107 protein-coding genes and 1 pseudogene (2 of these 108 cut by a window edge) are annotated in these 112,827 nt (G+C 71.5%); 45 read left to right on the top strand and 63 right to left on the bottom strand.

The features are described 5' to 3' along the window. Positions 1–2,006: the 5' portion of an RNA polymerase recycling motor ATPase HelR gene (helR, locus tag ACIRB1_RS27805; protein WP_403467388.1), read on the bottom strand. 184 nt of this gene lie to the left of the window's left edge; only the first 2,006 of its 2,190 coding nucleotides appear in the window; the start codon lies at positions 2,004–2,006; its stop codon lies off the left edge, out of view. Positions 2,007–2,089: 83 nt separating this feature from the next. Continuing rightward, complete coding sequence (locus ACIRB1_RS27800) at positions 2,090–3,331, bottom strand: glycosyltransferase (RefSeq protein WP_403467387.1); 1,242 nt, start codon at positions 3,329–3,331, stop codon at positions 2,090–2,092. 259 nt (positions 3,332–3,590) lie between these two features. On the opposite strand from ACIRB1_RS27800, the gene ACIRB1_RS27795 reads away from it, so the two are divergent. After that, entirely contained in the window at positions 3,591–4,016 is a 426-nt protein-coding gene (locus ACIRB1_RS27795) for a YciI family protein (protein WP_403467386.1), read from the top strand. Then, the gene (locus ACIRB1_RS27790; RefSeq protein ID WP_403467385.1) at positions 4,013–5,158 is read left to right on the top strand and encodes an RNA polymerase sigma factor; all 1,146 of its coding nucleotides are present in this window, start codon (positions 4,013–4,015) and stop codon (positions 5,156–5,158) included. Before ACIRB1_RS27795 ends, ACIRB1_RS27790 begins: the two co-directional genes overlap by 4 nt. 24 nt (positions 5,159–5,182) lie before the next feature. On the opposite strand, the gene cynS is transcribed toward ACIRB1_RS27790, so the two are convergent. Then, positions 5,183–5,629 (bottom strand): cyanase, encoded by a 447-nt coding sequence (gene cynS, locus ACIRB1_RS27785; RefSeq protein ID WP_403467384.1) that lies wholly within the window; start codon positions 5,627–5,629, stop codon positions 5,183–5,185. A gap of 141 nt (positions 5,630–5,770) precedes the next feature. Here cynS and ACIRB1_RS27780 point away from each other — a divergent pair, with 141 nt between their 5' ends. Further along, positions 5,771–6,604, top strand: coding sequence for an alpha/beta hydrolase (locus ACIRB1_RS27780; protein WP_403467383.1), 834 nt, complete (start codon positions 5,771–5,773; stop codon positions 6,602–6,604). Positions 6,605–6,621: 17 nt separating this feature from the next. Here the strand turns inward: ACIRB1_RS27780 and ACIRB1_RS27775 are convergent, their stop codons facing one another. Beyond that, the gene (locus ACIRB1_RS27775) at positions 6,622–7,347 is read right to left on the bottom strand and encodes a methyltransferase domain-containing protein (protein ID WP_403467382.1); all 726 of its coding nucleotides are present in this window, start codon (positions 7,345–7,347) and stop codon (positions 6,622–6,624) included. A 20-nt stretch (positions 7,348–7,367) separates the two neighbouring features. Continuing rightward, on the bottom strand, positions 7,368–7,937 hold the full coding sequence (locus ACIRB1_RS27770) for a PadR family transcriptional regulator (RefSeq protein ID WP_403467381.1): 570 nt from the start codon (positions 7,935–7,937) through the stop codon (positions 7,368–7,370). A 70-nt stretch (positions 7,938–8,007) separates the two neighbouring features. Between ACIRB1_RS27770 and ACIRB1_RS27765 the strand changes: the two genes are divergently transcribed. Further along, positions 8,008–8,406: a nuclear transport factor 2 family protein gene (locus ACIRB1_RS27765; protein WP_403467380.1), complete on the top strand. Its 399-nt coding sequence runs from the start codon at positions 8,008–8,010 to the stop codon at positions 8,404–8,406. A 76-nt stretch (positions 8,407–8,482) separates the two neighbouring features. Here the strand turns inward: ACIRB1_RS27765 and ACIRB1_RS27760 are convergent, their stop codons facing one another. The 5 genes from ACIRB1_RS27760 to ACIRB1_RS27740 form a co-directional block, all read right to left on the bottom strand. Beyond that, complete coding sequence (locus ACIRB1_RS27760; RefSeq protein ID WP_403467379.1) at positions 8,483–10,411, bottom strand: hypothetical protein; 1,929 nt, start codon at positions 10,409–10,411, stop codon at positions 8,483–8,485. A 298-nt stretch (positions 10,412–10,709) separates the two neighbouring features. Continuing rightward, the gene (locus tag ACIRB1_RS27755; protein WP_403467378.1) at positions 10,710–11,516 is read right to left on the bottom strand and encodes an SDR family NAD(P)-dependent oxidoreductase; all 807 of its coding nucleotides are present in this window, start codon (positions 11,514–11,516) and stop codon (positions 10,710–10,712) included. Then, positions 11,513–12,814, bottom strand: a complete 1,302-nt coding sequence (gene hisD / locus ACIRB1_RS27750) for a histidinol dehydrogenase (protein ID WP_352179109.1) — start codon at positions 12,812–12,814, stop codon at positions 11,513–11,515. The genes ACIRB1_RS27755 and hisD overlap by 4 nt, the downstream gene beginning before the upstream one ends. A gap of 52 nt (positions 12,815–12,866) precedes the next feature. Continuing rightward, positions 12,867–13,802 (bottom strand): VOC family protein, encoded by a 936-nt coding sequence (locus ACIRB1_RS27745; RefSeq protein WP_352179110.1) that lies wholly within the window; start codon positions 13,800–13,802, stop codon positions 12,867–12,869. Beyond that, positions 13,799–14,764, bottom strand: a complete 966-nt coding sequence (locus tag ACIRB1_RS27740) for a fumarylacetoacetate hydrolase family protein (RefSeq protein WP_403467377.1) — start codon at positions 14,762–14,764, stop codon at positions 13,799–13,801. Before ACIRB1_RS27740 ends, ACIRB1_RS27745 begins: the two co-directional genes overlap by 4 nt. Before the next feature lie 229 nt (positions 14,765–14,993). On the opposite strand from ACIRB1_RS27740, the gene ACIRB1_RS27735 reads away from it, so the two are divergent. The 8 genes from ACIRB1_RS27735 (at position 14,994) to ACIRB1_RS27700 (ending at position 22,761) form a co-directional block, all read left to right on the top strand. Continuing rightward, entirely contained in the window at positions 14,994–15,299 is a 306-nt protein-coding gene (locus ACIRB1_RS27735; RefSeq protein WP_403467376.1) for an antibiotic biosynthesis monooxygenase family protein, read from the top strand. Between the two features lie 37 nt (positions 15,300–15,336). Further along, complete coding sequence (locus tag ACIRB1_RS27730; protein ID WP_403467375.1) at positions 15,337–16,461, top strand: FAD-dependent monooxygenase; 1,125 nt, start codon at positions 15,337–15,339, stop codon at positions 16,459–16,461. After that, positions 16,458–17,465: an amidohydrolase family protein gene (locus tag ACIRB1_RS27725; RefSeq protein ID WP_403467374.1), complete on the top strand. Its 1,008-nt coding sequence runs from the start codon at positions 16,458–16,460 to the stop codon at positions 17,463–17,465. The genes ACIRB1_RS27730 and ACIRB1_RS27725 overlap by 4 nt, the downstream gene beginning before the upstream one ends. Then, complete coding sequence (locus tag ACIRB1_RS27720) at positions 17,462–18,439, top strand: cyclase family protein (protein ID WP_352179115.1); 978 nt, start codon at positions 17,462–17,464, stop codon at positions 18,437–18,439. The genes ACIRB1_RS27725 and ACIRB1_RS27720 overlap by 4 nt, the downstream gene beginning before the upstream one ends. A gap of 8 nt (positions 18,440–18,447) precedes the next feature. Next, entirely contained in the window at positions 18,448–19,854 is a 1,407-nt protein-coding gene (locus ACIRB1_RS27715; RefSeq protein WP_403467373.1) for an FAD-binding oxidoreductase, read from the top strand. 3 nt (positions 19,855–19,857) lie between these two features. Next, positions 19,858–20,814, top strand: a complete 957-nt coding sequence (locus ACIRB1_RS27710; RefSeq protein WP_352179117.1) for a fumarylacetoacetate hydrolase family protein — start codon at positions 19,858–19,860, stop codon at positions 20,812–20,814. A 156-nt stretch (positions 20,815–20,970) separates the two neighbouring features. After that, positions 20,971–21,951, top strand: coding sequence for a LysR family transcriptional regulator (locus ACIRB1_RS27705; protein WP_352179118.1), 981 nt, complete (start codon positions 20,971–20,973; stop codon positions 21,949–21,951). A 39-nt stretch (positions 21,952–21,990) separates the two neighbouring features. Continuing rightward, the gene (locus ACIRB1_RS27700; RefSeq protein WP_352179119.1) at positions 21,991–22,761 is read left to right on the top strand and encodes an SDR family oxidoreductase; all 771 of its coding nucleotides are present in this window, start codon (positions 21,991–21,993) and stop codon (positions 22,759–22,761) included. Positions 22,762–22,878: 117 nt separating this feature from the next. Here the strand turns inward: ACIRB1_RS27700 and ACIRB1_RS27695 are convergent, their stop codons facing one another. Next, positions 22,879–23,844, bottom strand: coding sequence for a zinc-binding dehydrogenase (locus ACIRB1_RS27695; RefSeq protein WP_403467372.1), 966 nt, complete (start codon positions 23,842–23,844; stop codon positions 22,879–22,881). 103 nt (positions 23,845–23,947) lie between these two features. On the opposite strand from ACIRB1_RS27695, the gene ACIRB1_RS27690 reads away from it, so the two are divergent. Further along, positions 23,948–24,430, top strand: a complete 483-nt coding sequence (locus tag ACIRB1_RS27690; RefSeq protein ID WP_403467371.1) for a MarR family winged helix-turn-helix transcriptional regulator — start codon at positions 23,948–23,950, stop codon at positions 24,428–24,430. Between the two features lie 10 nt (positions 24,431–24,440). Here ACIRB1_RS27690 and ACIRB1_RS27685 read toward each other — a convergent pair whose 3' ends face one another. Then, complete coding sequence (locus ACIRB1_RS27685; RefSeq protein WP_352179122.1) at positions 24,441–25,400, bottom strand: NADP-dependent oxidoreductase; 960 nt, start codon at positions 25,398–25,400, stop codon at positions 24,441–24,443. 153 nt (positions 25,401–25,553) lie between these two features. On the opposite strand from ACIRB1_RS27685, the gene ACIRB1_RS27680 reads away from it, so the two are divergent. Beyond that, positions 25,554–26,396 carry a helix-turn-helix transcriptional regulator gene (locus ACIRB1_RS27680; protein ID WP_352179607.1) on the top strand — a complete coding sequence of 281 codons (843 nt, stop codon included), beginning with the start codon at positions 25,554–25,556 and terminating at the stop codon, positions 26,394–26,396. 178 nt (positions 26,397–26,574) lie between these two features. On the opposite strand, the gene ACIRB1_RS27675 is transcribed toward ACIRB1_RS27680, so the two are convergent. The 6 genes from ACIRB1_RS27675 to ACIRB1_RS27650 form a co-directional block, all read right to left on the bottom strand. Next, complete coding sequence (locus ACIRB1_RS27675) at positions 26,575–27,831, bottom strand: RNA polymerase sigma factor (RefSeq protein ID WP_352179123.1); 1,257 nt, start codon at positions 27,829–27,831, stop codon at positions 26,575–26,577. Then, the gene (locus ACIRB1_RS27670; protein ID WP_403467370.1) at positions 27,828–28,169 is read right to left on the bottom strand and encodes a YciI family protein; all 342 of its coding nucleotides are present in this window, start codon (positions 28,167–28,169) and stop codon (positions 27,828–27,830) included. The genes ACIRB1_RS27675 and ACIRB1_RS27670 overlap by 4 nt, the downstream gene beginning before the upstream one ends. After that, positions 28,166–28,903, bottom strand: coding sequence for a nuclear transport factor 2 family protein (locus tag ACIRB1_RS27665; protein ID WP_403467369.1), 738 nt, complete (start codon positions 28,901–28,903; stop codon positions 28,166–28,168). The genes ACIRB1_RS27670 and ACIRB1_RS27665 overlap by 4 nt, the downstream gene beginning before the upstream one ends. Positions 28,904–29,079: 176 nt before the next feature. Further along, complete coding sequence (locus tag ACIRB1_RS27660) at positions 29,080–30,612, bottom strand: MFS transporter (protein ID WP_403467368.1); 1,533 nt, start codon at positions 30,610–30,612, stop codon at positions 29,080–29,082. Between the two features lie 11 nt (positions 30,613–30,623). Further along, the gene (locus ACIRB1_RS27655; RefSeq protein WP_403467367.1) at positions 30,624–31,037 is read right to left on the bottom strand and encodes a VOC family protein; all 414 of its coding nucleotides are present in this window, start codon (positions 31,035–31,037) and stop codon (positions 30,624–30,626) included. A 4-nt stretch (positions 31,038–31,041) separates the two neighbouring features. Further along, entirely contained in the window at positions 31,042–31,812 is a 771-nt protein-coding gene (locus tag ACIRB1_RS27650; RefSeq protein ID WP_352179128.1) for an SDR family oxidoreductase, read from the bottom strand. Positions 31,813–31,979: 167 nt separating this feature from the next. Between ACIRB1_RS27650 and ACIRB1_RS27645 the strand changes: the two genes are divergently transcribed. The 3 genes and pseudogenes from ACIRB1_RS27645 to ACIRB1_RS27635 form a co-directional block, all read left to right on the top strand. Next, positions 31,980–32,807, top strand: a complete 828-nt coding sequence (locus ACIRB1_RS27645) for a class I SAM-dependent methyltransferase (RefSeq protein WP_403467366.1) — start codon at positions 31,980–31,982, stop codon at positions 32,805–32,807. A 287-nt stretch (positions 32,808–33,094) separates the two neighbouring features. After that, positions 33,095–34,234, top strand: a complete 1,140-nt coding sequence (gene rho, locus ACIRB1_RS27640) for a transcription termination factor Rho (protein WP_403467365.1) — start codon at positions 33,095–33,097, stop codon at positions 34,232–34,234. A 130-nt stretch (positions 34,235–34,364) separates the two neighbouring features. Beyond that, positions 34,365–35,180 (top strand): annotated as a pseudogene (locus ACIRB1_RS27635) (D-alanyl-D-alanine carboxypeptidase family protein); the annotation flags it as partial. Positions 35,181–35,278: 98 nt separating this feature from the next. Here the strand turns inward: ACIRB1_RS27635 and ACIRB1_RS27630 are convergent. From ACIRB1_RS27630 to ACIRB1_RS27570, 13 genes are all read right to left on the bottom strand, one after another. Continuing rightward, complete coding sequence (locus tag ACIRB1_RS27630) at positions 35,279–36,616, bottom strand: glycosyltransferase 87 family protein (RefSeq protein WP_403467364.1); 1,338 nt, start codon at positions 36,614–36,616, stop codon at positions 35,279–35,281. Further along, positions 36,613–38,007 (bottom strand): polyprenol phosphomannose-dependent alpha 1,6 mannosyltransferase MptB, encoded by a 1,395-nt coding sequence (mptB, locus tag ACIRB1_RS27625; protein ID WP_352179608.1) that lies wholly within the window; start codon positions 38,005–38,007, stop codon positions 36,613–36,615. Before mptB ends, ACIRB1_RS27630 begins: the two co-directional genes overlap by 4 nt. Positions 38,008–38,143: 136 nt before the next feature. After that, complete coding sequence (locus tag ACIRB1_RS27620; protein WP_266774646.1) at positions 38,144–39,076, bottom strand: glutaminase; 933 nt, start codon at positions 39,074–39,076, stop codon at positions 38,144–38,146. Positions 39,077–39,112: 36 nt separating this feature from the next. Further along, a complete protein-coding gene (gene aspA / locus ACIRB1_RS27615; RefSeq protein ID WP_403467363.1) occupies positions 39,113–40,522 on the bottom strand; it encodes an aspartate ammonia-lyase in 1,410 nt (469 codons plus the stop codon). 118 nt (positions 40,523–40,640) lie between these two features. Continuing rightward, on the bottom strand, positions 40,641–41,660 hold the full coding sequence (locus tag ACIRB1_RS27610; RefSeq protein WP_403467398.1) for an asparaginase: 1,020 nt from the start codon (positions 41,658–41,660) through the stop codon (positions 40,641–40,643). Positions 41,661–41,692: 32 nt separating this feature from the next. Then, entirely contained in the window at positions 41,693–43,135 is a 1,443-nt protein-coding gene (locus tag ACIRB1_RS27605; RefSeq protein WP_403467362.1) for an amino acid permease, read from the bottom strand. After that, on the bottom strand, positions 43,132–43,809 hold the full coding sequence (locus ACIRB1_RS27600) for a FadR/GntR family transcriptional regulator (protein WP_352179610.1): 678 nt from the start codon (positions 43,807–43,809) through the stop codon (positions 43,132–43,134). Before ACIRB1_RS27600 ends, ACIRB1_RS27605 begins: the two co-directional genes overlap by 4 nt. A gap of 172 nt (positions 43,810–43,981) precedes the next feature. Further along, entirely contained in the window at positions 43,982–44,818 is an 837-nt protein-coding gene (locus tag ACIRB1_RS27595) for an undecaprenyl-diphosphate phosphatase (protein ID WP_403467361.1), read from the bottom strand. Between the two features lie 87 nt (positions 44,819–44,905). Then, positions 44,906–45,280, bottom strand: a complete 375-nt coding sequence (gene crcB / locus ACIRB1_RS27590; RefSeq protein WP_403467360.1) for a fluoride efflux transporter CrcB — start codon at positions 45,278–45,280, stop codon at positions 44,906–44,908. Further along, positions 45,277–45,693: a DUF190 domain-containing protein gene (locus ACIRB1_RS27585; RefSeq protein WP_403467359.1), complete on the bottom strand. Its 417-nt coding sequence runs from the start codon at positions 45,691–45,693 to the stop codon at positions 45,277–45,279. The genes crcB (ACIRB1_RS27590) and ACIRB1_RS27585 overlap by 4 nt, the downstream gene beginning before the upstream one ends. Next, positions 45,690–46,151 carry a fluoride efflux transporter CrcB gene (crcB, locus tag ACIRB1_RS27580; protein WP_403467358.1) on the bottom strand — a complete coding sequence of 154 codons (462 nt, stop codon included), beginning with the start codon at positions 46,149–46,151 and terminating at the stop codon, positions 45,690–45,692. Before crcB (ACIRB1_RS27580) ends, ACIRB1_RS27585 begins: the two co-directional genes overlap by 4 nt. Positions 46,152–46,314: 163 nt before the next feature. Continuing rightward, positions 46,315–47,259, bottom strand: coding sequence for an SMP-30/gluconolactonase/LRE family protein (locus ACIRB1_RS27575; protein WP_403467357.1), 945 nt, complete (start codon positions 47,257–47,259; stop codon positions 46,315–46,317). 4 nt (positions 47,260–47,263) lie between these two features. Next, positions 47,264–47,416, bottom strand: coding sequence for a PT domain-containing protein (locus ACIRB1_RS27570; RefSeq protein WP_403467356.1), 153 nt, complete (start codon positions 47,414–47,416; stop codon positions 47,264–47,266). A gap of 115 nt (positions 47,417–47,531) precedes the next feature. On the opposite strand from ACIRB1_RS27570, the gene ACIRB1_RS27565 reads away from it, so the two are divergent. After that, entirely contained in the window at positions 47,532–48,407 is an 876-nt protein-coding gene (locus tag ACIRB1_RS27565; RefSeq protein WP_352179138.1) for a ribonuclease BN, read from the top strand. Positions 48,408–48,442: 35 nt separating this feature from the next. Here the strand turns inward: ACIRB1_RS27565 and ACIRB1_RS27560 are convergent, their stop codons facing one another. Both ACIRB1_RS27560 and ACIRB1_RS27555 read right to left on the bottom strand, forming a co-directional pair. After that, positions 48,443–48,724, bottom strand: a complete 282-nt coding sequence (locus ACIRB1_RS27560; protein ID WP_352179139.1) for a helix-turn-helix domain-containing protein — start codon at positions 48,722–48,724, stop codon at positions 48,443–48,445. 309 nt (positions 48,725–49,033) lie between these two features. Beyond that, the gene (locus tag ACIRB1_RS27555) at positions 49,034–51,055 is read right to left on the bottom strand and encodes a beta-galactosidase (protein WP_403467355.1); all 2,022 of its coding nucleotides are present in this window, start codon (positions 51,053–51,055) and stop codon (positions 49,034–49,036) included. A gap of 167 nt (positions 51,056–51,222) precedes the next feature. On the opposite strand from ACIRB1_RS27555, the gene ACIRB1_RS27550 reads away from it, so the two are divergent. Further along, on the top strand, positions 51,223–52,254 hold the full coding sequence (locus tag ACIRB1_RS27550) for a LacI family DNA-binding transcriptional regulator (protein ID WP_403467354.1): 1,032 nt from the start codon (positions 51,223–51,225) through the stop codon (positions 52,252–52,254). Between the two features lie 134 nt (positions 52,255–52,388). Here the strand turns inward: ACIRB1_RS27550 and ACIRB1_RS27545 are convergent, their stop codons facing one another. Further along, positions 52,389–52,595, bottom strand: coding sequence for a hypothetical protein (locus ACIRB1_RS27545; protein WP_352179612.1), 207 nt, complete (start codon positions 52,593–52,595; stop codon positions 52,389–52,391). 825 nt (positions 52,596–53,420) lie between these two features. Continuing rightward, positions 53,421–53,957: a helix-turn-helix domain-containing protein gene (locus ACIRB1_RS27540; RefSeq protein ID WP_352179142.1), complete on the bottom strand. Its 537-nt coding sequence runs from the start codon at positions 53,955–53,957 to the stop codon at positions 53,421–53,423. Between the two features lie 146 nt (positions 53,958–54,103). Here ACIRB1_RS27540 and ACIRB1_RS27535 point away from each other — a divergent pair, with 146 nt between their 5' ends. From ACIRB1_RS27535 to ACIRB1_RS27520, 4 genes are all read left to right on the top strand, one after another. Beyond that, a complete protein-coding gene (locus ACIRB1_RS27535; RefSeq protein ID WP_352179143.1) occupies positions 54,104–54,409 on the top strand; it encodes a putative quinol monooxygenase in 306 nt (101 codons plus the stop codon). A 65-nt stretch (positions 54,410–54,474) separates the two neighbouring features. Next, complete coding sequence (locus ACIRB1_RS27530; protein ID WP_352179144.1) at positions 54,475–55,242, top strand: SDR family oxidoreductase; 768 nt, start codon at positions 54,475–54,477, stop codon at positions 55,240–55,242. 144 nt (positions 55,243–55,386) lie between these two features. After that, entirely contained in the window at positions 55,387–55,737 is a 351-nt protein-coding gene (locus ACIRB1_RS27525) for a VOC family protein (RefSeq protein ID WP_352179145.1), read from the top strand. Between the two features lie 97 nt (positions 55,738–55,834). Next, positions 55,835–56,248 carry a MarR family transcriptional regulator gene (locus tag ACIRB1_RS27520; protein ID WP_352179146.1) on the top strand — a complete coding sequence of 138 codons (414 nt, stop codon included), beginning with the start codon at positions 55,835–55,837 and terminating at the stop codon, positions 56,246–56,248. 9 nt (positions 56,249–56,257) lie between these two features. Here the strand turns inward: ACIRB1_RS27520 and pqqB are convergent, their stop codons facing one another. After that, entirely contained in the window at positions 56,258–57,154 is an 897-nt protein-coding gene (pqqB, locus tag ACIRB1_RS27515) for a pyrroloquinoline quinone biosynthesis protein PqqB (RefSeq protein ID WP_403467353.1), read from the bottom strand. 296 nt (positions 57,155–57,450) lie between these two features. After that, entirely contained in the window at positions 57,451–57,825 is a 375-nt protein-coding gene (locus tag ACIRB1_RS27510; protein WP_352179613.1) for a LysR substrate-binding domain-containing protein, read from the bottom strand. 224 nt (positions 57,826–58,049) lie between these two features. Between ACIRB1_RS27510 and ACIRB1_RS27505 the strand changes: the two genes are divergently transcribed. Further along, a complete protein-coding gene (locus ACIRB1_RS27505; RefSeq protein ID WP_352179148.1) occupies positions 58,050–59,471 on the top strand; it encodes a family 2B encapsulin nanocompartment shell protein in 1,422 nt (473 codons plus the stop codon). Between the two features lie 7 nt (positions 59,472–59,478). Here ACIRB1_RS27505 and ACIRB1_RS27500 read toward each other — a convergent pair whose 3' ends face one another. The 6 genes from ACIRB1_RS27500 to ACIRB1_RS27475 all read right to left on the bottom strand — a co-directional run bounded on the left by ACIRB1_RS27500 (position 59,479) and on the right by ACIRB1_RS27475 (position 65,046). After that, the gene (locus ACIRB1_RS27500; RefSeq protein WP_403467352.1) at positions 59,479–60,399 is read right to left on the bottom strand and encodes a PfkB family carbohydrate kinase; all 921 of its coding nucleotides are present in this window, start codon (positions 60,397–60,399) and stop codon (positions 59,479–59,481) included. Beyond that, positions 60,396–61,400 (bottom strand): ADP-ribosylglycohydrolase family protein, encoded by a 1,005-nt coding sequence (locus ACIRB1_RS27495; RefSeq protein WP_403467351.1) that lies wholly within the window; start codon positions 61,398–61,400, stop codon positions 60,396–60,398. Before ACIRB1_RS27495 ends, ACIRB1_RS27500 begins: the two co-directional genes overlap by 4 nt. Before the next feature lie 27 nt (positions 61,401–61,427). Next, complete coding sequence (locus tag ACIRB1_RS27490) at positions 61,428–62,135, bottom strand: GntR family transcriptional regulator (protein ID WP_403467350.1); 708 nt, start codon at positions 62,133–62,135, stop codon at positions 61,428–61,430. Then, the gene (locus tag ACIRB1_RS27485; protein WP_403467349.1) at positions 62,132–62,686 is read right to left on the bottom strand and encodes a cysteine hydrolase family protein; all 555 of its coding nucleotides are present in this window, start codon (positions 62,684–62,686) and stop codon (positions 62,132–62,134) included. Before ACIRB1_RS27485 ends, ACIRB1_RS27490 begins: the two co-directional genes overlap by 4 nt. Next, complete coding sequence (locus ACIRB1_RS27480) at positions 62,683–64,167, bottom strand: purine-cytosine permease family protein (protein WP_403467348.1); 1,485 nt, start codon at positions 64,165–64,167, stop codon at positions 62,683–62,685. Before ACIRB1_RS27480 ends, ACIRB1_RS27485 begins: the two co-directional genes overlap by 4 nt. 93 nt (positions 64,168–64,260) lie before the next feature. After that, positions 64,261–65,046 (bottom strand): DUF899 family protein, encoded by a 786-nt coding sequence (locus ACIRB1_RS27475; RefSeq protein ID WP_403467347.1) that lies wholly within the window; start codon positions 65,044–65,046, stop codon positions 64,261–64,263. A gap of 485 nt (positions 65,047–65,531) precedes the next feature. On the opposite strand from ACIRB1_RS27475, the gene ACIRB1_RS27470 reads away from it, so the two are divergent. From ACIRB1_RS27470 to ACIRB1_RS27445, 6 genes are all read left to right on the top strand, one after another. Next, positions 65,532–66,638: a cytochrome P450 gene (locus tag ACIRB1_RS27470; RefSeq protein ID WP_403467346.1), complete on the top strand. Its 1,107-nt coding sequence runs from the start codon at positions 65,532–65,534 to the stop codon at positions 66,636–66,638. Between the two features lie 156 nt (positions 66,639–66,794). Next, on the top strand, positions 66,795–68,018 hold the full coding sequence (locus ACIRB1_RS27465; protein ID WP_403467345.1) for a cytochrome P450: 1,224 nt from the start codon (positions 66,795–66,797) through the stop codon (positions 68,016–68,018). A gap of 145 nt (positions 68,019–68,163) precedes the next feature. Beyond that, positions 68,164–68,940 (top strand): polysaccharide deacetylase family protein, encoded by a 777-nt coding sequence (locus tag ACIRB1_RS27460; RefSeq protein ID WP_352179157.1) that lies wholly within the window; start codon positions 68,164–68,166, stop codon positions 68,938–68,940. Positions 68,941–69,178: 238 nt separating this feature from the next. Continuing rightward, positions 69,179–69,838 carry a YceI family protein gene (locus tag ACIRB1_RS27455; protein ID WP_352179158.1) on the top strand — a complete coding sequence of 220 codons (660 nt, stop codon included), beginning with the start codon at positions 69,179–69,181 and terminating at the stop codon, positions 69,836–69,838. Positions 69,839–70,132: 294 nt separating this feature from the next. Beyond that, on the top strand, positions 70,133–73,009 hold the full coding sequence (locus ACIRB1_RS27450) for an AAA family ATPase (RefSeq protein ID WP_352179159.1): 2,877 nt from the start codon (positions 70,133–70,135) through the stop codon (positions 73,007–73,009). A 144-nt stretch (positions 73,010–73,153) separates the two neighbouring features. Continuing rightward, entirely contained in the window at positions 73,154–74,773 is a 1,620-nt protein-coding gene (locus tag ACIRB1_RS27445; RefSeq protein ID WP_352179160.1) for a S53 family peptidase, read from the top strand. Positions 74,774–74,932: 159 nt separating this feature from the next. On the opposite strand, the gene paaE is transcribed toward ACIRB1_RS27445, so the two are convergent. The 9 genes from paaE to ACIRB1_RS27400 all read right to left on the bottom strand — a co-directional run bounded on the left by paaE (position 74,933) and on the right by ACIRB1_RS27400 (position 81,832). Then, positions 74,933–76,036 (bottom strand): 1,2-phenylacetyl-CoA epoxidase subunit PaaE, encoded by a 1,104-nt coding sequence (gene paaE / locus ACIRB1_RS27440; RefSeq protein ID WP_403467344.1) that lies wholly within the window; start codon positions 76,034–76,036, stop codon positions 74,933–74,935. 91 nt (positions 76,037–76,127) lie between these two features. Next, complete coding sequence (paaD, locus tag ACIRB1_RS27435; protein ID WP_403467343.1) at positions 76,128–76,634, bottom strand: 1,2-phenylacetyl-CoA epoxidase subunit PaaD; 507 nt, start codon at positions 76,632–76,634, stop codon at positions 76,128–76,130. Further along, on the bottom strand, positions 76,628–77,464 hold the full coding sequence (gene paaC, locus ACIRB1_RS27430) for a 1,2-phenylacetyl-CoA epoxidase subunit PaaC (protein ID WP_403467342.1): 837 nt from the start codon (positions 77,462–77,464) through the stop codon (positions 76,628–76,630). Before paaC ends, paaD begins: the two co-directional genes overlap by 7 nt. Positions 77,465–77,473: 9 nt before the next feature. Beyond that, positions 77,474–77,758, bottom strand: coding sequence for a 1,2-phenylacetyl-CoA epoxidase subunit PaaB (gene paaB / locus ACIRB1_RS27425; RefSeq protein ID WP_019075091.1), 285 nt, complete (start codon positions 77,756–77,758; stop codon positions 77,474–77,476). Then, positions 77,755–78,747 carry a 1,2-phenylacetyl-CoA epoxidase subunit PaaA gene (gene paaA, locus ACIRB1_RS27420; RefSeq protein WP_403467341.1) on the bottom strand — a complete coding sequence of 331 codons (993 nt, stop codon included), beginning with the start codon at positions 78,745–78,747 and terminating at the stop codon, positions 77,755–77,757. The genes paaB and paaA overlap by 4 nt, the downstream gene beginning before the upstream one ends. Before the next feature lie 91 nt (positions 78,748–78,838). Beyond that, on the bottom strand, positions 78,839–78,997 hold the full coding sequence (locus ACIRB1_RS27415; RefSeq protein ID WP_403467340.1) for a hypothetical protein: 159 nt from the start codon (positions 78,995–78,997) through the stop codon (positions 78,839–78,841). Continuing rightward, complete coding sequence (locus ACIRB1_RS27410; RefSeq protein ID WP_352179166.1) at positions 78,988–79,854, bottom strand: 3-hydroxyacyl-CoA dehydrogenase family protein; 867 nt, start codon at positions 79,852–79,854, stop codon at positions 78,988–78,990. Before ACIRB1_RS27410 ends, ACIRB1_RS27415 begins: the two co-directional genes overlap by 10 nt. Then, entirely contained in the window at positions 79,851–80,630 is a 780-nt protein-coding gene (locus tag ACIRB1_RS27405; RefSeq protein WP_403467339.1) for an enoyl-CoA hydratase/isomerase family protein, read from the bottom strand. The genes ACIRB1_RS27410 and ACIRB1_RS27405 overlap by 4 nt, the downstream gene beginning before the upstream one ends. Beyond that, positions 80,627–81,832 (bottom strand): thiolase family protein, encoded by a 1,206-nt coding sequence (locus tag ACIRB1_RS27400; RefSeq protein ID WP_403467338.1) that lies wholly within the window; start codon positions 81,830–81,832, stop codon positions 80,627–80,629. Before ACIRB1_RS27400 ends, ACIRB1_RS27405 begins: the two co-directional genes overlap by 4 nt. 95 nt (positions 81,833–81,927) lie before the next feature. Here ACIRB1_RS27400 and paaI point away from each other — a divergent pair, with 95 nt between their 5' ends. The 4 genes from paaI (at position 81,928) to ACIRB1_RS27380 (ending at position 85,322) form a co-directional block, all read left to right on the top strand. Next, complete coding sequence (gene paaI, locus ACIRB1_RS27395; RefSeq protein WP_352179614.1) at positions 81,928–82,359, top strand: hydroxyphenylacetyl-CoA thioesterase PaaI; 432 nt, start codon at positions 81,928–81,930, stop codon at positions 82,357–82,359. Continuing rightward, positions 82,356–83,720 carry a phenylacetate--CoA ligase PaaK gene (paaK, locus tag ACIRB1_RS27390; RefSeq protein WP_403467337.1) on the top strand — a complete coding sequence of 455 codons (1,365 nt, stop codon included), beginning with the start codon at positions 82,356–82,358 and terminating at the stop codon, positions 83,718–83,720. The genes paaI and paaK overlap by 4 nt, the downstream gene beginning before the upstream one ends. A gap of 43 nt (positions 83,721–83,763) precedes the next feature. Then, positions 83,764–84,426 carry a TetR/AcrR family transcriptional regulator gene (locus ACIRB1_RS27385; protein WP_403467336.1) on the top strand — a complete coding sequence of 221 codons (663 nt, stop codon included), beginning with the start codon at positions 83,764–83,766 and terminating at the stop codon, positions 84,424–84,426. A 107-nt stretch (positions 84,427–84,533) separates the two neighbouring features. Beyond that, complete coding sequence (locus tag ACIRB1_RS27380; RefSeq protein ID WP_403467335.1) at positions 84,534–85,322, top strand: SAM-dependent methyltransferase; 789 nt, start codon at positions 84,534–84,536, stop codon at positions 85,320–85,322. A gap of 171 nt (positions 85,323–85,493) precedes the next feature. Here ACIRB1_RS27380 and ACIRB1_RS27375 read toward each other — a convergent pair whose 3' ends face one another. From ACIRB1_RS27375 to ACIRB1_RS27360, 4 genes are all read right to left on the bottom strand, one after another. Further along, the gene (locus ACIRB1_RS27375) at positions 85,494–86,801 is read right to left on the bottom strand and encodes a lanthionine synthetase LanC family protein (RefSeq protein WP_403467334.1); all 1,308 of its coding nucleotides are present in this window, start codon (positions 86,799–86,801) and stop codon (positions 85,494–85,496) included. Between the two features lie 176 nt (positions 86,802–86,977). Next, positions 86,978–88,621 carry a protein kinase gene (locus tag ACIRB1_RS27370; protein WP_403467333.1) on the bottom strand — a complete coding sequence of 548 codons (1,644 nt, stop codon included), beginning with the start codon at positions 88,619–88,621 and terminating at the stop codon, positions 86,978–86,980. Positions 88,622–88,847: 226 nt separating this feature from the next. Continuing rightward, a complete protein-coding gene (locus tag ACIRB1_RS27365) occupies positions 88,848–89,996 on the bottom strand; it encodes an FAD-dependent oxidoreductase (RefSeq protein WP_403467332.1) in 1,149 nt (382 codons plus the stop codon). 176 nt (positions 89,997–90,172) lie between these two features. Next, positions 90,173–91,669 (bottom strand): MDR family MFS transporter, encoded by a 1,497-nt coding sequence (locus tag ACIRB1_RS27360; protein ID WP_403467331.1) that lies wholly within the window; start codon positions 91,667–91,669, stop codon positions 90,173–90,175. 406 nt (positions 91,670–92,075) lie between these two features. Between ACIRB1_RS27360 and ligA the strand changes: the two genes are divergently transcribed. The 5 genes from ligA to ACIRB1_RS27335 all read left to right on the top strand — a co-directional run bounded on the left by ligA (position 92,076) and on the right by ACIRB1_RS27335 (position 99,729). Continuing rightward, positions 92,076–94,169, top strand: coding sequence for an NAD-dependent DNA ligase LigA (ligA, locus tag ACIRB1_RS27355; RefSeq protein WP_403467330.1), 2,094 nt, complete (start codon positions 92,076–92,078; stop codon positions 94,167–94,169). A gap of 421 nt (positions 94,170–94,590) precedes the next feature. Continuing rightward, positions 94,591–95,139: a hypothetical protein gene (locus tag ACIRB1_RS27350; protein WP_352179176.1), complete on the top strand. Its 549-nt coding sequence runs from the start codon at positions 94,591–94,593 to the stop codon at positions 95,137–95,139. A gap of 238 nt (positions 95,140–95,377) precedes the next feature. Continuing rightward, positions 95,378–96,238 (top strand): PaaX family transcriptional regulator C-terminal domain-containing protein, encoded by an 861-nt coding sequence (locus ACIRB1_RS27345; protein WP_352179177.1) that lies wholly within the window; start codon positions 95,378–95,380, stop codon positions 96,236–96,238. Between the two features lie 231 nt (positions 96,239–96,469). Beyond that, positions 96,470–97,825 carry an alpha/beta hydrolase gene (locus ACIRB1_RS27340; RefSeq protein WP_403467329.1) on the top strand — a complete coding sequence of 452 codons (1,356 nt, stop codon included), beginning with the start codon at positions 96,470–96,472 and terminating at the stop codon, positions 97,823–97,825. A 335-nt stretch (positions 97,826–98,160) separates the two neighbouring features. Next, a complete protein-coding gene (locus tag ACIRB1_RS27335; RefSeq protein ID WP_403467328.1) occupies positions 98,161–99,729 on the top strand; it encodes an MFS transporter in 1,569 nt (522 codons plus the stop codon). A 43-nt stretch (positions 99,730–99,772) separates the two neighbouring features. Here ACIRB1_RS27335 and ACIRB1_RS27330 read toward each other — a convergent pair whose 3' ends face one another. From ACIRB1_RS27330 to lnt, 4 genes are all read right to left on the bottom strand, one after another. Further along, a complete protein-coding gene (locus tag ACIRB1_RS27330; protein ID WP_403467327.1) occupies positions 99,773–101,725 on the bottom strand; it encodes a helix-turn-helix domain-containing protein in 1,953 nt (650 codons plus the stop codon). Positions 101,726–101,801: 76 nt separating this feature from the next. Next, the gene (locus ACIRB1_RS27325; protein WP_403467326.1) at positions 101,802–102,602 is read right to left on the bottom strand and encodes a 3-hydroxybutyrate dehydrogenase; all 801 of its coding nucleotides are present in this window, start codon (positions 102,600–102,602) and stop codon (positions 101,802–101,804) included. 54 nt (positions 102,603–102,656) lie between these two features. Next, complete coding sequence (locus ACIRB1_RS27320; RefSeq protein ID WP_403467325.1) at positions 102,657–103,136, bottom strand: NUDIX hydrolase; 480 nt, start codon at positions 103,134–103,136, stop codon at positions 102,657–102,659. Between the two features lie 66 nt (positions 103,137–103,202). Continuing rightward, positions 103,203–104,813, bottom strand: coding sequence for an apolipoprotein N-acyltransferase (gene lnt / locus ACIRB1_RS27315; protein WP_403467324.1), 1,611 nt, complete (start codon positions 104,811–104,813; stop codon positions 103,203–103,205). Between the two features lie 237 nt (positions 104,814–105,050). Between lnt and ACIRB1_RS27310 the strand changes: the two genes are divergently transcribed. Then, positions 105,051–106,118 (top strand): O-antigen ligase family protein, encoded by a 1,068-nt coding sequence (locus tag ACIRB1_RS27310; protein WP_352179616.1) that lies wholly within the window; start codon positions 105,051–105,053, stop codon positions 106,116–106,118. Positions 106,119–106,133: 15 nt separating this feature from the next. Here ACIRB1_RS27310 and ACIRB1_RS27305 read toward each other — a convergent pair whose 3' ends face one another. Then, on the bottom strand, positions 106,134–106,679 hold the full coding sequence (locus ACIRB1_RS27305; RefSeq protein ID WP_352179184.1) for a hypothetical protein: 546 nt from the start codon (positions 106,677–106,679) through the stop codon (positions 106,134–106,136). A 116-nt stretch (positions 106,680–106,795) separates the two neighbouring features. Further along, positions 106,796–107,581: a glutamate racemase gene (locus ACIRB1_RS27300; protein ID WP_403467323.1), complete on the bottom strand. Its 786-nt coding sequence runs from the start codon at positions 107,579–107,581 to the stop codon at positions 106,796–106,798. Between the two features lie 57 nt (positions 107,582–107,638). On the opposite strand from ACIRB1_RS27300, the gene ACIRB1_RS27295 reads away from it, so the two are divergent. Next, positions 107,639–108,817: a glycosyltransferase gene (locus ACIRB1_RS27295; protein WP_403467322.1), complete on the top strand. Its 1,179-nt coding sequence runs from the start codon at positions 107,639–107,641 to the stop codon at positions 108,815–108,817. Positions 108,818–108,821: 4 nt separating this feature from the next. Here ACIRB1_RS27295 and ACIRB1_RS27290 read toward each other — a convergent pair whose 3' ends face one another. Beyond that, a complete protein-coding gene (locus ACIRB1_RS27290; RefSeq protein WP_403467397.1) occupies positions 108,822–110,135 on the bottom strand; it encodes a TerD family protein in 1,314 nt (437 codons plus the stop codon). Positions 110,136–110,432: 297 nt separating this feature from the next. Between ACIRB1_RS27290 and ACIRB1_RS27285 the strand changes: the two genes are divergently transcribed. The 4 genes from ACIRB1_RS27285 to ACIRB1_RS27270 form a co-directional block, all read left to right on the top strand. Then, entirely contained in the window at positions 110,433–110,870 is a 438-nt protein-coding gene (locus ACIRB1_RS27285) for a DUF6643 family protein (protein WP_352179187.1), read from the top strand. 42 nt (positions 110,871–110,912) lie between these two features. Next, a complete protein-coding gene (locus ACIRB1_RS27280) occupies positions 110,913–111,737 on the top strand; it encodes an MOSC domain-containing protein (protein ID WP_403467321.1) in 825 nt (274 codons plus the stop codon). Positions 111,738–111,938: 201 nt separating this feature from the next. Then, entirely contained in the window at positions 111,939–112,544 is a 606-nt protein-coding gene (locus tag ACIRB1_RS27275) for a hypothetical protein (RefSeq protein WP_352179189.1), read from the top strand. A 106-nt stretch (positions 112,545–112,650) separates the two neighbouring features. Then, positions 112,651–112,827: the start of a right-handed parallel beta-helix repeat-containing protein gene (locus tag ACIRB1_RS27270; RefSeq protein WP_403467320.1), read on the top strand. 2,259 nt of this gene lie beyond the right edge of the window; 177 of the gene's 2,436 nt are visible here — the first part of the coding sequence; its start codon is at positions 112,651–112,653; its stop codon lies off the right edge, out of view.

The following is a 112,827-nucleotide window of genomic DNA, read 5'->3' as shown; positions in this document are numbered from 1 at the left end:
CGGTCCAGGTCGGCCGTGGCGATGACACAGCCGATCCCGTCCGCGTGCTCGGCGAGCCAGCCGTCGAGGACCGACTCCAGGTCGGAGGCGGACCCGTGGGCGACGGGGATGCCGCTGCCGCGGATCGACGTCGGCACGTTGGCGTCCGGAAGCACGGCGCGGATGACCGGCTCGGCCTCCGTCATGATCTCTTCCGGGGTGCGGTAGTTGATGGTCAGGGACGCGAGGTCGATCCGGTCGAGGCCGATCCGCTTCAGCCGTTCCTGCCACGACTCGGTGAAGCCGTGCCGGGCCTGGGCGCGGTCGCCGACGATGGTGAAGCTCCGGGACGGGCAGCGCAGCAGGAGCATCTGCCACTCCGCGTCGGTGAGTTCCTGGGCCTCGTCCACGACGATGTGCGCGAACGGCCCGGCGAGCAGGTCGGGTTCGATGCCGGGCTGCGCGGCCTCGTCGATGAGGGCGTCCCGCAGGTCCTGCCCGTACAGCATGCCCATCGCGCCCTCGCTCTCGTCGATCTCGACGTTCTGGAGCAGGCTGTCGATGACGTCGGTCCTGCGGGAGTGCTCGGCGGCGACGGCGGCTTCCTGCCGGCGCTTGCGGCGCGCCGACTCCGGGTCGCCGAGCCGCTGCCGGGCCGCGTCGAGCAGCGGCAGGTCGGACACCGTCCAGGCCTGGGCGTCCGCGCGCTGCAACCGCTGGACCTCCTCACGGCTGAGCGAGGGGGCGCACTTGCGCAGATAGGCCGGTACGGTCCACAGGTCGCCGACGAGGTCGGCCGCCTCCAGCAGCGGCCAGGCGCGGTTGAAGGCGGTGAGGAGTTCCCGGTTCTGCCGCAGGGACCTGCGGAGCAGTTCGGGCGAGACCTGGCCGTCCGGTGCCGCGGCGCTGTCGTCGTGCTTCTCCATGAGGATCGCGAGCAGTTCCTGCCAGACCTGCTCGCGTGCCTCGTTGTGCGGGGTGCCGGGTTCGGCCGCCTCGAACGCGACGGCCCAGTCCTCGGCGGTCAGCCGGATGTCGGACCAGTGTGTGGTGACCGTCATGCCCTTGGTGGGCGGCTCCTCGTAGAACCTGACGGCGGGCTCGATCGCCCGCACCAGGTGCACGGACGACTTCAGGCGGGCCACCTCCGGGTCGGCCTCGACGGTCGCGGCGGCGCCCTCGTCGACGAGATCCCGCAGGATGCAGGTCCGCACGCCCTCCTCGCCGAGGCTGGGGAGGACGTCGGCGACGTAGTCCAGGTAGGGCCGGTGCGGGCCCACGAAGAGCACGCCTCCCCTGCGATGGCCGAGGCGCGGGTCGGCGTAGAGGAGGTAGGCGGAGCGGTGCAGGGCGACGACGGTCTTGCCGGTGCCGGGGCCGCCGTCGACGACGAGCGCGCCGCGTGATCCGGCGCGGATGATGGCGTCCTGGTCGGCCTGGATGGTGCCCAGCACGTCGCGCATCCGGCCGGAGCGGTTGCCGCCGAGGCTGGCGATGAACGCGGACTGGTCGTCGAGCGCGGCGTGCCCGGCGAAGCCGTCGGCGGTGAACACCTCGTCCCAGTAGTCGCTGATCCGGCCGCGCGTCCAGCGGTACCTGCGGCGGCTCGCCAGGCCCATCGGGCGGGCGTGCGTGGCCCCGAAGAACGGCTCGGCCGCGGGGGAACGCCAGTCGAGCAGCAGCCGTCGGCCGGTGCGGTCGGTCAGGCCGAGCCGCCCGATGTAGACGGGCTCGGCCGTCTCCTCGTCGACCATGTGGCCCAGGCACAGGTCAAGGCCGAAGCGGCGCAGGGTGCGCAGCCGGGTGGTGAGCCGGTGGACCTCCGTGTCCCGGTCCATCGCCGCCCGGCCGATGCCGCCCGGCGCCCTGCGCTCGGCGTCGAGGAGCCCGGTCAGCTCCGCGATCGACTCCTCCAGGCACTCGGCGATCGCCGCGAAGTGCCGCTCGTCGCCGGCGATCAGCGCCGGGTCGGCCTTGGCGGAGAGACGGTCGGGGAGGTCGAAGGCGCTGGTGGTCAGGGGGTTCACGGCATCAATTCCGTTCTGCGGTCGCTCGCGGCGGGGCGTGCGGACCGGTGTGTGCGGGTTCTCGTGTTCTGTGTCCGGCCTGTTCACGCGCGCGTGGAGGGCCTTTCCTCGCCGACCGTGTCGAGGAGCATCTTCGCGGCCACTGTCGTCCCGTCGGTGCGGAACGTGCCGTCCGCTGACAGCGCCCGCGCCCGCGCCCGGGTCCCGGGGTCCAGGACGGTGGTGAGCGCGGCCGACAGGGAGTCGTACGTGGGCGTCGGCCCGGCGTGCGCGACGCCGATGCCCAGGTCGGCCACTCCTGCCGCCCAGTATGGCTGGTCGGCGATCTGTGGCACGACCAGCTGCGGTACCCCGGCCAGCGCGGCGGTCGTCGTGGTGCCCGCCCCGCCGTGGTGCATGACGGCGGCGACGCGCCGGAAGAGCGCCTGCTGGTTGACCTCCCCTACGACGAAGCAGTCGTCCCGGTCGTCGATGGCGGCCAGGTCCGCCCAGCCCCGGGCGAGCAGCACCCGGCGCCCCTGGGCGCGGACGGCCTCGATGGCGACCCGGGCGAGGTCCGGCGAGGTGCGCAGCGCCATGCTGCCGAAGCCGACGTAGACCGGCTCCTCGCCGGCGTCCAGGAAGGTCTCCAGGCCGGCCGGGAGCGGGCGCTCGTCGGGCAGGATCCAGGGTCCGGTCACCACGACGTCGAGGTCGGTGTGGTCCGGCCAGGGGAACAGCACCGGGTCGGCCGCCAGCCACGGCCGCTCGGTGAAGACGTAGTCCCGCACGTTGTCCACGGGCGGCAGGCCGATCTCCGCCCGGTGCCGGTTCTCCGCCTCGCCGTACAGGGCGTTCACGCGCTGGGCGTCCTGCTCCCACAGGGCCTTGATGTCGGTCTCCTCCGGCGAGGAGGCGTGGCCCGGCCGGGAGAGCGGCGGGTAGATCGAGGAGGGCAGTCCCGCCGTGTGGAAGCAGGCGAGCACATAGCGGATGCCGAGTTTCTCGGCGACCGAGCGGGCTCCGGCGGGCATCAGTCCGGTGGCCAGCAGCACGTCGCAGCCCTCGGCGGCCTTGGTGAGGGTCTCGTAGCGGGCGGCGACCAGTTCGGGGGCGAGTTCGAAGGCCCGCGCCGCCGACGGCGGCTTCGCGCCGTTCACCACGGACCGCACCGAGGGGCCGAGCGGTGTCAGCGGCACACCGGCCCGGGCCAGCAGCTCGACGAACTCCTCGTCGGGCGGCGCGCACACCCGCACCTCCGCGCCGAGTTCCAGCAGACGCGACGCGAGTCCGGCGAGCGGTTCGACATCCCCGCGCGATCCCCACGTCGTCAACAACACACGCATTCGAGACTCCCGTTTCCGCAGGTCGTGGCCTCAGGCCGGACATTCTGCGGCACGACGGGGGCCTTGCCGCAAGCCCCCCGGTGCGCTATACGTTAAGAAGGGAGGAGGAGTGCGCACACGCCTCCCTTTCCGCCCTCCCCCTCTCCCCGCGAAACTTCCGGCACATCGATCCGCCGCGGATGTCGAGAACCCGCGCCCGGCTCCGTCCCCGAGGTGAATGCGACCACAATGGATCGCATCGGCACCGAGGAGAACGACGATGGCCAAGTACCTGCTCCTGAAGCACTACCGCGGCGCCCCCGCCTCCGTGAACGACATCCCCATGGACCAGTGGACGCCCGAGGAGATCTCCGCCCACATCCAGTACATGAACGACTTCGCGGCCCGGCTGGAGAAGACCGGCGAGTTCGTCGACAGCCAGGCGCTCTCCCCCGAGGGGACCTTCGTCCGCTACGACGGTGAGGGCCGCCCGCCGGTCACCGACGGTCCGTTCGCCGAGACCAAGGACGTCATCGCCGGCTGGATGGTGATCGACGTCGACACCTACGAGCGCGCGCTGGAGCTGGCCGGCGAGCTGTCGGCCGCGCCCGGGGCCGGTGGCCGGCCGATCCACGAGTGGCTGGAGCTGCGCCCGTTCCTGGGCCTGCACTCCACCGTCTCGGACACGGAGTGCGCTTTCAAGTGAACGAGGTCCTGCTGCGGAGCCTCACGCCGAGCGTCCTCGGCGTCCTCGTCCGGCGCGGAGCGGATTTCGCGGCGGCCGAGGACGCCGTGCAGGACGCGCTGGTCGAGGCGGTCCGGGTGTGGCCGGACGATCCGCCGCGGGACGCGAAGGCCTGGCTGGTCACGGTGGCATGGCGCCGGTTCCTCGACGCGGCGCGGGCGGACAGTGCCCGGCGTCGACGTGAGGACCGTGTCGAGGAGGAACCGGCGCCCGGTCCCGCGTCCGCGACGGACGACACGCTGCGGCTCTACTTCCTGTGCGCGCACCCGTCGTTGACGCCGTCGTCGGCGGTCGCGCTCACCCTGCGCGCGGTCGGCGGGCTCACCACGCGGCAGATCGCGCAGGCCTATCTGGTGCCCGAGGCGACGATGGCGCAGCGGATCAGCCGGGCCAAGCGCACCGTCTCCGGGGTGCGGTTCGACCAGCCCGGCGATGTCGCGACCGTGCTGCGCGTGCTCTACCTGGTGTTCAACGAAGGCTACTCGGGCGATGTCGACCTCGCCGCCGAGGCGATCCGGCTCACCCGGCAGCTCGCCGCCGCGATCGATCACCCCGAGGTCGCGGGCCTGCTCGCGCTGATGCTGCTGCACCACGCCCGGCGCGCCGCCCGGACCGCGCCGGACGGCAGCCTGGTGCCGCTCGCCGAGCAGGACCGCGCCCGGTGGGACACGTCGGCGATCGCCGAAGGCGTCACGATCCTCCAAGTCGCCCTGGCCCGTGACCGGTTGGGCGAGTTCCAGGCACAGGCCGCGATCGCCGCGCTGCACGCGGACGCGCCCACCGCCGAGGAGACGGACTGGGTGCAGATCGTCGAGTGGTACGACGAACTCGCGCGCCTGACCGACAACCCGGTGGTCCGCCTCAACCGCGCGGTCGCCGTGGGCGAGGCCGACGGCCCCCGCGCGGGCCTCGCGGCGCTCGCGCCCCTGGACGACTCGCTGCCCCGTCATACGGCGGTGGCGGCCTACCTGCACGAACGCGACGGGGACCTGAGGACGGCGGTCCGGCTGTACGCGGAGGCGGCCCTGAAGGCGCCCAACCTCGCCGAGCGCGACCATCTGACCCGGCAGGCGGCCCGGCTCAACTCCGCCCGGAGCCGCTGAGCCTCCCGTCGCACCCGGGCACGGTCACTCCCACTGGTACGGAAGGTACTTGCCGTCGAGGGTGATGACGACCCGGTCACCGGCCGGGTCGGGCACACGGCTCACGTCCAGACGGAAGTTGATGGCGCTCATGATGCCGTCGCCGCACTGCTCGTGGATCAGTTCCTTGATGGTGGGGCCGTAGACCTGGACGACCTCGTAGAGCCGGTAGATCGTCGGGTCCACCGGTACGGCGGCGTCCAACGCGCCCCGGGTGGGCTGGAGTTGGAAGGCGAGGGCGGCGTCCTCACCGAGTTCCAGGAGGGCGGCGGCGGTCGCCGCCTCGTCCTTGGACATGGGGTGCTGACCCAGCAGGGCCGCCGTGGTCCACGCGAGCGGCCGGCCCACGGCCTCCGCCAACTGGGCCCATGTGACACCGGTCTTGACCTTGGCCCGACGGACCGCTTCGCCGGCTTCACCCTTGCTGAGCATGGACAACTCCGTTCCCGGACAACATGCTTGGCCACTCGACGCTCAGCGTAGGAGATCGCCCAGGCCGCGACAATGGTGCCGTCCCGCACCAAGTGGGGCCGTACGACTGACTCCAGGACTCCGCGGACCCATACTGCGGGCATGACCCATATCGACGTACAGCAGATCGAGCGGGCGAACGCGGCCGATCGCACCCCGGTCGTCTTCGTCCACGGTCTGTGGCTGCTGCCGAGCAGCTGGGACCGCTGGGCGGCACACTTCGAGCAGGCCGGGTACGCACCGGTCTCCCTGTCCTGGCCCGACGACCCGGAGACGGTCGCCGAGGCCAACGCTCACCCCGAGGTCATGGCGGGCAAGACGGTCGGCCAAGTCGCCGACCACCTCACGGAGTTGATCGGCACGCTGACCCGCAAGCCGGCGATCGTCGGCCACTCCTTCGGCGGACTCCTCACACAGATCCTCGCCGGGCGCGGACTGTCCGCCGCGTCGGTGGCGATCGACCCGGCGCCGTTCCGTGGTGTCCTGCCGCTGCCCGTGTCCGCGCTGCGCTCCTCGGCACCGGTGCTCAGCAACCCCGCCAACCGCAGTCGTGCCGTCCCCCTGACCTACGACCAGTTCCGCTACGGCTTCGCCAACGCCGTCAGCGAGGAGGAGGCCCGGGAGCTGTACGAGACGTACGCGGTGCCCGCACCCGGCGCCCCGCTGTTCCAGGCGGCCACGGCGAACCTCAACCCGTGGACGGAGGCCAAGGTCGACACGGAGAACCCCGAACGCGGACCGCTCCTGATCATCTCGGGCGAGAAGGACCACACCGTGCCGTGGTCGATCGCCAACGCCTCCTACAAGAAGCAGCAGCACAACAAGAACGTCACCGAGATCACCGAGATCAAGGACCGGGGCCACGCGCTGACGATCGACCACGGCTGGCAGGAGGTCGCGGACACCGCCCTGTCGTTCGTGCGCCGCTACGTGTGAACTCCCGCCTCTCGACGCTACGGCAGCCGTCGTGCCGCGACCATGCGGACGCGGGGGCTGCCGTCGCCGCGCTGCCCGAACTCGGGCAGGGCGTACAGGTCGACGGCGAATCCGGCCCGCTCCAACTCCGGCCGCACGCGGCCGAGTTGGAAGTCCCGGTAGTACATGACGAACGGCGGTCGCCAGACGGCGTTGCGGACCTTCATCACCGCGTCGAAGCCGGACAGCATCCAGTAGGCGGGCGAGGCCGGGCGCGGCGGCGCGACGACGGGGAAGGCGAAGCAGCCGCCCGGCCGCAGCACGGAGTGGACCTGGCCGAACAGCCCCGGCAGTTCGCGGGGCAGGAAGTGTCCGAACGCCCCGAAGCTCACCACCAGGTCGAAGGCCGAGGCGAACGGCAGCGCCCTGGCGTCGCCGCGCACCCAGGAGACACGGGGTCCGCCGCTCGTCACCCGCTCCCGCGCGACCTCGAGCATCCCCGTGCTGAAGTCGACGCCGGTGACGCTCCCTCGGCACACCTTCGTCAGCACCTCGACGCCCGCGCCGGTGCCGCAGCACAGGTCGAGTCCGTCGTCGAAGGGGCCGACGCGCCGCAGCATCGCGGCCACCCCGTCGAGCAGCGGGGCCGGGGTGCGGAAGGGGGTGTGGTCGAACTTGGGCGCGAGGAGGTCGTAGCCGTGCTCGACGGACGACAGTGCCTGGACGGCGAGTTCACGCAGACTGGGGCCTTCGGGGCTGAACACCCGGGTCAGCTTAGGGCCTGTCAGACGGGCCCTGGGGCAACCCGCTGCCTCAGCACCGCGAGAACGCGCTCGCACCAGCGCAGGTTCTCCTCCTCGAAGGAGATCCCGGCCATCAGGGTGAGATACGGCCCGACACGGTCGGCGTCCCGGAGGTGTTCCTCCTCGGTCCGGCCGGCGAGGAGGCGGTCCCGGACCCGTTCGTACCTGTCGAGCTTGCCGCGCGACCACGATCGGCGTTCCTCGATCAGCTCGCGGGTCACGGCGGGGTCGGTGCCGTCCATCGCCTGGATCTTGATGAGGAGTTCGTCGCGGATGGCGGTGGGGCGCCGGGGCGGCTCGGCGGCGAAGGCGTCGAGGTCGCGCCGGCCGGCCTCGGTGAGCGTGAACATCCTTTTGTTGGGCCTGCGTTCCTGCTGTACGACGCGTGCCTCGATGAGGCCGTCCTGCGCGAGGCGCTCCAGTTCGCGGTAGAGCTGCTGCGGTGTCGCGGGCCAGAAGTTCGCCAGCGAGACGTTGAACACCTTGGCCAGCTCGTAGCCGGAGGCCTCCCCTTCCAGGAGGGCCGCGAGGACCGCGTACTTGAGGGACATGTGGACACGCTAACAGCCGTTGATTAGTCTCATCCACACCTACTCAACAAATTGACTATGAGGTGAACCGATGCACGCGTTCCGTGAGGCCGTCGAGGCGCAGGACATGGACGCCGTCGAGGCGCTGCTGGCCGAGGACGTGGTCTTCACCAGCCCGGTCGTGTTCAAGCCGTACCCCGGCAAGGCGATCACCGCGGCGATCCTGCACGGGGTGGCCCGGGTCTTCGAGGACTTCCACTACGTCCGGGAGATCGGCGACCCGGACGGCACCGACCACGCGCTGCTGTTCGCCGCGCGGGTCGGCGACCGGGAACTGACCGGCTGCGACTTCATCCACGTCAACGAGGAGGGCCTGATCGACGAACTGACCGTCATGGTGCGGCCGTTGTCCGGGGCGCAGGCTCTCCAGGCCGCCATGGGCGCGCAGTTCGAGCGGATCGCGAAGGAAGCGGAGGCGCGGCTCGCGTGAGTCCTGCGGCGCGAGGACGGACCGGAGCTCGGACGGGTCCTGCGGCCCGGGCGGGTTCCGCGCCTCCGCCCCCGGCTCACTCGACGGTGAGGGTGAGGGCACCCGTGTAGGTCTTGCCCGGCGTGACGGCCGTGGCGGTCCCGTCGACCGTCAGGGTGACCTTCCTGCCCCGGGGCGCCTTGACGGTCGCGTCGGCGGCGAGCGCGAGCCGGGTCAGGTACGAGGTGCCCGTGACCGTCCACGTGGAGCCGCTGTTCAGCTGCACGATCGCGCCGTTGTTGACGGCGGCCCGCGCGGTGTTGGTGACGATGCCCAGCTCGTAGAAGGTCGACGCGTCGATGCTGGAGACCCGGTGCTCGGCCTTCGTCGCGGAGATGACGCCCTCGACACTCGCGCCCTCGAAGGTGAGGACCATGTTCTTGCCCGTGCGCATGCCGTTGTAGAAGTCGCCTTTCAGATCGATGGACTTGAAGACGGCGGCGCCGTCCGTGGCGTGCACGGCGGTCGGGTCGAAGCCCGTGTCCTTCGCGGGGTCGCCGGTGGGCTCGGTGTACACGCCGATGTTCATCATCTTGCCGTTGACGTTGACCGGGCCCGGGTCGTCCAGCTCGATCAGCTGGAGGATGACCCCGTCGCGCGGGTTGAGCCGGGCGCCCTGCGAGCCGTCGACGCTGATCGTGGTCTGCTGGCCCTTGTTGAGGAAGGTGGCCCGGTCCGAGTTGATCACCGTGCCGCCGTCGAGCGTGAGGTGGCCGGCGCCGAAGAACATGTAGCCGAAGTGCCCGGAGTTCACGACGGTGTTGCGCACCGGTACGGACGCCAACTCGGCCTTGGACAGGCCGAGTTCCAGTTCCGTGTTGAGCGCGGATACGGCGGCCCGGGTGCTGTCACCGTAGTGCACGACCGCGGCCGGGCCCGCGATGATGGTCGCGTAGCTGCCGACGTCGAGCCGGGAGCCGAGCACCCGCACGGTCGCGTCACCGATGGCGTAGGTGCCGTAGCCGTACTCCCCCGTGTTCCCGAAGTGGCTGTTGATCGCGGTGAGTTTGAGCCCGCTGCCGCCCTCGACGGACAGGGCGCCCCATGTCTCCGAGAACACGGTTGAGTTGAGGTAGGTGGCCTTGCTGTCCTTGCCGATGAGGTTGGTGGCGCGGACGTTGCCGTCGAGGCCGAGCATCCAGGGCACGGACTCCATGTACGGCGTTTCCACGGTGGCCTGGTAGTCGGCGGGGAGCACGCCGTTGCGGGCGCGGACGACGGAGTCCTTGACGATGACGTTGGCGCCGTCGTCGGAGATGACGGCGGTGCGGACGACGCCCTTGTTGTCGATCCGGGCGCCGTCGACGACGAGTGTGGTCGCGGCACCGTCGCCGACGACAGCGGCGCCGTAGCCCGCGAAGTCGCAACGGCCGTTGCCTGTCAGGGAGATGGAGGGCCGGTCGAGGGTGTAGGTGGCGTCCTGGACGTACACGCCGTCGAAGCACTCGCCGGTCGAGGTGATCGACACGTTCTTCGCGTAGGCGTCGGTGAGCTTGCCGCCGAGGACCGCGGCGAGGACGGACTTGTCCTTGACCACGCCGTCGGCGCCGACGTACACCGCCTGCCGGAAGGGGAAGGTGAGCGTCTCGTACGTCACCTCGTTGGCGGCGGCGACGGTCAGGACGACATCGCCCCGGTAGGTCCCGGCCTGGATCAGGGTGGCCGTGCCGCCGGTGGCGGTGAGCAGTTGGCCGGTCTCCACGCCGTCGACGGTCAGGGAGAGGCTGGAGCCGTCCGGGGCGACGATCTTCCCGCCGTCGGCGATCGAGAGCTCACTCACGCGAGTGGTCGCGGAGACCGTGTACGTCTCGCCGGATGCCACCGAGATCCGCGTTCCCGAACTCCCGGCCTTCCGCGGGGACTTGGGGCTTGTCGGAGCGGCGGTGGCGGAGACCGCCGGCACCAGTACGGCGCCGGCCGTGGCGGTACCGGCGATCAGGACCGAGCGTCGGGTGATCAGCGTCATTGCTTGCCTTCCCAGAGATCGATGCGCCGTCGCGCAGTGTGACCGGCCGGCCGTCGAACGCGGAGTGCGGACGGCCCGGCGGAGGCACCTGAGGTGCGCACGAGGGAGTGAAGCAGCCGGGAGAACCCCGGAACAGGCAGGTGGCACACCCATATGGGAGTCCGATGCCTCGGATCACGCGGACCATTTCATGGCGGTCACACAGAGTCGTCATAGCCGGGTACCGGACCTGAACACGCCGGTGAGGCGGGCGGCTTGCCGGCCGTCCACCTCACCCTTTTCCGTCCGCTCCTCGCCGCTACGCCGGGGCGATCATCCCCGCCGACAGGTCGATGTCGGCCCCGCACAGACCGGGCATCGCGAGCATCGCCACGAGCGCCTGCGCCACCTCGTGCTCCTCGACGAGCCGGCCGAGGGCGGCCCGGGAGGCGAACTCGCGCTCCGCCTCGGCGACGGTGCAGCCGGTCAGGTCGGCGGTGAGCCGGAAGTTGCGGTCCATGCGCGGGCCCCGGACCGGGCCGGGGGAAAGGGAGTTGACCGCGATCCCCTGCGGGCCGACCTCCCCGGCGAGGGTCCGGGTCAGGCCGAGCAGCGCCATCTTGGACGCGGTGTACGGCGTGCGGTTGAGCAGCGGGCGCTTGCCGCTGACCGAGGCCACGTTGACGATGTCACCCCGCCCGGCCGCGAGCATCGGCGGCAGAAAGGCCCGGCACATGAGATAGACGCCCCGGACGTTGGCGGCGAACACGTCGTCCCACTCGTCGGGCTCGATGTCGACCAACGGCCGTACGGGACCGGCGACTCCGGCGTTGTTGACGAGCAACGACACGTCCTCGTCGGCGAGTTGCGCGGCCAGGGAACCGACGGCCTCGGGGTCGGAGACATCGCAGGAGGCGGTACGGGCCTGTCCGCCGTCCTTGCCCACCCGTGCCGCCGCCTCCGCGAGCGCCGCCTCGTCGCGCCCGACCAGGATCACCCGGGCCCCGGAGTCCGCGAGGGCCAGGGCGAAGGCACGCCCGAGTGGCCCGCCGCCGCCGGTGATCAGTGCCGTACGGCCGTCGAGGGGCCCGCGACGGTCCGGGGTGACGCCGGGGTCCGAGGTCACGCGGTGTTCCAGGGCAGCTCGTCGCCCGCGGCCTTCGCCGCCCGCACATCGCCCGAGCGTGCGTGGCCCTCGAACAGCTCCACACGTGCCGCCCGCCCGCACAGTCGGCCGAGCAGCACCTGGGAGCCGGTGTCGGTGACCTCCTGGTAGGTGACCGTCTTGAGGTACTTCCCCACCCACAGGCCGCCGGTGTAGCGCGCGGCACCCCGTGTGGGCAGCACATGGTTCGTGCCGATGACCTTGTCGCCGAACGACACACAGGTGCCCTCGCCGAGGAACAGGGCGCCGTACTGGGTCATGCGCTCCAGCGCGAGGCGGGGTTCGGCGGTCAGCACCTCGACGTGCTCGAAGGCGAACTCGTCGGCGAGGGCGTACAGCTCGTCGAGGGTGTCGACGACGTGCACCTGGCCGTGGTCGCGCCAGGCGGGCCCGGCGAAGTCGCGGGTGGGCATGCCCGGCAGGAGGCGTTCCACCTCGGCGATCGTCCTCTCGGCCACCTCGCGGGAGGTGGTGATCAGGACGGCCGGGGAGTCAGGGCCGTGCTCGGCCTGCGAGAGCAGGTCCACGGCACACACGAACGGGTCGGCCCGCTCGTCGGCGAGGACGAGGATCTCGGTCGGCCCCGCGAACAGGTCGATGCCGATCTCCCCGAACAACTGCCGCTTGGCCTCGGCGACATAGGCGTTGCCGGGCCCGGCGACGAGGTTGACGGGCCGCATCGTGTCGGTGCCGACGGACATCGCGGCCACCGCCTGCACCCCGCCGAGCAGCCAGATCTCGTCGGCGCCCGCGAGATGCATCGCCGCGACGGTGGCGGCCGGGATCTCGCCGTGGATGGGCGGGGTGCAGGCGACGACCCGGGGTACGCCCGCGACCTTGGCGGTGACGATGGTCATATGGGCGGAGGCGGTGAGCGGGTAGCGCCCGCCGGGGATGTACGCGCCCGCCGCCCGCACCGGGATGTGCTTCTGCCCGAGGCGCACACCGGGCAGGGTCTCGACCTCGAACTCCCGCAGGGAGTCGAGCTGGTGGCGGGCGAAGGTGCGCACCTGGTCCTGGACGAAGCGGATGTCGTCGATGACCTGTCGCGGCACCGACGCGACGATCTTCTCGACCTCCTCGTCCGTCAGCCGGAAGGAGTCGGGGCTCCACTTGTCGAACTTCTCGGAGTAGGCACGCACCGCCTCGTCGCCGCGTGCGCGGATGTCCGCGATGACGCCGGTCACGGTCTCGCGCACCTGGTCGAGGGAGGCGGTCACCTCTGACGTGGGCACGGCGTGCTTCAGGATGGTTGCCACAACTGCGGCCTTTCTGCGGGTGGTTCGCGACGAATGGGTCCAGGCGGGGGTGTCAGACGGGCGGTGCCACGAACAGCACGTCGGGGTCGTTGAACTGCTCCTTGGCGACCGACTCGCTCATCGGGTCGGCGGTGCCCCACTGGTCCTGCGTGATCGGGTCGTCGACGTCATGGCGGCCCGGATGCCACAGGTCCTCCTCGAGGACGGCGAGTTCGGTCGTGTACTCGACCGTGTTGCCGTGCGGGTCGTGGAAGTAGGAGAAGGTGTTGTCGCCCGCGAGATGCCGTCCGGGCCCCCAGGTGAGCCGGGTCCCGGCGCGCAGCGCCCGTCCGGTGCCGCGCATGTACTCCTCGACGCCGCGCATCTCGAACGAGGCGTGGTGCAGGGACACATGGGGTCCCCGGGCGATCGCGAAGGAGTGGTGCAGCGGGCTGCACCGCAGGAAGTACATGAGGTCACCCATGTGCGTCGAGTACAGGGTGTCGGTGAGCCGGAACCCGAGGTGCCGGACGTAGAAGTCCCGCAACCCTTCCGGGTCCTGGGAGTTGACCACGCAGTGCGAGAGCCGGACGGGGATCGCCTCGCGCTCCTCGATCCTGCGGTGGGTGCGGGTCTCGACGTCCGCCGAGACCTCGACGACCCGCCCGTCCGGGTCGAAGAACCGGAAGCCGTAGCCACCGCCCGGGGTGTCCAACACGCCAGGCTCATCGATGAGTCGGACTCCCGCGCGGCCGAGCCGCCCGTGCAACTCGTCCACGGCGGCGGGCGATATGGCCCCGAAGGCCACGAGGTCCATTCGCTTCCGCTCGTCCTCGCGGACGCGGACGATGTACTGCTCCGGGCTGCCCTCGGCGGCGAAGAAGGCGACACCGCTGTCGTTGGCGACCTCGGTCAGGCCCCACGTGGTGCCGAAGAAGGCGCGCTGGCGGGCGAAGTCCGGTACGGCCAGGTCGACATGGCGCAGATGGGTGATGGGCTGGAAGCTCATGCGTGGCTCCTGACGGTGTTGCGCTGGTGGCCCAGGCCGGTGATCTCGGACTCGACGACGTCGCCGGGCTTCAGGAAGACGCCCCAGTGCGCGCCGTTGCCGGCCGGTGAACCGGTGAGCAGCAGGTCGCCGGGGCGCAGGGTGGTGGTCGTGGAGACGTACGCGATCAACCGGGGGATGTCGAAGATCATGTCCTTCGTGGACTCGTCCTGGCGTAGGACTCCGTTGTGGCGCAGGGTGATCCGCAGATCGCCGGGGTCTTTGACGAAGGCCGCCGGTACCAGGAAGGGCCCGGTCGGCAGGAAGGTGTCGGCGTTCTTGGCGGTGAACCAGTCGGTGCCGATGGCCTTGAGGTCGGGCCGGTAGAGGCGGTCGCGGGTGGTGAGGTCGTTCGAGATCGTGTATCCGGCGACGTGTCGCATCGCGTCCTCGGCCGGGATGTTCTTGCCCGGCTTCCCTATGACGAGGGCGAGTTCGAGCTCCCAGTCGTGCTGTTCGCCGAGCGCGGGGAGCACGATGTCGTCGTAGGGGCCGGTGAGCGCGCGCGGTGAGCCGAGGAAGACGTACGGCACTCCGGTGCGGGCGCGTTCGTCCATCATCGACTCGGCGTCGGCGCGGGCTTCTTCGGGGGTGGCGCCGTGCACGCTCTCTTTCTCGGCGGCGACGAGATCGACGACGTGCTTGCGGTAGTTGGCGCCGCTCTGGAGGATCTGGCCGGGCTCGATCGGGCTCAGGACGCGCAGCGCGGCCAGCTCGTACCAGGTCCCCTCTGCGGACCGGGCGAGGCCGTCGAGCCGGGGCAGCCAGGTGTCCCACTCCTCGACCAGCGCGCGGACCGACGGCACCAGGCCGGAGAGATCGCGCACACGGTCGCCGGTGACGAGGCCGGGGAAGTCCGCCGCACCGGCGGCGAACGTGCCGAGCGCGAACGGTCCGGCGTGGCGGGGCAGTTGATCGGGCACGGCGCTCTCCTCGTACGGCTGGGGGCTCGCCGTCGACGCTAGGCAGCCTCGGACCGGGGCGGAAATGACGATCCACGATGCCTGCCATCACCGGCCCGGGAACGCCCTCAACTGCGCCTCCATCGCCGTCCGGGATGCATGACGTCCCCCTTGCCGATGCCTCGATCCGTTGACCCTGCGTCGGGCGCCCACGCAGGCTCGGAGCACCCACTTTCCCGAGGAGAAGAACGTGATAGTCGAGCATGCCGAGCTGACCGTCGAGGCGGGTCGGGAGCGGGAGTTCGCGGAGGTGTTCGGCAGGGCCCGCGAGGTGCTGGCCGAGGCCGACGGCTTCCGCTGGGCCGAGTTGCTGCGCGGCGCGGAGCGGCCGACGACCTTCCTGCTGCTGGTCGGCTGGGACTCGGTCGAGGCGCACACGGCCGGCTTCCGGGAGTCCGAGGCCTTCGGCCGCTGGCGGGCCCTGGTCGGGCCGTTCTTCACCGCGCCGCCGGCCGTCGAGCACTTCCACGAGCTCGGGCCGCGCTTCTCAGGGTGACCCCCCAATCCTTCTTCTACGTTCGCAAGGATCGCCCATGCCCGTACAAAAGGTGCTCGTCGTCGGCGGCGGCATCACCGGAAGCGTGCTGTGCCTCGCGCTCGCCCAGCGTGGCGTCGAGGTGGAGCTCGCCGAGATCTCTCCGCAGTGGTTCGGTGTGGGCCATGGCATCACCCTTCAGGGCAACGCGCTCAAGGCGCTGCGTTCCGTGGGGGTGTTGGACCGGGTGCTCGCCCGGGCGGTGCCGTTCGACGTCATGCGGCTGCGCCGCGCCGACGGCGGACTCCTCACCGAGCTGCCCACCCCACACACCGGCGGGCCCGAACTCCCCTCCACGGCTGGGGCGTTGCGCTCGGAGTTGCAGGACGCGCTGTGCGACGCGGTGCGCGCGCACGGGGTGCGGGTCCGCCTCGGGCTGACCGTCGACCGGCTCGACCGGACACCCGACCGGGTGGACGTGGTCTTCACGGACGGTTCGACCGGCCGCTACGACCTCGTCGTGGCCGCCGACGGCATCAACTCGGCCACGCGCGCGCTGATCGGCATCGACGCCCAGCCCCGCCCGGTCGGCATGTCGATCTTCCGGATCGTCGCGGAGCGCCCCGCCGAGATGGACTGCGCCGAGGTGTACTACGGCGGCCCCCGCTTCAAGGCCGGCTACAGCCCGATCTCCCCCGACCAGTGCTACGCCTACCTCCTCGACGAGAACCTCGACGCCTCCCTGATCGGCCCGCGCGCCCCGCTCGCCCTGCTGCGCGAACGCGGTGCCGGGTACGGCGGGACCTGGGGCAGGATCCTCGCGCGGCTGCCCGACGACACGGCCGTCGACTACCGCTGGATCGAGGCGATCCTCGTCGACGAACCCTGGCATCGCGGTCGCGCGATGGTCATCGGCGACGCCGCGCACGCCTGCCCGCCGCTGATCGCGCAGGGCGCCGCGATGTGCATGGAGGACGCCGTGCTTCTCGCGGAGTTGGTGACCGGGGACGAGCCGATCGAGAAGGCCCTGGACCATTTCATGGACCGGCGCCTGCCCCGGGTGCGGATGGTGCTGGAGAACTCCCTCCGGCTCGCCGACTGGGAGATCCACCCGGACACCCCCGGCGCCGACCCGGCCCGCATCATGTCGGAGACCCTGGACACCCTGACGGCGGCGGCGTGAGCGGCTCGCCCGTGGTCGACTTCCACGGCCACCTCGCCGTCCCCGCCGCCGACGCCCTGGTCGCGGGCACCCCGGGTCTCGCCGCCGAACTCGCGGCCGAGCGGCGCGCCCACTCCCCCGCGTCCCTGACCGCCAATCGCGCCCAACTCCAGCGCCTGGCAACCACGTTGACGAACGTCTCCACGCGCCTCACGGACCTCGACGCGATGGGCGTCGACATCCAGGTGGTCGGCCCGATGCCGATGCACCGCTACTGGGCGGACCCCGACCTCGCGATCCACCTCGCCCGCACCGTCAACACGGCCGTGGCCGCGCACTGCGCCGGCGCACCCGACCGCCTGTACGGGCTGGGCACCGTCCCGCTCCAACACCCTGACCTGGCCGTCGCGTTGCTGGACCAGGCCGTCAACGACCATGGCCTGTACGGCATCAGCGTCTCGACGACGGTCGACGGCCGCGAACTGGCCCACCCGGCGCACGACACGGTGTGGCAGCGGGCGGAGGAACTGGGCGCGGTCGTCTTCGTGCACCCCTGGGGCTGCTCCCTCGGCGAGCGTCTCGCCACCCACTACCTGGGAAACACGGTCGGTCAGCCCGTCGAGACGACCGTCGCGCTCTCGCATCTCATCTTCACCGGCGTCCTCGACCGCTTCCCCCGCCTGAAGGTGGTGGCGGCGCACGGCGGCGGCTATCTGCCGACGTACATCGGCCGCTCGGATCACGCCTGGCGGGTACGGGAGGACGCGCGCGGCTGCGCCGAACCGCCGAGCGCCTATCTGCGGCGGCTGTGGTTCGACGCGCTGGTGTACACCCCGGGCGCCCTGCGTCACCTGGTCGAGGCGGTGGGCGCGGACCGGGTCGTCCTCGGCACCGACCACCCCTTCGACATGGGTGTCGACGACCCGGTGGCCCGGCTGGACGCGGCCGGGCTCGCTCCGGCCGACCGGGCCGCCATCGCCGGGGGCAACGCTCTCGACCTGCTGCTGAAAGGACGTACCCGATGACCACCGCCGCCCTCGGTCCGATCGAGGAAGAACTCGCCAAGGCCCGTGCCGCCTACCGCAATTGGGGCCGCTGGGGCGAGGACGACGTGCTCGGCACCCTCAACTTCATCGACGACGCCATCCGCGCCCACGCGGCGGGGCTGGTGCGGCGCGGGCGGTCCTTCTCGCTCGCCCAGGAGTTCAACGAATCGGGCCCGCAGCGCGGTTTCCGCGGCCGGATCAACCCGGTCCACTACATGCGGGACACCGGCTCCGACGCGGCGGCCGGCACCCAGGGTTTCCCGCACGGCTTCGGCGGCGCCGACGACCATGTCGTGATGCCGTTGCAGGCCTCCACGCAGTGGGACGGTCTGGGCCACATCTACGACAACAAGCAGGCGTGGAACGGCCGTCCGTGCACCATCGTCAACGGCGACGGCGACTCGGTCACCGGCATCGAGCACATGCGGGAGGCCTTCACCGGCCGCGGTGTCCTCCTGGACGTGGGCCGTGCGGTCGGCGACGAACACGGTGAACTCCCGGACGGTTTCCCCGTCCTGGAGGAGCATCTGCGCGCGACGATCGAGGCGCAGGGTGCCACCAGTTCCGTACGGCGCGGGGATCTGGTCCTCATCCGCACCGGCCAACTGGGCCGCGTACGGCGGCTCGGCGACTGGGGCGGTTACGCCGCCGGTGACGCGCCCGGCCTCTCCTTCACCACCCTCGGCTGGCTGCACCGCACGGAGATCGCGGCGATCGCCTCCGACACGTGGGGACTTGAGGTGCGGCCGTACGAGTTCCCGCAGCCCGCGATGTCCCCGCTGCACCAGATAGCGATCCCGAACATGGGCCTCCCGCTGGGCGAGATGTGGGACCTGGAGGCGCTGGCGGAGGACTGCGCGGCCGACGGTGTCTTCGAGTTCCTGCTGGTCGCCGCGCCGATCCCGGTGACCGGCGCGGTGGGTGCCCCCGTCAACCCGATCGCGGTCAAGTGAGGCCGCGCGTGACGGCCTTCGACCGGGGGACGGCCCCCGAAGCCCCGCAGGGCGACCGCTTCTCCGGCACCCTCCACCTCCCCGACGACGAGGACTTCGAGACGGTGTGCTTCGGCCGGGTCTTCAACGCCCGCCGCCCGAGGGACCGATCACCGGCCGCCGTACTGACGGCCGAGTCGGAGCAGGACGTCGTCGAAGGAGTACGGCTCGCCCTGGAGCGGGGCTGGCAGATCGCCGTCCGTTCCGGCGGCCACAGCTGGGCCGCCTGGTCGGTGCGCGAGAACGCCCTGCTGATCGACCTCGGGGGCTTCCGCGAGATGGCGTACGACCCGGCGACTGGGATCGTGACCGCGACGCCCAGCGTCAAGGGCGGCGACGAACTCAACCCGTATCTCGGCGAGTTCGGGCGCTTCTTCAACGGCGGGCACTGCCCCTCCGTGGGCATCGGCGGCTTTCTGCTCCAGGGCGGGCAGGGCTGGAACGCGCGGGGCTGGGGCTGGGCGGCGGAGAACGTCGTGGCGATCGATGTCGTCACCGCCGAGGGCGAGTTGGTGCGCGCGGACGAGACGCGGCACAGCGACCTGTTCTGGGCGGCGCGCGGTGCGGGCCCGGGCTTCTTCGGGATCGTCACCCGCTTCCATCTGGGCACGCGCCCGCTGCCGCGGTACCTGGGCCACACCGTGCACGCCTATCCGCTCGGCCTGTTCGACGAGGTCATGAGCTGGCTGCACGGCATGCACCACACCGTCTCCGACCTGGTCGAGATCGTCGCGCTCACCCAGACCCCGCCCGACCTGGACGAACCGGTGCTCCTGGTCACGGGCGTATCCATGACCGACACCGCCGAACAGGCCGCCGAGGCACTCGCGCCACTGCACGCCAACCCGTACGCGGACCGGGCGCTTTTCCGCGTCGAGGCCCAACAGACCACGTTCGCCGCACAGTTGGCCGGACAGCGCAGCGCCAACCCCGAGGGCCACCGCTACCTGGTCGACAACGCCTGGCTGACCGGCCCCGCCGACGAGGTCGTCCCGGCGATCCGCAGGGCCTTCACCGAGCAGCCCACCCGGCAGACCTTCACCATCTGGTTCTCGATGGCCCCGCTGCGTCAACTGCCCGACATGGCCTTCTCGTTGCAGTCGGAGATCTACTGCGCCGCCTACGTCGTCCACGACGACCCGGCACGCGACGGGGAGTTGCGCGCCTGGCTGGACGGGGCGATGGCGGACATGGAGCCGGTGACCGCGGGCCAGTACCTCGGCGACTCCGACTTCACCGTGCGGCAGATGAGGTTCATGGGCGACGCACAGTGGCGGCGGCTGCAAGAGATCAGGGCCGCCTACGACCCCAAGGGCCTCTTCGCCGGCTATCTCGGCACGGGCACCGTCACCAACACCAACCACTGGGAGCAGTGAGCGATGCGTTTCGCGACATACGAGTACGAGGGCGTGGAACGCGCCGGGGTCGTCCGCGACGGGACGATCCATCCGCTGCCCGAAGGGATCACCGTACTGACCCTGCTGGAACAGGACGTGCTGCACGCGGCCGGCGCCGAAGCGCTGCGCGCGCCGAGCGACTTGACGATGGATCAGGTGCGGCTGCTGCCTCCCCTCAGGCCGCCGTCCCTCCGGGACTTCGTCGGGTTCGAGGCACATATCGAGGGGGTGTCGAAGTCCCTGGACGGGCTGGAGCACGTGCCCGAGGAGTGGTACCGGGCACCCAACTTCTACTTCACCAACCCGCACGCGGCGTACGGGGCACACGACGACGTGCCTGTCCCGGCGGGCTGTTCGGTGCTGGACTTCGAGTTGGAGGTCGGAGTGGTCATCGGCCGCGGCGGACGCGACCTCACGCCGGAGCGGGCGCGCGAACACATCGTCGGCTACCTCGTCTTCAACGACTGGTCGGCGCGCGATCTGCAGAAGCCGGAGAAGAACCTGGGCCTCGGCTTCTCCAAGGGCAAGGACTTCGCGAACACGCTGGGCCCGTGTCTGGTCACCGCCGACGAGGTCGAGGACCGGCGCGACCCGGACGGCTTCCTGGACCTGGAGATGACGGTCACCCTCAACGGCGAGCTGATCGGCCGCGACACCCTCGCCAATGTCTCCTGGACCTTCGAGGAGATGATCGCCTACGCCTCCCGGGACGCCTGGGTGCGTCCCGGCGACATCCTCGGCTCGGGCACCTGCGGCTGGGGCGCGCTGGCGGAGTTCTGGGGCCGGGTCGGCGAGCGCACCCCGGCGCCGCTCCGGCCGGGCGACGAGGTGACCCTCGCGGTGGAGCGCCTCGGCACCCTCTCCAACCGGGTCGTGCCCGGCCGCAGGGACGTGTATCTGCCGCGGGCCCGCAAGCGCGGCCGGACCCCCAGGCCGTAGATCCGCCGGGCACTCCTCCGACCTGCGCACATCCAGGGATCCGATGGCTCCTATCGGATCCCTGTGACTTGTCCCCCGGCCCCTTCCTCGGCGGGAACCCGGTGGTTACGCTCGCGTTTCACCGAGCTTCAACGACGCGGCCGGAGGAACACACGCATGGGTCTGGGAGCGATCGACCTGAATCTTCTGGTGGCGCTGGAAGCCCTCCTGGAGGAGAAGAACGTCACCCACGCGGGGGTGCGGCTGTCCACCAGCCAGTCCGCGATGAGCGGCTCCCTGGCCCGGCTGCGGCGGCACTTCAACGACGAGCTGCTGGTGCGGGTGGGCCGCGAGTACGAACTGACCCCGCTGGCCGAGCGGTTGCTGCCGGTCGTCCAGTCCTCCCTGCACAAGGCGGAGGAGGCGCTGTCACTGACCCGGCACTTCGATCCGGCGCGCAGTCGGCAGCGGTTCTCGGTGGTGATGTCCGACTACGTGATGACGGTGTTCGTGGAACCGCTGCTGCGGGCTCTGGCGCAGGAGGCGCCGGGCATCCGAATCGACTTCCACCCCATCGTCACAGGACAGCTGGAGACCGAGACCCACCTGCGCTGCCACGACCTGATGATCGTGCCGCTCGGCTACCAGCTGCCGGGGGTGAGCGAGACCGTGATGCACGACCGGTTCGTGTGCCTCGTCGACCCGGACAACCCTCGGCTGGTGGACGGGCGGCTCTCGCTGCGCGACCTCGCCGAGATGCCCCACGCGGCCTGCGCGGTCGGCAAGCTCACCCCCGCCGACCGGCAGCTGGAGACCCTCGGCATCACCCCGCGGGTGCAGGTCAGCACGCCCGGCTTCAACGTGCTGCCGTTCCTGGTGAGCGGCACCGACCTGGTCGCCGTGGTCCCCGAGCGGCTCGCCCGGCGCTACGAGGGCTTCGCGCGCTGCGCCGTCGTACCGACGCCGTTCCCCGACGTACCGCTGGTGGAGGCCATGTACTGGCACCACAACCGGCACTCCGACCCGGCGCACCGCTGGCTGCGGGAGACGGTCCGCGCGGTGAGCGCGTCGCTGGACGACCCGGTGGTGCGGGAGATCGCCGGGACGGATGCCTCCCATGCCGATCACGCGTTTCCGGAGCTGACCGCGGCTTCCTAGCGTGGACGGGACACATCGTCCGCGTCCCTGGAGGAAGCCGTGAGCCGCACGCGTCTTGCCGGTCGTACCGTCGTCGTCACCGGGGCCGCGCAGGGCCAGGGGGCCGCCGAGGTCGCGGCCGCCGCCCGGGAGGGGGCGACGGTGGTCGCGACGGACGTCCTGGACGAGGCGGGCGAGAAACTCGCCGTGTCCCTGCGCGGCGACGGCCTCGACGTCCGCTACCGGCACCTGGACGTGTCGTCGCCGGACGACTGGGCGGGCCTCGCGGCGGCGCTGACCGAGGTGCACGGGCTCGTGAACAACGCCGGGATCGCCATGCGCGCCCGCCTCGGCGCGGTCGAACTCGCCGACTGGAACCGGGCGTTCGCGGTCAACACCACCGGCGCGCTGCTCGGCATCCAGGCCCTCACCCCGCTGATGCCGGCCGGTGCGTCGATCGTGAACGTCGGTTCGGTCGCGGGCCTCACCGCGCATCACGCGGTCGCGTACACGGCCAGCAAGTGGGCGCTGCGCGGCCTGTCGAAGGTGGCCGCGCTGGAGCTGGCCCCGCGCGGCATCCGGACGAACGTGATCCATCCCGGCTATATCGAGACCCCGTTGATGGCATCCGCGAACCCGGTGTTCGTCCAGGCCCATCTGTCGCTGACCCCGCAGGGCCGGCCGGGCACGGTCGACGAGGTGGCGCCGCTGGTCGTGTATCTGCTGTCGGACGAGGCGTCCTACGTCAACGGCGCGGAGATCACGGTCGACGGCGGCTACGCGGCGCACGGCGGGGTGAAGGCGATCACGAACGCGCTCGACGCCATGTGACGACCGGGATGTGCCGGCCATGGCGGTCGGTGCGCGGGACGTCGCCCCGGGCGTCGCCGTCGTCGGTGTGCGACATGGCGCCGCGCTCCTGGGGTGGATCGGGTACGTGCGGTGTCGTCAGGGCACGAGGACCGTGCGGACGCCCGGGACCTCGGGAGCGTTCCACACGCTCTCGACATCGGCGAGGGGTACCGCCCGCGTGGTGACCGCGATGCCGCCGCTCTCGATCTCGTCGACCAGGAACGGGAGTTCCTCCAGATATGTCCTGGTCGACACGGCGCCCTGGCCGTTGCCCTGGAGGCGGAAGTTCGCCGAACGCAGTGCCACTGACGGGAGTTCGACGGTGGGTCCCGCCATGGAGCCGATCTGGACCCAGTTCAGGGCGCGACTGCGATCGGCGCGGGCGCGCAGCAGGGCCATGATCGCGTCGCCCGCGGGCTTGCCCCACAAGTAGTCGATGACCAGGTCGACTTCGGCGGCCTCCTTGGCGAGGGCCGTCGCGGTGGCCTCGGCGTCGTCGGTGAGCGCGACGGTCGCGTCCGCGCCGAGTCCGGCGAGGGCCGCCAGCCTGGTCCGGTCGCGTCCGGCGCCGACGACCCGCCCGGCGCCGAGCCGCTTGGCGACCTGAACGGCCATCTGTCCGGCGTTGCCGGTGGCGCCAAGGATCAGCACCGACTGCCCGGCCTCGATCGGGACGCGGCGGCGCAGCGCGACCCAGGAGGACATGGCGGGGTTCATCGCGGCGGCGATCTTCACGACGTCCGTGCCGTCCGGGAGCGGGACGCTGCGGCGGCGGTCGATGACGGTGCGGGTGGCCATCGGTCCGACGAGGTCGTCGTCGGCGACGAAGTACACCAGCCGGCCGTCCGCGCGCCGGCCGACTCCGTCGACTCCGGGGACCAGGGGCAGCTTGCCGGTGCTCGTGTAGTGGTTGCCGGACGCGCCGGTGCGCACCCGGGGGTGCAGGCCGACGGCCAGGACGTCGACCAGCTCCTGGTCCTCGTCGGACGGCGCGGGCAGGTCGAAGGGCTCGTAGCGGGGCGGGGTGTCGTACGAGCTGACGACGGCGGCACGGATGTCCATGGCTGCTCTCCCGGAACGGGTTAGTAGGTGCCACGAACTTTTTAGTACGTGACACCAATCAAATTAGTAGGTGCCACGTACTAATGCAAGTAGAATCCGGGGCATGACCTCATCGCACGACACGCCCGCCCCGCCGATCGAGGACCTCGGCCTGGTCGACGCCCTCGCCCAGCTGTCGTTCCTGGTGCAGAACGCGCTGGCCGAGATCGCCGGGGAGCACGACCTGTCGATCACCCAGACCCGCCTGCTCGGAATCCTGCGGGACCGCGAGCCGACGATGAACGAACTAGGCCGTCACCTCGGCCTCGACAAGTCCTCCGTCACGGGCCTGGTCGACCGCGCCCAGCGCCGGGGCCTGGTCACCCGCACGCCCAGCATCGTCGACCGGCGCTCGTTCCAGGTGTCGATCACCGACGCCGGGCGCGAGATCGTGGCGCAGGTCGGCACCCGTTTCGCGCGGCGCATCGAGGGCTGCGCCGCCCCGCTGACCGAGGCGGACCGCGAGCGCCTGTCGCGGCTGGCGACCCGGCTGGTGACCGCCGACGCCCAGGACCGGGGCGTCGACCTGCGCACCGCACCCCGCTGACCGGACTCCGTCAGAGGGAGCCGCGCGGCACCGTCACCACGTGCTTGCCCACGACACCACCGCGCTCGAACGCCCGGTGCGCCGCCGCGATGTCCGCGAGCGGGTACACGCTGTCGATCACCGGGCGCAGCGCGCCCGAGGTGACACGGTCGGCCACGTCACGCAGCACGGGCGTCCGGGGGTTGGCGCTGAAGGCGCGGATGCGGCGGGAGCCGTGCACGCTCGACGCGGCGATCGCGGCGATGGCCGACGGGGACAGTCCGACGGTGACCATCCGGCCGCCCTTGGCCAACCGACCGCGGTAGCAGGGCAGTTCCGTGCCGACCGTGTCGACGATGACGTCGAACGGCCCGATCTGTTCCGAGGTGGTGGAGCCGTAGTCCAGGACCTCCTCGGCGCCGAGATCGGCCAAGAGCCCGGCATGCCGGTCGCGGGCCAGCGCGGTCACCCGGCCGCCCATCGCGTGCGCCAACTGCACGGCGGCCGTGCCGACTCCGCCGGCCGCGCCCCGGACCAGGACCTTCTCGCCGGACACCAGGCGCACACTGTCGCGCAGCGCGATCAGCGCCGTGGCACCCGCGACCACCAGGGAGGCCGCCTCGACCGACGAGAGGTCCGCCGGGGCGTGCGAGACGCGCTCGGCGGGGACCACGACGTACTCGGCCGCCGCGGCGACGGAGTGCCGCTGCCGGGGGTGCACCATGCCCCACACCCGGTCCCCCACCCGGTAACCGTCGACACCGTCGCCGGTCGCGGCGACGACGCCCGCGAAGTCCAGTCCCGCCCCGATCGGGAACCGGCGCCCCGACACCATCTTCAACTCCCCTGCCCGGACGAGCACATCGTGTCCGTTCACGCTGGTCGCCTCGACCGACACCAGGACCTCGCCCGCGCCGGGAGCGGGACGGTCCACGTCATTGATCCGCAGTACGTCCGCCGTGCCGAAACCGGTGATCTGAACGGCCTTCATGTCGCTGTCCTTCCGTGGGCTTTCGCGTGGTCGGTCCGATGCTGGACCCCGCACGCGCCATCACGGTCGTTCTCCTTTTCCTGGGTCCGGCAGACCCACCCTCGCGCGCCGCACCGACGGCATACTGACGGCGTGACCGACTCCTTCCCCGCCATGAGCGACGACCCCCGACGCGAACTCGCCGAGTTCCTGCGCACCCGCCGAACCCGGCTGCGCCCCGAGGACGTCGGCCTGGAGCCCGGTCCGAGGCGGCGCGTCGCGGGGCTGCGGCGCGAGGAGTTGGCCCTGCTCGCGGGAGTCAGCTCGGACTACTACCAGCGCATGGAGCAGGGCCGGGACGTACGGCCGTCCGATCAGGTCCTGGACGCCCTCGCGCGCGCCCTCGGCTTCTCCGCCGAGGAGACCCGCCACCTGCACAGCCTCGCCGCCGCCGCACGCAACCCGGTCCAACCTCCGCGCCCGTACGAGCCGGAGGAGGTTCCGGACACCACGCTGCGACTGCTGCGCGACATGACCTCGCCCGCTCTGGTCATCGGCCGTTTCCTGGACGTACTGGCCTGGAACCCGCTCGGTGGCGCCCTGTTGGGGGAGTTCACCCGGCAGCCCCGGCGGGAGCGGAACCTGCTGGCGCTGTTCCTGCGCCCCGAGGCCGACCGCGCGTGCCCGAACCGGGCGGCCACCGTCGCGGAGCTGATCGGCATGCTGCGGACGCAGGTCGCCGCCGATCCGGGGAACCCGCGCGGTGTCGAGCTGGTCGGTGAACTCGCCGTCCGCAGCGACGAGTTCGCGGCCCTGTGGGCCCTCCACGACGTGGTGGAACCGACGCGCGGGCAACTGCGCCTCGACCACCCCCGGATCGGCGAACTGAACCTGGACTGGGACGCCTACCCGATACCGGGCAACCCCGGTCCCGTCCTCATGGTCTGCACCGCGGCCGAGGGCGGCCTCGACGCCGAGCGGCTCCGGCTCCTCGCGGGCCTGCTCGACGTCCGCTGAGGCCAGCCCTGCTCAGCCGCGCAACCGGAGCGCCGCGAGCCAGGGCTCGGGCGTCCCGGCGTCCGGCTCCTCGGCCGCGAGCCGGGTCAGGAACTGCCGTGCGCGGCGCAGGAGTACGAGGACGGTCATCGGAACCTCCGGTGTGATGGGCTGTGTTCACCCCACCGACGAACGGTCCCTACGCGGATCGACACTCCGCGAGCCGACGCTCCAGGAATCTGCGCTCCGCCGCGTTCTCCACCAGCTCCAGGGCGCGTTCGTAGGCGAGAGCCGCCTCCGCCGTACGGCCGGCGCGGCGCAGCAGATCGGCGCGGGTCGCGGGCAGCAGGTGGTAGTCGGCCAGTTCGCCCGACCGCTCCAGCCCGGCCACCAACTCCAGTCCCGCATCCGGGTGGTGGGCCATGCCCACGGCGACCGCGCGGTTCAAACGGACCACAGCCGATGGCACGAAGCGCTCCAACTCGCCGTACAGCGCGGCGATATCGGCCCAGTCGGTCTCCTCGGCCGTGGGCGCGGTGGTGTGGCAGGCGGCGATCGCGGCCTGGATCTGGTACGGCCCGGGGCGGCCCCGGCGCAGCGCGGTCTCCAACAGCCGGGCGCCCTCGTCGACTTCGGTCCGGTTCCACTGCGTACGGTCCTGGTCCTCCAGGGTCACCAGCTCCCCCGCCGCGTCCACGCGCGTACCCCGGCGGGCGTCGTGCAGCAGCAACAGGGCTAGCAGGCCGAGGACTTCGGGCTCGTCGGGCATCAAGTGGGCGAGGACGCGGGCCAGCCGGATGGCCTCCGCGCACAGGTTCGTCCGCACCAACTCGGCGCCGGACGTGGCCGCGTAGCCCTCGTTGAAGAGCAGATAGACCACACCCAGGACGCCCGTCGTCCGCTCGGGCAGCAGATGCGCGGGCGGCACCCGGTACGGGATACCGGCGTTGCGGATCTTCTTCTTCGCCCGCACGAGCCGTTGCGCCATGGTCGCCTCGGGGACCAGGAAGGCGCGCGCGATCTCGGCGGTGGTCAGGCCCGCGAGCGTACGCAGGGTCAGGGCGACCCGGGCCTCGATGGGCAGCGCCGGATGGCAGCAGGTGAAGACCAGCCGCAGCCGGTCGTCCTGGACACCGCTGTCGTCGCCGTCGTACTCCGGGTCGTAGGGTCCCTCGTCCCGCCCCAGCACCGCGACCTCCCGCAGTTTCGCCGCTCCGACCGCCTCCCGGCGCAGGACGTCGAGGGCGCGGTTGCGGGCGGTCGTCGTCAGCCAGGCGCCGGGGCGGCGCGGGACGCCGTCGCGCCGCCACCGGTCGAGTGCCTGGGCGAAGGCGTCCTGCGCGCACTCCTCCGCGAGGTCCCAGTCGCCGGTCACCCGGATCAGGGTGGCGACGACCTGGCCCCACTCCTCGCGGAACGCGGCGGCGACCGCGCCCTCGACGTCCGGCACGCTCACTCCCAGACCGGCCGCACCTCGACCGAGCCGCCGCCGAGCGCCGCCGGGTGCCGTGAGGCCAGTGAGATCGCCTCGTCGAGGTCGCCGACCTCGACGATGTCGATACCGGCGATGTACTCCTTGGACTCGACGAACGGCCCGTCGCTGAGCAGGACTTCATCGCCCTGGACCCGCACGGTGGTGGCGTCGGTGGAGGGCCGCAGCCGGGCTCCGCCGCGCATCAGGTCCCGGCCCCGGACCTCCTCGATGTACGAGGTGAAGCGGGGGTCGCCGGCGATCTCCTCGGGGCCGAGTTCCTCGCCGCCGACGGGGGTGCAGATGAGCAGGGCGTACTTCATGACCCCTCCTCGTCCGTCACGGCCGCGACCGAGACGTGTTCGTGGACGATCTGCCAGCGCAGCCCGGCGTTGCGGTAGCCGGTGGTCACCCGCAGGACGTCGTCCAGCGGCTCGCCGCCGGCCAGGGTGCCGCGCAGCCGGACGAGGGCGTGGCCGAAGGCGATGGACTCGTCGACGCGGACGCGGAATTCCAGGACCTCGCGGAGCACCGGACCGGTGACGCTCGCGAAGACGCCCTCCATGGCCTTGCGGAAGGCGTCGATGCCGTGCGCTTCCAGGCCGGTGGTGAAGTGGAAGGCCTCCACGTCGGGCGCGTAGCAGGCGACGATGCGGTCGACGTCCCGTTCGCGGGCGGCCTCGGTCAGTTCGGCGTCGAGCGCGCGGATCTCCGGCTCGCCCTCCTCCTCGCCGTCCATCGGCCAGAAGGGGCGGACCTCCATGGCGCCGATGGTGGCCACGGGGTGCCTGGCGGCGGCCTCGACGGCCTCCTCCAGGGTGTCGCACTCGAGGATGTCGTATCCGGCGACGTACTCCTTGGTCTCCGCGAACGGTCCGTCGGTGCGCAGCACCTCGCCGCCGCGCACCCGCACGGTCACGGCGTCGGCGGGCTTCGCGAGCCGGTGCCCGTGCAGCCGTACGTTCCGGTCGCCCAGGTCCTCCACCCACGGTTCCACGGGTGTCATCCCGGAGTCGTCGGCGGTGTCGTCGCCGCACACGAGCAGCATGTATTTCATGGGTCCTCCCGGTCCTCGATGAGCTTCCTACACCCCACCGACGAACGCGACCGAGCCGGATCGACACCCGGGAAGAAAAAACAGTCGAGCCGGATCGACACCCCGCCGTGAAGGACACGGAGAGGCCGGGGCACCGGCCCCGGCCTCTCCCCCGCTCACCGCTCACCGCGCGCCCGTCACGCGGTGGCGGCCTGCACGGACGGCTCCCCCACCCCCACGGTCGACCGCTCGGTGTTCTTGCGCACGAGGAGCAGCGTGACCACCGCGCCCAGCAGGGAGGCGCAGCCGCAGATCACCACGCCGATGGCCATGCCGTGGCCGAGGGCGGTCTGCGCGGCGGCCTTGGCCTGGGCGCTGCCCGCGTTGACGACGGCGAGCGGACCGGCCGCCTTCTCCATGCCCGCGTCGGCCCCGCTGAGCTTTCCGACCAGGGCGGAGGACGCGAGGCTCATCGCGATCGTGGAGATCACGGCCGGGCCGAGCCCCTGCCCGAACTCGCGCACCAGGCTGGTCGCGCCGCTGGCCATGCCGGTCATGTTGATCGGTACGGCGTTCACGGCGGCGGAGGTCAGCGAGGACACCACGCAGATGAAGCCGATGCCGAGGAGCAGCACCGGGCCGATGAAGGCCGCCAGGGAGGTGGTGGTGATGGGCAGCGCGGCGATCCAGAACTGTCCCGCGGCCATGGGCAGCAGGCCGCCCATCAGCAGCCAGCGGGCGTCGATCCTCGTGAGCATCCGGCTGAGCACCGGTGCGAGCAGCAGCGGGATCAACTGGAGGATGACGAACGGCATTCCGGCCCGCAGCGCGCTCAGGTGCATGACCGCGCCGAGCCGGATGGAGACGCAGTACGCCGTGCCGATGAAGCCGAACATGCCGGCCAGCGCGACGACGGCCGCCGCCGCGAAGGACGGGATCTTCAGCAGGTCGAGGTTGAACATCGGCGAGGGCGCGCGGGTCTCGGCGACGACGAACCCGGCGAGCGCGACGGCCGCCAGGGCGAGCGCGCCGACGATCGCCGCGCTGCCCCAGCCGCGGTCGCCGCCCTCGATGATGCCCCAGAGCAGGGCGGTCAGACCGACGGCGATGGTGATCTGGCCCGGCCAGTCGAGCGCGCGGCCCTCGGGTGCCCTGGAGTCGGTGACGAGCTTCCAGGAGGTGACCGCGACGAGGAGGCCGAGGACGACCGGTGGCACGAACGCCCAGCGGAAGTCGGCGACCGTGGCGAGGATGCCGGAGGACAGCGGGCCGAGCGCGGAGGCCAGGGAGATCGACAGCGCCCAGGTGGAGACGGCCCTCGCCCGGTCCTTGCCGTCCGGTGTGGCCGCCGCGATGACCGCGAGGGAGCTGGGGAAGAGCGCGGCGGCGCCGATGCCGGCGAGGGCCTGCCCGGTCCACATCATGGTGATGTTCTGCGAGGTGGAGTTGAGGAGTTCACCGAGCGCCAGGACGAGCCCGCCGAGCACCAACAGCCGCTTGCGGCCGAAGAGGTCGCCGACCACACCGAAATTCAGTTCCAGAATGGCGGTGGGGAGAATGAACGCGGAGGTGACCCAGGCGACCTGGGAACCCGATGCGCCGAATGCGGCCTGAATTTCTCCGTTGATGGGCGAGGGAACCGTAATGCACAACTGTGCTGCCGCCACCGCGAGACAGCACGCTATGAGTGTTCCGGGGTCCAGTCTTTTCAAGGAGGTCGAATCCGTCATCGTGCGTGCCCTCACTCTGCGTTTTTCTCTATGAGTTCGATGAGATTTCCCTCGGGGTCGGTGACCCAGGCCATCCGCACTCCGGGTTCGGGGGACGGCCCGGGTGCCATGACCTCGCCCGCTCCATGGGCGACCAACGCGCCGTGGACGGGGTCGAGTTCGGGGGTGGTGACCGCGAAGTGCCCGTATCCCTCGGTGAGGGCGGCGGTCAGCGGGTCCGGCGCGCGCAGGCCGGGGGCGGAACCGGGTCTGGCGAGCAGTTCGATCCGCCAGCCCTGGGGATGCTCCAGGACGACACCGCGCAGACCGGGCCCTTCGAGGTGGAACTCGAAGACGGTGCTGAGCCCGAACGCCTCCTGGTACCAGGCGAGTTGGGCGGCCAGATCGCGTACATTGACGCCCACGTGGTCGAGTCGGCTGGTCACGGGCTCAGCCCGCCATCGCGCTGTCGCCGCCGTCGACCATGAGGTTGGCGCCGTTGACGAAGGCCGCCTCGTCGGAGCAGAGGAAGGCGGCGGCCCGCGCGATGTCCTCGGGCTGTCCCACCCGCCCGGCCGGGATACGCGCCTCCAACTGCGCCTTGGGACCGGCCGGATCGTCGAGGAAGGGCGCTGTCGCCGAGGTGCGGGTCATGCCGGGCGCGATGGTGTTGACCCGGATGCGGTGCGGGGCACCGGCCGCGCACAGATGCAGGCTCATCGCCAACACCCCGCCCTTGGCGGCCCCGTGGGGCACCATCGGCATGAACGGCGCTCCCCGTACGGCGGCCACGGACGCCACGTTGAGCACGGCCCCGCCGCCCCGCGCGATCAGGTGAGGCCAGGCGGCCCGGGTGCAGAAGTAGGGGATGTCCAGCTCGTTCCTGATGGTGAAGTACCAGTCCTCGGCGGGCATCGTCTCGAACGGCCCGTTCCGCAGCGCCGAGGCGTTGTTGTAGAGGATGTCGATCCCGCCGAAGGCCGCGATCCCGGCCGCGATCCACTCCTCGGCGCCACTCTGGGTCGACAGGTCGACCGGGGCCAGGGACCGCATGATTCCGCCGGCCTTTTCGACGAGTTCCACGGTCTCGGCCGCATTGTCCTCGTCAATGTCACACCCGAAGACCTGAGCACCCTCCGCCGCGAATACCAGCGCCGCGGCCCGCCCGATTCCAGCCCCCGTTCCACTGATGAAAGCTGTTTTCCCGGCCAGTCGACCCATGATTGCCAAGTCCCTTGTCCCGTACCGCCGTGGTGCGGTGGTGGCAGCGTAGGTACGGCCATTGGCGAGAACAAGAAATGCATCAGCGAAGGGCCATCGGGGGTTCGTATGGCTGGTATGAGGCGCGGAGCCGGGAACAACTCACAGGTTCACGGGAGGATGTCCCCATGAGCACCGACGACCCCGCACGGCTGATGCGCGCCAACCAGGCCAACTGGGACGCCCGCACCCCCATCCACCTCGCCAGCCGCTTCTACGGCCTCGACGGCGACCCGGATCCGGAGCGCTGGTTCGCCGCCTTCGAGTGGGACGACCTCGGCGACCTCACCGGCCGGGACGTGCTGCACCTCCAGTGCCACCTCGGCACCGAGACCCTCGCGTTCGCACAGCGCGGGGCGCGTGCCACGGGCCTCGACTTCTCCGAGGCGTCCGTGACGGCCGCGAACGGCATCGCGGCGAAGGCCGGCCTCGACGTCGGCTACGTACAGGCGAACGTGTACGACGCCGTGGAGGCCCTGGGGCAACGGCGGTTCGACATCGTGTACACCGGCAAAGGCGCCCTGTGCTATCTGCCCGACCTCCCCCGCTGGGCGGACACCGTCGCCCGACTCCTGCGCCCCGGCGGCCTGTTGTACCTCGTCGAGTTCCATCCGCTGCTCAACTCGCTCGGCCCGAAACCGGCTCCGGACGACGGACCCGAACTGCTCCTGCGCCACGACTACCTGGGCGGCGGGGGCCCGGTCCACCGGGACGCGACGTTCACGTACACCGACGGACCGGCCGTGACCGGGGCGACCGACAGCTACGAGTGGATGCACGGAATAGACGAGGTCATCAACGCGTTGACGACAGCGGGACTGAACATCCGGCGCCTTCGCGAAAGCGACGAACTGCCGTGGCCGCGCTGGCCGCGGATGGTCCGCACGGAGACCGGCTGGTGGCGCCTGCCCGAGCCGAGGATTCCCCTCCTCTACGGCCTCCTGGCGAGCCGCTGAGCTGTACGTCACACCCAGACCGCACCGGGTGTGCTACGGTGCGGTCAGCACTTGTGTACGCCCCGTTTTGGGCGCCGGTGCAGATCTCATGTCACCTTCGCCGTACAGCCCGTCGATTCCGACCGGCACACCGGCTTCTCCACACCACTTCGTGACGGGCGTTTTTCCGCCGTACCCGAGGTGATGTTCCCCGCCGCCCCGAGGAGCGTTCTTCCGCCCTCCACCTGCGGCTTCTCCCCCTTCCTCCCGCATGGCACATGCATCCGTCCTTGAAAGGACCACCTCTCATGACCACCACACTCGAACCCCCCGTACAGGAACAGCCCCGCATCCAGACCGCCACCGGTGTCCTCGACATCGACGGCAACGGGAAGGGGCACCTGCGAGCGCTGAACTGCCAGCCCTCACCCACCGACCTCCAGGTCTCCCCCGCGCTGATCCGCCGTCACGGCCTGCGCAAGGGCGACCTCCTGGAAGGCGTCCGCGGCGGGCAGCGCGCCCTGACCGAGGTCGCGTTCGTCAACGGGCACACGCCCGGCGAACTCCGCGGCCGACGCCACTTCCATGACCTGACCCCGCTGCACCCGCGTGAGCGGCTGCACCTCGAACACCCGGCGGCCGGCCTGACCGGGCGCGTCGCCGACCTGATCGCCCCCGTCGGCAAGGGCCAGCGCGGGCTGATCGTGGCCCCGCCCAAGACCGGCAAGACCGTACTGCTCCAGCAGATCGCGGCCGCCGTCGCCGGCAACCACCCCGAGGCCCGCCTCATGGTCGTGCTGCTCGACGAGCGCCCCGAGGAGGTCACCGACATGCGGCGCTCCGTGCGCGGCGAGGTGTACGCCTCCACCTTCGACAAGGCCCCCAAGCAGCACATCGCGCTGGCCGAGCTCGTGATCGAGCGGGCCAAGCGGCTCGTCGAGGCGGGCGAGGACGTCGTGATCCTCCTCGACTCGCTGACCCGCCTGTGCCGGGCCCACAACAACGCCGCCGCGTCCGGTGGCCGCACTCTCAGCGGCGGCGTCGACGCGACCGCCCTGATCGGCCCGAAGAAGTTCTTCGGCGCCGCACGCCTCGCCGAGGAGGGCGGCTCCCTCACCATCCTCGCCACCGCGCTGGTGGAGACCGGCTCCCGTGCCGACGACTTCTACTTCGAGGAGCTGAAGAGCACCGGCAACATGGAACTCCGCCTCAGCCTCGACCTGGCCTCCCGCCGCGTGTTCCCGGCCGTGGAGATCAACCCGTCCGGCACCCGCCGCGAGGAACTCCTCCTCACCCCGGCCGAGTTGACAGCCGTACGGGGCTTGCGCCGAGCCCTTCAGTCGAGGGACGGCCAGGGCAGCACGGAGACCCTGCTGGAGCGCATGAGGACCACCCCGGACAACGCGACGTTCCTCCGCCAGATCCACCCCACGCTGCCTTCTGGCTGACCTGGGCTTCATTCCCCCAGGAGCCACGTGACGGCCGACCAGGCCGAGCGCTAGCGCATCCGGGGTACTGACTCGCCCCGCACGGCCCGGCCAACACCTTCGGCAGCCCCGCCGTTTCTACGTTTGCGGTATGACAATCGGACTCCCACCCCGGATCACCGTGTCGGCCTGCGCCCTCTGCCTCACGGGCGTCCTCGCGTTCACCCCCACCGCGGCGGCAGCCCACACCGGGTCGGATCCCGGCACGGCCACACCCCCACCCGCACTCCTGAACACACCGGACACCCAGGTCAGACCCCGCCCGGGCGCCCCCGGCGTACCCGATGTCTCCGCCCTTTCCTGGCTGGTCGCGGACGCCCGGACCGGCGAAGTCCTGGCCGCCCACGACGCACACCGCAAACTCCCGCCCGCCAGCACCCTGAAGACCCTGTTCGCCCTGACCGTCCTGCCGGTCCTTCCCGGAGGAATCCAGCACCGCGTCAGCGAACAGGACCTGGCCGGCATCGGCGAGGGCAGCAGCCTGGTCGGAGTCGAGGAAGGCCACACCTACCGCGTCGCCGACCTGTGGCGCGGGGTCTTCCTCAACTCCGGCAACGACGCCGTGCACGTCCTCGCCTCCCTCAACGGCGGCTGGGAGACCACGGCCGCCCGGATGCAGGCCAAGGCCCGCACCCTGGGCGCCCTCGACACGCACGTCGTCTCACCGGACGGCTACGACACCGACGGCCAGGTGTCCTCCGCCTACGACCTCGCGGTGTTCGGCCGCGCCGGACTGCGCAACGCGGACTTCGCGCGCTACTGCTCCACCGCCGAGGCCCAGTTCCCGGGCGAGGGATCGTCGTACGGCATCCGGAACACCAACCGGCTGCTGACCGGTACCGACGGCGTCGAGCGGTATCCGGGGATCATCGGGGTGAAGAACGGCTACACCACGCATGCCGGCAACACCCTGGTCGCGGCTGCGCGTCGGGGCGGCCGGTCGCTCGTCGTCACGGTGATGAACCCTCAGGCGGGCGGCGGTTTCACCGTGTACGACGAGGCGCGTCAGCTGCTCGACTGGGGCTTCGCGGCCGCCGGGCGGGTCGATCCGGTGGGCTCGCTGGACGCGCTGCGGGCCGGCCCGAGGTCGGGTCCCACGGCCGTACCGGTGGCCGCCGCGGTCGTACCGGACGAAGGACCGGGCTGGGCCGACACCGCGGCGATCGTGGCCGCGGCCCTGCTCGGCGCGGGCGCGGTGGTGGCCGCGATCCGGTTCAGGATCAGGCGGCTCCCACCGGTCTGACCGGTCGGCAGCCACAGCAGCAGCCCGAGCGTGATCCAGGTGTACGTGTTGCTGCCGAGGAAGCCGTCGATGCCCGAGGCGTCGTGGAACCACAGCCAGACGACGCTCGTGCACATCACCGCGTACAGGGCGCCCGCGATCCGCGGGTGCCCCGCGCGGAGCAGGACGGCGAAGGACGGCAGCAGCCACACGAGGTGGTGCACCCAGGTGATCGGGCTGATCAGACACGCGGTCAGCCCGGTCAGGGCGAACGCGGCCGTCCAGTCCCCCACGACGATCGCGTGGCGTGCCCGTACCGTCCACACGGCCAGGACGAGGACGACGGCCGTCGCCCACAGGGGGCGGCCGGTTTCGCCGAGCCGGGCCAGGACTCCTTGCAGGGACTGGTTGGAGACGTAGTCGAGGCGGCCCACCCGGGTCGTGTCCCACATCGCCCGGGTCCAGTAGAACCTCGACGCGTCCGGTGCCACCAGGGCCGCGAGTCCGGTCGCCCCGACCGCCACAGCCGTCGCCACCGCGGCGGCTTTCCAGCGTCTGGCCAGCAGCAGCAGGCCGATGAACAGCGCCGGGGTGAGCTTGATCGCCGCCGCGAGGCCGATGCCGACGCCCGCCCAGCGGCCCCGGCCGGTGGACAGGAGCCAGCCGTCGCCGAGGACCAGGGCCAGCAGCAGGAGGTTGACCTGCCCGAAGCTGAAGGTGTCGCGCACCGGCTCGAACAGGGCCAGCCCGCAGACCACCAGCGCCCACCCGAACCAGCCGTAGCGCCGCCACCCGGGGCCGGCCAGGATGCGCAGCACCACGCCGAGCGCCGCGAGGTTGAGGAGCAGTGCGGCGACGATCGCGGCGCCGAGGCCGAGGTAGCCCATCGGGGCCATGCTGACGGCGGCGAACGGCGGGTAGGTGAAGCCGTAGCCCGTGCCGGGCACGTGGTAGTCGTAGATCCGGCCGCCGTGGTGGAGCCAGGTGTGGACGGTGCCGTAGTAGACGCGCAGGTCGAACCAGTCGCGCAGCAGTGGGACGGTCGCGGTGAAGACCGTGACGACGGCGGCGAGGGCCAGTACCAGGAGGAGGCGCCCGCGGTCGGTGCGGGGTGTTCTCATGCCGTACGTCCCAGGGCCGGGGCCTCGGCGGCCTGGCGGGCCTGCCACAGGACGACGATCGCGAGGACGCCCCCGGAGACGGCCAGCACGAGTTGGCCGACGTCGGCGGGGCCGCCGCTGGGCAGGACGGCGAGAGCGAGGACCCCGGTCACGGCGGCCACCCGGTGTCGTACGGAGGTGCTGGGCGCGGCGGCGGCGATGAGGAAGAGGCCCCACAGCGCGTACCAGGGGCGGATCGCCGGGCCGAAGGCGGCGACGACGGCGAGGCTGAGGCCGAGGGCGTAGACCGGGCTGGGTCGGAGGCGCAGCCATATGGCGAGGATGGCCGCGCCGGTGACCGCGAGGCCGAGGGCGTGCCAGGCCGGGACGGCGAAGGGCGCGAGATCGCTGCCGAGGTGTTCCAGCAGGGCGCCGGTGGCGCGGCCGAGGAGGCTGGTGAGAGCCCAGTTGTGGGCTGATACGGGGGTGGTGAGGGCGCCGATCCAGCCGTAGCCGGTGCCCGCGACGGCGGTGGCGGCGACCGTGGTGGCGGCGGACGCGACGACGGTTGTCGTGACGGCCTTGGCCGGGCGGTGGCCCGCGCGGATCTGGAGGACCACGACCGCGGCGAGCCCGAGCGCGGCCGGTGCCTTGACCAGGGCGGCGAGGGTGACGAGTACGGCGCCCAGGATCGGCCAGCGGCCGAGCGCGGCGACCAGGCCGATGCCGAGGAGTCCGAGCATGATCGCGTCGTTGTGGGCACCGGCGACGAGGTGGAGCAGGACGAGCGGGTTGAGGGCGCCGAGCCAGAGCGCGGCGGCCGGGTCGGCGCCGCTGTGCCGGGCGAGCCGGGGCAGCGCGGCGGCCATCAGGCCCACTCCGAGGAGGGCGACGAGGCGCATCCCGAAGAGCCCGGCGGGGAGTTCGCCGCGGGTCAGCCCGGACAGCGCCGAGGCGAGGGCGAGGAACACCGGGCCGTACGGCGCGCCGGTGTGCTGCCACAGCGGGGCGACCTCGTCGGCGAGCGGTCCGCCGAGCGTGGCGGGGCCGTGCGCGTAGACGTCCATGTGGGCGTCGACCATGGCGCCCTGCGCGAGGTAGCTGTACACGTCCCGGCTGAACAGCGGCGGAGCGAGCAGCAGCGGGGACGCCCACACGGCGAGGACCAGGAACAGGGAGCGCGGGGTGGGCGGTTCGGCGCTGCGGATCAGCTTGCCCAGCAGCAGCCAGGCCGCTATCAGCAGCACGACACCGAAGTAGACCCCGACCAGCCCGAGCGCCGCCTGCGCGGAGGCCGGGGAGAAGAGGTCCGCGGCCGGGAGCGCCCCGGCCGTCTCACCGCCCAGCGCGAGGACGGCGGTTCCGGCCAGTCCGAGTACCTGGCAGCGGCGGAGATCGACGGGAAAACCCATGGCCAGCACTGGCCCAGCGTGTCAACGCCTGATGGCGGGAAAGCGACGCGCCGCTCTCCGTGCGGAGACCTGCGCATGACCTCCGTGTGTTCCGCCCTCGGCACCGATGAGCCGGCTGTCCTGAACCCGACGGCGGTCAGAACACGGACACGCCCGTCAGTGTCGTGAAGCGGTCCAGGGCGGCGACCCCGGTCACCGAGTTCCCGCGTTCGTCCAGCCCGGGGCCCCACACGGCGAGGGTGCACCGCCCCGGGACGATCGCGATGATGCCGCCGCCCACTCCGCTCTTGCCGGGCAGCCCCACGCGGTAGGCGAACTCGCCGGCCGCGTCGTACGTCCCACAGGTCAGCATCACCGCGTTGACCTGCTTGGCCTGGGTGAGGGTGAGCAGCCGGGAGCCGTCGGCGCGGCTGCCGTGCCGGGCCAGGAAGCCTGCCGCCAGGGCGAGATCGGCGCAGGACGCCTCGATCGAGCACTGCCGGAAGTACTGGTCGAGGAGGACGGGCACGTCGTTGTCGATGTTGCCGTAGGACTTCATGAAGTGGGCGAGGGCCGCGTTGCGGTCGCCGTTCGCGGACTCCGAGGCGGCGACGTCCTTGTCGAAGTCGAGGGAGGGGTTGCCGCTCTCGGCGCGCAGGAAGGCCAGCAGCTCTCCGGCCGCGTCTCCGGTACGGGTCTGGAGGCGGTCGGTGACGACGAGCGCGCCCGCGTTGATGAACGGGTTGCGCGGGATGCCGTTCTCGTACTCCAGCTGGACCAGGGAGTTGAAGGGGTTGCCGGAGGGCTCGCGGCCCACGTGCTCCCAGAGTTCGTCGCCCTCGCGGGCCAGGTCGAGGGCGAGGGTGAAGACCTTGGTGATGGACTGGGTGGAGAAGGGCTGCCGCCAGTCCCCCACGCCGTACACCGTGCCGTCCAGTTCCGCGACGGCCATGCCGAAGCGGCGCGGGTCGCAGGCCGCGAGCGCAGGGATGTAGTCGGCGGGCCGGCCGCGGCCGGGGGTCCGCTCGATCTCACCGGCGATGCGCTCCAGGACCGGCTGGAAGGTCATGGATGGGGACATGATCACCATTGTGCCTCCGGGCCGGTCCTGGTGCGCGTCCGCTGCTCAGACGGCCGCGGGACCGCTGCCGGCCAGGACCTCGGGCCGCAGCAGCGTGGCCAGGGTCTCCGCGGGCAACAGGCCCTTCTCCAGGACGAGTTCGGCGACACCCCGGCCGGTGGCGAGGGCCTCCTTGGCGATGTCGGTGGCGGCCGTGTACCCGATGTGCGGGTTCAGCGCGGTCACGAGACCGATGGAGTTCTCCACGCTCGCGCGCAGCGCCTCGGTGTTGGCGGTGATGCCGTCCACGCAGCGTTCGGCGAGCGTGACGCACGCGGCGCTCAGGTGCGTGATGGACGCCGACAGCGAGTGCAGGATGATCGGCTCGAACGCGTTGAGCTGGAGCTGTCCGGCCTCGGCGGCCATGGTGATGGTGACGTCGTTGCCGATCACCTCGAAGGCGACCTGGTTGACGACCTCGGGGATCACCGGGTTGACCTTGCCGGGCATGATGCTCGAACCGGCCTGCACCGGCGGCAGGTTGATCTCCCCGAGCCCCGCACGCGGGCCCGAGGACAGCAGCCGCAGGTCGTTGCAGCTCTTGGAGAGCTTGACCGCGACCCGCTTGAGCACCCCCGACATCTGCACGAACGCCCCGCAGTCCTGCGTGGCCTCGACCAGGTTGGCCGCGGTCACCAGCGGCAGCCCGGTGATCTCCGACAGATGCCGGCGGGCCGACTCCGCATACCCGGCCGGTGCGTTGAGGCCGGTGCCGATGGCCGTGGCGCCCAGGTTGATCTCATGGATCAACCGCACGGCCTCGTCAAGACGTTGACGGTCCTCGTCAATCATGACCGCGTACGCCGAGAACTCCTGACCGAGCGTCATCGGCACCGCGTCCTGCAACTGTGTACGGCCCATCTTGAGCACGTCATGGAACTCAACAGCCTTACGGGCGAAGGAGTCCTCCAGTACGGCCATCGACGCGAGCAGCCCCTGCACCGCGAAGACGGTCGCCACCTTCACCGCGGTCGGATACACGTCGTTGGTGGACTGTCCGAGGTTGACGTCCTCATTGGGGTGCAGGTACTGGTACTCCCCCTTGCCGTGCCCCAGCAGCTCCAACGCCCGGTTCGCCACGACCTCGTTGGCGTTCATGTTGGTGGAGGTACCGGCCCCGCCCTGCACCACGTCCACCACGAACTGGTCGTGCAACTGCCCGCCCCGGATCTCCCGGCAGGCGCCGACGATGGCGCCCGCCTTCTCCGGCGAGAGCAGCCCCAGCTCCTCATTGGCGAGGGCAGCGGCCTCCTTGACGGCGGCGAGCGCATTGATCAAGTGCGGATAGATGGAGATCGGCGTCCCGGTGATGGGGAAGTTCTCGGTGGCCCGCAGGGTGTGCACACCCCAGTAGGCATCACCGGGCACATCCCGATCCCCGAGCAGATCGTGTTCGCGACGGGTCATGGCAGACATGGGGTCCTCTTTCCAGCATCGTTCGGGTGTCTTTCAGGGACGCGGGGCTGTATCGGCAGGCGGCTCCGCCGCGTGGGCGCGGCCGGCCGCGACGGACCCGCACATCCCCCACGACCGATCAGGCGCAGGCGGACAACGGCGGCACAGGGTCCAGCGCGCGCACTGGCCGAACACAGCCCACCGGCTCGCCGCCCCCGAGCAGCGGCTCCCCCGCGAACTCGGCGAGCAGCCCCTCCTCGACCCCGGCCCGCACCAGCGCGGCCGCGGCGACAGGAACGCGCGCCCGGTTGGCCCCGTCCGAGACCTTCACCGCCACCGCCCGCCCGTCGGGCAACGCGGCGACCTGCACCCCCTCGAACCCGTCCTTGGCCAGCAGCCCGGGAACGGCCCGCATCAGCGCGGCCACGTCCCGCCCGGCCCCGGACGCCATCTCCGCGTACGACCGCATGGCATCGGCGACCCGAGCCTCGGGCGTGCCCGGCGCGGCGGTGGTGATCCGGGCAACGGCCCGGGCGAGCCCGTGCAGGGAGATGGAGAACAGCGGCGCCCCGCATCCGTCGACGGTCACCCGGGCGATCCGCTGCCCGGTGAGATCCTCGACGATCTCGGCGATGGCCTGCTGCAAGGGATGCGCGGGGTCGAGATAGTCGTCCAGGGACCATCCGTTGAGCTTGGACACGTAGAGCATCGCCGCGTGCTTCCCGGAACAGTTCTGGGCCAGCCGCGACGGCGCCCGCCCCTCCCGCACCCAGGCGTCCCGCACGACCGGATCGAACGGCAGGTCGGGAACGTTGCGCAGGGAGTCCTCGGTGAGGCCGGCGAGTTCGAGGATGTGCCGGGTCCCGTCGAGGTGGCGTTCCTCGCCGGAGTGGCTGGCCGCGGCGAGCGAGAGCAGCTCGCCGTCGAGCGGCAGCCCCGCCCGCACCATGGCGACGGCCTGGACGGGCTTGATCGCCGAGCGCGGGTAGAACGCGGCCTCGATGTCGCCGATCTGGAGCTGCACCTGACCGTCGGCACCGAGGACGACGACGGAGCCGTAGTGGATGCCCTCGATCACTCCGCCGCGGATGAGGTGGGCGACGGGTGCGTGCAGGGGTTCACGGATGAGGGGTGGGTCCGCGAGGGAACTGCTGTACATCACTGCCTGTCAGGGTCAGGACGACGTGGGTCTCACGCGTCGGGTGCGGTGGAGGACGTGCTGGCCACGCGGCGGCGGACGGCGAACCATCCGGCGACCAGGGCGGCGGCGATCAGCGGCAGGCACAGCACGGTGGTGCGTCCGGCGCCGCCGTCGGCGTACATGAGGACCAGGACGGAGGCGAGGAAGGCCAGCGTCACGAGTTCGGTCCAGGGGGAACCCGGCAACCGGTAGCTCGGCCGGGTCAGTTCGCCCTTCTCGGTCTTCCGCCAGAAGAGGAAGTGACAGAGCATGATCATGCCCCAGGTGGCGAGGATGCCGATCGCGGCGAAGTTCAGGACGATCTCGAACGCGTCGGCGGGCACCACGAAGTTGAGGCCGACGCCGAGGACGCAGATGCCGCTGGTGAGCAGGATGCCGCCGTAGGGGACCTGGCTGCGGCTCATCACCGAGGTGAACTTGGGGGCCGAGCCGGACATGGCCATGGAGCGGAGGATGCGGCCGGTGGAGTAGAGGCCGGAGTTGAGCGAGGACATGGCCGCGGTGAGGACGACGAGGTTCATGACGCCGCCGGCGGCGGGGATGCCGATCTGGGAGAGGACCGTGACGAACGGGCTCTGGTCGGCGGTGTACTTGCTCCAGGGCAGCAGCATCGACAGCAGGACGACCGAGCCGACGTAGAAGAGGCCGACCCGCCACATGATCGAGTTGATCGCCTTCGGCATGATCTTCTCGGGGTTCTCCGTCTCGCCCGCGGCCACGCCGACCAGTTCGACCGAGGCGTAGGCGAAGACGACGCCCTGGATGATCAGGAGCATGGGCAGCATGCCGTTGGGGAAGATGCCGCCGTTGTCGGTGATCAGGGACGGGCCCGGTGTGTGGCCGTCTACGGGGTGCTGGGTGACCAGCAGGAAGATGCCGATCAGCATGAAGACGACGAGCGCGCTGACCTTGATGATCGCGAACCAGAACTCCAGCTCGCCGAACATCCGCACCGAGATCAGGTTCACCGTGAGGACCACGGCGAGGGCGATGAGGGCGATCACCCACTGCGGGATGTCGGAGAACATGCCCCAGTAGTGGGTGTAGACGGCGACGGCGGTGATGTCGGCGACGCCGGTGGTGGCCCAGTTCAGGAAGTACATCCAGCCCGCCACGTAGGCGCCCTTCTCGCCGAGGAACTCGCGGGCGTACGACACGAAGGCGCCCGAGGAGGGCCGGTACAGGACGAGTTCGCCCAGCGCGCGGACGACGAGGAAGGCGAAGAGTCCGCAGACCGCGTAGGCGATGAAGAGGGAGGGTCCGGCGTCGGCGAGGCGTCCGCCCGCGCCGAGGAAGAGGCCGGTGCCGATCGCGCCGCCGATGGCGATCATGTTGACGTGCCGGGACTTCAGGGACTTGCTGTAGCCGGCGTCTCCGGCGTCGACATGGCCGGATCGTTTCTGCACGCCGTCGTGCAGGGACTGCTCGCTCACGCCTCGGGTCCGCCTTCCGTGGGGGTGTCCGTGCGCGTGGGGCGCACGATGTCGGTGAGGGTCGTCTCGACCCGGTCGAGGTGGTGGGACATGGCTTCGACGGCGTCCGGCTCGCTGCCGTCGATCAGCGCCTCGACGATCGCGCGGTGCTCGCGGTTGGACTGCTCGCGCCGGCCGCCGAGTTCGTTGAGGAACGCGGACTGACGGGCCAGCGCGTCCCGGATCTCCTCGATGACCCGGCGGAACACCGGGTTCTGGGCCGCCTCGGCGACGGCGAGGTGGAAGAGGGTGTCCATCGCGACCCACGCGGTGGTGTCCGTCTCCTGTTCCATCCGGTCCAGGAGGTGGGCCAGGTGGTCCAGGTTCTCCGGGGTGCGGCGCAGTGCCGCGTACCCGGCGACCGGGATCTCGACGTGGCGGCGCACTTCCAGCAGGTCGCTGGCCGCGTAGTCGCCGAAGGTGGGGTCCTCCACGGCGTTGGCGACCACGAAGGTGCCCTTGCCGGTCTTGGAGACGGTCAGGCCCATGGTCTGGAGGGCGCGCAGGGCCTCCCGCAGCACCGGGCGGCTGATCTCCAGGGTGCGGCACAGCTCCGCCTCGGACGGCAGCTTGTCGCCGATGGCGTAGTCGCCGCGTTCGATGGCGCCGCGGAGGTGGACGAGGACCGCTTCCATGGCGCTCACGCGCCGCGGCCCGACTCCACCTGTCTGGCTGTCTGACAGGTTCACGGACGTGATCCTGCGGGTGACGGGACAGTGCTGTCAAGCGGTCCGAAAAGAAAAATTCAGCGGGCGTGAAGCCTGAAAATCCGGCTTCACGCCCGCTGTGTCGATCATCCCCGCACTGTCAGCTGTCGAGCACACCCGCGCCGAGCAGCCCGAACAGCATGACGCCGATGATGATCCGGTAGATCACGAAGGCGTTGAAGGAGTGCTTGGCGACGAACTTCAGCAGCCAGGCGATGGAGGCGTACGCCACCACGAACGACACGATCGTGCCGACCGCCAGCGGGGCCGCGCCCACGCCCGCACCCAGGGCGTCCTTCAGTTCGTAGATGCCGGCGCCGGTCAGCGCGGGGATGCCCAGGAAGAAGGAGAGCCGGGTCGCGGCGACGCGGTCCAGGTCGAGGATGAGGCCGGTCGACATGGTGGCGCCGGAGCGGGAGAAACCGGGGAAGAGCAGCGCGAGGATCTGCGAACTGCCCACCAGCATCGCGTCCTTGAAGGTGGTGTCGTCCTCACCGCGCTTGTGCCGGCCCATCTGGTCGGCGCACCACATGACACCACTGCCGACGATCAGCGAGGCGGCGACCACCCACAGCGAGCCCAGCGGCCCGTCGATGAGCGGCTTCGCGGCGAGACCCACCAGGACGATCGGGATGGTCGCGTAGATCACCCACCAGGCGAACTTGTAGTCGTGGTGGTACCGCTCCTCCTTGTTGCGCAGGCCGCGGCCCCACGCGGTCACGATCCGCACGATGTCCTTGAAGAAGTACACGAGCACGGCGGCGATGGCGCCGACCTGGATGACGGCCGAGAACCCGACGACGGCGTTGTCGTCCACGGGGATGTGCATCAGCCCCTCGACGATCTTCAGATGGCCGGTCGAGGAGACGGGCAGGAACTCGGTCACCCCCTCGACGACACCGAGAATGGCGGCCTGACCGACGCTGATGACGCTCATGGGATCCAGTTCTTGGGAGTTGGTCGACAGTGCTGTAGACAATAGCGCCGGGGGCGGTCGATTCGGTGCGCGGGATCCGCCCGACCACTACGCCCACAGGGCCTGCGCGATCGAAACCCCGGCAAATGCCGCACCGAGGCCCGCCGTCACGCTGCCGACGACGTTGGCGGCAGCGTAGAGGCCCGCCCCTGTCTCGGTCAGCCGCAGTGTCTCGTACGAGAAGGTCGAGTATGTCGTCAGGGCCCCGCACAGGCCCGTCCCGACGAGGAGTTGGAGGTGCGAGCCGGCGGCGCCTGCGGACACCGCGCCGGTCAGCACCCCCAGGATCAGACAGCCGGTGACGTTCACCGTGAACGTGCCCCAGGGGAAGACGGTGTCGCGCCTGGTCTGCACCGCGCGGTCGGTGAGATAGCGGAGCGGGGCACCGACCATGGCGCCCGCGACGACCAGCACCCAGTTCACAACGACCTCTTACCCTTCGCGTCCGATTCGCCGGAGTCATCCGTGCGACCGGCGACGGGAGTCGCCCCGGTCGAACGCGGTGGAGACGGGGAGGGGACGACCTCGCAGTCGTCGAGGGTCACGAGTCCCCCGGTGACGAGTTCGTCGAGCTGCGGCAGAAAGGCCCGTACACGCTCCTCGGTGTCCACGATCACGATCGCCACCGGCAGGTCCTCGCTCAGCGACAGCAGGCGTGAGGTGTGGACGCGGGAGGAGGCGCCGAAGCCCTCGATGCCCCGGAAGACGCTGGCGCCGGCCAGCCCGGCGGTGTGCGCGCGGTGGACGATCTCGGCGTAGAGGGGCTTGTGGTGCCAGGTGTCGTTCTCGCCGATGAAGACGGTCAGGCGCAGGGCGTTGCCGGTCGGCCTGGTCATCGCTGCCTCCACATGAGCACGCGCCGGGCCGCCGTCACGCCGAGCCACACCGCCGCGAGGGCCGCGAGCAGGGTCGCGGCGAGGTAGGCCAGCGCGGTGCGGGGATGGCCCGCGTCGACCAGCTTCTGGATGTCGACGGTGTACGTCGAGAAGGTGGTGAAGCCGCCGAGCACCCCGGTGCCGAAGAACGGCCTGACCAGCCGGTGGGCGGCCCACACATCGGTGATGACCACCATGAACACACCGATCACGGCACAACCGACGACGTTGATCCCGAAGGTCGTCCAGGGGAAACCGCCGTCCTGAGCGGGCCACCGGAGCGAGGCCGCGTACCGGGCCACGGCCCCGATCGCACCGCCGAGCGCGACCACCGCGACGACGGGCCCCTGCCCCTGGAGGACGGACGGGCGCGGGGGCTGGGTTCGCGTGCGCAGGCTCTCGGCTTCGGGGGCTGTCATGCCGCACGTCTCCTACTCGTCGGGGGCCCTGTGGGCGCACGCCTTCACAAGTAGGGACCGTTGGCGGCACCTCTGCCGCGGTTCGGGTACGGCGGGCCCCACCGCCGCGCCGCGAGAGGTGATCGCGGCCGGGCAACAGGGTAACGCCGGGGGCGCGCCGGGGTCACTTCGGGGCGGGCGGCTCGCACAGCGCGACACCGCGTTCCCGCAGGCTGCCCAGCACCAGGTGACCGGCCGCCTCGCAGACCCGGGTGACCATGCGGAAGGACGACCCGCGCGCGGCGAGCCGGTGCACGACCCGGCCCTCGTCATCGACCGCGAGGGCCCCGATCGTGCCGGTCGGACGGTAGGGCACGCGTACGGCGATCCGGGCGGCCGTGTGCCGTACGGCGTCCGGGGCGCGGTGGAGAAGGTCGAGCGGGGGTACGCGCGGTCCGGCGAGGGCGACCCAGATCGGCCCGTCGGGGCCCGCGCGCCACAGGTTGTCGGGCATGCCGGGGAGGTCCTCGACGAAGGGTCCGCCACGGCCCGCCCCGGGTCCGGTGAGCCAGTAGCGGGTGAGGCGGCGCGCGCCGGTCTCCGCGATCACCAGAAAGGACTGATCGGCGCTGGGCGCGAGGCCGTTGGCGAACTGGAGCCCGTCCAGGAGGACTTCGGGGGTGTCACTGCCGGGCGCGAGGCGCAACAGCCGTCCCGTGCCGGTGTGTTCGACGATGTCACCGAGCCACTGGTCGAGGGGGTAACGGCGGCTGGACACGGTGAAGTACACGCTGCCGTCGGACAGGGCGACGGCGTTGCTGCAAAACCGCAGCGGCTCCCCCGCCACCGAGTCGGCGAGGACGCGCACGGAGCCGTCCCCGAGGTCGACCCGCAGCAGCCCGCGTTCCGCGTCGCACACCAACAGGCCCTCATCCGGGAGGAGTTCGAGGCCGAGCGGCCTGCCTCCGGTGTCGGCGAGGGTCTCCACCCGGACCGCGTCGGGGTCGAGCAGTCCGTCGAGGCGGAGGATGCGGCCGTCCTCGACACCGGTCAGCACCCGGCCGCGCGCGTCGGCCACCACGTCCTCCGGACCCCGGCCGCCGATCGCGACGTAGCGACGGGTGATCAAGGGGTCAGGACGGCCGAAGGATCGCTCGTCCGGTCGGTCCTCCGGTCGGACGTCGGGTCGGTCCTCCGGTCGGACGTCGGGTCGGTCCTCGGGTCGGTCCATGAAAACCTCCACGGTTCGGTCGGGCGCGCGTACGCTTGCTGCTCTTCCCGGTCATCGCGGCACCCGGCCACGTTTGGCGAGCATATTTCCGGTGACCCGATTTCCGCTGCCGGTCGGCGAGAGGGGGCCCTCATGTCACGGTCGGCCACCCGGTGTTCGGGACATCCGCGATGAGACGGGTCCGCGCGGTGTGGCAGGGACTCGGCCTCGCCGAACTGAACCGGCGAGGGCGGGAGTTGGAGCTGCTGCACCGGGCCATGGGGTTCGCGACACTCGCCCTGGTCACGCTCGCGCCGCTGCTGATCGTGGTGGCCGCGGCCGATCCGCTCGGGCACGGCGGGTTCGCGCTCTGGCTGGTGGACGGCATGGACCTGTCCGGCCGCTCCGCCCGCGCGCTGACCGACGTCTTCACCCCACCCCGCAAGGTCATCGGCACCACCAGCGCGCTGAGTGTCGCGCTGCTCGCCCTGTTCGGCCTGTCCTTCGCGTCGAGCGTGCAGAACGGCTACGAACACGTCTGGCGCCCGACCGAGGCCCCCTGGCACCGCGTCTGGCGACGCCAGCTGGTCTGGCTGGTCATGCTCATGAGCTACCTGTACGCGCAGGTGCAGACCCGCAACGTCCTCGCGGGCACGCCCCGCATCCTGCTCAGCATGGCGGCCGGACTGATCTTCTTCTGGTGGGGCCCGCACTTCCTGCTCAACCGCCAGGTCCCCTGGCGCTACCTCCTCCCGGGCGCGCTCGCCACGATGGCGGGCCTGGTGGGCCTGCGCTGGTTCTCGTACCTGGTGTTCACCCCGCTCCTGGTCACCAACGCGGTCAGCTACGGCCCGGTCGGCACGGTCCTGGTGGTGGAGTCCTGGCTGGTCGGCGTGGGCTTCGTGCTCTACGGCGGCGCGCTGCTGGGCAGGCTGCTGTGCGAGCGGTTCGGGGACCCCGACGCGGTGTTCGGCACGGAACCGGGGGCGCCCGAGGCGGCGCAGGACCCGGTGACCGAAGCCGGGCAGGAGGAACCGCCGGCGCGCTCCGAGCAGGACAAGGTGTGAGACCCCGTGCGGCCGGGCGCGTCCGGAAGGACGGCCTACCAGCCCTTCTCGAACATCCGGGCCACCTCGGCGATACGGACCTCGTCGCGCCGGTAGTAGGTGCGCCGCCGGACCCGCCGCGCCCTCAACAGGCCCAGGGAGGTGAGGAGTTCGAGGTGGGTGTCCGCCACCTGGCGGGACACGCCCAGCTTGGCCGCGACCGCCTCCGCGCTCACACCGGCTTCGGGGACACACCGGTGGGCGGGGAAGTGGGCGGCCGGTTCTCTCAGCCACTCCAGAATGTCCAACCGCCGCTGACCTGCCGGAGTCCTCAGCATCTCGTGACCCTCCGTCCTGCTCGCCGCTTGCCGCGTCCTTCCACTCTCCCGCAGCACGGCTCGCCGCGTCCCGGACTCGGTGACCCTTGTCCGGGACCGACCGGTCCTGTTCGAGGGGACCGACCGGCCCTGGGGCGTGGAGCGGCGGGTGGGACGGGATCGCACCAGAGCGGCCGGCCCCCGGCCACCGGACCCGGACATGGCCGAACCGCACCGCCGCGGCCGAACAGAACCGCACGCCCGGAGGGCCCCGAGGGACGTCCCCCTCCACCCGCGGCTCACGGCTCGCGCGGGCGGAGGGGAGTCGGCTCAGCCGTCGAGTCGTACGACCCGGACGGCTCCGGCGGGCACCGCGAGACCGCCCGCGGCCCGCTCGCCGGTCAGCAACTCGGTCCCCTCGGCGCCGAGTTGGACCTTGACGTCCGAGGCGCTGTGGTTGATCGCGAAGAGATAGTCGCCCGAGGCCCCCGCGCGCCGGACGACCTCCACGTCGTAGGGCAGGTCGGCGCGCGGGGTGATCCGCGCGTCCTCGGCCGCCCAGCCGAGGAGGGCGTCCAGGCCGTGGGCGTCGAGGCGGGTCGACACGTACCAGGCGGTGCCGTCGCCGAGGCGGTTCCGGGTGACGGCCGGGTGGTCGGCGGTGAGGCCCTCGGCGTACGTCCACACGGTCTCGGCGCCGTCCGGGACGACGAACTCGGTCCAGACGTCGCCGGTGAGTTCGGAGCCGTCGGGTCCGGTGATCCGCACCCGCCGGCCGGCCAGGAGCGGCGAGAACTCCTCGACGGTCAAGCCGAGTACGTCCCGCAGCGCGCCCGGGTAGGCACCCTCGTGGACGGCGTCGTGCTCGTCGACGATGCCGGAGAAGTAGGAGACGACGAGGGTGCCGCCGTTCTCGACGTACCGCTTCAGATTGCGCCCGGCCGCCTCCGTCATCAGATACAACGCCGGTACGACGACAAGGGGATAGGCCGACAGGTCGGCTTCCGGGTGCGCGAAGTCGACGGTGAGATGCCGGTCGTAGAGAGCCTCGTAGAACGCGTCGGCACGCTCACGGGCGTCGTGGTCCTCGCTGGGACGCCACTCCAGTTTCTGCGCCCACCAGGAATGCCAGTCCCATACGACGGCCACGTCGGCCTGTGTGCGCGTGCCGCGTATCTCACTCAACTCCTCGACGGCCGAACCGAGTTCGACGACCTCGCGCCAGACACGGGTCGCGGTGCCGCCGTGCGGGAGCATCGCCGAGTGGAACTTCTCGGCTCCGCGCCGGGACTGGCGCCACTGGAAGAACATCGCGCCGTCCGAGCCGCGCGCCACGTGCGAGAGGGCGTTGCGGGCCATCTGGCCGGGGGCCTTGGCGGGGTTGCGGGGCTGCCAGTTGACGCCCGAGGTGGAGTGTTCGAGGAGCAGCCAGGGGGCGCCGCCCGCGACGGAGCGGGTGAGGTCGGCGGCCATCGCGAGGTTGACGTGGGTGCGGCGGCCGTCGGTGATCAGGTAGTGGTCGTTGGTGACGAGGTCGACCTCGCGGCCCCAGGCCCAGTAGTCCACGGACTCGCACTGGCTGAGGGCGGTCATGAAGTTGGTGGTGACCGGGACGCCGGGCGAGAGGCGGTGCAGGATGTCCCGTTCCGCGACGAAGTTCTCGCGCATGGTGGCGTCGGCGAACCGCGTGTAGTCCAGCGCCTGGGCCGGGTTGACGGCGGTCGGGGTGAGCCGCGGCGGGTTGATCTGGCCGAGGTCCCCGTAGCGCTGGCCCCAAAAGGCGGTGCCCCAGGCCTCGTTGACGCCGTCGACGGTCTGGTAGGTCGTGGTCAGCCAGCGGCGGAAGTGGGCGGCGCAGGAGTCGCAGTAGCAGGCGGAGACGGGGACGCCGTACTCGTTGAAGACGTGCCACAGCGCGAGGGCGGGGTGGTCGCCGTAGCGCTCGGCGAGCTGTGTGGTGATGGTCGCGGCGGCGGCGCGGTAGTCGGCGTTGCTGTGACAGATCGCGCCGCGTGAGCCGAACTCGTAGCGGGTGCCGTCGGCGGTGACGGGCAGCGCGTCGGGGTGGGCGCGGTAGAACCAGGCGGGCGGGGAGACGGTGGGCGTCCCGAGGTCGACGCGGATGCCGTTCTCGTGCAGCAGGCCGATGATCCGGTCCAGCCAGCCGAAGTCGTACACACCCTGCTCGGGCTCCAGCAGTGCCCAGGAGAAGATCCCGACGCTCACCATGGTGACGCCGGCCTCCCGCATCAGCCGGACGTCCTCCTCCCAGACGCTCTCCGGCCACTGCTCGGGGTTGTAGTCCCCACCGAAGGCGAGCCTGGTGAGGCCCTTGGGGGTGGTCTCCGGCATGCATCTCTCCCGTAGTCGATCATTTGGGAACGTGCACACAGCACGGCCCAGGGCGCACCCCAACATAACCGCACGTCCGTGACCTCTGACAAGTGTCCCCGACGTTTCTCTGCTGTGAACGCTCCCATCCCTGTGCTACTGACCGTGGTCCCAGGAGCCGTAGAGTCTTGACCATGAGCAATACGGGGGGTCGGCGCAGGCCGCCGACGATCCATGACGTGGCGCGCGAGGCCGGCGTATCGCGGGGCACGGTGTCGCGTGTCCTCAACGGCGGGCACTATGTGAGCCCGGCCGCGCAGGAGGCCGTCAACGCGGCCATCCGCAAGACGGGTTACGTGGTGAACCGGCACGCGCGTTCGCTGATCACCGGGCGCTCGGACTCGGTCGGCTTCCTGCTGACGGAACCGCAGGAGAAGTTCTTCGAGGACCCGAACTTCAATGTCCTGCTGCGCGGCTGCACCCAGGCGCTGGCCGCGCACGACATCCCGCTCCTGCTGATGCTGGCGGGCACCGAGGACGAGCGGCGGCGCATCACCCGGTACATCACCGCCGGGCACGTCGACGGCGTCCTGCTGGTCTCCAGCCACTCCGGGAACCCGGTGGCGGAGGAACTGAGCGGGGCGGGTGTACCGCTGGTCGCGTGCGGCAAGCCGATCGGGCTCGGCTCCAAGGTGAGTTACGTGGCCGCCGACGACCGCGAGGGCGCGCGCGACATGACCCGCCATCTCCTCTCCCTCGGCCGCCGCCGCATCGGCACGGTCACCGGTCCGCTGGACACTCCGGGCGGCATCGAACGCCTCGCCGGTTACAAGGAGGTGCTCGCGGAGTCGGGCATCGACGTGGACGACGACCTCATCGTCTCCGGCGACTACAGCCGCCTCAGCGGCGAGCGGGGCGCCGAGCGCCTGCTCGCCCAAGTCCCGGACCTGGACGCCGTGTTCGTCGCCTCGGACCTGATGGCACGCGGCGTGCTCACCACCCTGGAACGAGCCGGGCGCCGGGTACCGGAGGACGTGGCGGTCGGCGGTTTCGACGACTCCCCCGCCGCGTTGGCGTCCAGCCCCGAACTCACCACGATGCGGCAGCCGTTCGACCGGATCAGTGCGGAGATGGTGCGGGTGCTGCTGGCGCAGATCGGCGGGGAGGATACGGCGGCGGTGATACTGCCGACGGAGTTGGTGAAGCGGGAGTCGACGTGAAGGGTGTCGACGTGAGAGCTGTCGGCGTGAGGGGCGGGGTAACAGCTCGGCTGGTATAGGGAGTTGAGGAGCCTAGGCGTCGAGGCGCCGGGCTCCCGCGGGCAGGGTCGGCGCCAACCGTCGTCGGCGGTACGTCAGTTACTCGTCTCGGGGCCCCATCGCTCGGGCCCCGCACCGCGCCAGTCGATCCACGGCTGCCCTGCCAGTTCCGCCGGGTCGATGTCCAGTCCGGCTCGGCGAAGGAATTCCGCCACGTCGGTGGCACTGTGGGCCAGGCCGAGGATCTCGCCGTCCACGCGTACACGCCGGCCGCCCTTGGCCAACGGCGGATGAACGATCACGCGAATCGGTACGGGTACGGCTTCGGGGTCGGGGTCGTCCGGGGGCTGCGACTCCGCGTTCCAGTGGGTCATCGGCCGAGCCGCTCGTCCGCGTCTCCGGGCGATCGCCCCAGGTCGCGTGGTCCGCACCACGCACCGGGACGTGGGGGCTGTCGCCGCCAACGGGCGCGCAAATACAGCCGAGTTGACGGTCGGCTCATGCTCCGGTCCATCCGTCGGCGCGGTTCGGTGCGATCGGGTCGTCGGGCGAGGTGATTACAGGGGGCAGTCCCCTCCTGGTGGGTCTGGGCAAGGCGGTCGAGAAACGATGGCATGGCCAAATTCAAGCACGTGTTCGATTTACGGCGCCACTGGGCACTCGGCTGTCGGACCGGTGTACGGGTGTGCGAGCGAAGGGGCTACGGGTGGGAGGGTTGTCGATGGGGGCGGAAGCTCGCGGTTGGGCCGGTCCGAGCGGGGCTGATCGGCGGAAGCAGTCGATCGGCAGCGGCCCGGCAGCCGGTCCCGTTCCCACTCGTCGCCCGCGGCCCACTCCTCACCGGCGTCCGCCCGGAGCACGGCCAACGACATCACCCCGCACCGAAGGCGGGCGGACCCGTCGCCCGCCTCCGCGACTGCCGACCGGCACTCCCCCGGCAGACCAACACCGCAGGTTTCCTCGAACGCCCCGATCACCGACTCGGGCAGCGCGGGCATCGGCTCGCAACCGTGCGCATCCACCCCGAAGCATGAGAGCCCCGGCTCCCGCGACGCGAACTCCCTTACCCGGAGGCCTACTTCATCGCCGGGCAGCTCCCCACCCGACGACCGATCCACCCCGTCGGTTCACCCCGCCGCACGCCCCGTCACGATCGGTTCGAGCAGCCGTCGCGGGGTGTTGATCGCGCTGGAGACGGGATCACTCTCGACGCCGGCCGGTCGGTAGCCGGGTCCGGGTTCGCTCCGGATCTCCTGGACCGGCACCACAGCACCGCACTCCCCGCACCGACCGTCCCCGTCAAGGACTCCCCCGTCCAGGTCATGGCGCAGCAGCCGCTTGACCCCGGCCGGGGAGTAGAAGGCCTCTCCCCAGTTCATCAGCGCGCGCACGACCGGCCACAGGGCGAGGCCCTTGTCCGTCAGGCGGTACTCGACGACACCGGCCCCGTCGTCCTCACGCGTCAGCACGCCTTCCTGGGTGAGCGACTTCAGCCGGTTGGTCAGGACCGCTCGCGGGACACCGAGCTGGGTGGCGAAGTCGCCGAACCTCCGGACGCCGTAGAACGCGTCGCGAATGATCATGAGCGTCCAGCGCTCACCTACGACCTCCAGTGTGCGCGCGAGGGGGCAGTTCGCGTCGGCATAGGTATTGGGGAGTGTCATGCCCCAATCCTACCAAGGGCGGTTCACTGACTGAACTGGCAGGTGCTACGGTGGTCACACAGGGCAGTTCAGTCACTGAACCGCTGACCGTCACCTCGCCGAAGCACCGGAACCGGCTGGTCCGCAGCTGAAAGAGAGCCCCCCTCATGTACCAGTTCCTCGTGTCCTTCACCGTCCGGCCCGAGCACCGCGACGACTTCGTCCGGGCGGCTCACAGGACCGCCCGCGCCTCCCTCGCGAACGAGCCCGGCTCGCGCCGGTTCGAGGTCATCGCCGACGAGGAGAACCCGGACGTCTTCTACCTCAACGAGGTCTACGCCGACCTCGACGCGTTCACCGCGCACGCCACCGGCCCGCACTTCGCCGCGTTCTTCGCCGAGGCCGGCACCTACGCCGAGGGCCCGACCTGGCTCATGCGGGGGAACCTCGTCGGTGACAAGGCCGCCGCCTGAGCCGCACCTCGTCCACCGACTAACACCGCCACACCGCCGTACCCCACGAAAGACGAGGTCCACCCATGTCGTCCGTACTCATCACCGGCGCCTCCAAGGGCATCGGCCGAGCCATCGCCGTCACGCTCGCGGAACGGGGCCACCGTGTGATCGCCACCGCGCGCCGACCGGAAACCCTGGCCGACCTCGCCGTGGATCAGCGGCTGCGCCTCGACGTCACCGACCAGGAGAGCGTCGACCAAGCCGTCCGGGACGCCGGTCACATCGACGTCCTCATCAGCAACGCCGGTGACACCGTGCGTGCGCCCCTGGAAAGCGTCCCGCTCGCGGAGGTCGAACGGCTCTTCCAGCTCAACACCCTGGGCGCCCTGCGCGTGGCACAGGCCGTACTGCCCGCGATGCGCGAACGCGGAGCGGGCCGCCTCCTCTTCGTCTCCAGCATCCAGGGACGCCTGGTGCTGCCCATGATCGGCCCCTACGCCGCCAGCAAATGGGCGCTGGAGGCACTCGCCGAGACACTCGCCATCGAGGCGGGTCACTTCGGCGTCAAGGTGAGCATCGTGCAGCCGGGCGCAGTCTCCTCGGGCGGCGGCGAACGCGCCAAGGTGTTCCTCAAGGACGACGATCCCTACGGCCCGCTGTACGCGGCGCTGCCCGCCCTCCGCGGCGAGGCCATCACCCCGGAGGACGTGGCCACCGCGGTGGCCGACACGATCGAGCACCCCGAGCCCCCGCTGCGTCTGCCGGTCGGCGAACCGGCCGGGCGAGCCCTCAAGGCCCGCAAAGAGGCCCCCGAGGACGAGCCCTTCCTGACGACCACGATCGATTGGTGAGAACCGGGGGCATCGGACCGCCGGATCACCCCCCCCACACACGGCCCACTCGATCAGGATCGAAGAAGCCCCCGCCACCTCCCCCGCCCTAGCCTGAATTCACCGGCGAAATCCGTCGGACCACGCTTCACGGAGGAACTCGCCATGACCGACGGACTGAACACGATCATCTACCCCGTCAAGAACCTCGACGCTGCGAAGGCCCTGTTCGGCGCGCTGCTGGGAGTCGAGCCGTACGCCGACGAGCCGTACTACGTCGGCTACAAGGCCGCCGGACAGGACGTCGGCCTGGACCCGAACGGGCACGCGCGGGGCATGACCGGGCCGGTGCCCTACTGGACCGTGGACGACATCCGGACCCGGCTCGCGGCCATGGTGGAGGCGGGCGCCGAGCTGGTCCAGGACGTCCAGGACGTCGGCGGCGGCAAGCTGATCGCGTTCGTGAAGGACGCGGACGGGAACTTCGTCGGCCTCACCCAGAACCCGGCAGCCTGACGCAGAATCCCGCCGCCTGCCGCTGGGCCCGGTCGACTACTTGCACGCGCACTAGTTGCGCACTCAATAACTGGCCGAATCGGTGTACCGTTCGGGTATGGCAGTGAAGTCGGCCGGTGCCCGGCAGCTAGAGGAACAGTGGCGGGACATCCTGTCCGTGCACGCGCGCACGATGTGCGAGATCGACCGCGTGCTGCACCCGCACGGCCTGGGCGCGAGCGACTTCGAGGTGCTCGACATGCTCGCGGCCGAGTCGCCCGAGGAAGGCGACCAGTGCCGGGTGCAGAACCTGGTCGGACGGGTGCATCTCAGCCAGAGCGCGCTCTCCCGTCTCATCGGCAGGCTGGAGAAGGACGGGCTCGTGGAGCGCTCCGTGTGCATCGAGGACCGGCGCGGAGTGTGGGTCGCGCTGACCCGGAAGGGCCGCGAGCTGCACGCGGAGGTGCTCCCGCTCCAACGGAGTGCCCTGGCACGGATGTTGGATGCCCCCGACCCCGGCAGCGACGGCTGACGTACCCCATCACACCACGAACTCGGCCCCGTCCATGAGCACTTCGACCCCGGCCCCGTTCACCTGCGCCCGCGCCGCCGAACCCGCGTCGAGCAGCGGGTTCGTGTTGTCGAGGTGGGTGTAGATCCGGCGGACCTCGGGGTGGCGGGCAAGCGCGGCGAGGCTGCCGCCGGGGCCCGAGACGGGCAGATGTCCCCTGGTCGGCAGACCGGTGGGGGCACCCCTGGGTGTCGTGGCCGCCGCGTCCGCCGTGAAGCGAGTGCCGTCCAGCACCGCGCAGTCGGCCGTCGTCAGCAGGTCGTCGAGGGTGTCCGTCCAGGCCGGGACGCAGGGTGCGTAGACGAGTGCCCCGCCGGTGGCGAGGTCCTCGATCCGGTACGCCGTCACCCAGCGGGCGTCCGGTGGGCGGGGCCGTACGTGCTTCGGGGTCTCGGTGGTCATCGGGTGCGCGGTGACGACCAGGCCGCCGGCCAGGACGAAGCCGCCCTCGGCGAGGCTGTCGGACCACTCCCAGGGGGCGTAGCGGTCGAGGACCGCGCGGGCCGGGGCGAGCGCGGCGAGGACGGGCGAGGGGGCGTACACCTTGAGGCCCGCCGCCCCGCGCAGCACGGTCAGTCCGGCGACGTGGTCGGCCTCGGCGTCGGTGAGGAGGACGCCGCGCACCGGGGTGTCGCGCAGGCCGGGGCCCGGCCAGAGCGCGGGGGTGGCGGTGAGCTGGGTGCGGATGTCGGGTGAGGCATTGAGCAGCCACCAGTCGCGCGCGTTGCCGGTGACGGCCACGCACTCCTGCGTACGCGAGGGCAGTTTCCCGTCGCGGGCTTCGGCGCACAGCGCGCAGGCACAGTTCCACTGCGGGAAACCGCCACCGGCTGCCGTACCGAGCAGGACGACCCTCACGACGATCACGCCCCCTTGTGGACCCGCCGAATCTCCCCGAGGGATCTTTCCTCCAAACCGGGCCGGACTACCGCACCGCAGGGGGCAGTTCCGGCCGATCTCCGGCTGCTTCTCCCCCGTCGGCGCGACAGATCGCGTACGGCCGCGAAGTCCGCGACCAACGTCTCTGGACCGGCACCCGGTCGGGCAGGCGCGCCCATCGGGATCGGAGTGACAGAAGGCAGCCCGTCGTACGGAGCCAGCCCGTCCGGAGCCGAACCCACGGCCCGCGAGCCGCGCGACGCCCTGCCCTGTGCGGACGATGTTCAGGACCCCGGCGAGATGGCCCGCGCCCCCGACGACCGCGGCGGGTACGCCATGCGCGGCAAGGGTGAAGAGGGCGCGGTGGCGGAGCGCGCAGGGGTCCTCGATGGCGACCAGCGGGACGAGCGCGGGCGCGGCCGATGGCTGCCTGCCGAGGGTCGCGTGCCAGGTGAGTGGGGTCCGCCGACCGGTGTGTCCTCGGTGGCTGCGGCCTCGGTGACGTACACGGCGACGTCGACGCTGTCGCGTTCCACGGCCTCGACGAGCCGGGCCAGGCGGTCGACGCGGAAGCGGACCCGGCAGCCGGGCCACCTCTCCTGGACGGCGGCGGTCAGCCGTGGCAGGAACTGGTCGGCCGCGTGTTCGGCGGAGCCGATGGTGACGGTGCCTGGGCAAGACCCTGTGAGTCACGCCGTCTCGGATACCGCCGAACGGGTGAGGCCGAGTGGCCCGGGGGTGGTGTGGGAGCACGTGCGTTTGGCATGTGCCTCGACCGCCGTCCGACGTCATCACTCGTCGTGACCGGCGAAGGGTAGTTCTACGCACGGAATGTGACGGGACGGCACCGTCCCGTCACCCGTGCGACAGGAGAGAAGGCACCATGTCGGTCGACACCGGTACCGCGCCCGAGGCGGGCGCCGAGGAGCGGGAACAACAGAGCCTCGGTACCGCCGCGGCACGCACTCTGGCGACCACGACCAAGTCCGAACCCCAGATGCAGGGCATCAGTTCACGCTGGCTGACCCGCATGCTGCCCTGGGTGAACGTGCCCGGCGGCACCTACCGGGTCAACCGCCGGCTGTCGTACACGCGCGGCGACGGACGGGTGACGTTCGTGCAGACCGGCGCATACGTGCGGGTCGTCCCGGCCGAGTTGAGCGAACTGCCGGCGCTGCGCGGCTTCTCGGACCCCGACGCGCTCGGCGCGCTGGCCGAGCGGTTCGAGCAACGGGATTACGCGCCGGGCCAGTTGATCGTGGAGGCAGGCCGCCCCGCCGACCAGGTGTACCTGATCGCGCACGGCAAGGTGGAGCGGCTCAGCGAGGGCCCCTACGGCGACGAGGCGGTCACCGGGCTGCTGGCCGACGGCGACACCTTCGGCGGCGAGGTGCTCAACGACCCTGACAGCAGCTGGGAGTTCACGGCCCGCGCGGCGACGGCGACCACAGTGCTGGCCCTGCCGCACTCGGCGTACCAGGCCGTCGCGGAACGGCACCCGGAGCTGAGCGCGCACGTCGAGACGGCCGGCGCGGACGAGCACCGTCCGGTCAACCCGTTCGGCGAGGCGACGATCGCGCTGAGCGCCGGACACGTCGGCGAGCCGGACCTGCCGGGCACGTTCGTCGACTACGACCTCGCCCCGCGCGAGTACGAACTCAGCGTCGCCCAGACCGTGTTGAGGGTGCACAGCCGGGTCACCGACCTCTACAACCAGCCGATGAACCAGACCCAGCAGCAACTCCGGCTCACCGTCGAGGCCCTGCGCGAGCGGCAGGAGAACGAGCTGGTCAACAACCGGGACTTCGGCCTGCTGCACAACGCCGACTACGACCAGCGGATCTCCACCCACTCCGGCCCGCCGACCCCCGACGACCTGGACGAGCTGCTCAGCATGCGGCGCGACACCCGCTATCTGTTCGCCCACCCGAAGGCGATCGCCGCGTTCGGCCGCGAGTGCAACAAGCGGGGTGTGTACTTCAGCGGCATCGACGTCGGCGGCCACCATCTGCCCGCCTGGCGCGGGGTGCCGCTGCTCCCCTGCGGCAAGATCCCGGTGAGTGGGTCCCGTACGTCGTCGATCATCGCGATGCGCACCGGCGAGGACGACCAGGGCGTGATCGGCCTCTACCAGACGGGCATCCCGGACGAGCTCGAACCGGGCCTCAACGTACGGTTCATGGGCATCAACGAGCAGGCGATCATCTCCTACCTGGTGAGCACCTACTTCTCGGCGGCCGTCCTGGTGCCGGACGCGATCGGCATCCTGGAGAACGTCGAGGTCTCCCGCTGGGACGGCAACTGACCGACGGTCACGGCTGGTTCAGGAACGCGTCCAGCCGTGCCGCGTCCGGCGCCGTCGCCGGTCCCGACGCGGTGACGGCCAGAGCGGCGCCCGCGTTGGCCCGGCGCGCGGCGGCCACCGGGTCCACACCCCGAGCCAGGGCGGCCATGAACACCCCGGTGTGCGCGTCGCCGGCGCCGTTGAGATCGACGGCGTCGACGACGAACCCGGGCACTGCGACAAGCCGTCCGCCGTGGTGCAGGAGGCATCCGTCGGGCCCGGTACGGACGAGCACCGAGCCGCGCCGCAGCCGGGACGAGAGCGCGCGGGCGGCCTCGGCCGGCTCGTCGAGGCCGGTGAGCAGCGCGGCTTCGCGGGCGTTGCAGCTCCACCAGTCGGAGCGGGTGAGCAGCGACTCCAGGGCGCCCGTGGGGATTTCGCGGACCAGGGGCCCCGGGTCGGTGACCAGCGTGACGGCCGGGTCCAGTCGGGGCAGGAGGTCGAGCAGGGCGGCACGGTTGCTGTCGTGGAGCAGGCTGTACCCGGAGACGTACACCAAGTCCGCTGCCTCGGGCCGGAGTTCGGTCAGGTCGGCGGCGGTCAGGGTGGCCTCGGCACCAGGGCTGGTGACAAAGGTGCGCTCGCCTTCCGCGTCCACGAGGCAGACCACGAAGCCGGTGTCCGCTGACGTGCGCGGTGCGAGGAGGACGTCGATGCCTTCGGTGTGCAGCGCGGCGCGGGCCCGGTCGCCGAAGGGGCCGGTGCCGTGGGCTCCGGCGTAGCCGACCGCGAGTCCTTGGCGGGCGGCGGCGGCCATGACGTTGAAGCCGCCACCCGGGGTGTGCTCGGTGCGGGTGGCGAGGACGTCGCCGCCGCGCTCGGGGAGGGCGGGGACCTCGAGGACCAGGTCGACGACGACGTTGCCGAGGTGCCACAGCCTGGCGCTCACGGCCGGTGCCGGAGTTCCAGCAACGCGGCTGCTGTGGCGTCCAGTTGGAGCTTCGGGTTGACGCGGACGAGCGTTTCGCGCGCGTCGGCCGGGAAGGCGTCCACGCCGTGACAGGCGCCACCGACGGCTCCCGCGATCGCGGCGATGGTGTCGCAGTCGCCGCCGACGGAGGCGGCGAGCAGGGCGGCCCGCCAGGGGTCGTCGGGGCGGGCGGCGAGGACGGCGAAGGCGGCGGGCACCGACTCCTGCGTGGCGAGACTCGTGCCGACCAACGCGTAGACCCGCTCGGGGACTTGGGCCTCGGTCAGGCCCCGCACCAGTCCGGTCGCCCAGACGATCCGCTCGGCGACGTCGGCGGCGGCCACCCAGTGCCCGCGCCCCGCCGCCAACCGCGCCGCCGACACGGCCACTTCGACCGCCTCCGGAACTGACGCCCCATCGACTCCCGCGCTCACCGCGGCGGCCACGGCGGCGGCACCGGCGAGGGCGACCCCGGTGTTGTGGGTGAGGCTGCTGGCCTCCACCACCCGGTCCACCAGCACGGCCGGTTCCGCGATCGGCACCGCGATGCCCACGGGGGCGATCCGCATCGCCGCGCCGTTGGTGGTGCCGTGGCGCCCCACCTCGTCGGCCGGGGTGCCCGCGAGGAGGAGCTCCACCGCGCGCTTCGTGGACGGTCCGAGGAGGTCGAGCGAGCCGCGGGCGCGCATGTCGTCCTCCCAGGCGACCAGCCGCCGGGCGAGTTCCGCCGGGTCGACGCGGCCCTTGCCGTCGAGGAGCAACTCGGCCAGCAGCAGGGCCTGTTCGGTGTCGTCGGTGACGGCTCCGGCCGGCATCCCGGCGGCGAGGGGATGGTCGGGGGCGGCCGGGTGGAAGCCGGTCAGGAAGGGGCCGTAGCGAGAGGTGATGTCCGGGCGGGACAGCATCTGGGTGGGCATGCCGAGGGCGTCTCCGAGGGCAAGTCCGTGGAGGGCTCCGGTGGCGCGGCTCTGGAGGGTCATGGGTGCTTTCCGGTGCGGGGGTGCGGGTCAGCCGAATTCGAGGGTGAGTTGGAAGTGGTCGGGGTCGAGGAGGCTCACGACATGTTCGACGAAGGAGCCGTCGGCCGCCCGGCTGGTGCGCCGCGTGTCGAGGAACCAGTCACCCGGTTCGCGGCGCAGCAGCTCCGCCTCCCGCCCGTCGATCCGCCGCCCGCTCACCCGCTGCTCCCCGTGGTCGGGCCGCAGCCCGGCCCGCAGCATCACCTCGGTCAGGGACTGTCCGTCGAGCCCCCGGGCGGGCAGTTCGCGGACCCCGGGCACGGGCGGCAGGAAGCTGCGTTCGTACGACACGACGACCGCGTCAGCGGCGAGTTCGCGTATCCGCTCCACGCACACGAACTCCGGTGTTTTCAGGGTGAGTTGCCGGGCCAGTCGCTCGTCCTTCCGGGCGTCCACCGCGAGGGTCCTTACCCGGGTGTCGATGCCCTGGGTGGCCAGTGCGTGGGCCCAGCCGAGGCGGTCGTCCAGGGGGCGGCCGTCGAAGAGGACGTAGGAGCCCTTGCCGGTGCGGGTGGCGATCAGGCCCGCCTCGGCGAGTTCGGCGAGGGCCGCGCGGACGGTCGTACGGCTGACGCCGAAGCGCTGGGCCAGGGCGTGTTCGCCGGGGAGTTGTTCGCCGGCGGGGCGGTGGCCGCTGCGGATCTCCTTGGCGAGGACCTCGGTGATGCGCTGGTGTTTGAGCCGGACGGCGGTCATGACGGCTCCCCGACCGCCTCGGCGATGGTGACCACCCGGATCAGCGGTCGGTAGAGGTCCATGACGTGCAGGGCCTTGGCGTGGGAGTCGTCGTCCACGCCCGCGCAGGCGTCCGCGACGACCAGCACCTCGACGCCCGCGTCGGCGGCGGCGAGGGCCGTGGACAGGACGCAGCAGTCTGTGCTGACGCCCGCGAGGACGAGACGGCCGGCGGGGGCGACGCGTTCGGCGAGTTCCGGGGTCCACTTGCCGAAGGTGGGCGCGTCCACGAACTGCCGTGCCTGGTCGGCGAATTCGTCGGTCAGCCGCCACAGTGGGGCGTCCGGTGGCTGGAGCGCGAAGGGCCACTGGTCGTAGTAGGCGCGCCAGGCGCCCTCGGGCTTCCCGGGGGCCAGGAAGCGGGTGAAGGTGACGCGTTCGCCGAAGGCCGGGAGCAGTCGTCGTACGCCTGCCGCCGCCTCGGCGAAGCGCGGGGTGGCCCAGGGGCTGTCGGGTTCGGCGAAGACGCGCTGCATGTCGATGACGGCGAGGTGACCGGTCGCGGCGGTCATACGGCGGCCACCGCCTCCGGGCTCGCGGCCTGTTCCTCCTGGCGCCGGACGCGGGTGCGGCCGAGGGCGAGGGTGCCGAGGAAGCCGAGGGCGAGGGCGATCAGGACGCCGAGGTTGGCGTAGGCCCAGGCGCCGGACTTGCCGCCGAGGCCGAGCGGGTCGAGCAGATAGCCCTGCCAACTCAGCCAGCTGGCGGCCGTGTTGGTGACCAGGCCCCAGCCGATCGCGGTGGCGGCGAGGGTGAGGAGAAGGGGCGTGGGCTGGACGTCGCCGTAGCGGCCGTGCGGGCGGAAGAGGTCGCCCTCGTCGTAGTCGCGGCGGCGCAGGGCGAGGTCGGCGAGCATGATGCCGGACCAGGCGGCGATGGGGACGCCGAGGGTGGTGAGAAAGCCCATGAACTGGCCGAGGAAGTTGTCGGCGAAGAACACGATGTAGACCGAACCGGCGATCATCAGGACGCCGTCGACGAGGGCGGCGAGATAGCGCGGCACCCGGAGGCCCGCCGAGAGCAGGGCCAGGCCGGAGGAGTAGATGTCGAGGACCGCGCCGCCGACCAGGCCGAGGACGGCGACCACGGCGAACGGGACGAGGAACCAGGTCGGCAGGATCGTCGTCAGCGCGCCGATCGGGTCGGCGGCGACCGCCTTGTTGAGCGTGCTGGACGAACCGGCGAGCAGCAGACCGAAGACCAGCAGGAGCAGCGGGGCCACGGAGGCACCGAACGTCGTCCAGCCGATCACACCTCTGCTGGACGAACTCCGGGGCAGATAACGGGAGTAGTCGGCTGCCGCGTTGACCCAGCCGAGGCCGAAGCCGGTCATCATGAACACCAGCGCGCCGATGAACTCCTGGGCGGAGCCCGCCGGCAGGGCACTCACCGTGCTCCAGTGGATGTGGTCGGCGACGAGCGCGATGTAGACGATCGTGAGCACACCGGTGACGACGGTGATGACCGTCTGCAACCGCATGATCAGGTCGAAGCCCATGACTCCGCCGACGACGGTCAGCGCGCCGACCAGGATCAGCGCGACCACCTTGGTCTCCGTGCCGCCGCCCCAGCCGAGCCTGCCGAACACGGTCGCGGTGGCCATCGTCGCGAGGGAGGTGAGGACGGTCTCCCAGCCGACGGTGAGGACCCAGGAGATCACCGAAGGCAGCCGGTTGCCGCGCACGCCGTAGGCGGCGCGGCTCAGGACCATCGTCGGCGCGGAGCCGCGCTTGCCCGCGACCGCGATGAAGCCGCAGAGCAGGAAGGAGAAGACGATCCCGATGACACCGGCGACGAGCGCCTGCCAGAAGGAGATCCCGAAGCCGAGCGCGAAGGCGCCGTAGCTCAGTCCGAGAATGGAGACGTTCGCTCCGAACCAGGGCCAGAACAGGGTACTTGGGGTGCCCTTGCGTTCGGCGTCGCCGATCACGTCGAGGCCGTGCGTCTCGACCTGGAGCTGCCGGGACTGGGAAGTCTGGGAGGAGTCCGCCATCGTCGACCTACCTGTCTAGACGTGTTCAGTCGAGGCTAGGTCGGGTGGTGAGGGGCGTCAAGGGCGGGCTCGGGGCGGACCGCTCGCTCCCCGTCAGTGGCAGTCGCCGTGCCGGCCCAGGGTCTCCACCGGGGTAGCGCCCGGCCGGGTCCACTGCGGGACGGGACGGCTGGTCTCGCCCCAGGTGGCGTTCCCTTCGGCGTCCGAGCGCCAGTACCAGCAGGCGTCGCGGCCGGGCGGGTAGCCCTCGGGGTTGTCCTGCCAGGCCTCGCCGCGGCCGTACGGCGTCATGTCGAGCAGGGCGAGGGAGCCGTTGACCGGTTCGTTGCCGCGGCCCGTCGTGGAGTAGGTCAGGAACACCCGATCGCCGTCGCGCAGGAAGGCGAGGATGTGGCCCATCCCGCCGCCGATCGGCGCGTCCAGGCCGCGCACCGAGTACCAGGGCTCGGTGTAGCCCATGAACTCGACGAAGGGAGCGACCTCGTCCCACACGCCCGTGGTCAGGACGGCGTAGGAGACGCCCCGGGCGTTGAGGTACACCGCGTCCTTCATGTGCCAGACAGTGGTGGTGCAGCCCTCGCACTGTCCCTGGTGGGGTGCGTGGTCGTGCCACATGTGCTGGTACACCACCAGTTCGTCGCGCCCCTGGAAGAGATCGAGGAACGGCACCGGCCCGTCCGCCCCCACGACCTCCACCTTCCCGTCGAGCTCGACCATCGGCAGCCGCCGTCGGGCCGCGGCGATCGCGTCCCCCTCCCGGGTGTGCGCCTTCTCGCGGAGCAACAGTTCGTCGCGGGCCGCGTTCCAGGTGGCGATGTCTACGACGGGCGGCTTGCCGGGGAGGTCGCTGCTGCTCCCGGTGCCGGGTGTGGTCGTCATGGGTCCTCCGTGGTGTGTCGTGTCGGGCGGCGGGGCGTCGTAGGGCGTATGTCCCAGGCAGTACTACGGCGCTCACCGGATCAGACTCCGGGCGGGGCCGAAACTCATCGCGGCGGGCCGGGGTCCGTCGCTGGTTCCCACATGTGGCGGCACGACACGTTGCGGCACCACATGTGCCGGCATCACACGTGGCCACGCCTTACGTGGTCGCACCCGCGTTCCACTCACCGGCACAGCACGCGACACCTCGGCGCCCCGTCCGCACGCTGTTCCCATCGGCCGGGGCGTCACGCGCACCGCACCACGGGTGCCGCGCCTCCGCGATCTCGAGGGAGGCCTGCATGGAGTGGTCCGGGACGCGTCAAGGGGATGGTGAAGCTGCCCGCTCTCCCCATACACGCCGCACTCCCCGTACTCCTCGTACTCCTCGCGATGAGCGCACCCACGACCGTGCCGGTGACCGCGCCCCTGACACGTTGGCCCTGTTGAACGGGGAGTTCGACGGAACGCACGACGCGTGGCGCTCGGCCATGGGCACGGTGTGCGTGGCCGGTCCGGAGTCCGCGCGGGCCGTGCTCGGCAACCGGGACGCCATCGTCGACGAGGCCTCCGACTTCTACCGGACCCGGCACGGCGACTTCGGGCCCCGCGAGGCGCAGATCAGGATCGGACGGGCGGCACGAGTGCTGATGCGCCGTCATTTGAACACGCGGCGCTCGGAGTTGCCGGGTCTGGTCGCCGGATACCTCGCTCCCAGCGCCGTCTGGCCCGACGCGGGCAACCTGCTCGTCCTCCGCCATCTGCGCGACGTCCTGCTGCACCCGGACGCACCGCCCCAGCTCCACGCCACCGTAGGGCAGATCGTCCACCGCGCGGTCCTGGCGGGCGCCCGGCACCGTCACTCACCACCGTCCCGGCTCCTCTTCCGGCGCCGCGCGCAGAACGTCCTGCATACCGAAATACGCGCCAGGCAGCAGCAGTTGGACCCGGCCCGAGACGCACGTGACCTGCTCGACGTCGTCGTCGGCGAGAGCGACCCCGGGTCGGACCCGAAGGATCTCGCCGAGGTGTACCTCTCCTTCCTGTTCGCCACCGTCGGCTCGGTCGGCTTCGCGCTCGGCTGGTCGGTGTATCTGCTCGGCACGCATCCCGACTGCCAGGCGGCGGAACCGAGTTGGACGGTCCGGGAGGCGCTGCGGCTGTGGCCGGTGGCGTGGCTGTTCGCGCGGACACCGAGTCACGCTCAGACGCTCGGCGGGGCGGAGGTGACCCCGCGCGACCTCCTCGCCGTCTGCACCTACCTGGTGCACCGGCACCCCATGTACTGGGAGCGGCCGGACGAGTTCGTGCCGGAGCGCTGGGCGGGGGCGGTGCCGGACGGGGCGTATCTGCCGTTCGGGCACGGGCCGCACACCTGCGCCGGGGCGACCGTCACCATGCGACTCCTCGAAGACCTCGTCGAACTCATCACCCGTGACTGGCGGTTGTCGGTCATCCAGGACGGCGCCGGTCCCCAGGTGGGCCCGGCGCTCGCTCCGCCGCGTTTCACCGCGGTGCTGAGCCCCCGCTCCGACTGTCCCGGAAGGAGGTGAACGCGCATGCACGCCCTGTATCTCAAGGCGAAGTCCGTCCTCAACATCCGAGGCTCGTACGGACAGTTCTGGTACCTGTACCACCACATCTGACCGGCCCGGCGCGGGGAACCGTCCAGCGATCGGCTCCCCGCGCCCCACGAGGGGACGCTCACCATGACCACCCCGCAGCACCCCGAGGACTTCCTGCACGCCATCCGCACGCGCAGCGCGGCCGAGGACGGGATCTTCTGGGTCGACGACACCCGGCTCGGCGTGTTCGAGCCGGAGGCGGCGCGCCGGGTCAGTGCCACGAACTGGCGCCGGTTCGTCCTGCACGACCGGCTGATCGACATGCTGCGGCGGCGGCACAGCACCGAGGTGCGGTGGAGCGTGATCCGTTCCGCGTGGCTCACCCAACTGCACACGCTGGCCACGGCGGAGCACCACGGCGCGCTGCTCGACCGGATGGAGCGGATCGTCGACGAGCGGCTCGGCGAGGACGTCGATCTGGTCATGCTGACCCAGGACGTGGCGCTGCGGTCCATGCTGCCGGTCGCGCTGTCCGGGCTGACCGAGGGCGAGGCCGAACTGGTCCGCCGTGACCTGGAGATGAAGCTGCTGCGCCTCGTCTCGCCCACCCCCGCCGGGATATGGCACCACCTGCGGTTAGTCGGCGTACAGATACGGTCCGGGCTCGTGGTGCGCCGGGTGCTGCGGCAGCGGGCGCGCGGGAAGCGGCCGCGCGAGCTGGATCTCGCCGATCCGTTCGTCGACCTGCTGCCCCAACTCGGCATGGACCGCGCGCTGGACGTGGTGACCACCGTCCTCACCGCGATCGGCGGCCCGCCGGGCACGGCCGCCGCGAGTCTGCTGTACGAGTTCGTCCGGCATCCCGAGTGGCAGGAGCTGCTCACCGAGGAACTGACCGCCGTGGACCCGCTGGAGTTCCGTACGGCGCCGACGCACGCGGCGCCGGTGACGCACCGGTTCGTGAAGGAGGTGCTGCGGCTGTGGAGCCCGCCGCTGCTGCTGGTGCGGCGCAACCAGTTCTCCTTCGACTTCGGCAAGACCCGGCTGGAGCCCGGGGACTGGTATCTGCTGAGTCCGCATCTCATCCACCGTGACGAGCGGGTGTGGAAGCGGCCGGACGTCTTCGACCCGGACCGTTTCCTGCCGGGAGCGCCGCACGGGCCGGCGGACCGCACCTGTTATGTGCCGTTCGGGTGGGCGCCCAAGAAGTGTGTCGGCGCGAGTATCGGGACAGTCCAACTGATGGGTCTGTGCCACCTGTTGTGCACGCGCTACCGGCTGAGCCTCGACCGCCCCGAGGACCTGAGGATGGCCCTCCGCTTCGCCCCGGTACCGGAGGATTTCCGCGGCCGTCTCGCCCTGCGGTAGCGAAACCTTCTGAGCGCCCGCTCGTTGATCGTCCCGGAACTCCGGCGAAATTGTCCGTGATCGGTAACAGGCGGATCCTCCCCCGCCTTTACACCGTCCTGACGAGTGCACGGAGTCGTTCGAACAGGACAAGGGCAGGGCTGAGATGGCGCGGCACAGTGGGCGGGGTTGGTACGGGCGGGTTCTCGCGGCGGCGGTCGGGGTGACCGCGGTGGCGGCGGCGACCTCGGTGTGGACCGCGCAGGCCGGTGTCGTCGACGGGCAGGGTGCCAGGGGCTCCGCGCATCCCGCCGCGAGTTCGGGCCCCGCCCGGGCCGCCGTGTCCGAGGAGATTGTGCACGCCTCCGACCAGGGTGCCCACGGCGTCAACATCACCATCGACGACGGCCCGGACCCGACCTGGACCCCGCAGGTGCTCCAAGTCCTCAAGGAGTACGGGGTGAAGGCCACCTTCTGCATGATCGGCCCCGAGGCCGAGGCCCACCCCGACCTGGTCAAGGCGGTCGTGGCGGCCGGGCACCGGCTGTGCGACCACACGGTGTCGCACGACACCACGATGGACAAGAAGTCCGAGGCCTACCAGTCGCAGGAGATCCTGGACGCCGAGCGCATGATCACCAAGGCGTCGGGAGGGGTCCGGCCGCTGTACTACCGTGCACCGGGCGGCGCGTTCACGCCGTACAGCCGCCACCTCGCCGCCTCGCGGGGGATGCGCCCGCTGGGCTGGAACGTCGACTCCAAGGACTTCGAACTCCCGGGTACGGACGCCATCATCGCCACCGTCAAGAGCGAACTGCCCAACGGGCCGACCGTCCTGTTCCACGACGCCGGCGGTGACCGTTCACAGACCGTGGCCGCGCTGCGCGAGATCCTGCCGTGGCTGAAGCAGCAGGGCTATGCGTTCGGGTTCCCGGTGCGCTGAACCGTGTGACGAATTGGCGTCCGGCGTAATTCACCACGGACATGTCCGACATGAAATGCGCGGAATTCACTCCTCGCGGACCGCTCGCCCCTCGACCACCACGTGACGAATATGTGTGGGAAATGTGGCAACGGCCCGCGAGGTGACGGGATTTAACCGTGTCAGTGCCGATTCGCGCTGTCGGCGGCGCACCGCGAAGGCTTGCGGCGATATCAGACGTGCAGTAACTACGTGACACATGAACCTGTTCAACCGTGCTGCGCCCCTCCGCCGCTCGGCATCCCCCGCCGCCCCGCAACGCCCCGCCGCCCCACCGGCGTCCACCCCCTCCGGCCTGCCCGATCCCGGTCTGGCGGAGCTGACCGGGGAGTGGATGATCGATCCCGCGCACAGCAGGATCGGCTTCTCCGTCCGGCACGCGATGGTGACGACCGTGCGCGGCTCTTTCGCCGAATACAAAAGCCGGCTCTACTTCGACGGCCGTAACCCGGCCCGTTCCCAGGCCGAGATCGTGGTGTCCACCGGCAGTGTCGACACCGGTGTGGAACAACGCGACGCCCACCTGGTCGGCCGTGACTTCCTGGACACCGCGACCTTCCCGCGGATGCGGTTCGCCAGTACCGCGGTGCAAATGGCCGGCAACGATGTCTACCGCATGCTCGGTGATCTCACCATCAAGGACGTCACCCGTCCCGTCGTGCTGGAACTCACCTATATCGGCCATGTCACCGACCCGTTCTCCGTCGAGCGCGTCGGCTTCGACGGCACCACCACCATCGACCGCTCCGACTGGGGGCTGACCTACAACTCCCGGTTGGCGGAGGGCGGTGCGATGGTGAGCGAGAAGGTGCGCCTCCAGTTCGACATCGCGGCGATCCGCACGATGCCGACCGTCTGACGGAACGTTCACTCGCCCGGACGCCGTGCCGCCGCATGCCGGGCGAGTTATGTGTTACACCGTGACATCCGCTGCCGAGGCCGCGCCCGGCTCGGTGGCTGGTTTGCGTACATGTCGCGCCGTTCGGCGGAGGAGACACGTCGACACACGACCGTCATTGACAAGGTGAATCAGCAACGGTTGTCATGAACACATGCCGAGATCTCGGGAAACCCGCGACCACCGCCTATGCGACGGCCCCGCGCTCGGCCGCGGTGGCGGTGTGTCCCCGGACTCGATGCGGAAGGACGGTCATTGACCGGGCGCCGCGAGCTGCTCGACGCCGCCCGTGCCGAGTTGACGAGCCGTCGCGGAGTACTGCTGTACGGTCCCGCCGGGATCGGCAAGTCCGTGGCGCTGGCCGCCCTCGTGGCGTCCTCGACCGCTCAGATCCAGCCGCCCGTCACGGTGTTGCACTGCTCCCCCGCCGAGAAGGACGCCCGGCTGCCGTTCGCCGGTCTCGTCGACCTCTTCGCGCGGGTGCCGGAGAGCTGCCTTGAGACCCTGGCACCCGAACCCCGAACCGCCCTGCGGGCAGCCCTGTTGCGCGGCGAGACACCGGCCGGCGACCGAAGCGAACTCGCCGTCCGCGTCGCCGTTCTCGACGTGCTCCGCACGCTGACCGCCACCGGGCCTGTGTTGCTGGCCCTCGACGGGCTCCAGTGGCTCGACGAACCCACCGCCGAAGTACTCGCCTTCGTCGTACGGCGCATCGAGGGCCTGGACGTGCGGGTGGTGGCCGCCGAGCGTGTGCCGGACGGTGAGCGGCCCGAACGGCCGTACTGCTGCCCGCCCGGCACCGTGGAACTGCCCGTGCCGCCCCTGGCGGACGACGAGGTGGCGCGGCTCCTGGATGCCGAACTGCCACCGGCGGTGGTGCGGGCCGTCCAGGACACGGCCGCCGGAAACCCCTGGTACGCGGTGGAGTTGGGGCGGACGGCCCCGCGTGACGGAGCGGCCGTCGGCCTCGGCCGGAGCCTGCCCGTGCCCCGGCGGCTGCGCGCCCTGCTCCTGGACCAGGCGCGCACGTTGCCGGATACCGCGCGCCGCGCCCTGCTGGTCTCAAGTGCCGCCGCCCGTCCCACACTTACGCTGCTGCGGGCCGCCGGGTTCCACGACCCCGCCGCGGATCTCGCGGAGGCGGAGCGGCTCGGGGTCGCGGTGGCCGACGCCGACGGGACCGTACGCTTCCGGCATCCGTTGGTCCGGGCCGCCGTCTACGCGGACGCTCCGGAGCACGAGCGGCGGAAGGCACATGCCCTGCTGGCCCCTGCGGTCACCGAACTCGTCGAGCGGGCCCGACACTTGGCGCTCGCCCACCCGTACGAGGAGGAGACCACCGCACAGACGCTGATGTCGGCGGCCGAGTCCGCGCGCCGGGACGGCGCACCCGACACCGCCTTCGAGCTGGCCGCCCTCGCGGCCCTGCGCACTCCCGGTGACCGTCCGGCGCAGCGGGCCGACCGGTTGCTGGCGGCTGCCGAATACGCGTGTGACGCGGGACAGTTGGAGGAGGCCGGGCAGGCGGCCGAGACGGTGCTCGCCGGGTCGGGTTCCGCGCGGCAGCGGGTGCGGGCGCGGCTGGTCCTGCTGCGGAACGCCGGGCAGGCGCTGAAGGGCGCGCATGCGCTGATCGAGGAGGGGCTGCGGGACGCCGACGGCGATCCCGAGGCCGAGGCATGGCTGCACTACTGGGCGGCCGTACGGGGCCTGCTGTGCGGGGAGTTGGCGGACGCGGCCCGGCATGCCCGGCGGGCGGCCCGGCAGGCGGCCGTGGCCGGTGACACGGAGACCCGGATCGGGGCGCTCGCGACGCTCGCCCGGGTGCGCTCGCTGGGCGGTGAACCGGTCGCCGCCGACGTCGCGTTGGAGGAGGCTCTCGCGCTGGCCGGCGGTGCCGGTGCCGGGCCGGAGAGCTGGGGGCTGATCCGGATGCGGGCGATCCTCGCCCTGGACTCGGACAAGGTCGTCGAGGCTCAGCAGCGGGTCACCGAACTCCTGGCGGAGATAGGGGAGTTCGCCGGGGTCGAGGAGGTCATGGCGACCCTCGTCGCGCTCACCCGCATCCACGTGCGCGCCGGGCACTGCCGGGAGGCCCTGGACACCGCCGCCCGCTGCACCCGCGCGGTGGCCGACACCGGCGTACAGACCGCTCCGGCGCTGTACGCGGCAGCGCTCGCGGCGACCGCGGGCGGGACCGCGGACGAGGCGCGGCACCTCGCGGAGCAAGCGGTGCGGGCGTCGGAGGCGGACGGCGACCGGCTGTTCCTGCTGCGGGCACTGGCGGTGCTGGGGCAGGCCGAGTTGCTCGTCGGCGACCCGCGTGGCGCGGCCGCCGCGGTCGAGGCCCTGCACCGCGTGAAGGAGCTCGGCGCGGCCATGTCCGCCGCCGATCCGCCGCTGCTGCACTGGTACAGCGACCTGGCCGAGGCCCTGGTGGTGCTGGGTGAGACGGACGAGGCGGGTGCCGTGATCGACGAGGCCCGCACGTGGGTGTCCGCCGACGCGCCCGGCAGCGTGCTGGCGGCGCTGGAGCGGGCGGAGGGGCTGCGCGAGGCGGGGCTCGGCCGGGCGAAGGAGGGGGCGGTGCGGCTGCGGGCCGCCGTGGACCGGTTGCGTCGGCTCCCGTTGCCCGTGGACCTGGTGCGCACCCTGATCGCGCTCGGCGCCGTGGAACGGCGGGCCCGGCACCGGAACGCGGCGCGCACCGCGCTCGGTGAGGCGCTGGAGACGGCGACGCGGATCGGGGCGGCTCCGCTGGCGGCGCGGGCCGGGGACGAGCTGGCGCGGCTGGAGGCCGGCGACCGGGACGGCGAGGGGCATCCCGAACTCACGCCCACGGAAGCCCGGGTCGCCGAGCTGGTCGGCGGCGGGGCCACCAACAGGGAGGTCGCCGCCGAGCTGTTCATCAGCGTCAAGACGGTCGAGGGCACCCTCTCGCGGGTCTACCGCAAGGTCGGTGTCCGCTCGCGCACCGCGCTCGCCCACGCGATGGCGGTCGCCGTCATCGCGTCCGGCGCGGCGGCCGTGAGCGTCGGCGACGACGACCAACAGCAGCTCACCGCACAGGCGGTGACGGTCGGTCAGCCCGGTCGGGTCAGGGCTCCCCGGACGCTCGACAACCGTCGCTGACCTGTCATCCGCGGTTCATGTGACATCCGCAGTTAACACACGACGCAAGGGTTCCCCCGCTTACGCGGGTGGGGTCGGTGTTCCTACGGTGAAGCCGTTCCGCTTCCGGGACAGCAACCCCCCACTCCTCGGAGGACCTCAGTGATGTCACGCCTGAAGCTGGTCGGCCTGGTCGCCGTGCCGGCACTGCTCGCCGCAGCCGTCCCCAGCGCCTACGCCGCCGCGCAGCCGCACACAACTCGGGCCGCCATCGCGGGAGATGTCCTCAAGGGCCTGAACCACGACGCGGCCCGCACCGGCGCCGTCTCCGCCACGAAGCGGATAGCGGTGGCCATCAGCCTGACCCCGAGAAACGCCAAGGGCCTCGACACCTTCATCGCCGACGTCAGCAACCCCCGGTCGAGTTCGTACGGCCACTACCTGACGAAGGCCCGGTTCGCGGCCCGGTTCGGCCGCACCGACGCCGAGGTGAAGCAGGTCAAGGAGTACCTGCGCGCCCAGGGTCTCACCGTCGGCAAGGTCCACTCGGGCAACCTGCTGGTCGACGCCACCGGCACCGCCGCGCAGCTGGAGAAGGCGTTCGGCACGAAGCTGTCGACGTGGAAGGACGCCAGGTCGGGCCGCGCCTTCTACGCCAACGAGACCGCGCCGACCCTGCCGACCGGCATCGCCGGCCTGGTCAGCGACGTGACCGGCCTCAACAACCGCGCCCAGCTGCACCACCAGGCGACCAGCACCGTCGCCCCGCGCAACGGCCCCGGCGGCGGCTACACCCCGGCGCAGCTCAAGGGCGGTTACAACGTCTCCGGCACGTACACCGGAAGCGGCCAGAAGATCGCGCTCCTGGAGTTCGACGGGTTCCAGCAGTCCAACATCACCAAGTACGACACCAACTACAGCCTGGGCTCCCCCACTCCGACCGTGTCGAAGGTCGACGGCGGTTCCGGTGCGCTCGGTGACGGCCAGGTCGAGGTCGAGCTGGACATCGAGGTCCTGCACGCGATCGCCCCGAAGGCGAACGTCACCGTCTTCGAGGGCCCGAACTCCGACGCCGGCGAGGTCGACACCTACCAGGCCATCGTCGACAGCGGCATCCCGACCACCTCGATCAGCTGGGGCGCGTCCGAGAGCCAGCGCACCACCTCCAACATCAACGCCGTGGACGCCGTGTTCAAGACGGGCGCGGCCGAGGGCCTCGGCTTCTACGCGGCCTCCGGCGACGACGGCTCCGACGACGCGGGCGACGGCACCACCACCGTCGACTACCCGGCGAGCGACCCGTACGTCACCGGTGTCGGCGGCACCAAGCTGACCGTCACCTCCGCCAACGCGTTCAGCAAGGAAGTCGCCTGGTCCGGCGGTGGCGGCGGCAAGTCCTCCGTCTTCAAGATCCCGAGCTGGCAGACCGCAGTCCAGAAGAGCGCCGGTGGCGGCTACCGCCAGGTCCCGGACGTATCCGCGCACGCCAACCCCAGCCCCGGCGTCTCGATCTACTCGCAGGGCACCTGGACCTCGGTCGGCGGCACCAGCGCCGCCGCGCCCGAGTGGGCCGCGTTCGGCGCGCTCTACAACCAGCAGGCCGCGGCGTCCGGCAAGGCCAACCTCGGCTTCGCCAACCCCGCGCTCTACACGGCGAACGGCACCGGCTTCCACGACATCACCAGCGGCAGCAACGGCGCCTACTCCGCCGCCACCGGCTGGGACTTCACCAGCGGCTGGGGCTCCTACAACGCCGCGACCCTGGCGGCCAAGCTGCTCGGCTGAACCCGGTGGCTGAACCCAGTGACTGAACTCCGATGAACGAAGCGCGGGCCGGGATTCACTTCCGGCCCGCGCTTCACGTCACCCGCATCACCTGAACCCGGCCCTGCCCGGGCTCTCTTCGACGAAGCTCCGCGTCGCCTCCTCGGCGGGTTCCCTGCCTCAGCTGTCGTAGTCGACGGCGAGGGTGTCGGACACGGGAAAGGTCTGGCAGGTCAGGACGTAACCGGCGTCGACCTCCGCGGGTTCGAGGGCGTAGTTGCGCCGCATGTCCGCGGTGCCCTCGGTGACCAGCGCGCGGCAGGTGCCGCAGACGCCGCCCTTGCAGGCGAAGGGCAGGTCGGGGCGGGTCTTCTGGGCGCCGTCGAGGATCGAAGTGTCCCTGGGGAGCGCGGAGTTGGTGGTGCGGCCGTCGAGGGTGACGGTGACCTGGCTGACCGGACCGTCGTAGGCCGCGTCGACGTGACGGTTCGGCCGGACGGGCTCGTCGTCGGCGTAGAACAGCTCCTGGTGGACGCGGTCGGCGGGGACGCCGAGGCCGGTGAGGACCTGTTGGGCGTCGCGGACCATGCCGTGCGGGCCGCAGAGCCACCAGTGGTCGGCGGTGTCCACGTCGACGAGGGCGTCCACGAGCGCGCTGAGCCGGTCGGCGTCGAGGCGCCCGGAGAGGATCTCGGCCTCGCGCGGTTCGCGGGACAGGATGTGCGCCAGCTGGAAACGGCCGGGGTACAGGTCCTTCAGGTCGGCCAGTTCGTCGGCGAACATCACGGTGGCGCTGCGCCGGTTGCCGTAGAAGAGCGTGACGCGGGAGCGGGTGTCGGCGGCGAGGACGGATTCCGCGATGGAGAGCATCGGGGTGATGCCGGAGCCCGCGGCGATCAGGACGTGGTGGCCGGGGAGGGTCAGGTCGGGGGTGAAGGCGCCGGTGGGGGCCATCACCTCGACGGTGTCTCCAGGGCGTACGTCGTTGACCAGCCAGGAAGAGAACAGGCCGCCGGGGACGACCCGTACGCCGATGCGCGGGTGTGCTCCGGCCGGGGAGCAGATGGAGTACGAGCGGCGCTCGTCGCGGCCCTCGACCTCGCGGCGGAGGGTGAGCGACTGGCCGGGCCGGTACGCGAACTCCTCGGCGAGGTGCTCGGGGATGTCGAAGCCGATGGCGGCGGCGTCCTCGCACAGCGGCTCGACGACGGCGACCCGCAGGGCGTGGAAGACCGGGCGGCGGCGCGCCGGACGGGCGGGGGTGGTGGGGGCCGGGGCGGTCACTGGTCCACCGTCCTTTCCACGGGCGGGAGTTGGGCACTCACCGCGAGCGGGTGTGAGGGGCTGTCCGCGAGCGGCTGCCGGGGGCTCGCCATCAGATCTCCTTGAGGTACTCGAACGGCTCGCGGCAGGCGCGGCACCGCCACAGGGCTTTGCAGGAGGTCGCGGCGAAGCGCGAGGTCTCCTCGGTGTCGGCCGAGCCGCAGCGCGGACACGACACCGTACGGCGGGTCGGTGACAGCGTGAGCCGGACCGGCCCCCGAGGGGCGGCACCGGGCGGTGCGATGCCGTGTTCGGCGAGCCTGGCGCGGCCGGCCGGGGTGATCCAGTCGCTGCTCCAGGGCGGGGTCAGGACCGTACGGATCTCCACGCGCGGGTACCCCGCGTCCCGCAGCCGCGTGGCGACCTCGGCACGCATCTCGGCCATGGCGGGGCAGCCCGAGTACGTCGGTGTGAGGCTCGCTACGACCGTCCCGTCCGCGCCGACCTCGACGTCGCGCAGGACGCCGAGGTCGGCCAGCGTGAGCATGGGCATCTCGGGGTCGGGGACCTGTGCGGCGATGTCCCGGGCGCGCCGCGCGTCGAGCAGGGTGGTCACCATGTCGCCTCCGGGTGGGCGCGGGCCACGCTCTGGAGTTCGGCCAGCAGCGGGGCCAGGTGGTCGGTGTGGTCGCCGTCGCGCCCGTGTCCGGGGACCGGTGCCGCGTCGGGGAGGTCGAGCCCGGCGGCGTCGGCGACCTGGCGGAGCACGCCCAGCACCTCGGTCCTCAACTCGGCGTCTCCCGCGAAGAGTTCGTCGACGTACGGGGCCACGGCGGTCAGCGCGTCCCGCATCCGCCGCCGCGACTCCTCGGTGCCGTCGCCGAGCCGGACGGCCCATTCGGCGGCGTACTGGCGGTGGTACGCCAGCTCCTTGACGCCCTTGGCGGCGATGGCCGCGAGCACCGGGTCCGAGGTGGTGCCGGCGAGCCGCTCGAAGAGGGCGAGCCGCCAGGCGGACAGCACCAGGAGCCGCGTGATGGAGAACGCGAAGTCCCCGTTGGGGAGTTCGGCCAGCCGTACGTTGCGGAAGGCGTCGGCGTCGCGGAAGTAGGCGTAGGCGTCCTCGTCGCGTCCGGTGCCGTCGACCTGGCCGGCGCGGGCGTAGAGCAGGCGGGTCTGGCCGAGGAGGTCGAGCCCGATGTTGGCGAGGGCCACCTCCTCCTCCAACTCCGGTGCGGCAGTGCACCATTGGGCCAGCCGCTGGGCGCTGACAAGGGCGTCGTCGCCAAGTGCCAGGCAGAACGCGGCCAGTTGGGCGGCGTCGGTCCCGTCCGGGACGGTCTGGTCGACGCCGTGCAGCGGGTCCTCGAAGCCGGTGCCGAACGCCCAGCGGGCGTCGCTGTCGTCGTGCCCCTCGGCCAGGGACAGATAGACGTGGTCGTCACTCATTCCCTGCTCCTAGATGTGGGGGACGTCGTCGGGGATGTCGTAGAACGTGGGGTGGCGGTACACCTTGTCGGCGCTCGGCGCGAAGAAGGGGTCCTTCTCGTCGCGGGTCGAGGCCGCGATGTGCTCGGAGCGCACGACCCAGATCGACACGCCCTCGTTGCGCCGCGTGTAGAGGTCGCGGGCGTGGGTGAGAGCCATGGCGTCGTCGGCGGCGTGCAGCGAGCCGACGTGGACGTGGTTCAGGCCGCGCTTGCCGCGGACGAACACCTCGTACAGGGGCCAGTCCTGCGTCATGCCGCCGCTCCTTCGGTCTTCTGTGTACGAGCGGCCTGCTTGGCCGCGTGGGCGGTGGCCGCCTCCCGGACCCAGGCGCCCTCCTCGTGGGCGGCCCGGCGGCGGGAGACCCGCTCGGCGTTGCGCGGTCCGTCGCCGCTGATCACTCGCTGCAACTCGGACCAGTCGGGGGTGCCGAAGTCGTGGTGGCCCCGCTCCTCGTTCCACCTCAACTCCGGGTCGGGCAGGGTGACTCCGAGCTTCTCCGCCTGCGGGACCGTCATGTCGACGAAGCGCTGACGCAGTTCGTCGTTGCTGTGCCGCTTGATCTTCCAGGCCATGGAGCGCGCCGAGTTGGGCGAGTCGTCGTCGGGCGGCCCGAACATCATCAAAGACGGCCACCACCAACGGTCCACCGCGTCCTGGACCATGGCCCGCTGGGCTTCCGTGCCGCGCGTCATCGTGAGCAGCAGCTCGTAACCCTGGCGCTGGTGGAAGGACTCCTCCTTGCAGACCCGCACCATGGCCCGCGCGTACGGCCCGTACGAGCAACGGCACAGCGGCACCTGGTTGCAGATCGCCGCGCCGTCCACGAACCAGCCGATCACGCCGACGTCGGCGAACGTCGGCGTCGGGTAGTTGAAGATCGACGAGTACTTCTGGCGGCCCTCGATCAGCGCGTCGGTCAGCTCCGCGCGGTCCGCGCCCAGGGTCTCCGCGGCCGAGTACAGATACAGTCCGTGTCCGGCCTCGTCCTGCACCTTCGCGAAGAGGATCGCCTTGCGGCGCAGGGAGGGCGCGCGGGTGATCCAGTCGCCCTCGGGCTGCATCCCGATGATCTCCGAGTGCGCGTGCTGCGCGATCTGCCGGATCAGGGTCTTGCGATAGCCGTCGGGCATCCAGTCGCGGGGCTCGATCCGCTGGTCCTTCGCGATCGTGGCGTCGAACTGCTCCGCGAGCCGCGTTTCGTCCCAGCCGGCGGCTGACGCCTCCGTGCCTGTGCTGGTCATCGACACACCAACTTCCCTACCGACCATTCGTTCGGTACCTAGTCTGATGGGTTTCCCCCGGCGAGGCAAGACCTCCCGGGCGAATGGCTGCTCAGCGCCCCTCGGACGACGGCTCGGCCCACGCCGCAAACGCCGCCACGACCGCCCGGTGGTCCCGCGTCGCCCCGGGCCGCATCCGCGCCGCCGCCTCCCGCTCCGGCACGGCGGCGAGTCGGTGGCCGACGCCGTACGAGGTCTCGGTCACTCCCATGTGTAGAACCCCTGTCCCGTCTTGCGGCCCAGTTCGCCGCGGGCGACCTTGTCGCGCAGGAGCTGAGGCGGGGCGAAGCGCTCGCCGAGGGTGGAGTGCAGGTACTCGGCGATGGCCAGGCGTACGTCGAGGCCGACCAGGTCGGTCAGGCGCAGCGGGCCCATGGGGTGCTTGTAGCCGAGGCTCATCGCGTCGTCGATGGCCGCCGGCTCGGCGACGCCCTCCTCGACCATGCGGATCGCCTCCAGGCCGAGCGCCAGCCCGAGGCGGCTGCTGGCGAACCCGGGCGAGTCCTTGACGGTGACGTCCTTCTTGCCGAGTGCGTGGGTCCAGTCGAGGGCGGCGGTGACAGCGGCCGGCTCGGTGGACGGCGCGACGACGATCTCGACCAGGGCCGAGGCGGGCACCGGGTTGAAGAAGTGCATGCCGAGGAAGCGGCCGGGACGGGTGAGCGCGGCGGCGAGTTCGGTGACCGACAGGGAGCTGGTGTTGGTGGCGAGCACGGTCGTCGCGCCCACCGCCCGCTCGGCCGCGGTCAGCACGCGGGCCTTGAGCCCGGCGTCCTCGGGGACGGCCTCGACGACGAGGTCGGCGTCGGCGGGCAGTTGCCCGACCGAGTCCGCCATGGCGACGCGGGCGAGGATCTGCTCGGCGGGTTCGCTCAGCAGCCCGCGCTCGGCGGCCCGCTTGAGGCCGGTGGCGACCCGGTCGTACGCGGCAGCCGAGGCCGTCTCGCCGCTCTCCACGACGGTGACGGACGAACCGGCGACCGCGAAGGACTGCGCGATCCCGGCGCCCATCCGGCCGCCGCCGATCACACCGACAACTGCCGGTGCGGAGTGGGGTGTTGGGCTCATGATCGACTGCTCCTCTTCTCCAGGCCCCTCTTGTCCAGGAAGCGCGTCATGCGGTCCCGCTTGTCCTGCCCCTCGAAAAGCACGGCCTGGGCGAGGTCGTCGGCGACCGGGTGCGCGCCGGGCGAGTCGACGACGAGCTTGGTGAGCCTCAGGGCCGTGGCCGACGAACGGGCCATGCGGTCGAGCAGCGCGTGCGCCTCGTCGAGCAGCTTGTCCGCCGGTACGACGTCGATGACCAGCCCGGCCGCGAGTGCCGCCGTCGCGTCGAGGTTCCGTCCGGCGAGCAGCACCTGCTTGGCGATGGACTCCCCCACCAGTTCGGGCAGCCGCCAGCAGGCACCGGCCGCGGCGAGGATGCCGAGGCCCGGCTCGGGGTTGCCGAAGACGGCGTCCGGTCCGGCGATCCGGAGGTCGCAGGCGTACGACAGTTCCGCGCCGCCGCCGAGCGCCCAGCCGTCCACGGCGGCGAGGGTCGGCATCGGCAGCCTGCGCACACGCTCGAAGAGGCGGCTGTTGATGCCCCGCAGGGCCTCGTCCCGGCCGCGTGCCAGCAGCTCGGCGATGTCGGCCCCGCCCGCGAAGACACCGCCGTGTCCGGTGAGCAGCAGCAGCTTGGGGTGCTCCTCCAACTGCTCGCAGACGGCGTGCAGTTCGCGGATCATCCGGCCGCTGATGGCGTTGCGGGAGTCGGGGCGGTGGAGGGTGACGACGACACGGTCCTCGCGCTCCTCGACGAGGAGGGTCTCGTAGGGGCCGGTCTCGGTGGGGGCGCTCATACCCGCTCCACGAGCATCGCGACGCCCTGTCCGACACCGACGCACAGCGTGGCCAGCCCCCGGCTGCCGTTCTCGCGCTCCAGCCTGCCCAGCAGGGTGAGCAGGATGCGGGCGCCGGAGCATCCGAGGGGATGGCCGAGCGCGATGGCGCCTCCGTCGGCGTTGACCTTCTCCTCGTCGAGCTTCAGTCGGCGCATGACGGCGAGGGCCTGCGCGGCGAAGGCCTCGTTGAGTTCTACGGCGTCCAGGTCACCGGTCTCCCAACCGGCGCGGTCGAGAGCCTTCTCGGTGGCGGGGACCGGGCCGAGGCCCATGATGTGCGGCTGCACCCCGGCCGAGGCCGCGGTGACGATCCGGGCCCGCGGGGTGAGCCCGTGGCGTCGGACGGCCGCGCCGCTCGCGACGACCAGGGCGGCGGCGCCGTCGGACAGCGGTGAGGAGGAACCGGCGGTGACGATGCCGCCGTCGCGGAAGATGGTGCGCAGGGAGCCGAGCTTCTCCAGCGTGGTGCCGGGGCGGGGCCCCTCGTCGCGGGTGACCTCGCCGTCCTTGACGGCGACCGGCACGATCTCGCGGTCGAAGCGGCCCGACTCCTGGGCGGCGACGGCCCGTTGATGGCTGCGCAGGGCGAACGCGTCGGACTCGGCGCGGGTGATTCCGTCGAGCGCGGCGACCTCCTCGGCGGTCTCGCCCATCGACAGGGTCTGCTGGGCGGCGAAGCGCGGATTGGTGAAGCGCCAGCCGAGCGAGGTGTCGTGCACCTCTCCCGGCTTGGCCCACGGGGTGCCGGGCTTGGCCATCACCCAGGGGGCGCGGGTCATGGACTCCACGCCGCCCGCGACGACGAGGTCGGCCTCTCCGGCGCGGATCGCCTGGGCGGCGGAGGCCACGGCGGTCAGGCCGGAGGCGCAGAGCCGGTTGACGGTGTAGCCGGGCACGGTGTGCGGCAGTCCGGCGAGCAGGACGGCCATGCGGGCCACGTCGCGGTTGTCCTCTCCTGCCTGGTTGGCGGCGCCGAGGATCACCTCGTCGACCTGCTCGGCCGGGATTCCGGCGCGGCGGACGGCCTCGCCGACGACCAGGGCGGCGAGGTCGTCGGGCCGTACGGAGGCGAGGGCGCCGCCGTAGCGGCCCTGCGGGGTGCGGGCCCCGTCGATCAGATAGACCTCGTCGGAGGACAGCTCGGAGCTGGTCTGGGGCATGCGTTCCACCTCTTGACAGGCAGTGGCGTTGCTGGATTACTTGGCCGTGGCGCACGCTAACCGAATGTTCGGTCGGTCCACAAGGTGGTGGAATGATGACGCAGGCCATGAACACGGCTTCCGGTCCGACGGAGAAGATGTTCGCCGCGGACGAGGCGTCCCGGGCTCTCGGCATCGAGCTCGTCGAGCACGGCGAAGGGACCGCCGTGCTCCGTATGACCGTGACTCCGGCCATGGTCAACGGCCACAGGACCGCCCACGGCGGCTATCTGTTCCTGTTCGCCGACAGCGCCTTCGCCTGTGCCTGCAACAGCCACGGCCCGGTGACCGTGGCCGCCGCGGCGGACATCGACTTCGTCGCCCCGGCGCACGAGGGGGACGTCCTGGTGGCGACCGCGAGGGAGCGCACCCGGTTCGGCCGCAGCGGCATCTACGACGTGAGCGTGCTGCGCGGCGACCAGGTGATCGCGGAGTTCCGCGGACGCAGCCGCATGATCAACAGCGCGAAGACGAAGGAGTCTCCATGAGCAGCGACCTGACAGCCCCGGCGGCCCCACCTGCTTCGCCGCCCGCGAGTCGGCGTCTCGGGGAGCCGCTCCCCGACGGGTTGCTGGACGCCGCCGAGCGGCTGACCCGCGAGGAGCTGCGCGAGCATCAACTCGGCCTGCTCCGGGCGACGTTGAGGCACGCGTACGACAACGTGGAGCTGTACCGCACCAAGTTCGACGAGGCCGGTGTCACACCCGCCGACTGCCGCACCCTGGAGGACCTGGCCCGGTTCCCCTTCACCACCAAGGCCGATCTGCGGGACACGTACCCCTTCGGCATGTTCGCCGTCCCCATGGACCAGGTCCGCCGTGTGCACGCCTCCAGCGGCACCACCGGCCGCCCCACCGTCGTCGGCTACACGGAGAACGACCTCTCCATGTGGTCGGACGTCGTCGCCCGCTCGATCCGCGCGGCCGGCGGGCGACCCGGCCACAAGATCCACATCTCGTACGGCTACGGCCTGTTCACCGGCGGTCTGGGCGCGCACTACGGCGCCGAGCGCGCGGGCTGCACCGTGATCCCCGCGTCCGGCGGCATGACCGCCCGCCAGGTGCAGATCATCCAGGACTTCAAGCCCGAGATCATCATGGTCACCCCGTCCTACCTGCTCACCCTCCTCGACGAGTTCGAGCGCCAGGGCGTCGACCCGCGCACCAGCTCCCTCAAGGTGGGCATCTTCGGCGCCGAGCCGTGGACGGAGGAGATGCGCCGCGAGATCGAGGAGCGCATGGACATCCACGCGGTCGACATCTACGGCCTGTCCGAGGTCATCGGCCCCGGTGTCGCGCAGGAGTGCGTGGAGACCAAGGACGGCCTGCACGTGTGGGAGGACCACTTCCTGCCGGAGATCGTCGACCCGATCACCGGCGAGGCGCTGCCCGACGGCGACAGCGGCGAGCTGACCTTCACCTCCCTCACCAAGGAGGCGCTGCCGATCATCCGCTACCGCACCCGCGACCTCACCCGGCTCCTCCCCGGCACCGCCCGCCCGGCCTTCCGCCGTATCGAGAAGATCACCGGCCGCTGCGACGACATGATCATCCTGCGCGGGGTGAACGTCTTCCCCAGCCAGATCGAGGAGATCCTGCTCCGCACCCCGGCCGTCGCCCCGCACTTCACGATCCAGCTCAGCCGACGCGGCCGCATGGACCACATGACGGTCCGCGCCGAGGCCCGCCCCGGCACGGGCCCCGACCAGCGCGCCGCCGCTGCGGCGGCGATCGGCAGGGGCGTGAAGGACGGCGTGGGGGTGACCGTGGATGTCGAGATCGTCGATCCGGAGACCCTGGAGCGCTCGGTCGGCAAGATCCGCCGGATCAAGGATCTGCGGGAGCAGTGACATCCGTGACCGCGCCGGTCGCCGGCCTTGTCACAATGGCCCAGTGACCAGGACACCTGTGCAGAGCCCGGCCGGCCGTCACGGCCGTCCCGCCTACGACCGCGACTCGCTGCTGGAGGTCGCCGTCGTGGTCTTCAACGAGCGCGGCTACGACGGCACCGGCATGGAGGAACTGGCCAGGCGGCTGGGCCTCAGCAAGTCGAGCATCTACCACCACGTGTCCGGCAAGGAGGAACTCCTCGAACTCGCCGTCAACCGCGCCCTGGACGCCCTGTTCGCCGTACTCGACGAGGAGGAGGCCGGACCCCGGGACGGCGTCGACGGAGCTGCGGGCAACGGGAGTTCGGGCCCCACGGCGACCGCCCGCATGAAGCGCGTCGTGCATCGCAGCGTCGAGGTGCTCGCGGCCGAACTGCCCTACGTCACGCTGCTGTTGCGGCTGCACGGCAACAGCGAGGTGGAGCAGCGGGCGCTGGCCCGGCGCCGTGAATTCGACCACCGGGTGGCCGAGTTGATGGCGCGGGCGGCGGCCGAGGGCGGTATACGGGCGGACATCGACCCGCATCTCGCGAGCCGGCTGCTGTTCGGCACCGTCAACTCCCTTGTGGAGTGGTACCGCCCCGAGCGCGACCTGACCGTGCAGACACTGGCCGACGCCCTGACGACCATCCTTTTCGACGGTCTGCACGGCCGCCCGGCGGCCTGATCCGCGGCCCTGGGAACACCTCCTCTCCGGCACGGAACACCCGCCAGGCGCGAGTACGATGATCGGGAGTTCGGCCCGATCCGTTCACCCGGCGCGATGGAGTTGCCATGACGTCCGACCCCCAGCCGTCACCTCAGATCGACACCGGCAAGGCGCATCCCGCCCGGGTCTACGACTGGCTGCTCGGCGGCAAGGACAACTACCCGGTCGACGAGGCCGTCGGCGAGAAGCTGCCGCCCGAGGCCAGGGACGCGGCCCGGCAGAACCGCGAGTTCATGCACCGCGCGGCGACCTGGCTCGCCGGCCAGGGCATCGACCAGTTCCTGGACATCGGCACGGGCATCCCCACCGAGCCCAACCTGCACCAGATCGTCCAGCGGACCGTGCCGACGGCGAAGGTCGTCTACACGGACAACGACCCGATCGTCCTGCGGCACGCCGAGGCGCTGCTGATCAGCCACGCCGACGGGGTCACCGACTACATCCAGGCCGATGTGCGCCAGCCGGAGCGGATCGTCGAACACGCCCGCCACATACTGGACTTCAGCCGCCCGATCGCCCTGTCGCTGATCGCGCTGATGCACTTCATCCCGGACGAGCAGGACGCCCACGCCATCGTCCGCGACCTCGTCGCCACCCTGCCGTCGGGCAGCTACCTGGTCCTGTCGCACGCCGCGTCCGACCTGTACCCGGAACTCGCCGAGCAGGTCACCGCCGAGTACGCCAAGGGTGGCATCAAGCTGGGCTTCCGCACCCGCCCCGAGGTCGAGCGCTTCTTCGCCGGCCTCGACCTGGTGCCGCCGGGCCTGGTGACGGCGACGGAGTGGAACCCTCCGACGCCGGAGGCGGCCGCCGAGGGCAGCGGGATCTACGCGGGAGTGGCGCGGATCCGCTAGAGCCTGTCTGACAATTCCCGTCGCCGCCCGCAGGGCGGCCGCGCGGCGGCAGGTGCGTGCTCTCGGCGTGCCGGGCGTGGACCCTCGTACTGGTTGTACGTGGGTACGCGCCCGGTGCGGCGAGAGTGCGTGCATGGCGTCGCGCGGCAGACGGGAATTGTCAGACCGGCCCTAGCTGCTGCGGGGCGTGGCCCGTGCCCGCACCTGAGGCTGGTCCGGCCACGCGAACGCGTAGCGGGCATCGCCGCCCCTGCTGAGCCGTACGAAGCGCAGTAGCTCGCGGACGATGCCCGCGTTGCCCATCGCCCACCCCATGCACGGTTCGAGGTCGCTCGGGGTGGCCCGGTGTTCGACGTTGGACCAGCGGGCGCCGTCGCCGTCACGGATCGCACGGGTGACGAGGTCCGTGGCGAGGACGCAGGCGAAGTCGTACGAGTCCTGCGGCTCCCCCTGTTCCCCCTGTTCCCGCTGTTCGGCGAACCGGTCGCAGGCCAGGGCGAGGACGCCCGCCGTGCCGCAGCAGCGGCCGTTGTTGTCCCAGAAGCCGGGGCGCAGCCGCTCGGGCAGGCCGGAGTGGGTGACCGTGTGCCAGCAGCGGTCGGCGAGGGCGGACCAGGCGGGGTCGGCCGTGATGTCCCGCAGCAGCCGGAAGACCTGGGCGTCACCGGCCGGGCCGTGGCACCAGCCGTAGCTGAGCGGCTCGACGACATCGGGGCGGTACTGCGGGGTGGAGTGCCGGACCAGGAAACCTTCGGGCCCGGCCTCGTCGCGTGCCACGACGTCCGCGGCACCGGCAAGGGCCAGGTCGACCAGGTCCGCACGGCCGGTGGCGGCACCGACCCGGGCCAGGCCTACGACGATGCCGAGTGTGCCGTGCGAGATGTGGTGCAGCCGCGCTTCGACGCCCGTGCGGTGGGGCCAGTGGACGCCCGCCGGAGTCGGCTCCGCCGTCCGCAGGTACGGCTCCACGGCGAGGACGGCCAGGTCGGGGTCGCCTGCCAGGAGTGCGCCGAGGCCGATCCCCGCGTTGCCGCCCATCAGCTCGAACAGCTCGCCCCAGCGGGTTCCGTCGAAGCGTGACCGCACGAGGTCCAGCGCACGGTCGGCGGCGGCACCGGCGGCCGGGTCGCCGAGTTCCTCGTGCAGGGTGCGCAGGACGAGGGCCATTCCGGTGCGGCCGAAGTAGAGGGAGTCGCCGTCGATGCCGTCGACGGCGTCCGCGAGAGCGCGGCCCGCGCGCAGGGCCGCGTCGGCGTAGGAGTCGTCGTCGAAGTGCCGCCACGCCTCCAGGAGCACGGGGATGTTCCCGGCGGTGCCGCTGTAGAGCATGGGGTTGAGTTCGTCGTCCGAGGGCCTCGTCGTCCAGGCGAGGCCGCCTCCGGGGGTTTCCCGCGCCGCTCCGATCAGCCAGCGCAGCCCGTCCGTCGTGACCTTCTCGACCTCGTCCACTGCCACGGCCGTGGCTTCCGGTGCCGTCATGCGCCCACTCTCGCATGATCTTCCGGAGCCGCCCAGGGGCTGCCGACCGCCGTTGGATCTTCCGCCGCCGCACCACGACCGCGGTGATGCGGGTGATCCGGGCGGTGCCGGTCCGTCGCCGACTCGGCTGATCTCTCAGCCGAGTTCACCTCGTCGGCCCGGCACCGTCCACGCCCTTAACCGGCGGTGTTCGTCTGCCAGAGGACCTGGGCGTCGGTCGCGATGACCATGTTGCCGTTCTCCAGGATCTTGAGCACGGCGCCGGTGGCGCCCTGTGTGTTGCTGCTCCACAGCGGCTGCTGCCGGGCGTCGTAGACCACGAGGTTGCCGTCCTCCTGGAACACGGCCGTGTTGCCCTCGCCCTGGGTCTGGCTCGCCCAATGCGCCGTTCCGGCTGCGTCGTAGAGCACGAGGTTGCCGTCCGGCTGCATGATCAGTTTCGAGCGTACGGTCTCGATGACCTTGCCGACGTCGAACGTGAAGGGGGGCTTCACCACCACCGCGTCGGGCTGGTGCGTGCTGCCCGTGTCCGAGGGGGAGGGAGACGGTGACGCCGTCGCTCCGCTGTCGGACGGGGCGGCCGACACCTGGGCGGCGCGGCCCGCGCTGACGGACGGGGTGACATGCGGGGAGGCGGTTTCCTTGCCGTCGTCGAAGGCGTGGGACAGGAAGATCGCGGAGGATCCCGCGACGACCAGCGAGGCCGCGCCGACGCCAACCCACAGCCACCGACGGCCACTTGGGGCACCTCCCCCGTCCGGTCGCGTTTCCGGGTGCAGACCCGGGGCGCCTGCCTCGTGCGGCCACGCGGCGGTGAGGTTTCCCGCGTCCGGCGCGAGCAGGGTGACGCCGTGGCCCTCGCGGGCGCCGGCAGCGGTGTGCGGAGCGAAGGCCGTCACCGCGTCCGAGGCGACGGCGGGCATGGCGCCGGAGCTGTCGACGACGGTCGCTGCACGCTCCCGGTCCGCCAACGAGCCTACGGCCAGGGCCCGTTGGTAGGCGGGGTGGTGGACCAGGTCGGCCTCGGCCCGGCAGAGTTCGACGATGCGGTGGGGAGTGGGCCGCAGGGCGGGATCGCTCTGCACACAGGCCGCGATCAGCTCGGCGACGCCCGGGTCCACGCCCTGGAGGTCGATCTCGCCGTGCACCGAACGGTAGGTCACGGCCGCGAACGGCCCGTCCCCGTACGGCGGTCGGCCCGTCACGGCGAACGCCAGGGTGGCCCCGAGGGCGAACACGTCCGCACCCGGACCGGTCTCACCGCCCGTGATCGTCTCGGGGGCGATGTACCCGGGACTGCCCATCGCGCCGCCGACCTGGGTGAGGTTGGAGGCGCCGGTGTCCTTGGCGATGCCGAAGTCGATCAGCTGCGGGCCGGTGGCGGAGAGGATGACGTTGAGCGGCTTGAGGTCCCGGTGCCACACGCCCCGGACGTGGATGGCGTCCAGGCCCTCGGCCAGCGCGGCCAGCATGACCCGGGCCAGGTCGGCGGGGAGCGGTCCATGGGTCACGACCGCGGCGTGCAGCGTCGGCCCCGGCACGTACTCGGTGGCGAGCCAGTACGGCGGTGTGTCCAGCTCCGCGTCGATCAGCGACGCGGTGTACGCGCTGCGGACCGTGGCCAGGGTCTCCACCTCGCGGCGGAACCTGCTGAGCGCGTGTTCGTCGTGGCGGAGGTGATCGTTGATCACCTTGACGGCGGCGGGACGGCCACCCGGCGACCGCGCGAGGTACACCCTCCCCATACCGCCCTCGCCGAGTCTGCCGACCAGACGGTAGCGGCCTATGTGCGATGGGTCGGAGCCATCGAGCGCAAGCACGGGACATGTCCTCCTTGAGTGGAACCGACAGTCACCAGATCCACCGTGAGGTCAACTCGGCTTGGCTCCAACCCCGTTGGCCGATCGGGGTGCGACACCAGTCCTCGGACGACACACCCGGACCGGACCCCGACATAGTAGAGGTAACAGACAGCCACTACTCACCGGACGCATGGGTCACACTCAGCCCGCAGGTCCCAGCCGTGCGGGCACGGGTCAGGTCAGGTCAGTGATGGCTCGTCATATGGGCGCGGGCCTGTTCGGCGCTGTCGGGCGCGAAGGCACTGGCGATCCCCTCGGCGGCGCCCTCCGCCGCCTCGACGGAGCGGGGCAGCAGGATCTTCTCGTACGCGGTGACCGCCTCGTCGACGCCGTGGTGGTCGGCGAGGGCCCGGGCGAGGTCCGCGCCGTCACGCATGGCGAGGTTGGCACCCATGCCGGAGAACGGGGACATCAGGTGCGCCGCGTCGCCGAGCAGGGTGACACCGGGGGTGTGCTCCCAGGTGTGCGGGACCGGGAGGGCGTACAGGGGACGGTTGACGTACCCGGAGTCCGTGTCGGTGAGGAAGCGGCGCAACGCCGGGCTCCAGCCGGCGAAACGGGCCAGCAGTGCTTCGCGTACGGCGACGGCGTCTGCGAGGTCGACGCCGGTCAGGGCATGCCAGTCCTCGGGGACGCGCATCCCGGCGTAGACCCGGATGTGGCCGCCGCTGTTGCGCTGCGCGACGATTCCGAGGTTGTCGTCGAGGGCCATCATCGTGCCGTTGCCCGCGAGTTCGGCGAGTTCCGGATGGCGGGCGTCGGCGTCCTCAAGGCCGGTCTCGACAAACGTCACGCCGGTGTAGACGGGCACGGCCTCGGACAGCAGCCGCCGCACCCGGGACCAGGCGCCGTCGGCACCGATGACGAGGTCGGCCTCGACGCTGTCGCCGTGGGCGAAGTGGAGACGGTGCCGGCCGTCGCCGATCGATTCCGCGCGCTCCAGCTTGTGCCCCCAGCGGATGGTGTGCGGGGCAAGGGAGTTGAGCAGCATCGCGCGCAACTGACCGCGGTCGATCTCGGGGTTGCCCCGGCCGTCCTCCGGCGGTGCGCTGTCGAACACGATCCCGCCGTCCCGGGCGACCAGCCGCATCTGCTCGCCCTCGGGCCGGGCAAGGTTCGCGAACTCTTCCCACAACTCGGCTGCCCGCAGGGCGTGTTGGCCGGTGTCGGGCTGCATGTCGAGGGTGCCGCCCTGATCACGTGCGGTCGCGGAGGCGTCCGCGTCGTAGACGGTGACGTCGATGCCGTGGAGTTGGAGGACGCGGGCGCAGGTGAGGCCGCCGGGGCCGGCGCCGATGACGGCGATAGGGGTAGGGGTGGAGGTGCTGTTCATGGTGGTTCTCCTTGGGTGTGGTGGGGGAGTGCGTGGCTTAGGGGTGTCCGGCGTCGGGGTGTTCGGCGTCGCCGCGTGAGCGCGGTGGCCGGCGTGGTGGTGGTCGGGTACTGGTCGGTCACCCTTCACAGCTGGCAAGTTGGCGGCTTGCTACGCCAACCAGCCGCTGCCACAGGTCAGTTGTCGGCCGCCGCGGCCGCGGTTACGCCCTGCGCCGGAACCGTCGCGGACTTCCCGCGCAGGGGAACTTCCTTGACGGCCAGCGCGATCAGGAAGCCCACGGCGCAGACGATGGCCATGGTGAGGAAGATGTGGCTGGTACCGGTGGCCACGGCATGCCGGTAGGCGGTGGCCGTGGAGCCGCTCTCGCCGGTCGGGGCGTGCCCGGTGGCGGCCGTGAGCAGGGAGCCGAAGACGGCGACGCCGAGTGAACCGCCCAGCGTGCGGGCGAGGTTGGTGGCGGCGGAGGCCGCGCCCATGTCCCGCATCTCGACGCTGTTCTGCGCGATGGTGGTCGACATCTGGAGCGTGAAGCCCAGCCCGATCCCGACGAGGACCAGGTAGACGCTGGTCAGCACGCGTGGAGTCGACGTGTCCATCGTGGCCAGCAGCGCGGCCCCGGCGGTCAGGCAGGCCGTGCCGGTGACGGGGAAGATCTTGTACCGGCCGGTGGCGGACATGACCTTGCCGGCGACGGTGGCCACCAGCGCCACCGGGATCATCAACGGCAGCAACAACAGACCGGAGTTGGTGGCCGAGGCGCCCTGCACGGTCTGCTGGAACAGCGGCATGTACAGGGAGCAGCCGAACATCACCACACCGGCCACGAGCAACAGCCCCATGGCGAGCGGGAAGTTGCGCTGCTCGGTGAAGACGCGCGGGGGCAACACCGGTTCGGGCGCCCGGCGTTGGACGGCGATGAACGCGGCCGTCGCGGCGAAGAACACCGCGAAGGCCGCCAGCACCTGCCAGGAGCCCCAGGCGTAGGTGGTTCCCGCCCAAGTCGCCGCCAGGACAAGGGAACCGATGGCCACGGTCATCAACGCGATGCCTGCCAGGTCGACGCGGGCCCGGACCCGGGTCGCGGGCAGGTGCAGCATCACCTGCACCCAGACCAGGGCGACCAGGCCGAGCGGAATGTTGACGTAGAAGGCCCAACGCCAGCCCAGATGACCGGTGATCACACCGCCGAGCAGCGGGCCGCCGACGGTGCCGATGGCCATGAGGGTGGCGGTCATGCCCTGGTATCGGCCGCGTTCGCGCGGCGGGACCAGAGAGGCGATCAGGGCGAAGGCCCCGGCACCGAGCCCACCGGCGCCCACGCCCTGGAGGGCCCGGAAACCGATCAACTGCCCCATGGACTGGGCCGTTCCGGCCAGCGCCGACGCGACGAGGAACACCACGATCGAGGCGAGGAAGAGGCGCTTGCGTCCGTACAGGTCGCCGGACTTGCCCCAGATCGGGGTGGAGATGGCGGTGGTGAGGGCGTACGCGGTCACCACCCAGGAGATGTGGGCGAGGCCCCCGAGGTCGCGGACGATCGTCGGCATCGCGGTACCCACCACGTTGTTGTCGAGCATCGCCAGCAGCATCGCGAGCATCACGCCGAGCAACGTCCAGCGAACCCGCGGATCGGTCGCGCCCGGGGCGGCTGCGGAAGGGGGGACAGACATGGCTGACCACCTCAATTCAGGAAGCGGGAGGACAACTGGGAGGACAAGGGAGACGGGGGTGACAGGCCGGGGCGCGGCTCCGCTCCCGGTGACCCTTCCGACTCCACAAAAGCAGACTGGATGCGAAAGTGCAACGAGACAACTTTATGAGTCGAGCAACAAACGGAGCGATGCAAGTGGGATGAACCCCGCGGGGTGACATAGCGGGGCAGGGACGGGACGGCACGGCAGGGCGACCCGACGGGCGAGGAGAGGTGACCGAATGAGCGCCTCCAGGCGGACGTCGACTTCGCCGCCGACTCGTACGCCCCGCAGGAAACGTTCTCCGGGCTTCGAGGACGGGTCGGCGGGGGCGGAAAGTCGCACGTCAGGCGCGTTGTCAGTGGTGGCAGGCAGGATGTGAGTCATGACAACTCCTGCAGCTGTGATCGTGGATGCCGCCGCCTACGCGCAGGCGGTCGAGGACGCGGTGAAGGCGTCGGCCGCCTACTACGCCAGCGGTTCCTCCGCCCTGGACGACGACTCCTACGACCGGCTGGTGCGCGGCATCGCCGCGTGGGAGACCGAGCATCCCGAGCAGGTGCTGCCCGACTCCCCCACCGGGAAGGTCGCCGGTGGCGCGGTCGAGGGCGACGTCCCGCACACGGTCGCGATGCTGAGCCTGGACAACGTGTTCTCGCCGGAGGAGTTCACCACCTGGACCGCCTCGCTGGCCCGAAGAATCGACCACGAGGTCACGCGGTTCAGTGTGGAGCCGAAACTCGACGGCCTCGCGATCGCCGCCCGCTACACCCGGGGCCGCCTCACCCGCCTCGTCACGCGCGGCGACGGCACGGCCGGGGAGGACGTCAGCCACGCGATCGGCACCATCGAGGGCCTGCCGCAGGAGCTGGCAGAGCCGGTCACGGTGGAGGTGCGCGGCGAAGTCCTCATGACCACGGCCCAGTTCGAGCACGGCAACGAGGTCCGCACCGCACACGGCGGCCAGCCCTTCGCCAACCCGCGCGGCGCCTCCGCGGGCACCCTGCGCGCCAAGGAGCGCGCCTACACGGTGCCGATGACGTTCTTCGGCTACGGCCTGCTGCCCCTACCCGACACCGAGCCCGCACTCGCGGCGCGGCTGGTCGAGAGCGCCCACAGCGACCTCATGACCCAGGCCGCCGCCTACGGCGTCAACACCACCGCCACCACCGACGTGCCCGGCATCACCGCCGACACGGTCGAGCAGGTGCTGACCCGGGTCCAGGAGATCGCCGCGCTGCGGGCCCAACTGCCGTTCGGGATCGACGGGATCGTCATCAAGGCCGACCTCGCCGCCGACCAGCAGGCCGCCGGGTCGGGGTCGCGGGCCCCGCGCTGGGCCATCGCGTACAAACTGCCCGCCGTGGAGAAGATCACCCGGCTGCTGGAGGTCGAGTGGAACGTGGGCCGCACCGGCATCATCGCCCCGCGCGCCGTCCTGGAGCCGGTCGAGATCGACGGTGCCACCATCACCTACGCCACGCTCCACAACCCCGGTGACATCACCCGCCGCGACCTGCGCCTGGGCGACCACGTCATGGTCCATCGCGCCGGTGACGTGATCCCCCGCATCGAGGCCCCGGTCGCGCATCTGCGCACCGGCGAGGAACAGCCCATCGTGTTCCCCGAGGTGTGCCCACGCTGCGGCTCCGGCATCGACACCAGCGAACTGCGCTGGCGCTGCGAACAGGGCCGCAACTGCCACCTGGTCGCCGCTCTGTCCTACGCCGCCGGCCGCGACCAGCTCGACATCGAGGGCCTGGGCCACACCCGCGTCGTCCAGCTCGTCGACGCCGGACTGGTCAGCGATCTCGCCGACCTGTTCGCCCTCACCCGTGAACAGCTCCTGGGCCTGGAGAGGATGGGCGAGACCAGCACCGACAACCTCCTCGCCGCGATCACCGCGGCCAAGGGCCAGCCGCTCTCCCGGGTGCTGTGCGCGCTCGGGGTGCGCGGCACCGGGCGCTCCATGTCCCGCCGTATCGCCCGGTACTTCGCGACCATGGACACCCTCCGCGCCGCCGACGCGGAGGCGATGCAGCGGGTCGACGGCATCGGCACGGAGAAGGCCCCCTCGATCGTCGCCGAGCTGGCCGACCTCGCCCCGCTCATCGACAAACTCGCCGCCGCCGGCGTCAACATGACCGAGCCGGGCGCGACCCCGCCCGCGCCCACGACGGACGACGCCGCAGCCGAGGCCCCGGAGGCCGCCGACCCGACCGACGCCGGACCGCTGGCCGGGATGACCGTGGTCGTCACCGGCGCGATGACCGGCCCCCTGGAGAAGCTCAGCCGCAACCAGATGAACGAACTCATCGAGCGCGCGGGTGGTCGTTCCTCGTCGAGCGTCTCCAAGAAGACGACGCTGGTCGTGGCCGGGGAGAACGCGGGGTCGAAACGGGCCAAGGCGGAGAGCCTCGGGGTCCGACTCGCCTCACCGGACGAATTCGCGAGCCTGGTCGCGGAGTACGTCGACTGAGGTGGTGCGTACGGGGGTTCTGGGCGGGGTGTTCTGTGAGGGGTGGTCTGTGGGGGGCGACTCGGGGGTCTCCGGCACGGCGGTTGTTCCGCAGGGAGGTTCCGGCAGCGAGTGTTCCGCAGCTCACACCCGTCGGGCGGATGTCGGTGGGAACAATGGGCGGCGGTCGCCCGTTCTTGCTTACGTGGCTGCGGAGGGGACAGTGTCCCCGGGCCTCACCTATAGCCCATGGGGACGATCGTTCGGCTGAAGCCCCATGGAGCCACTCGCCGAGAGGCGACCGCCCTCCGCTGTCACCACTTACGGCCCCGGCTGGTCTCCCCCGTCCAGCCGGGGCCTCTTTCACGCCCAAGGGCGGCTTCCGGCACTCCGCGCCGAGGGCAGAATGGACCCCCACACAGCCGCTGCGGATGGGGAGTTCATGGACACGCGTACGTTCGACGCGCTGACGGAGTCGATGAAGAGCGCGTACGTCGCGGGTCTCAGCGAGGGCGCCGTACCCCGCCCGGTCATCATGCCGCTGGTACGCGGCCAGTTGGTCGGCCTGATCTGGCAGCGCCCCGCGAAGAACGCCGAGGACGCGCTCACCGCGATCGCGTCGCTCTCCAACATCGCGGCAGCGGCGAGCGCCGACGAGATCGTCCTCGCCTGGGAGACCCACGACGTCGCCACCGCCTGCGAACTGCCCGCCGACGGCCCGTCGCCCTGCCTCAACATGGTGCACGCCACGAAGGACGGCCACACGCTCCACCAGTTCCCCTACACCGAGGACGCGTCGTCGGCCGAACCCCTCTGGCAACCGGCCTCGGCTCCCCAGCCCGGCGGCACCCTCCCTGCGCCCGTCCAGGCTGCGGTCGACTACTCCTTCACGCCCCTCGAACTGGACCACCCCTCCCCGTTCGGCGTCACGGTCGTCCTGATGGAAGAGGACGGCTACACGCTGCGGCTGACGGAGGCGTTCGCTTTCTGAGCAGCGCCGGGCCAGCGGGAACCAGAAGGCTGGCGGGCTGGCGGGCTGGCGGGCTGGCAGGCTGGCAGGCTGGCAGGCTGGCAGGCTGGCAGGCTGGCGGGCTGGCGGGCTGGCGGGCTGGCGGGCTGGCGGGCTGGCGGAGCAGTGGTGGCATCATTCGCCAGATTCCCGATTGCCATCACATGATTGACACAGTTCACGAAACATCGGCACCACACGCCCGCCCCGGGCCTACGCTGTGCCCGTGACCACTGTCGACGTCGCCGCCGGACCCGCCGCCGAGAGCGGTCCCGAGCCGCGTACCCAGTCCCTGATGCTGACCTTCTTCGGCGTCCATGTGCTGGGGCGGCCCGTCGCCGTGTCCTCGGGCAGCGTGATCGCCGCTCTCGGAAGGGTCGGGAGCACCGAGGAAGCCGTACGAACCACCCTGAACCGCATGGTCAAACGCGATCTGCTGGAGCGCCGCCGCCAGGGCCGGAAAATGTACTTCGCCCTGACACCGCACGCCGTACAGGTACTGACGGACGGCAAGGACCGCATCTGGCGCACCGGCGCGGTGAACCGGGACTGGGACGGCCGCTGGACGATGGTCGGCTTCTCCCTGCCCGAGGCGTGGAGCCGTGAACGGCACGACCTGCGCTCACGCCTGATCTGGGCGGGCTTCGGCCTTCTGCAGAACGGCCTCTGGGTGGCCCCGGCACCCGTCGACGTCCGCGAGATGGTGGCGGGGCTCGGCCTGGAACCGTACCTGCGGGTGTTCCGGGCGGAGGTCGAGTCACCGACCGACGTACGCGAGGTGCTGGAGCAGGCGTTCGACGTACCGGCCATCGGCGCGCGGTACCGGGCGTTCCTGGACCGCTGGGACCGAACCGACCCCCTTCCCGCGGCGACCTCGGGCGACGACCTCGCGGGTCAACTCCTGCTGCACACCGACTGGTTGGACCTGGTTCGACGGGACCCGCACCTGCCCGCCGAACACCTCCCCGGCGACTGGCCCGCCGCCCAGGCGGAGACCGTCTTCCGCGGCCTGGCCAGCCGCTGGGAGCGCCCGGCGGCCCGCGCGGCCGGACGCCTGCTGGACACCCTGACCCTGGACTGATCCGCGCAGGACCCTTACGACCCCCACGCCGCGCACCCGACCATCGACGCCTTGCGTCAGCGGCGGGTCCCCGCACGCCCTCACCCGCACCCGTCCGCCTCATTATTGGTCACTCTATTGACGGCGGTTAAAAACGAGCCCTACATTCGCACCGCTCGTGCAGCTCACCCACGCACCCACTCGTTCAGCACGCGCCCCCACTCGGTCCACTCGACTCGCGGAGCCGCCGTCATGTCCCGACCCCGTCTCTCGACCCTCGCCGCCGCCTGCGCGACCGCCCTCGCGACCGCCCTGCTCGGTCCGGTGACCGGCGCCCACGCCACCACCGCGGGCGGCCACTACACCGGCACGCTGACCGACGGCGCCACCTGGATCGCGGACACACCCGAGCAGTGGAACGGCACCCTGCTGCTGTTCAGCCACGGCTTCGGTCCGACCAACGCCGCCGACTCGCCGTCCCCGGCCGCGAAGCAGGCCCTGCTGGCCGCCGGTTACGCCCTCGCCGGTTCCTCCTACGACCCCCACGGCTCGATGTGGGCACTGGATTCGGCCGAGCGCGACCAGTTCGCCACGCTCAGCGCCTTCCGCGGCCAGGTCGGCGCCCCCACCCGCGTCATCTCGGTGGGCCAGTCCATGGGCGGACTCGTCAACGCCCAGATCGCCCGCGACGGCGCGGGCCGCGTCGACGGCGCGCTCGGCCTGTGCGGCCTGGTGGCGGGCGGGGTCGACCTGGACAACTACCAGCTGGACGCCGAGTACACCCTGGCCACGTTCTTCGACCCCGCCGACGCCGACGACCTGGTGAACTTCGACAACCAGACCGACGCCGCCGCCCTCGCCGGCCGACTCACGAAGGCCGTGGAGGCAGCGCAGCAGACCTCGGCGGGCCGCGCCCGGATCGCCCTGGCCGCCGCCTACCTCAACCTGGCCGACTGGGCTCCGGGCCAACAGCCGCCCGCCCGCGGCGACTTCGCGGGCCAGGAGGCACAGCAGTACGCCTGGCTCGCCCAGGGCCTGCTGTCATTCATCGTCCCGGCACGCTGGTCGGTGGAACAGTCCGCGGGCGGCAACACGTCCTGGAACAAGGGCGTCGACTACGCCGGTCTGCTGCGCAGGTCCGCCCACGCCAAGCAGGTGGAGTCCCTCTACCGAGACGCGGGCCTCGACCTGCGCACCGACCTGAACCGGCTCACCCGTGGCGCGGACATCACCGCCGACCCCGCCGCCGTAGCCCATCTGAAGCGGACCTCAACCGCCGGCCAGGGCCTCTCCGTGCCGCTCCTCGACCTCCACACCACCGCCGACCAACTGGTCCCCGTGGAACAGGAATCGGCCCTCGCCGCACGGGTACGCGCGGCCGGCGACTCCGCCCTCCTGCGCCAGGCCTACGTCGCCCGCCAGAGCCACTGCAACTTCACCACCGCCGAAGTCGTCGCCGGCCTGCACGCCGTGGAACACCGCCTGGACACCCACCACTGGGACAACGCCGCCACGGCCACCCAACTCCAGCGCAGCGCCGACGACTTGGGCCTCGACGGAGCCGCCTTCACCGACTACCGGCCCAGCCGTCTGACCGGTTCCCGCTGATCCGGAGCCCCGGACCACCGGCTGCGCCGCCGTACCAGTACCCACTGCTCCCGAAGCCCTGAAGCCCCGAACCACCGGCCCAGCCGCCTGACAGCCACCCGCTCATCCCGACCCACCGGGCCGGCCGGTGTAGCGACACCCGCTTCCCCGACGCACCGGACCACCGGTCCTACCGACACCCGTTGACCCGAAGCCCCGGCCCACCGGGCGAACGGCCTTACCGACACCCGCTGACCTCAGAGCACCGCAACCAGCCCATCCACCACACCGCCACGCGCCCACCTCAAAGCGCCCTCCCCGTACGCACCCCGCGCGCCCCAGGAGTCCCCGTGTCCATGACGACCGAACCCTCCACCAGGACCGCCACCGGCCCTGGTCTGACCACCGGCACCCTGGTCGCCGGTCTCCTCGCCGTCTGCCTGGCTCAGATAGGCCTGGCGATCCCGGCCACCCTCAACGGCCTGTTCCAGTCCGACCTGCACCCGGTCGGGTCCCAACTTACCTGGATCTCCGACGCGTTCCTGCTCCCGGTCGCGGTCCTTGAGCTGACCTTCGGGCTGCTCGGCGACCTCTTCGGCCGCAAGCGGCTGCTGGTCGGCGGCGCCACGCTGCTGGCCGTGGGCGAGCTGGTCAGCGCCACCTCCTCCGGCGTCCATCAACTCTGGACCGGGCAGGCCCTGGCGGGCCTCGGCGCCGCCGCCCTGTTCCCGACCTCGCTGGCGATCCTGGCCGCCGGCACCACCTCCCCCGCACAACGCGCCCGGGTCATCGCGATGTGGGCCGCTCTCCTCTCCACCGGCGGATTCCTCGCCCCGCTGCTCGGGGGCGTCACCGCCACCTACGGCTCCTGGCGCTGGTCGTTCGTCGTGGTCACCGTCATCGCCGCCGCGAGCGCCGCCGTCAGCGCCCTGTTCGCCACCAACTCCAGCGCGCCCGAAGGCCGTTCACTCGACCTCGCGGGCCAACTGACCATCGGTCTCGGCCTGTTCGCCCTGCTGTACGCCATCATCCAGGGCCCGACGGACGGCTGGGCCTCCCCCTCGATCGTCATCGCGTTCGTCCTGGCGGCCGTGTTCCTCGCTGCCTTCGTCCTGGCCGAGAAGCGCGCCAAGTCCCCGCTCCTGCGTCTGGACCTGTTCCGCAACCGCGCCTTCGCGGTGGCCTCGATCGTGGCCGTGGTCGGCATGTTCGCCTTCCTCGGTACCGCCTACTCCGTCAGCATCCGGCTCGGCCCGGTCCAGGACCAGGCGCCGATGCGCACGGGCCTGGCCTTCGTCCTACTCAACGGCATCACCCTGGTGATGCTGCCGCTCACGGAGCGACTCCTGCGCACCGTCACCCCGGGTCTGCTGCTGGGCACAGGGCTGCTGCTGATGGCCGCAGGCGACTACTGGGCGGCCACCCTGCCGATCACCGACACCGCCTTCACCTCCCTCATCCTGCCGCTCGGCCTCGTCGGCCTGGGCTTCTCCGTCACCGTCTCGTCGATCACGGCGACAGCCGTCAACACCGTGCCGACCCATCTCGCCGGCATGGCGAGCGCCACCACCAACCTGCTCCGGGACTTCGGCTTCACCCTCGGCCCCGCCGTGATCGGCGCCGTCGCCCTGAGCCACGCGGCCGACAGCTTCTCCGCCTCCCTGCATGGCTCCGCCCTGCCGCAGGCGCTGAAGGGCGCGGGCACGGCCGTACTGGAAGAGGGCGGCCCCCTCGCGGTGAACGGCGCCTCGGCGGCCTCACCGAAACTGGCCGACCTCCATCCACTCGCCCTGGACGCCCTCGGCCTCGGCTACTCGATCGGCTTCGTCGTCTGCGGCACGGCCGCCCTGTGCTCCGCGCTCCTGGCCCTCGTCACCCTCCTCCGCAGCCGAACCCCCGCACCCGAAGCTCCCGCGGAGCAGTAGCCCCGCCGCCGTCAATAGCCTGGCCAGCCTCCACGCCCCCGGATCACCGCCGCACCGGAGCCGCCAATCGCCTTAGCCTCAGCGCGAGTTGAATCTCCAACACCCGGGCCGGTTCCTGCCAGTCCTCGCCCAGGAGCCGGCCCACCCGCTCCAGCCGCTGGGCGACGGTGTTCACGTGGACGTGCAGGTCGTCCTTGGTCCGGGCCGGGCTCATCCCGCAGGCGAAGTAGGCGTCCAGCGTGCGCAGCAGATCCGTACCGCGCCGCTCGTCGTACCGGACGACCTGCCCGATGGTCCGCTCCACGAAGCCGTCGATGTCCCGCTCCCCGGCGAGGAGCAGTCCGAGGAAGCCGAAGTCCTCGGCGGCGGCTCCGTCTCCGGTACGCCCGAGCAGGCGCAGGACGTCGAGGCAACGGCGGCCCTCCTCGTAGGCGGCGACGAGGACAGCGGGCTGGACGGCGGCTTTCTCGACGGGGGCGGACGCACCGACGGTGACCTCTTCGTGGATCGCCGCTGCCAGTTGGGCGGCGGTACGGCGGGCCAGGTCGGTGGCGGTGTCGCCGGGGTCGAGGGGCAGCAGGAGGACGGTGCCGCCGTCGCGCGCGGCGGCCAGTCCCTGCCGGGTCCCGGCGAGATGCGAGGCGGCGGACCACAGGCGTCTGCGCGCGGCGGCCTCCTCGTCGGCGTCGGCCGCCGGGCCGTCGAGCCGGGCGGCGAGGACGACATGAGTGGTGTCCAGGTCGGAGTGCAGCCGGGCCGCGCGCTCGCGCAGCAGGCGCGGGTCACGGTCGCGGGCATCGAGCAGGTCGTCCAACAGCTCTCCCCTGACCCGCTGTTCGGCCTCGGCGGCCGACCTCCGGGCGAGCAGCAGCAGAGAGGTGACCATGGCCGCGCGCTCCAGGGTGCGCTGGTCGACGGGGTCGAGACCGGGGCGGCCACGCAGCACGAGCGCGCCGAGCAGCTCGCCGCCGGCCGACACGGCGGCCACCCAGTCCTCCCGGTGCCGCACCGCGTGCCCCTCGGCGCGCGACGCCTCCAGTGTCTTCGTGGGCGCGGCGTCGATCTCCGTGAACTCCACTACCCCGTCGAGGACTTGGGAGACCGCGGCGGCGACATCGTGGACCCCGCCGCCGCGCAGGACAAGTTCGGCGAGCCGGTCGTGGATGTCGGAGGCGCGCTCGATAACTCCGCTGCGGTCCTGGATGATCTCGTTGGCGCGCTCCAGGTCGGCGAGGGCGGAACGGGTCTCCGTGAGCAGGTTCGCGGTGTCGATGGCGGCCGCGGCGAGGGCCGCGAAGGAGCCGAGCAGTGCGATCTGCTCCCGCTCGAAGACCCGCGCCCGCCGGTCCGCCGCGAACAGCACCCCGATCACCCGGTGCCCGAGCATCAGCGGCACACCGAGGATCGCCACCAGCCCTTCGTCCCGTACACCGGAGTCGATGGTGGCGGTGTGCTGGAAGCGTTCGTCCTTGAAGTAGTCGTCGGTGACGTACGGCCGTGCCGTCTGGGCCACGAGTCCGCCGAGCCCCTCCCCCATGCCCAGCCGCAGCTGCTGGAAGCGGGCCGCGACCGACCCCTCGGTCACCCGCATGTATGTGTCGCCCCTGGCCGGGTCGTTGAGGCTGAGGTAGGCGACGTCGGTGCCGAGCAGCGAGCGGGCGCGCTGGACGATCGCCCGCAGTACGGCGTCCAGGTCGCGCAGTCCCGCGAGGTCGTGGGCCGTCTCGAAGAGCGCGGACAGCTCGGCCTCGCGCCGTCGGCGTCCCTCCAGCTCCGAGCGCACGCGCAGCGCGAGGGACTTGGCGTGCTCGAGCCCCGCGATCAGCCCGGCCGCTCTTCCCTCGGCGCGGGCGAGCAGCACGGGTTGCTCGTAGGCGTCGGCGGAGGTGCCTCGGGCGAGCAGCTCCAGGAACGGCGCCTCGGCACTGCTCGGTCGCGCTGCGGCACCGGTGGCGGTGGCGGAGCGCTCGGCGGACTGCACGTGATCGCTGGACATGGTCACAGGATTCCCCATCGCCGGTCCGGCTGGTCAGGCCTGTGGATAACTCGATGTCGCCCGCGCACCGGGTGCTTCAGTGCGCGGTCCAGCCGCCGTCCAGCACCAGCGAGGTGCCGGTGACGAAGGACGCGTGCGGGCCGCACAGATAGGCCACGGCCTCGGCGACCTCATCGGGTTCGATGAGCCGTTTGACCGCGCTGTCCTGGAGGAGGATCTCGCTCAGCACGCGCTCCTCGGGAATGCCGTGGGCCTGTGCCTGGTCGGTGAGCTGGCGTTCGACGAGTGGGGTGCGCACATAGCCGGGGTTCACACAGTTCGAGGTGACGCCATGGGGTGCGCCTTCGAGGGCGGCGGTCTTGGAGAGTCCCTCCAGACCGTGCTTGGCGGCCACATACGCGGACTTGAAGGCGGAGGCGCGCAGTCCGTGGACGGAGGACACATTGACGATCCGGCCCCAGCCCTGGCCGTACATGTGGGGCAGGGCGCCGCGGATGAGCCGGAAGGGCGCTTCCAGCATCACCGTGAGCACCGTGTGGAAGACGTCGGGCGGGAACTCCTCGATGGGGCGCACCAGTTGGAGCCCCGCGTTGTTCACCAGGATGTCCGTGCCGGCGGCGGCGTGCTCGGCGGCGTCCAGGTCGGTGAGGTCGAGTTCGTGCGGCTCGACGGTGCCCGCGAGGTCCCGTGCCCGTTCGGTGAGGGCCGCCAGTCCCGTGGCGTCCACGTCGACGGCTCTGACCTTCGCCCCGGCTGCCGCGAGCCGCAGGGTGCAGGCGCTGCCGATGCCGCCGGCGGCACCGGTGACGAGGGCGGTCCGGCCGCTGAGGTCGAGGAGGCCGGTGTGGGGGCTCGGGAGGGCGTTGGGCACGGTCATGGGGCGAGCCTAGACAGCGCCCCTGCCCGACCACATATGGGCAGCCCACATAGTTCAGTCAGAACTCGTAGTGTCGAACCATGTCGGTGCATCCGCCAGGGTCTGCTTGATCCGGAACAGCTGGTGATCGCTCAGCTCGGGCAGCGCGTCCAGCTCGAACCAGCCGACCTCCAGCGACTCGTCGTCGTTCACGGCCGCCTCCCCGCCGACGGCCCGGCACTTCAGGGTGATGTCCATGAACTGGCAGGCGTCGCCGTTGGGATAGCGGACCGGTTCCCCGGCCTGGACCATGACGACGCGTTCCGCGACGCACTCGACGGCCGTCTCCTCGAACACCTCGCGCACCGCGCAGACGGCGGGCTGCTCACCGGGCTCGGGAATGCCGGACGGCAGCGCCCACTCGTGGTTGTCCGCCCGCTTGCCCAGCAGGACGCGACCCGCGTCGTCGAAGACGACGGCACTGACCCCGGGAAGCCACAGCAGTTGATGCCCGGCCGAGGCCCGGATCGTACGGATGAAATCAGGAGTAGCCATGCTCCGACCCTAACGGGACGATCCATGGCCACTCCACGAACTGCCGGGCGTACTACAGGCGTACGGCTACGCGTCGCCCGCGCGCCGCCCGCGCACACCGGCGGCGACCGCCCAGCCGAGGCCGCCGGCGGCGATGAGCACCAGGGCCATCTCGGGCAGGATGCCGAGCTTGGTGGCCGGGGTCTCGGAGGAGCGCAGCGGCACCTTCTGGACCAGGGAGTCGGCGACGAACATGCCGGTCTTCTGGGTGATCTTCCCGTCCGGCATGATGATCGCGCTGACGCCGCTGGTCACCGGGACGGTGACGGTCCTGCTGTGCTCGACCGCGCGGACCCGGGACATGGCGAGCTGCTGGTAGGTCATCTCGCTGCGGTCGAAGGTCGCGTTGTTGCTGGGCACGGAGATGAGCTGGGCGCCGTCGGTGACCTCGGAGCGCACGGCCCAGTCGAAGGCGGCCTCGTAGCAGGTGACCAGGCCGATCTTGGCGCCGTTCATGGTGAAGACGCCCGGCTTGGTGCCCCGGCTGAAGTCCTGGCGGACCATGGTGGTCCAGTTCTTGTTGATGGCCCCCAGGAGCGAGCGCATCGGAAGGTACTCCCCGAAGGGCTGGATCTGCCGCTTGTCGTAGGTGTCGGTCGGGCCCTTCACCGGGTCCCAGAGGATCTGCTCGTTGTAGAGCTTGCCGTTCCGGTCGACGACACCGCCGACCGAGATGGGCGCGCCGATCGCCTTGGCCGCCTCGTCGATGTCGGTGTACGCCTGGGCGTCGGCGAAGGGGTCGACGTCGGAGGAGTTCTCCGGCCACAGGACGACGTCCGGCTTCGCGACCTTGCCCGCCTTGACCTTCGCGGCCAGCCGCAGGGTCTCCTTGACGTGGTAGTCGAGCACGGCACGCCGCTGGGCGTTGAACTCCAGCCCCGCGCGCGGGACGTTGCCCTGGATGACCGCGACCGTCGTGGTGCCGTCCTCGGCCTTGTCGCTGACCAGGCCCCGCGCGGCCAGCGCGCCCACCACGGGTACGGCGACGCTCAGCAGGGCCACGGTCGCGGCGGACCGCCGTACGACACGGGTCTGCCGGCTCTCCAGGGTCAGCCGCACGGCCTCGTACAGACCGAAGCCGCACAGGACGACGGCGAAACCGAGGACCGGGGTGCCGCCCACCGCGGCGAGCGGCAGGAAGACACCGTCCGCCTGGCCGAACGCGATCTTGCCCCAGGGGAAGCCGTGGAAGGGCACACGCGCGCGTACCGCCTCACTGGCGATCCACAGTGCCGCCGCCCACAGCGGCCAGGCGGGGAGCTTCGAGACCGCGGTGATGGCCGCGCCGACCAGCGCGACGAAGATCGCCTCGACCGCGACCAGCGCGATCCAGGGCCCGGGGCCGACCTCCACGCCGGTCCACACCAGCAGCGGCAGCAGGAATCCGAGGCCGAAGAGGTAGCCCAGACCGAGTCCCGCCTTCCAGCCGCGGCCCCGCAGCACCCACCCGAAGCAGGCGAACGCGGGCAGCGCCAGCCACCACAGGGTGCGTGGCGGGAAACTGACGTAGAGCAGCACTCCGGAGAGGGCGGCTACGGCGGCCGGGACCAGGCGGACGAGGCGGGCGAGGCGCGATCCGGGCGCGGCCTTCGGCTCCAGCTGGTCCGACTCGTCCACGGAAGTTGCGGTGACGGTCACTCCGGGAGTGTACGGCCGTCGACCTTGGACCCGACAGCACGGTCCGGACGGTGGCACAGGGCACTGAACAGGGCCGCAGCCATACCGTTCCTGCACAACTCGTCCACAAATCGGTCATCAGCCGTTACGGTGAGCCGGAGCCCCTGTCGCACGGTCGGTCCAGGCCAGGACGGTCGGGGGCCGGTCACGGGTCGGGGGCGGCCCGGTTCAGGGGGCGGCGGGGTGAGTTCCACGGGGATGGCGTCGGCGACCGGTCCGGACGCCGACAGTGAAAGACGAAACGTTTCGGATGCGGCGGGCATCGTTGTGCTCGGATCATGTGCCGCGTGGTCGCTGATCACCGCCGCCCTGCACGACGGCAGGCCCGAGGGAGTGCTGCTCGCGGTCCTCGCGGTCGCCGCCGGTTACGCGTCGGGGCGGATCTCCGGGGCGCTCGTGCCGGTCGCCGCGCCCTGCGTCGGAGCGCTGGCCGGACTCGGTCTGGCGCTGGCCGAACCGCATCTCGCACCGGGCCCCCAGTTCGTCGTCCCCCTCGGCCACGCCGGGGCGAGCGCGGCCCTGCTGACCCTGGCCGCGGGTTCGGCGTGCTGCGCGGCCTGGGCCGCCTCGGCATCGGCCCTGCGGATCGCGCTGGTGCTGCTGGCGGCCGGGATCACGGTCACCGCGGCCGTCCTGGGTTCGAGCACCGGATTCGTCCTGTGCTCGGCGGTGCTGCTGTGCTCACTCGCGGCCGGACGGCTGCGGCACCGCGGCCCGGGCATCGCGGGCCTGGGCCTGGCCACGGTGCTCGTGACCGGCGTGACCTGGGCCCTGGCAGGAAACGTGCTCCCGGACGGGCTGACCGCGTCCCTGGAGGGCCAGCTGACCCCGCACCGGATCCAGCTGTGGCAGGACGCCCTGCACATGGCGCACCAGGACTCCTCCACCGGCGTGGGCCCCGGGCGCTTCGGCGAGCTGAGCAGTGCGGCGGCCGAGGCGCTCCTGCCGGACGGCAAGCCGCACTCCGCGCCGCTCCAGCTGGCGGCCGAGCAGGGAATCGTCGGCGTGCTCCTGCTGGCGGCGGTCTACGGCTGGATCCTGCACGCGCTGTGGCGCACCACGCGCTCCACCCCGATCGCTCTCACCGCGGCCGCCGCGCTGACGGGGCTCGCGCTGGTCGCCTCGGTCGGCAACGCGCTGAGCTTCACGTCGGTGTCGGTCGGCGCAGGTTTCCTGGCCGGGCTCGCGACGTCCCACCCGCTCGCCGAGGACGCCTCACGCGGCGGACCGGACGCACACGCGCGTGGTGACCGTCCGGCCCCTTGACGACCAGGAAGGACGTCAGTGCAGCGCGCCGGGCGTGGGCGGCACCAGCCGGGCCGTGATGATCCGTACGGCCGCCTCCGCGTTGTCCACGGTGATCGTGAACGTGTGCCCGTCCCACAGCCGCAGCACGATGCCCTCGCCACGGCGTACGACGACGGCGGTGCCCTTCTCGGGCCGCCAGCGGTAGCCCCAGCCGCCCCACTGACGCGGGGTGACATGCGGGGCGAACTCCGCGCCCGCGACGCTCGCGAGGGGGATGCGGCGGCGCGGCACTCCGATGTGGCCGCACCGCACTTCGAGGGACTCCGTGTCGACCTTCAGGCCCACGTGCACGAAGGCGAGCGTGCCGAACATCATCAGCAGCCCGGCGGCAATGCACCCGACGACGGACATGGCGAGCGGGGCGATGCCGGACGTCCAGGCGGAGTCCACGGCCAGCTCGATGCCGAGCGCCATGCAGGCGGCACCGGCGAGCGCCAGCAGCCACTGGAACCGGTTCGTGGCGCTTCCGGTCCAGATCTCGGCCTGCGGGAGGATTTCGTCGTGGGGGTGGTCCCTCATGCCTACGAGACTACTCAGGTTTCGCTACGCGGGTACGGCGTTGCGGAGGGTGACCGTTTTGCGTGGCGGCACGGCGGATACGCGCGCCGGCTACGGCATCGGTCCGTCGCCGGTGGTCAGCGGACCGGGGCCACGGCCCGCAGGAGCCTGCCCTCGGCGTAGGTCGAGGCCGCGGCGGGAAGCTCGCCCTCACGGCCGCTCAGGATCACCGTCAGGGTGCCGTCGGCCGCCGCGTCGGGGGCGGGCTGCGCACCGATCCGGCGGAGTGCCTGGGCGGCCACCGCGTCGGCGGAGCCGTGCAGGACGAGCGGCGGACGCTCGGGGCGCTGCACGGCGGCGCGGATACGCTCGGCGACCAGTTCGTAATGGGTGCAGCCCAGGACCACGGTCGTTACATCGTCAGGGGTCAGCTCCGCGGCTGCGGCAACGGCGGCGTCGATGGCCGCCTCGTCACCGTGCTCCACGGCTTCGGCCAGTCCCCAGCACGGGACCTCGGTCACCGGGACGCCGTCGGCGAAGTCCGCGATGAGGCCGCGCTGGTAGGGGCTGCCGGTGGTGGCGGGCGTCGCCCAGATCGCGAAGGGCGTGCCTCCGGCGGCGGCCGGCTTGATCGCCGGGACCGTGCCGATGACCGGGATGCCGGGCTCCAGGCGGTCGCGCAGGGCTGTCAGCGCGTGCACGGTCGCCGTGTTGCAGCCGATGATCAGGGCGTCGGGCCGGTGCGCGGCGGCGGCCTCGGCGACGGCCAGCGCGCGCTGTGTGAGATCTTCCGGAGTCCTCGGTCCCCAGGGCATGCCGTCGGGGTCCAGGGAGAGCACCAGGTCCGCGTCGGGGCGCACCCGCCGTACTGCGGCGGTGGCCGCCAGAAGGCCGATTCCGGAGTCCATCAGCGCGATCTTCACCCGGCCACGATAGACGATGGCCTCTGCGGACACGGTCCCGTGGGGCAGACTGCGCCCGTGAGCGCCTTCGTGTGGATCGCCGCCGGATCACTCGCCGCCTGGCTGTGGCTGCTGTGCTGTCAGGGCTTCTTCTGGCGGACGGACATCAGACTTCCGGCCCGTAGCGAGCCGGACGACTGGCCGTCGGTCTGTGTCGTCGTCCCGGCCCGCGACGAGGCCGCCGTCCTGCCCGACAGCCTGCCGTCACTGCTCGCCCAGGACTATCCCGGGCGGGCGGAGATCTTCCTTGTGGACGACGGCAGTTCGGATGGCACCGGGGACCTCGCCCGCGCACTGGCGTCCCGGCACGGCGGACTGCCGCTGACCGTGGACTCCCCCGGCGAACCGCCCCCGGGCTGGACGGGCAAGCTGTGGGCCGTACGGCACGGTGTCGGTCTGGCACGCGCGCGTGGCCCCGAGTACCTGCTGCTGACGGACGCCGACATCGCGCATGCCCCGGACAGCCTGCGGGAGTTGGTTGCGGCGGCGCGCACCGGTGGCTTCGACGCCGTGTCGCTGATGGCGCGGCTGCGCGTGGAGAGCCTGTGGGAGCGGCTCGTGGTGCCGGCGTTCGTCTACTTCTTCGCGCAGCTGTATCCGTTCCGGCGGATCGGCCGGAAGGGTTCCCGTACGGCCGCCGCGGCGGGCGGCTGCGTCCTGCTGCGCGCCGACGCGGCGGAGCGGGCCCGGATCCCGGACGCCATCCGGCACGCGGTGATCGACGACGTGGCGCTCGCCCGGGCCGTCAAGGGCGGCGGCGGTCACATCTGGCTGGGGCTCGCCGAGCGGGTCGACAGCGTGCGTCCGTACCCCCGGCTGCACGACCTGTGGCGGATGGTCTCCCGCAGCGCGTACGCGCAACTGCGGCACAACCCGCTGCTCCTCCTGGGCACCGTGATCGGCCTCGCGCTCGTGTATCTGGTGCCTCCGGTGGCCCTGTTGGCAGGTCTGGCGGCGGGAAGCACCGCGACCGCGGCGCTCGGCGGGCTCGCCTGGCTGGTGATGACCGGGACGTACGTCCCGATGCTCCGCTACTACGGGCAGCCGCTGTGGCTCGCTCCGCTGCTGCCGTTCACCGCGTTTCTGTACCTCCTGATGACCGTCGATTCCGCGGTGCAGCACTACAGGGGACGCGGTGCGGCCTGGAAGGGCCGCACCTACGCGCGTCCGGACGCCGTCGTAGGCGAGGAGAGCTGAACGGTCACTTGCGCCCCGGGGTCCAGTTCATGCCCCACCCGTAGACGCGGTCGACGGTCCGCTGCGGGCTCACCCCGCGGTCCGGGACGAGGTAGCGGGCCTCGCGCTGGACGACGAGGTCTCCCCCGGTGTTGGTGATCAGGGCCAGCGCACACACCGTGGAGGGCACGGTGCACTCGTCGAGCGAGAAGTCGATCGCCGCGCCGTGCTGCGGCTGGAGGGTGACCGTGGCGTGCAGGTCGGCGAAGGAACGGGCGCCTTCGTAGATGGTCACGAACACCAGGATGCGCCGGAAGTCCTTGATGTGGTCGAGGTTGACGGTGAGGTTCTCGCCGCTCGCCGAGGCGCCGGTGCGATCGTCGCCGTCGAGGTGGATGTACGGGGGCCGTTGCAGGGAGCCGTACGCGTTGCCGAGGGCCTGGACGACGCCTTTGCGGCCGTCGGCGAGTTCGTACAGGGCGCACAGGTCGAGGTCGAGGTCCGCGTGCATCGCGACCGCCCGGCCGCGCTTGCTGCCCCAGCCCGAGAACTGCTTGCGCACCTCCCAGTTGAGGTTGACGCGCAGGGCGCCCGAGGTGCCGCCCTGCTTGGTCAGGGAGACCGAGGGGGCCGCCTTGGTGAGCGTCACCTTGGAGAGCCGCACAGGGGTCGCCGAGGGGGGCGGGCTCACCGGAGGCGGAGGCATGGTCACGGGCGGCTGGACCGGCGGAGGCAGGTTCACGGGTGCCCCGGAGGGCGGCGGCAGGTGCACCGGCGGTCCGGACGGCGGTGGCATGGTCGCGGCCGGTGCCGACTGCCGCGGCTCGTCCACGGTGATGCCGAAGTCGGTCGCCAGACCCCCGAGTCCGCTGTCGTAGCCCTGGCCGACGGCCCGGAACTTCCAGGCACCCTGCCGTCGGTAGAACTCGCCGAGCACGAAGGCCGTCTCGACCGTCGCGCCGGTGCTGTCGAAGCGGGCGACCGCGGTGTTCTGTGCCGCGTCCCGGACCTCGATGTACAGGTCGGGGACGCGGCCAAACGTTCCGCCATCGGCCGAGGCGGCGAGGACGATGCGGTCGACGGCGGGCTCCACGCGCGCGAGGTCGACGAGCAGCGTGTCGGTCACCTGCCCGCCCCCACCGCCCTTGCCCTCGTGGCGGACCGCGCCGGAGGCATGCGCGGGCTGGTTGTAGAAGACGAAGTCGCCGTCGGAGCGGACCTTGCCGTCGACCAGCAGCAGGGCCGAGGCGTCCGCGTCGGGGACGCCGGGTCCTGAGCGCCAGCCCAATTCGACGCGCAGTGCCGTCGTCGGCACCGGAACGTTCGACCCTTTCGGCATTGACATGCCTGCCCCCATCACGTGTCACCGTGCCAGGACACGCCCCGGCAGCCCTACGGGTGTCTACCCGAACAACCTATTCCCCGGGGCGCCGAACCGCTCCCGAGAGGTGTGCCGACACGTCGGACGACCGCTGGTAACCCGCCGGGAACTTGGCTTTTACCCGATCCGAACACTGGTCGATGCCCTTTTTTGCCACGTTCGCTCGCATTGGGGATCCCGTGCCGCCACCGACACGGAAAACAACCCTCTTATCGGTCTCCCCAACCAGCACATCGTGGGCTTAACTTATGTGCCATGACCTCCCCCCGCTCCACTTATGGCGGCGGCTACTACTCCGCCTCCTTCCCGGACACCCCGATCTACGACTCCCTCGTGGCCGAGCGCGGCACCCCGCAGATCGCCCCCATCCGGGTCCCCGCCGCGTACGACATGCCGGGGAGCAACCTGCCGGCGCTGCCGTCGGCGCTCCCCGCCCTCCCGGCGGGCCCCTCGCAGTCTTCCTACGGCGGCTACCCGCAGGCGCAGCAGCCCGCCCCGCTTCAGCAGGCGCCCGCCGCCTACATCCCGCAGCAGGCCCCGCCGCGCGGTTACCCGCAGCAGCAACAGCAGCCGCGCCCGATGGCGGCCCCGGCCGGCTACGAGGCGATGCGTCCGGCGGCTCCCCGCCCGGCCCCGGCGCCTTACCAGCAGCAGGACCCGTACAACAACCAGCAGCAGTACCGCGGTTACTGATCCCCACCCTGCGTTGTCAGTGCCTCCTGGCACGATGGAGCGATGGGGAATGCGGAGCTGCGGTCGATCCACGTCCATCCGGTCAAGGCACTTCGGGGCTTCTCGCCCCGGGAGGCTCTCGTGGAGCCTTGGGGACTTGCCGGGGACCGACGCTGGGTGCTGATCGACGACGGGGGAAAGGTCGTCACGCAACGCGAGCACCCGCGTCTCGCACTGGCCGTCGCCGAGCTTCTGCCCGGCGGCGGCATTCGTCTGTCCGCGCCCGGCCGTGAGCCGTTGACCGTGCCCGTCCCCGCGCCGGGCGGCACCGTGGCGATGGAGATCTTCGGTACGAAGGTCGACGCGGTCCCGGCGCGGGACGCCGCGCACCGCTGGTGCGGCGAGTATCTGGGCATCGGCGTACGGCTCGTCCACATGGACGACCCCGCCACCCGCAGACCCGTCGACCCGGAGTACGCGCTCCCCGGCGAGACCGTGAGCTTCGCCGACGGCTATCCGCTGCTGCTCACCTCAGAGGCCTCCCTCGACGCCCTCAACTCCCTTGTCGCGCAAGGCGATCACGCCGCCGAGGGGCCGCTGCCCATGAACCGGTTCCGGCCCAATGTGGTCGTCGCGGGCACCGATGCCTGGGCCGAGGACGACTGGTCCGAGGTCGCGATCGGCGAAGTCGCCTTCCGGGTCGCGAAGAAGTGCGGGCGCTGCGTCGTGACCACCACCGACCAGGCCACCGCCGAGCGCGGCAGGGAGCCGCTGCGCACCCTGGCCCGGCACCGCCGCATCGGCGGCAAGCTCGTCTTCGGGCAGAACCTGGTGCCCCGCTCGACCGGCACGATCCGCGTCGGCGATCCGGTCCGCGTCCTCGCGTAGACGGCATTCCGCTTCTCGCGCCGGAGAAGTTCCCTCGCGGGTGTGCGAGGCGGGAACCCTCCCTGTGGGCCCGGTCGTTGAGATCGCGTGAGAAGTTCATGAGAGGGCTGGGGAGAGGTGATTTCGCTCTCTCTTTGGCGGGGCCCTTGGGTGAACGGCGGAGCGCGGAGTTATGACGGAGCGGGAAGGGGGTGCGGGACGGTGGGAGCAATCAGGGGTCTGTGGCGCTGGCGGCGCAATCCGCTGCGCCGCGCGACCGATCTGGCCGAGGCGTGGCTGGCCCTCCTGGTCATGCTGCTGGTCCTGGTCGCCGCACCCGCGATCGGTGCGCTCGTCGGCACGACAGCACAGGACAGCCTGCAACGGTCGGTGCGGGAGCAGCGCGCGGACCGGCACGCCGTGACGGCGACGGTGGTCAAGAAGCTGAAGGGTGCCGAGCTGGACCCCGACCCGGACTCGTCCACCGCGCGGGACATCCGCAGCCGTGTCCTCGCGGACTGGACCGCCCCGGACGGCACCGCCCGGCACGGCGCGGTCATGGCGAGCCTCAACACCCCGCACGCGGGCGACCACTTCAGGCTCTGGACGGACCAGCGCGGGCACATAGTGGCCCGCCCGCTGGACGCGGCCACGGCGACGACCCACGCCGTGCTCGCCGGGCTCGGCGCGGCACTGCTGACCGCAGGGCTCGTCGACAGCGGCAGACGGTTCGTCCTGTGGCGCATGGTCCGCCGCAGGTACGCCCGTTGGGACCGGGCGTGGGAGCGGGCGGGCCCGGACTGGGGCAGGACCGGCACCGGCAGCTGACGGCCTTCCGGCTCTGGTCAACCCACCGCCCGCACGCACGCTACGGTGGACCGGCGAAGGCTTCGGCATCAACCCGCGTACCACGAGGTGGGGGCACAGCAGCGCCATGGCACAGGGCACGGTCCAGGTGACGCACACCGGTACATCGCGGTGGCGGCGCCGCACAGGTGAGTACGCGTCGCTCGCCGCCGCCCTGGAGGCCGCGGCCGAGGGAGACGTGCTCACCGTCGCTCCCGGCACCTACCGGGAGAACCTCGTCGTGGCGCGGTCGGTGACCCTGCGC

The sequence above is a fragment of the Streptomyces sp. NPDC096013 genome (assembly GCF_044763565.1).
Lineage (GTDB): Bacteria > Actinomycetota > Actinomycetes > Streptomycetales > Streptomycetaceae > Streptomyces.
Note: the sequence above shows the minus strand (reverse complement) of the source record. Positions and strands in the feature narration are given on the sequence as shown.

Excerpts from the sequence above, each read along its gene's own strand:
- ACIRB1_RS27710 (WP_352179117.1), top strand. The coding sequence starts at position 19,858 with ATGCGTTTCGCGACATACGAGTACGAGGGCGTGGAACGCGCCGGGGTC.
- ACIRB1_RS27335 (WP_403467328.1), top strand. The coding sequence starts at position 98,161 with ATGACGACCGAACCCTCCACCAGGACCGCCACCGGCCCTGGTCTGACC.
- ACIRB1_RS27375 (WP_403467334.1), bottom strand. The coding sequence starts at position 86,801 with ATGACGGCACCGGAAGCCACGGCCGTGGCAGTGGACGAGGTCGAGAAG.
- aspA (WP_403467363.1), bottom strand. The coding sequence starts at position 40,522 with ATGTCTGCCATGACCCGTCGCGAACACGATCTGCTCGGGGATCGGGAT.
- rho (WP_403467365.1), top strand. The coding sequence starts at position 33,095 with ATGACCACCACACTCGAACCCCCCGTACAGGAACAGCCCCGCATCCAG.
- ACIRB1_RS27465 (WP_403467345.1), top strand. The coding sequence starts at position 66,795 with ATGACCACCCCGCAGCACCCCGAGGACTTCCTGCACGCCATCCGCACG.
- ACIRB1_RS27690 (WP_403467371.1), top strand. The coding sequence starts at position 23,948 with ATGACCTCATCGCACGACACGCCCGCCCCGCCGATCGAGGACCTCGGC.
- ACIRB1_RS27645 (WP_403467366.1), top strand. The coding sequence starts at position 31,980 with ATGAGCACCGACGACCCCGCACGGCTGATGCGCGCCAACCAGGCCAAC.
- ACIRB1_RS27585 (WP_403467359.1), bottom strand. The coding sequence starts at position 45,693 with ATGACCAGGCCGACCGGCAACGCCCTGCGCCTGACCGTCTTCATCGGC.
- ACIRB1_RS27630 (WP_403467364.1), bottom strand. The coding sequence starts at position 36,616 with ATGAGAACACCCCGCACCGACCGCGGGCGCCTCCTCCTGGTACTGGCC.
- ACIRB1_RS27695 (WP_403467372.1), bottom strand. The coding sequence starts at position 23,844 with ATGGACATCCGTGCCGCCGTCGTCAGCTCGTACGACACCCCGCCCCGC.
- ACIRB1_RS27360 (WP_403467331.1), bottom strand. The coding sequence starts at position 91,669 with ATGTCTGTCCCCCCTTCCGCAGCCGCCCCGGGCGCGACCGATCCGCGG.
- ACIRB1_RS27405 (WP_403467339.1), bottom strand. The coding sequence starts at position 80,630 with ATGAGCGCCCCCACCGAGACCGGCCCCTACGAGACCCTCCTCGTCGAG.
- ACIRB1_RS27365 (WP_403467332.1), bottom strand. The coding sequence starts at position 89,996 with ATGAACAGCACCTCCACCCCTACCCCTATCGCCGTCATCGGCGCCGGC.
- ACIRB1_RS27320 (WP_403467325.1), bottom strand. The coding sequence starts at position 103,136 with ATGGCTACTCCTGATTTCATCCGTACGATCCGGGCCTCGGCCGGGCAT.
- paaD (WP_403467343.1), bottom strand. The coding sequence starts at position 76,634 with ATGGTGACCACCCTGCTCGACGCGCGGCGCGCCCGGGACATCGCCGCA.
- ACIRB1_RS27600 (WP_352179610.1), bottom strand. The coding sequence starts at position 43,809 with ATGGAAGCGGTCCTCGTCCACCTCCGCGGCGCCATCGAACGCGGCGAC.
- ACIRB1_RS27280 (WP_403467321.1), top strand. The coding sequence starts at position 110,913 with ATGGGGAATGCGGAGCTGCGGTCGATCCACGTCCATCCGGTCAAGGCA.
- paaA (WP_403467341.1), bottom strand. The coding sequence starts at position 78,747 with ATGACCAGCACAGGCACGGAGGCGTCAGCCGCCGGCTGGGACGAAACG.
- ACIRB1_RS27780 (WP_403467383.1), top strand. The coding sequence starts at position 5,771 with ATGACCCATATCGACGTACAGCAGATCGAGCGGGCGAACGCGGCCGAT.
- ACIRB1_RS27530 (WP_352179144.1), top strand. The coding sequence starts at position 54,475 with ATGTCGTCCGTACTCATCACCGGCGCCTCCAAGGGCATCGGCCGAGCC.
- ACIRB1_RS27745 (WP_352179110.1), bottom strand. The coding sequence starts at position 13,802 with ATGAGCTTCCAGCCCATCACCCATCTGCGCCATGTCGACCTGGCCGTA.
- ACIRB1_RS27525 (WP_352179145.1), top strand. The coding sequence starts at position 55,387 with ATGACCGACGGACTGAACACGATCATCTACCCCGTCAAGAACCTCGAC.
- ACIRB1_RS27685 (WP_352179122.1), bottom strand. The coding sequence starts at position 25,400 with ATGAAGGCCGTTCAGATCACCGGTTTCGGCACGGCGGACGTACTGCGG.
- ACIRB1_RS27610 (WP_403467398.1), bottom strand. The coding sequence starts at position 41,660 with ATGTACAGCAGTTCCCTCGCGGACCCACCCCTCATCCGTGAACCCCTG.
- ligA (WP_403467330.1), top strand. The coding sequence starts at position 92,076 with ATGACAACTCCTGCAGCTGTGATCGTGGATGCCGCCGCCTACGCGCAG.
- ACIRB1_RS27540 (WP_352179142.1), bottom strand. The coding sequence starts at position 53,957 with ATGACACTCCCCAATACCTATGCCGACGCGAACTGCCCCCTCGCGCGC.
- ACIRB1_RS27485 (WP_403467349.1), bottom strand. The coding sequence starts at position 62,686 with ATGACCGCCGCGACCGGTCACCTCGCCGTCATCGACATGCAGCGCGTC.
- cynS (WP_403467384.1), bottom strand. The coding sequence starts at position 5,629 with ATGCTCAGCAAGGGTGAAGCCGGCGAAGCGGTCCGTCGGGCCAAGGTC.
- ACIRB1_RS27410 (WP_352179166.1), bottom strand. The coding sequence starts at position 79,854 with ATGAGCCCAACACCCCACTCCGCACCGGCAGTTGTCGGTGTGATCGGC.
- paaK (WP_403467337.1), top strand. The coding sequence starts at position 82,356 with ATGAGCAGCGACCTGACAGCCCCGGCGGCCCCACCTGCTTCGCCGCCC.
- ACIRB1_RS27705 (WP_352179118.1), top strand. The coding sequence starts at position 20,971 with ATGGGTCTGGGAGCGATCGACCTGAATCTTCTGGTGGCGCTGGAAGCC.
- ACIRB1_RS27660 (WP_403467368.1), bottom strand. The coding sequence starts at position 30,612 with ATGACGGATTCGACCTCCTTGAAAAGACTGGACCCCGGAACACTCATA.
- ACIRB1_RS27650 (WP_352179128.1), bottom strand. The coding sequence starts at position 31,812 with ATGGGTCGACTGGCCGGGAAAACAGCTTTCATCAGTGGAACGGGGGCT.
- paaB (WP_019075091.1), bottom strand. The coding sequence starts at position 77,758 with ATGACGCAGGACTGGCCCCTGTACGAGGTGTTCGTCCGCGGCAAGCGC.
- ACIRB1_RS27595 (WP_403467361.1), bottom strand. The coding sequence starts at position 44,818 with ATGAGCGTCATCAGCGTCGGTCAGGCCGCCATTCTCGGTGTCGTCGAG.
- ACIRB1_RS27680 (WP_352179607.1), top strand. The coding sequence starts at position 25,554 with ATGAGCGACGACCCCCGACGCGAACTCGCCGAGTTCCTGCGCACCCGC.
- ACIRB1_RS27475 (WP_403467347.1), bottom strand. The coding sequence starts at position 65,046 with ATGACGACCACACCCGGCACCGGGAGCAGCAGCGACCTCCCCGGCAAG.
- paaC (WP_403467342.1), bottom strand. The coding sequence starts at position 77,464 with ATGAGTGACGACCACGTCTATCTGTCCCTGGCCGAGGGGCACGACGAC.
- ACIRB1_RS27490 (WP_403467350.1), bottom strand. The coding sequence starts at position 62,135 with ATGACCGCCGTCCGGCTCAAACACCAGCGCATCACCGAGGTCCTCGCC.
- ACIRB1_RS27665 (WP_403467369.1), bottom strand. The coding sequence starts at position 28,903 with ATGAAATACATGCTGCTCGTGTGCGGCGACGACACCGCCGACGACTCC.
- ACIRB1_RS27495 (WP_403467351.1), bottom strand. The coding sequence starts at position 61,400 with ATGACCCTCCAGAGCCGCGCCACCGGAGCCCTCCACGGACTTGCCCTC.
- ACIRB1_RS27310 (WP_352179616.1), top strand. The coding sequence starts at position 105,051 with ATGGCGTCGGCGACCGGTCCGGACGCCGACAGTGAAAGACGAAACGTT.
- ACIRB1_RS27570 (WP_403467356.1), bottom strand. The coding sequence starts at position 47,416 with ATGACCGGGAAGAGCAGCAAGCGTACGCGCGCCCGACCGAACCGTGGA.
- ACIRB1_RS27330 (WP_403467327.1), bottom strand. The coding sequence starts at position 101,725 with ATGTCCAGCGATCACGTGCAGTCCGCCGAGCGCTCCGCCACCGCCACC.
- ACIRB1_RS27670 (WP_403467370.1), bottom strand. The coding sequence starts at position 28,169 with ATGAAGTACGCCCTGCTCATCTGCACCCCCGTCGGCGGCGAGGAACTC.
- ACIRB1_RS27445 (WP_352179160.1), top strand. The coding sequence starts at position 73,154 with ATGTCACGCCTGAAGCTGGTCGGCCTGGTCGCCGTGCCGGCACTGCTC.
- ACIRB1_RS27620 (WP_266774646.1), bottom strand. The coding sequence starts at position 39,076 with ATGGTGATCATGTCCCCATCCATGACCTTCCAGCCGGTCCTGGAGCGC.
- ACIRB1_RS27800 (WP_403467387.1), bottom strand. The coding sequence starts at position 3,331 with ATGCGTGTGTTGTTGACGACGTGGGGATCGCGCGGGGATGTCGAACCG.
- ACIRB1_RS27520 (WP_352179146.1), top strand. The coding sequence starts at position 55,835 with ATGGCAGTGAAGTCGGCCGGTGCCCGGCAGCTAGAGGAACAGTGGCGG.
- paaI (WP_352179614.1), top strand. The coding sequence starts at position 81,928 with ATGACGCAGGCCATGAACACGGCTTCCGGTCCGACGGAGAAGATGTTC.
- ACIRB1_RS27535 (WP_352179143.1), top strand. The coding sequence starts at position 54,104 with ATGTACCAGTTCCTCGTGTCCTTCACCGTCCGGCCCGAGCACCGCGAC.
- ACIRB1_RS27340 (WP_403467329.1), top strand. The coding sequence starts at position 96,470 with ATGTCCCGACCCCGTCTCTCGACCCTCGCCGCCGCCTGCGCGACCGCC.
- ACIRB1_RS27730 (WP_403467375.1), top strand. The coding sequence starts at position 15,337 with ATGCCCGTACAAAAGGTGCTCGTCGTCGGCGGCGGCATCACCGGAAGC.
- ACIRB1_RS27560 (WP_352179139.1), bottom strand. The coding sequence starts at position 48,724 with ATGCTGAGGACTCCGGCAGGTCAGCGGCGGTTGGACATTCTGGAGTGG.
- ACIRB1_RS27720 (WP_352179115.1), top strand. The coding sequence starts at position 17,462 with ATGACCACCGCCGCCCTCGGTCCGATCGAGGAAGAACTCGCCAAGGCC.
- ACIRB1_RS27760 (WP_403467379.1), bottom strand. The coding sequence starts at position 10,411 with ATGACGCTGATCACCCGACGCTCGGTCCTGATCGCCGGTACCGCCACG.
- ACIRB1_RS27505 (WP_352179148.1), top strand. The coding sequence starts at position 58,050 with ATGTCGGTCGACACCGGTACCGCGCCCGAGGCGGGCGCCGAGGAGCGG.
- ACIRB1_RS27285 (WP_352179187.1), top strand. The coding sequence starts at position 110,433 with ATGACCTCCCCCCGCTCCACTTATGGCGGCGGCTACTACTCCGCCTCC.
- ACIRB1_RS27565 (WP_352179138.1), top strand. The coding sequence starts at position 47,532 with ATGAGACGGGTCCGCGCGGTGTGGCAGGGACTCGGCCTCGCCGAACTG.
- ACIRB1_RS27765 (WP_403467380.1), top strand. The coding sequence starts at position 8,008 with ATGCACGCGTTCCGTGAGGCCGTCGAGGCGCAGGACATGGACGCCGTC.
- ACIRB1_RS27350 (WP_352179176.1), top strand. The coding sequence starts at position 94,591 with ATGGACACGCGTACGTTCGACGCGCTGACGGAGTCGATGAAGAGCGCG.
- ACIRB1_RS27480 (WP_403467348.1), bottom strand. The coding sequence starts at position 64,167 with ATGGCGGACTCCTCCCAGACTTCCCAGTCCCGGCAGCTCCAGGTCGAG.
- ACIRB1_RS27555 (WP_403467355.1), bottom strand. The coding sequence starts at position 51,055 with ATGCCGGAGACCACCCCCAAGGGCCTCACCAGGCTCGCCTTCGGTGGG.
- ACIRB1_RS27290 (WP_403467397.1), bottom strand. The coding sequence starts at position 110,135 with ATGCCGAAAGGGTCGAACGTTCCGGTGCCGACGACGGCACTGCGCGTC.
- mptB (WP_352179608.1), bottom strand. The coding sequence starts at position 38,007 with ATGGGTTTTCCCGTCGATCTCCGCCGCTGCCAGGTACTCGGACTGGCC.
- ACIRB1_RS27380 (WP_403467335.1), top strand. The coding sequence starts at position 84,534 with ATGACGTCCGACCCCCAGCCGTCACCTCAGATCGACACCGGCAAGGCG.
- ACIRB1_RS27770 (WP_403467381.1), bottom strand. The coding sequence starts at position 7,937 with ATGTCCCTCAAGTACGCGGTCCTCGCGGCCCTCCTGGAAGGGGAGGCC.
- ACIRB1_RS27460 (WP_352179157.1), top strand. The coding sequence starts at position 68,164 with ATGGCGCGGCACAGTGGGCGGGGTTGGTACGGGCGGGTTCTCGCGGCG.
- ACIRB1_RS27455 (WP_352179158.1), top strand. The coding sequence starts at position 69,179 with ATGAACCTGTTCAACCGTGCTGCGCCCCTCCGCCGCTCGGCATCCCCC.
- ACIRB1_RS27400 (WP_403467338.1), bottom strand. The coding sequence starts at position 81,832 with ATGCCCCAGACCAGCTCCGAGCTGTCCTCCGACGAGGTCTATCTGATC.
- ACIRB1_RS27415 (WP_403467340.1), bottom strand. The coding sequence starts at position 78,997 with ATGGGAGTGACCGAGACCTCGTACGGCGTCGGCCACCGACTCGCCGCC.
- ACIRB1_RS27795 (WP_403467386.1), top strand. The coding sequence starts at position 3,591 with ATGGCCAAGTACCTGCTCCTGAAGCACTACCGCGGCGCCCCCGCCTCC.
- ACIRB1_RS27325 (WP_403467326.1), bottom strand. The coding sequence starts at position 102,602 with ATGACCGTGCCCAACGCCCTCCCGAGCCCCCACACCGGCCTCCTCGAC.
- crcB (WP_403467358.1), bottom strand. The coding sequence starts at position 46,151 with ATGACAGCCCCCGAAGCCGAGAGCCTGCGCACGCGAACCCAGCCCCCG.
- ACIRB1_RS27305 (WP_352179184.1), bottom strand. The coding sequence starts at position 106,679 with ATGAGGGACCACCCCCACGACGAAATCCTCCCGCAGGCCGAGATCTGG.